Origin of the sequence: Streptomyces sp. NPDC057486 (genome assembly GCF_042802415.1) — a bacterium.
In the GTDB taxonomy this organism is placed as follows: domain Bacteria; phylum Actinomycetota; class Actinomycetes; order Streptomycetales; family Streptomycetaceae; genus Streptomyces; species Streptomyces yanii.
The window spans coordinates 1-115,343 of sequence record NZ_JBHVEE010000004.1 but is presented as its reverse complement, the minus strand read 5'-3'; the positions used below and the strand labels follow the sequence as shown (position 1 = coordinate 115,343).

General features: G+C 69.5%; 100 protein-coding genes and 7 pseudogenes (1 of these 107 running past the window's edge). 51 read left to right on the top strand and 56 right to left on the bottom strand.

The genetic code is table 11. The features are described from left to right. The 5 genes in view from ACFU6I_RS04030 to ACFU6I_RS04010 are tightly spaced (at most 10 nt apart) and all read left to right on the top strand, a layout consistent with a single transcriptional unit that may run on beyond the window. Positions 1-252 carry the 3' portion of a DUF624 domain-containing protein gene (locus ACFU6I_RS04030; RefSeq protein ID WP_384361168.1) on the top strand. The gene continues 378 nt to the left of window position 1, outside the view, so 252 of the gene's 630 nt are visible here — the last part of the coding sequence; the start codon falls outside the window, past its left edge; its stop codon occupies positions 250-252. Further along, positions 249-1,328 (top strand): DUF1565 domain-containing protein, encoded by a 1,080-nt coding sequence (locus tag ACFU6I_RS04025; protein ID WP_384361165.1) that lies wholly within the window; start codon positions 249-251, stop codon positions 1,326-1,328. Before ACFU6I_RS04030 ends, ACFU6I_RS04025 begins: the two co-directional genes overlap by 4 nt. Beyond that, positions 1,325-2,479, top strand: a complete 1,155-nt coding sequence (locus ACFU6I_RS04020; RefSeq protein WP_384361163.1) for an SGNH/GDSL hydrolase family protein — start codon at positions 1,325-1,327, stop codon at positions 2,477-2,479. Before ACFU6I_RS04025 ends, ACFU6I_RS04020 begins: the two co-directional genes overlap by 4 nt. Before the next feature lie 10 nt (positions 2,480-2,489). Then, positions 2,490-4,892 carry a polysaccharide lyase 8 family protein gene (locus tag ACFU6I_RS04015; protein ID WP_384361160.1) on the top strand — a complete coding sequence of 801 codons (2,403 nt, stop codon included), beginning with the start codon at positions 2,490-2,492 and terminating at the stop codon, positions 4,890-4,892. A gap of 4 nt (positions 4,893-4,896) precedes the next feature. Next, positions 4,897-5,871, top strand: coding sequence for an acetylxylan esterase (locus tag ACFU6I_RS04010; RefSeq protein ID WP_384039089.1), 975 nt, complete (start codon positions 4,897-4,899; stop codon positions 5,869-5,871). A gap of 13 nt (positions 5,872-5,884) precedes the next feature. On the opposite strand, the gene ACFU6I_RS04005 is transcribed toward ACFU6I_RS04010, so the two are convergent. The 3 genes from ACFU6I_RS04005 to ACFU6I_RS03995 form a co-directional block, all read right to left on the bottom strand. Further along, entirely contained in the window at positions 5,885-7,429 is a 1,545-nt protein-coding gene (locus tag ACFU6I_RS04005; protein WP_384361158.1) for a phytoene desaturase family protein, read from the bottom strand. Between the two features lie 61 nt (positions 7,430-7,490). Beyond that, positions 7,491-9,779, bottom strand: coding sequence for a tetratricopeptide repeat protein (locus ACFU6I_RS04000; RefSeq protein ID WP_384361155.1), 2,289 nt, complete (start codon positions 9,777-9,779; stop codon positions 7,491-7,493). A 27-nt stretch (positions 9,780-9,806) separates the two neighbouring features. After that, positions 9,807-10,694, bottom strand: a complete 888-nt coding sequence (locus ACFU6I_RS03995; protein WP_384361265.1) for an oxygenase MpaB family protein — start codon at positions 10,692-10,694, stop codon at positions 9,807-9,809. Positions 10,695-10,758: 64 nt separating this feature from the next. Between ACFU6I_RS03995 and ACFU6I_RS03990 the strand changes: the two genes are divergently transcribed. Further along, the gene (locus ACFU6I_RS03990) at positions 10,759-11,010 is read left to right on the top strand and encodes a hypothetical protein (RefSeq protein ID WP_384361153.1); all 252 of its coding nucleotides are present in this window, start codon (positions 10,759-10,761) and stop codon (positions 11,008-11,010) included. A gap of 434 nt (positions 11,011-11,444) precedes the next feature. Here ACFU6I_RS03990 and ACFU6I_RS03985 read toward each other — a convergent pair whose 3' ends face one another. After that, on the bottom strand, positions 11,445-12,365 hold the full coding sequence (locus ACFU6I_RS03985; RefSeq protein ID WP_384039077.1) for a LysR substrate-binding domain-containing protein: 921 nt from the start codon (positions 12,363-12,365) through the stop codon (positions 11,445-11,447). A gap of 143 nt (positions 12,366-12,508) precedes the next feature. On the opposite strand from ACFU6I_RS03985, the gene ACFU6I_RS03980 reads away from it, so the two are divergent. The 21 genes and pseudogenes from ACFU6I_RS03980 (at position 12,509) to ACFU6I_RS03880 (ending at position 35,702) form a co-directional block, all read left to right on the top strand. Then, complete coding sequence (locus tag ACFU6I_RS03980; RefSeq protein WP_384361150.1) at positions 12,509-13,447, top strand: VOC family protein; 939 nt, start codon at positions 12,509-12,511, stop codon at positions 13,445-13,447. A 26-nt stretch (positions 13,448-13,473) separates the two neighbouring features. Next, a complete protein-coding gene (locus ACFU6I_RS03975) occupies positions 13,474-14,877 on the top strand; it encodes a Rieske 2Fe-2S domain-containing protein (protein ID WP_384361147.1) in 1,404 nt (467 codons plus the stop codon). After that, positions 14,874-15,407: an aromatic-ring-hydroxylating dioxygenase subunit beta gene (locus ACFU6I_RS03970; RefSeq protein ID WP_384361144.1), complete on the top strand. Its 534-nt coding sequence runs from the start codon at positions 14,874-14,876 to the stop codon at positions 15,405-15,407. The genes ACFU6I_RS03975 and ACFU6I_RS03970 overlap by 4 nt, the downstream gene beginning before the upstream one ends. Next, a complete protein-coding gene (locus ACFU6I_RS03965) occupies positions 15,404-15,604 on the top strand; it encodes a ferredoxin (protein WP_384361141.1) in 201 nt (66 codons plus the stop codon). The genes ACFU6I_RS03970 and ACFU6I_RS03965 overlap by 4 nt, the downstream gene beginning before the upstream one ends. A 3-nt stretch (positions 15,605-15,607) precedes the next feature. After that, on the top strand, positions 15,608-16,813 hold the full coding sequence (locus ACFU6I_RS03960) for an NAD(P)/FAD-dependent oxidoreductase (protein WP_384361138.1): 1,206 nt from the start codon (positions 15,608-15,610) through the stop codon (positions 16,811-16,813). 35 nt (positions 16,814-16,848) lie between these two features. Further along, positions 16,849-17,676 (top strand): SDR family oxidoreductase, encoded by an 828-nt coding sequence (locus ACFU6I_RS03955; protein ID WP_384361135.1) that lies wholly within the window; start codon positions 16,849-16,851, stop codon positions 17,674-17,676. Between the two features lie 2 nt (positions 17,677-17,678). Further along, positions 17,679-18,827: an alpha/beta hydrolase family protein gene (locus ACFU6I_RS03950; protein ID WP_384361132.1), complete on the top strand. Its 1,149-nt coding sequence runs from the start codon at positions 17,679-17,681 to the stop codon at positions 18,825-18,827. Positions 18,828-18,836: 9 nt separating this feature from the next. Beyond that, positions 18,837-20,933: a hydantoinase/oxoprolinase family protein gene (locus ACFU6I_RS03945; RefSeq protein ID WP_384361129.1), complete on the top strand. Its 2,097-nt coding sequence runs from the start codon at positions 18,837-18,839 to the stop codon at positions 20,931-20,933. Position 20,934: 1 nt separating this feature from the next. Then, the gene (locus ACFU6I_RS03940) at positions 20,935-23,118 is read left to right on the top strand and encodes a hydantoinase B/oxoprolinase family protein (RefSeq protein WP_384361126.1); all 2,184 of its coding nucleotides are present in this window, start codon (positions 20,935-20,937) and stop codon (positions 23,116-23,118) included. Next, positions 23,115-24,017: a 3-keto-5-aminohexanoate cleavage protein gene (locus ACFU6I_RS03935; protein ID WP_384361123.1), complete on the top strand. Its 903-nt coding sequence runs from the start codon at positions 23,115-23,117 to the stop codon at positions 24,015-24,017. The genes ACFU6I_RS03940 and ACFU6I_RS03935 overlap by 4 nt, the downstream gene beginning before the upstream one ends. Beyond that, positions 24,014-24,406, top strand: coding sequence for an acyl-CoA thioesterase (locus ACFU6I_RS03930; RefSeq protein WP_384361120.1), 393 nt, complete (start codon positions 24,014-24,016; stop codon positions 24,404-24,406). Before ACFU6I_RS03935 ends, ACFU6I_RS03930 begins: the two co-directional genes overlap by 4 nt. Beyond that, positions 24,406-24,871, top strand: a pseudogene (locus ACFU6I_RS03925) (CoA transferase subunit A); the annotation flags it as partial. The gene ACFU6I_RS03930 and the pseudogene ACFU6I_RS03925, both read left to right, overlap by 1 nt. After that, positions 24,871-24,981, top strand: a pseudogene (locus tag ACFU6I_RS03920) (succinyl-CoA--3-ketoacid-CoA transferase); the annotation flags it as partial. The pseudogenes ACFU6I_RS03925 and ACFU6I_RS03920, both read left to right, overlap by 1 nt. 362 nt (positions 24,982-25,343) lie before the next feature. After that, positions 25,344-25,741: pseudogene (locus ACFU6I_RS03915) on the top strand (transposase); the annotation flags it as partial. Between the two features lie 390 nt (positions 25,742-26,131). Further along, positions 26,132-27,322: a TnsA-like heteromeric transposase endonuclease subunit gene (locus tag ACFU6I_RS03910; protein ID WP_384361117.1), complete on the top strand. Its 1,191-nt coding sequence runs from the start codon at positions 26,132-26,134 to the stop codon at positions 27,320-27,322. Positions 27,323-27,459: 137 nt separating this feature from the next. Then, entirely contained in the window at positions 27,460-29,685 is a 2,226-nt protein-coding gene (locus ACFU6I_RS03905; RefSeq protein ID WP_384361262.1) for a transposase, read from the top strand. Then, on the top strand, positions 29,682-30,929 hold the full coding sequence (locus ACFU6I_RS03900) for an AAA family ATPase (RefSeq protein WP_384361114.1): 1,248 nt from the start codon (positions 29,682-29,684) through the stop codon (positions 30,927-30,929). The genes ACFU6I_RS03905 and ACFU6I_RS03900 overlap by 4 nt, the downstream gene beginning before the upstream one ends. Beyond that, complete coding sequence (locus ACFU6I_RS03895) at positions 30,926-31,456, top strand: TniQ family protein (protein WP_384361111.1); 531 nt, start codon at positions 30,926-30,928, stop codon at positions 31,454-31,456. Before ACFU6I_RS03900 ends, ACFU6I_RS03895 begins: the two co-directional genes overlap by 4 nt. Before the next feature lie 781 nt (positions 31,457-32,237). Then, positions 32,238-32,867 carry a hypothetical protein gene (locus tag ACFU6I_RS03890; protein ID WP_384361108.1) on the top strand — a complete coding sequence of 210 codons (630 nt, stop codon included), beginning with the start codon at positions 32,238-32,240 and terminating at the stop codon, positions 32,865-32,867. Further along, the gene (locus tag ACFU6I_RS03885; protein ID WP_384361106.1) at positions 32,864-34,780 is read left to right on the top strand and encodes a TniQ family protein; all 1,917 of its coding nucleotides are present in this window, start codon (positions 32,864-32,866) and stop codon (positions 34,778-34,780) included. Before ACFU6I_RS03890 ends, ACFU6I_RS03885 begins: the two co-directional genes overlap by 4 nt. Positions 34,781-35,165: 385 nt before the next feature. After that, a complete protein-coding gene (locus ACFU6I_RS03880) occupies positions 35,166-35,702 on the top strand; it encodes a phosphate-starvation-inducible PsiE family protein (RefSeq protein ID WP_384361103.1) in 537 nt (178 codons plus the stop codon). Here the strand turns inward: ACFU6I_RS03880 and ACFU6I_RS03875 are convergent. The 3 genes from ACFU6I_RS03875 to ACFU6I_RS03865 form a co-directional block, all read right to left on the bottom strand. Beyond that, the gene (locus ACFU6I_RS03875) at positions 35,676-37,853 is read right to left on the bottom strand and encodes an FUSC family protein (RefSeq protein ID WP_384361100.1); all 2,178 of its coding nucleotides are present in this window, start codon (positions 37,851-37,853) and stop codon (positions 35,676-35,678) included. The genes ACFU6I_RS03880 and ACFU6I_RS03875 overlap by 27 nt on opposite strands. A 324-nt stretch (positions 37,854-38,177) precedes the next feature. Beyond that, on the bottom strand, positions 38,178-39,353 hold the full coding sequence (locus ACFU6I_RS03870) for a glutathione-independent formaldehyde dehydrogenase (protein ID WP_384361097.1): 1,176 nt from the start codon (positions 39,351-39,353) through the stop codon (positions 38,178-38,180). Between the two features lie 298 nt (positions 39,354-39,651). Continuing rightward, positions 39,652-40,773, bottom strand: coding sequence for a hypothetical protein (locus ACFU6I_RS03865; protein WP_384361094.1), 1,122 nt, complete (start codon positions 40,771-40,773; stop codon positions 39,652-39,654). 163 nt (positions 40,774-40,936) lie between these two features. On the opposite strand from ACFU6I_RS03865, the gene uvrA reads away from it, so the two are divergent. Then, on the top strand, positions 40,937-43,405 hold the full coding sequence (gene uvrA / locus ACFU6I_RS03860) for an excinuclease ABC subunit UvrA (protein WP_384361091.1): 2,469 nt from the start codon (positions 40,937-40,939) through the stop codon (positions 43,403-43,405). An 18-nt stretch (positions 43,406-43,423) separates the two neighbouring features. On the opposite strand, the pseudogene ACFU6I_RS03855 reads toward uvrA, so the two are convergent. Both ACFU6I_RS03855 and ACFU6I_RS03850 read right to left on the bottom strand, forming a co-directional pair. Next, a pseudogene (locus ACFU6I_RS03855) lies at positions 43,424-43,558 on the bottom strand (group II intron reverse transcriptase/maturase); the annotation flags it as partial. A gap of 178 nt (positions 43,559-43,736) precedes the next feature. Next, positions 43,737-44,924, bottom strand: a complete 1,188-nt coding sequence (locus tag ACFU6I_RS03850) for an MFS transporter (protein ID WP_384361088.1) — start codon at positions 44,922-44,924, stop codon at positions 43,737-43,739. A 266-nt stretch (positions 44,925-45,190) separates the two neighbouring features. On the opposite strand from ACFU6I_RS03850, the gene ACFU6I_RS03845 reads away from it, so the two are divergent. Then, positions 45,191-46,081: a LysR family transcriptional regulator gene (locus ACFU6I_RS03845; RefSeq protein ID WP_384361085.1), complete on the top strand. Its 891-nt coding sequence runs from the start codon at positions 45,191-45,193 to the stop codon at positions 46,079-46,081. A 206-nt stretch (positions 46,082-46,287) separates the two neighbouring features. On the opposite strand, the gene ACFU6I_RS03840 is transcribed toward ACFU6I_RS03845, so the two are convergent. The 5 genes from ACFU6I_RS03840 to ACFU6I_RS03820 all read right to left on the bottom strand — a co-directional run bounded on the left by ACFU6I_RS03840 (position 46,288) and on the right by ACFU6I_RS03820 (position 49,853). Beyond that, on the bottom strand, positions 46,288-48,000 hold the full coding sequence (locus tag ACFU6I_RS03840) for an FAD-dependent oxidoreductase (protein ID WP_384361082.1): 1,713 nt from the start codon (positions 47,998-48,000) through the stop codon (positions 46,288-46,290). Further along, positions 48,000-48,263 carry a UBP-type zinc finger domain-containing protein gene (locus tag ACFU6I_RS03835; RefSeq protein ID WP_384361079.1) on the bottom strand — a complete coding sequence of 88 codons (264 nt, stop codon included), beginning with the start codon at positions 48,261-48,263 and terminating at the stop codon, positions 48,000-48,002. The genes ACFU6I_RS03840 and ACFU6I_RS03835 overlap by 1 nt, the downstream gene beginning before the upstream one ends. 29 nt (positions 48,264-48,292) lie before the next feature. Further along, a complete protein-coding gene (locus ACFU6I_RS03830) occupies positions 48,293-48,943 on the bottom strand; it encodes an Hsp70 family protein (protein ID WP_384361259.1) in 651 nt (216 codons plus the stop codon). A gap of 126 nt (positions 48,944-49,069) precedes the next feature. After that, entirely contained in the window at positions 49,070-49,240 is a 171-nt protein-coding gene (locus tag ACFU6I_RS03825) for an Hsp70 family protein (protein WP_384361076.1), read from the bottom strand. 163 nt (positions 49,241-49,403) lie between these two features. Beyond that, a complete protein-coding gene (locus ACFU6I_RS03820) occupies positions 49,404-49,853 on the bottom strand; it encodes a DUF1931 family protein (protein ID WP_327420225.1) in 450 nt (149 codons plus the stop codon). Positions 49,854-50,169: 316 nt separating this feature from the next. Between ACFU6I_RS03820 and ACFU6I_RS03815 the strand changes: the two genes are divergently transcribed. Beyond that, entirely contained in the window at positions 50,170-51,363 is a 1,194-nt protein-coding gene (locus tag ACFU6I_RS03815) for a PP2C family protein-serine/threonine phosphatase (protein WP_384361073.1), read from the top strand. A 216-nt stretch (positions 51,364-51,579) separates the two neighbouring features. On the opposite strand, the pseudogene ACFU6I_RS03810 reads toward ACFU6I_RS03815, so the two are convergent. From ACFU6I_RS03810 to ACFU6I_RS03775, 8 genes and pseudogenes are all read right to left on the bottom strand, one after another. Next, positions 51,580-51,847, bottom strand: a pseudogene (locus tag ACFU6I_RS03810) (UBP-type zinc finger domain-containing protein). Next, positions 51,844-52,302 (bottom strand): thioredoxin, encoded by a 459-nt coding sequence (gene trxA / locus ACFU6I_RS03805; RefSeq protein ID WP_384361070.1) that lies wholly within the window; start codon positions 52,300-52,302, stop codon positions 51,844-51,846. The pseudogene ACFU6I_RS03810 and the gene trxA overlap by 4 nt, the downstream one beginning before the upstream one ends. Beyond that, the gene (gene clpB / locus ACFU6I_RS03800) at positions 52,299-54,938 is read right to left on the bottom strand and encodes an ATP-dependent chaperone ClpB (protein ID WP_384361067.1); all 2,640 of its coding nucleotides are present in this window, start codon (positions 54,936-54,938) and stop codon (positions 52,299-52,301) included. The genes trxA and clpB overlap by 4 nt, the downstream gene beginning before the upstream one ends. Continuing rightward, positions 54,929-55,336, bottom strand: a complete 408-nt coding sequence (locus ACFU6I_RS03795; protein ID WP_355954766.1) for a chaperone modulator CbpM — start codon at positions 55,334-55,336, stop codon at positions 54,929-54,931. The genes clpB and ACFU6I_RS03795 overlap by 10 nt, the downstream gene beginning before the upstream one ends. Next, entirely contained in the window at positions 55,333-56,286 is a 954-nt protein-coding gene (locus ACFU6I_RS03790; RefSeq protein ID WP_384361064.1) for a DnaJ C-terminal domain-containing protein, read from the bottom strand. The genes ACFU6I_RS03795 and ACFU6I_RS03790 overlap by 4 nt, the downstream gene beginning before the upstream one ends. Before the next feature lie 6 nt (positions 56,287-56,292). Then, positions 56,293-56,904, bottom strand: a complete 612-nt coding sequence (locus ACFU6I_RS03785; RefSeq protein WP_384361061.1) for a nucleotide exchange factor GrpE — start codon at positions 56,902-56,904, stop codon at positions 56,293-56,295. Positions 56,905-56,912: 8 nt separating this feature from the next. Then, positions 56,913-58,811: a molecular chaperone DnaK gene (gene dnaK / locus ACFU6I_RS03780; RefSeq protein ID WP_384361058.1), complete on the bottom strand. Its 1,899-nt coding sequence runs from the start codon at positions 58,809-58,811 to the stop codon at positions 56,913-56,915. Next, positions 58,766-59,407: a general stress protein gene (locus ACFU6I_RS03775; protein ID WP_384361056.1), complete on the bottom strand. Its 642-nt coding sequence runs from the start codon at positions 59,405-59,407 to the stop codon at positions 58,766-58,768. The genes dnaK and ACFU6I_RS03775 overlap by 46 nt, the downstream gene beginning before the upstream one ends. A 224-nt stretch (positions 59,408-59,631) precedes the next feature. Here ACFU6I_RS03775 and ACFU6I_RS03770 point away from each other — a divergent pair, with 224 nt between their 5' ends. The 3 genes and pseudogenes from ACFU6I_RS03770 to ACFU6I_RS03760 all read left to right on the top strand — a co-directional run bounded on the left by ACFU6I_RS03770 (position 59,632) and on the right by ACFU6I_RS03760 (position 63,126). Beyond that, positions 59,632-61,410, top strand: a complete 1,779-nt coding sequence (locus ACFU6I_RS03770) for a PucR family transcriptional regulator (protein ID WP_384361052.1) — start codon at positions 59,632-59,634, stop codon at positions 61,408-61,410. Between the two features lie 33 nt (positions 61,411-61,443). Further along, positions 61,444-61,686 (top strand): annotated as a pseudogene (locus tag ACFU6I_RS03765) (aldehyde dehydrogenase); the annotation flags it as partial. Between the two features lie 327 nt (positions 61,687-62,013). Then, complete coding sequence (locus ACFU6I_RS03760) at positions 62,014-63,126, top strand: hypothetical protein (protein WP_384361049.1); 1,113 nt, start codon at positions 62,014-62,016, stop codon at positions 63,124-63,126. Positions 63,127-63,541: 415 nt separating this feature from the next. Here the strand turns inward: ACFU6I_RS03760 and ACFU6I_RS03755 are convergent. Then, positions 63,542-63,844, bottom strand: a pseudogene (locus ACFU6I_RS03755) (Na+/H+ antiporter NhaA); the annotation flags it as partial. 301 nt (positions 63,845-64,145) lie between these two features. Here ACFU6I_RS03755 and ACFU6I_RS03750 point away from each other — a divergent pair. Both ACFU6I_RS03750 and ACFU6I_RS03745 read left to right on the top strand, forming a co-directional pair. Further along, positions 64,146-64,658, top strand: a complete 513-nt coding sequence (locus ACFU6I_RS03750) for a CBS domain-containing protein (protein WP_384361046.1) — start codon at positions 64,146-64,148, stop codon at positions 64,656-64,658. Further along, positions 64,655-65,773: an acetate/propionate family kinase gene (locus ACFU6I_RS03745; protein WP_384361043.1), complete on the top strand. Its 1,119-nt coding sequence runs from the start codon at positions 64,655-64,657 to the stop codon at positions 65,771-65,773. The genes ACFU6I_RS03750 and ACFU6I_RS03745 overlap by 4 nt, the downstream gene beginning before the upstream one ends. Positions 65,774-66,062: 289 nt before the next feature. On the opposite strand, the gene ACFU6I_RS03740 is transcribed toward ACFU6I_RS03745, so the two are convergent. The 3 genes from ACFU6I_RS03740 to ACFU6I_RS03730 all read right to left on the bottom strand — a co-directional run bounded on the left by ACFU6I_RS03740 (position 66,063) and on the right by ACFU6I_RS03730 (position 69,055). Beyond that, positions 66,063-67,526 carry a UvrD-helicase domain-containing protein gene (locus ACFU6I_RS03740; RefSeq protein ID WP_384361256.1) on the bottom strand — a complete coding sequence of 488 codons (1,464 nt, stop codon included), beginning with the start codon at positions 67,524-67,526 and terminating at the stop codon, positions 66,063-66,065. 242 nt (positions 67,527-67,768) lie between these two features. Continuing rightward, a complete protein-coding gene (locus ACFU6I_RS03735; protein ID WP_384361040.1) occupies positions 67,769-68,635 on the bottom strand; it encodes a DUF6083 domain-containing protein in 867 nt (288 codons plus the stop codon). 156 nt (positions 68,636-68,791) lie between these two features. Next, positions 68,792-69,055, bottom strand: coding sequence for a helix-turn-helix transcriptional regulator (locus ACFU6I_RS03730; protein ID WP_384361037.1), 264 nt, complete (start codon positions 69,053-69,055; stop codon positions 68,792-68,794). 656 nt (positions 69,056-69,711) lie between these two features. Between ACFU6I_RS03730 and ACFU6I_RS03725 the strand changes: the two genes are divergently transcribed. Next, the gene (locus ACFU6I_RS03725) at positions 69,712-70,275 is read left to right on the top strand and encodes a hypothetical protein (RefSeq protein WP_384361034.1); all 564 of its coding nucleotides are present in this window, start codon (positions 69,712-69,714) and stop codon (positions 70,273-70,275) included. Between the two features lie 714 nt (positions 70,276-70,989). On the opposite strand, the gene ACFU6I_RS03720 is transcribed toward ACFU6I_RS03725, so the two are convergent. From ACFU6I_RS03720 to ACFU6I_RS03710, 3 genes are all read right to left on the bottom strand, one after another. Continuing rightward, positions 70,990-72,168, bottom strand: a complete 1,179-nt coding sequence (locus tag ACFU6I_RS03720; RefSeq protein ID WP_384361031.1) for an acyl-CoA dehydrogenase family protein — start codon at positions 72,166-72,168, stop codon at positions 70,990-70,992. 103 nt (positions 72,169-72,271) lie between these two features. Further along, positions 72,272-73,429 (bottom strand): methyltransferase, encoded by a 1,158-nt coding sequence (locus ACFU6I_RS03715; protein WP_384361028.1) that lies wholly within the window; start codon positions 73,427-73,429, stop codon positions 72,272-72,274. A gap of 268 nt (positions 73,430-73,697) precedes the next feature. After that, positions 73,698-73,904 carry a hypothetical protein gene (locus ACFU6I_RS03710; protein WP_384361025.1) on the bottom strand — a complete coding sequence of 69 codons (207 nt, stop codon included), beginning with the start codon at positions 73,902-73,904 and terminating at the stop codon, positions 73,698-73,700. Positions 73,905-74,120: 216 nt separating this feature from the next. Between ACFU6I_RS03710 and ACFU6I_RS03705 the strand changes: the two genes are divergently transcribed. Further along, a complete protein-coding gene (locus ACFU6I_RS03705) occupies positions 74,121-74,951 on the top strand; it encodes an endonuclease I family protein (protein WP_384361022.1) in 831 nt (276 codons plus the stop codon). 116 nt (positions 74,952-75,067) lie between these two features. On the opposite strand, the gene glsA is transcribed toward ACFU6I_RS03705, so the two are convergent. The 3 genes from glsA to ACFU6I_RS03690 form a co-directional block, all read right to left on the bottom strand. Continuing rightward, the gene (gene glsA / locus ACFU6I_RS03700) at positions 75,068-76,411 is read right to left on the bottom strand and encodes a glutaminase A (protein ID WP_384361019.1); all 1,344 of its coding nucleotides are present in this window, start codon (positions 76,409-76,411) and stop codon (positions 75,068-75,070) included. A 13-nt stretch (positions 76,412-76,424) separates the two neighbouring features. Next, positions 76,425-76,991, bottom strand: a complete 567-nt coding sequence (locus ACFU6I_RS03695; protein ID WP_384361016.1) for a hypothetical protein — start codon at positions 76,989-76,991, stop codon at positions 76,425-76,427. A gap of 98 nt (positions 76,992-77,089) precedes the next feature. After that, positions 77,090-77,584, bottom strand: a complete 495-nt coding sequence (locus ACFU6I_RS03690; protein ID WP_345513818.1) for a DUF1269 domain-containing protein — start codon at positions 77,582-77,584, stop codon at positions 77,090-77,092. A 120-nt stretch (positions 77,585-77,704) separates the two neighbouring features. On the opposite strand from ACFU6I_RS03690, the gene ACFU6I_RS03685 reads away from it, so the two are divergent. Both ACFU6I_RS03685 and ACFU6I_RS03680 read left to right on the top strand, forming a co-directional pair. Beyond that, a complete protein-coding gene (locus tag ACFU6I_RS03685; RefSeq protein ID WP_384361012.1) occupies positions 77,705-78,820 on the top strand; it encodes a chemotaxis protein in 1,116 nt (371 codons plus the stop codon). 268 nt (positions 78,821-79,088) lie between these two features. Beyond that, positions 79,089-79,415, top strand: a complete 327-nt coding sequence (locus tag ACFU6I_RS03680) for a plasmid stabilization protein (RefSeq protein ID WP_384361009.1) — start codon at positions 79,089-79,091, stop codon at positions 79,413-79,415. 54 nt (positions 79,416-79,469) lie between these two features. Here the strand turns inward: ACFU6I_RS03680 and ACFU6I_RS03675 are convergent, their stop codons facing one another. From ACFU6I_RS03675 to ACFU6I_RS03635, 9 genes are all read right to left on the bottom strand, one after another. Then, positions 79,470-81,902 (bottom strand): phosphoketolase, encoded by a 2,433-nt coding sequence (locus tag ACFU6I_RS03675; protein ID WP_384361006.1) that lies wholly within the window; start codon positions 81,900-81,902, stop codon positions 79,470-79,472. 53 nt (positions 81,903-81,955) lie between these two features. Next, positions 81,956-83,383: an NADP-dependent succinic semialdehyde dehydrogenase gene (locus ACFU6I_RS03670; protein ID WP_384361003.1), complete on the bottom strand. Its 1,428-nt coding sequence runs from the start codon at positions 83,381-83,383 to the stop codon at positions 81,956-81,958. A 220-nt stretch (positions 83,384-83,603) separates the two neighbouring features. Next, positions 83,604-84,083, bottom strand: coding sequence for an ATP-binding protein (locus ACFU6I_RS03665; protein ID WP_384361000.1), 480 nt, complete (start codon positions 84,081-84,083; stop codon positions 83,604-83,606). A gap of 185 nt (positions 84,084-84,268) precedes the next feature. Then, positions 84,269-84,592, bottom strand: a complete 324-nt coding sequence (locus tag ACFU6I_RS03660; RefSeq protein WP_384360997.1) for a hypothetical protein — start codon at positions 84,590-84,592, stop codon at positions 84,269-84,271. Positions 84,593-84,663: 71 nt separating this feature from the next. Continuing rightward, positions 84,664-86,763 (bottom strand): xanthine dehydrogenase family protein molybdopterin-binding subunit, encoded by a 2,100-nt coding sequence (locus ACFU6I_RS03655; protein ID WP_384360994.1) that lies wholly within the window; start codon positions 86,761-86,763, stop codon positions 84,664-84,666. An 18-nt stretch (positions 86,764-86,781) separates the two neighbouring features. Further along, positions 86,782-87,768 (bottom strand): FAD binding domain-containing protein, encoded by a 987-nt coding sequence (locus tag ACFU6I_RS03650; RefSeq protein ID WP_384360991.1) that lies wholly within the window; start codon positions 87,766-87,768, stop codon positions 86,782-86,784. Beyond that, the gene (locus tag ACFU6I_RS03645) at positions 87,765-88,331 is read right to left on the bottom strand and encodes a 2Fe-2S iron-sulfur cluster-binding protein (protein ID WP_384360988.1); all 567 of its coding nucleotides are present in this window, start codon (positions 88,329-88,331) and stop codon (positions 87,765-87,767) included. Before ACFU6I_RS03645 ends, ACFU6I_RS03650 begins: the two co-directional genes overlap by 4 nt. A 100-nt stretch (positions 88,332-88,431) precedes the next feature. After that, on the bottom strand, positions 88,432-88,818 hold the full coding sequence (locus ACFU6I_RS03640; RefSeq protein WP_384360985.1) for a hypothetical protein: 387 nt from the start codon (positions 88,816-88,818) through the stop codon (positions 88,432-88,434). Next, complete coding sequence (locus ACFU6I_RS03635) at positions 88,815-89,057, bottom strand: hypothetical protein (RefSeq protein ID WP_384360982.1); 243 nt, start codon at positions 89,055-89,057, stop codon at positions 88,815-88,817. The genes ACFU6I_RS03640 and ACFU6I_RS03635 overlap by 4 nt, the downstream gene beginning before the upstream one ends. Before the next feature lie 251 nt (positions 89,058-89,308). Between ACFU6I_RS03635 and ACFU6I_RS03630 the strand changes: the two genes are divergently transcribed. From ACFU6I_RS03630 to ACFU6I_RS03620, 3 genes are all read left to right on the top strand, one after another. Next, positions 89,309-89,674, top strand: coding sequence for a DUF6479 family protein (locus ACFU6I_RS03630; RefSeq protein WP_384360979.1), 366 nt, complete (start codon positions 89,309-89,311; stop codon positions 89,672-89,674). A 483-nt stretch (positions 89,675-90,157) separates the two neighbouring features. Further along, on the top strand, positions 90,158-91,009 hold the full coding sequence (locus ACFU6I_RS03625; protein ID WP_384360976.1) for a VOC family protein: 852 nt from the start codon (positions 90,158-90,160) through the stop codon (positions 91,007-91,009). A gap of 156 nt (positions 91,010-91,165) precedes the next feature. Further along, a complete protein-coding gene (locus tag ACFU6I_RS03620) occupies positions 91,166-91,555 on the top strand; it encodes a VOC family protein (protein WP_384360974.1) in 390 nt (129 codons plus the stop codon). Between the two features lie 71 nt (positions 91,556-91,626). Here the strand turns inward: ACFU6I_RS03620 and ACFU6I_RS03615 are convergent, their stop codons facing one another. From ACFU6I_RS03615 to ACFU6I_RS03590, 6 genes are all read right to left on the bottom strand, one after another. Beyond that, positions 91,627-92,127, bottom strand: coding sequence for a GNAT family N-acetyltransferase (locus ACFU6I_RS03615; RefSeq protein WP_384360971.1), 501 nt, complete (start codon positions 92,125-92,127; stop codon positions 91,627-91,629). A gap of 42 nt (positions 92,128-92,169) precedes the next feature. Next, entirely contained in the window at positions 92,170-92,574 is a 405-nt protein-coding gene (locus tag ACFU6I_RS03610) for a DUF1992 domain-containing protein (RefSeq protein WP_384360968.1), read from the bottom strand. A gap of 60 nt (positions 92,575-92,634) precedes the next feature. Continuing rightward, the gene (locus tag ACFU6I_RS03605) at positions 92,635-93,546 is read right to left on the bottom strand and encodes a hypothetical protein (protein ID WP_384360965.1); all 912 of its coding nucleotides are present in this window, start codon (positions 93,544-93,546) and stop codon (positions 92,635-92,637) included. A 105-nt stretch (positions 93,547-93,651) separates the two neighbouring features. Further along, the gene (locus ACFU6I_RS03600; protein WP_384038987.1) at positions 93,652-94,449 is read right to left on the bottom strand and encodes a tyrosine-protein phosphatase; all 798 of its coding nucleotides are present in this window, start codon (positions 94,447-94,449) and stop codon (positions 93,652-93,654) included. A gap of 123 nt (positions 94,450-94,572) precedes the next feature. Continuing rightward, a complete protein-coding gene (locus ACFU6I_RS03595; RefSeq protein ID WP_384361253.1) occupies positions 94,573-94,890 on the bottom strand; it encodes an SHOCT domain-containing protein in 318 nt (105 codons plus the stop codon). 82 nt (positions 94,891-94,972) lie between these two features. After that, positions 94,973-95,401, bottom strand: a complete 429-nt coding sequence (locus tag ACFU6I_RS03590) for a DUF6325 family protein (RefSeq protein ID WP_384360962.1) — start codon at positions 95,399-95,401, stop codon at positions 94,973-94,975. 420 nt (positions 95,402-95,821) lie between these two features. Between ACFU6I_RS03590 and mutA the strand changes: the two genes are divergently transcribed. Genes mutA through meaB form a run of 3 tightly spaced genes read left to right on the top strand, consistent with a single transcriptional unit; the run spans position 95,822 to position 100,893 of the window. Beyond that, positions 95,822-97,681 (top strand): methylmalonyl-CoA mutase small subunit, encoded by a 1,860-nt coding sequence (gene mutA, locus ACFU6I_RS03585; RefSeq protein WP_384360959.1) that lies wholly within the window; start codon positions 95,822-95,824, stop codon positions 97,679-97,681. After that, the gene (scpA, locus tag ACFU6I_RS03580; protein ID WP_384360956.1) at positions 97,681-99,882 is read left to right on the top strand and encodes a methylmalonyl-CoA mutase; all 2,202 of its coding nucleotides are present in this window, start codon (positions 97,681-97,683) and stop codon (positions 99,880-99,882) included. Before mutA ends, scpA begins: the two co-directional genes overlap by 1 nt. Positions 99,883-99,894: 12 nt before the next feature. Continuing rightward, positions 99,895-100,893: a methylmalonyl Co-A mutase-associated GTPase MeaB gene (gene meaB / locus ACFU6I_RS03575; protein WP_384360954.1), complete on the top strand. Its 999-nt coding sequence runs from the start codon at positions 99,895-99,897 to the stop codon at positions 100,891-100,893. An 18-nt stretch (positions 100,894-100,911) separates the two neighbouring features. Here meaB and ACFU6I_RS03570 read toward each other — a convergent pair whose 3' ends face one another. Continuing rightward, complete coding sequence (locus ACFU6I_RS03570; RefSeq protein ID WP_384360951.1) at positions 100,912-102,699, bottom strand: helix-turn-helix domain-containing protein; 1,788 nt, start codon at positions 102,697-102,699, stop codon at positions 100,912-100,914. A gap of 174 nt (positions 102,700-102,873) precedes the next feature. Between ACFU6I_RS03570 and ACFU6I_RS03565 the strand changes: the two genes are divergently transcribed. From ACFU6I_RS03565 to ACFU6I_RS03550, 4 genes are all read left to right on the top strand, one after another. Continuing rightward, positions 102,874-103,890, top strand: coding sequence for a hypothetical protein (locus ACFU6I_RS03565; protein WP_384360948.1), 1,017 nt, complete (start codon positions 102,874-102,876; stop codon positions 103,888-103,890). 311 nt (positions 103,891-104,201) lie between these two features. Beyond that, positions 104,202-105,341, top strand: coding sequence for a transcription termination factor Rho (gene rho / locus ACFU6I_RS03560; protein ID WP_384360945.1), 1,140 nt, complete (start codon positions 104,202-104,204; stop codon positions 105,339-105,341). A gap of 72 nt (positions 105,342-105,413) precedes the next feature. Then, complete coding sequence (locus ACFU6I_RS03555; RefSeq protein ID WP_384360943.1) at positions 105,414-106,412, top strand: aldo/keto reductase family protein; 999 nt, start codon at positions 105,414-105,416, stop codon at positions 106,410-106,412. Between the two features lie 164 nt (positions 106,413-106,576). Next, positions 106,577-107,455 carry a sigma-70 family RNA polymerase sigma factor gene (locus ACFU6I_RS03550; RefSeq protein ID WP_384360941.1) on the top strand — a complete coding sequence of 293 codons (879 nt, stop codon included), beginning with the start codon at positions 106,577-106,579 and terminating at the stop codon, positions 107,453-107,455. 108 nt (positions 107,456-107,563) lie between these two features. On the opposite strand, the gene ACFU6I_RS03545 is transcribed toward ACFU6I_RS03550, so the two are convergent. From ACFU6I_RS03545 to ACFU6I_RS03520, 6 genes are all read right to left on the bottom strand, one after another. Continuing rightward, positions 107,564-107,815: a VOC family protein gene (locus tag ACFU6I_RS03545; protein WP_384360938.1), complete on the bottom strand. Its 252-nt coding sequence runs from the start codon at positions 107,813-107,815 to the stop codon at positions 107,564-107,566. Positions 107,816-107,854: 39 nt separating this feature from the next. Beyond that, on the bottom strand, positions 107,855-107,980 hold the full coding sequence (locus ACFU6I_RS03540; RefSeq protein WP_384360936.1) for a hypothetical protein: 126 nt from the start codon (positions 107,978-107,980) through the stop codon (positions 107,855-107,857). A gap of 45 nt (positions 107,981-108,025) precedes the next feature. Beyond that, on the bottom strand, positions 108,026-109,387 hold the full coding sequence (locus ACFU6I_RS03535; RefSeq protein ID WP_384360934.1) for an NAD(P)/FAD-dependent oxidoreductase: 1,362 nt from the start codon (positions 109,385-109,387) through the stop codon (positions 108,026-108,028). A gap of 133 nt (positions 109,388-109,520) precedes the next feature. Beyond that, entirely contained in the window at positions 109,521-109,865 is a 345-nt protein-coding gene (locus ACFU6I_RS03530) for a hypothetical protein (protein ID WP_384360931.1), read from the bottom strand. 25 nt (positions 109,866-109,890) lie between these two features. Beyond that, positions 109,891-111,609, bottom strand: coding sequence for a cytochrome c oxidase subunit I (gene ctaD, locus ACFU6I_RS03525; protein WP_384361251.1), 1,719 nt, complete (start codon positions 111,607-111,609; stop codon positions 109,891-109,893). A 650-nt stretch (positions 111,610-112,259) separates the two neighbouring features. Next, positions 112,260-112,679 carry an organic hydroperoxide resistance protein gene (locus ACFU6I_RS03520; RefSeq protein WP_384360928.1) on the bottom strand — a complete coding sequence of 140 codons (420 nt, stop codon included), beginning with the start codon at positions 112,677-112,679 and terminating at the stop codon, positions 112,260-112,262. Positions 112,680-112,796: 117 nt separating this feature from the next. Between ACFU6I_RS03520 and ACFU6I_RS03515 the strand changes: the two genes are divergently transcribed. Beyond that, positions 112,797-113,312, top strand: coding sequence for a MarR family winged helix-turn-helix transcriptional regulator (locus tag ACFU6I_RS03515; RefSeq protein WP_384360925.1), 516 nt, complete (start codon positions 112,797-112,799; stop codon positions 113,310-113,312). A gap of 345 nt (positions 113,313-113,657) precedes the next feature. Here ACFU6I_RS03515 and ACFU6I_RS03510 read toward each other — a convergent pair whose 3' ends face one another. Continuing rightward, positions 113,658-114,026 carry a Zn-ribbon domain-containing OB-fold protein gene (locus ACFU6I_RS03510; RefSeq protein ID WP_384361248.1) on the bottom strand — a complete coding sequence of 123 codons (369 nt, stop codon included), beginning with the start codon at positions 114,024-114,026 and terminating at the stop codon, positions 113,658-113,660. A gap of 136 nt (positions 114,027-114,162) precedes the next feature. Then, positions 114,163-114,870, bottom strand: coding sequence for a TetR family transcriptional regulator (locus ACFU6I_RS03505; protein WP_384360923.1), 708 nt, complete (start codon positions 114,868-114,870; stop codon positions 114,163-114,165). Between the two features lie 108 nt (positions 114,871-114,978). Between ACFU6I_RS03505 and ACFU6I_RS03500 the strand changes: the two genes are divergently transcribed. Further along, a partial coding sequence (locus ACFU6I_RS03500; protein WP_384360921.1) for an electron transfer flavoprotein subunit beta/FixA family protein occupies positions 114,979-115,343 on the top strand: 365 nt, incomplete at its 3' end.

Here is a 115,343-nt window from a genome sequence, read left to right as displayed (position 1 = left end):
GCCGCCGTCATCCACCATGTGGCGCTGGCGGCCGAGGCGGGCCGTACGCCCGGCGGCCGCGTCCGCGACTGGTCGCGCGGTGCGCTGGTGCTCGGCTTCGGCTCGGCCGCCCGTGGCACCGCACTGCTCGGCGCGGTGATCTCCGCCGTGCTGCTCTCCCTCGTCGTACCGCTGGGGCCGCTGCTTCTCGGCCCGAGCATTCCCGTACTGCTCGCTCTGTCCTTCGCCGATCCCAGGAGGAACACCCCATGAGCCGTGTACTACGCACCACTCTCGTCGCCGCGCTCGCCGCGGCAGCTCCACTCGCCTGCCCGCCGCCGTCCGTCGCGGCGGAGGCGGCGACCGCGTACTACGTGTCGCCGTCGGGCAGCGACTCGAACGCGGGCACGTCGGCAGGTGCCCCGCTCGCCACGATCCAGAAGGCCGTGGACCTGGCGCCGACGGGCGCGGTGGTGAACCTCGCTGCCGGTACGTACAAGCAGGACGTGGTGACCAGGCGCTCCGGCGTCACGATCACCGGTCCCTCGACCGCCGTGGTGAAGGGGGCGGGGAACGCCCGGATCATTCAGGTGCAGCACGACTCGACCACGCTGAGGGGGTTCACCGTTGACGGGCTGCACGGGTCGTCCACCGATGTCTCGGGGTACCGCCTCAAGCTCATATATGTCATGAGCACGACTCCGGGCAACGGTGTGGGCGCGCTGCGCATCACCGGCATGACGCTGAAAAATGCCGCCGACGAATGCCTGCGGGTGCGCTACCTCGTCACCGGAGCCGACATCTCGGGCAACACCATCACCCACTGCGGCGTCGCCGACTTCGAGTTCGGCGGCGGTGGCAAGAACGGTGAGGGCATCTACCTCGGCACGGCCCCCGAGCAGCAGGGTGCCAACGGGGCTCCGGACGCCGCCCCCGACATCAGCAAGAACAACCGCATCCACCACAACACCATCGCCACCCAGGGCAATGAGTGCGTCGACGTGAAGGAGAACTCGACCAACAACTACGTGGAGTACAACGACTGCAGCGGTCAGAAGGACCCCAGCTCCGGGGGGCTCGACGCGCGCGGCAGCGGCAACATCTTCCGCTACAACACCATTCACGACAACGTCGGCGCGGGCATCCGGCTCGGCGGCGACACCGCCACGGACGGAATCGACACCAGCGTCTACGGCAACACCATCACCGGCAACGCGGGCGGCGGCATCAAGTTCATGCGCACCCCGCAGGGACCCGTCTGCACCAACAAAATGAGCGGGAACACGGGCGGCGACGCGGTCGGCACCTATGGCAGCGAGTACGCCCCGACGGGTGCGTGCCCCCGGTGACCGGGCGGGGACCCGCGAGACGCGGGGTACTGACGGCAGCTGCGGCAGGGCTCGCCGCGGCGGCCGCGACGGCGCCGGGTGCGCAGGCCGCCGAGGCACCGAGGAGCGGCGCGGGCAGGTCGCGCTGGACGACGTCCTGGGCGACCGCGCAGACCGCGCCGACCGCCACCGACACCGTGGCGAGCGCCGGACTGACCGACGGGACGTTCACCGCCACCGTGCGGCTGTCGGCCGGCGGACAGGTCCGGCTGCGGTACGGGCACGCGTTCGGCACCGTACCCGTCCTGATCGGCCCGGTGACGGCGGGCGGGCAGCCGGTGACGTTCGGCGGACGGCAGCAGGCGTGGGTCGCCGCGGGCGCCTCCCTGACGAGTGATCCGGTCGCCGGTCTCCGTACCCCCGACGGAGCCCGGCTGACCGTGGAGACCCGGCTCCCCGGCCCCACCGGACCGCTCTCCTTCCACCGCAACACGCATGCCTCGCACAGCGTCGACGGAACCCGCACGACCTCCGTGTTCCTGCTGACGGCCGTCGAAGTGACAGGCGCACACGGGCCGGTGATCGCGGTGCTCGGCGACTCCATCGCGGAAGGCGTCGGCACGCCCGACGACGCCGATCTGCGCTGGCCGGACCAGCTGGCGCGACGGCTGCCCGGATCCGCCGTCGCCAATCTCGGCATCAGCGGCAACCGGGTGTTGCTCGACGACGCCCGGTTCGGGCCGGGCGGTCAGGCCCGCTTCGACCGCGATGTGCTGTCGCTGCCGGGGCTGCGCACCGTCCTCGTCCATCTCGGGGTCAACGACCTTCAGCAGCCGCCCAGCCAGACCGACCCTGCACTCATCCTGGCCGGCTACCGACAGCTCGTCCTGCGCGCCCGGAACGCCGGGCTGCGGGCCGTCGGCGCGACCATCACCCCGTTCGAGGGCTGGACCCGCTGGACGCCCGAGCTCGAAGCGGTACGGCAGCAAATCAACGCGGCCGTGCGCACGGGGCGGGTCTTCGACGCCGTCGCCGACTTCGACGCCGCAGTCCGCGATCCGGACCGCCCCTCGCGGATGCTGCCCGCGCACGACAGCGGCGACGGACTGCACCCCAACCCTTCCGGCCATGCGGCGCTCGCCGCGGCCGTCGACCGCCGACACCTCCTGTGAGGGCCGCATCATGAACCGAGGCACCACCCGACGCACCGTTCTCACGGGAGCGGCAGCACTCGGCGCGGCCGCCGCGCTGCCCCTGACCCCGGCCACGGGTACGGCACACGCCGCGGAAGCCGCCGACGGCGCCGCCGCGCTCCGCGCCCGCTGGCACACCCTGCTCACCGGCGGCCCCGGACTCGACCTCACGGACTCGCAGATCGCGGCGACGGTGGCCCGGATCGGCAAAGCCGCGACCTCCTCCGCCAAGGGCCTCGACCCGACCCGACCCGACGGTCTGTTCCCCGATCTGACCAGCACCACGCTCTCCAACCACGTCACCACGTCGTTCAAGCGCCTCGCCACGGTCGCGACCGCGTGGGCCGTCCCCGGCACCCCGCAGTTCGGCGACCCCGCACTGCGTGATCTGCTTCTGGCCGGCATCGACTGGATGCTGACGAACCGCTACGGCCCCGGGCACACCAGGTTCGACAACGACTGGGACTGGGAGATCGGCTCCCCGCTCGCCCTCAACGACGCGACCGTCCTGCTGTACGACGCGCTCGGAACGGAACGGCTGACCCGCATCAACACAGCAGTCCGGCACTACACGCCCGACCCCAATCTGTGGCGGGCCGACCGGCAGATCGCGACCGGTGCCAACCGGGTGTGGATCTCCACCGTCGTCGCTGTCAACGCGGTGCTGCGCGACAACGGCGACGATCTCCTCCGCGTCCGTGACGCCCTGTCGGACGTCGAGGGTTCGGGCGCCAACAGTGTGCTGGCGTTCAACGACACCAGCGCCGCCGCGGAGGGCACCGGCGAGGGGTTCTACTCCGACGGCTCGTTCCTCCAGCACTACAAGCACCCGTACAACGGTGGCTACGGCAAGGAACTCCTGAGCAACCTCTCCCGGCTGCTGAACCTGCTCGCCGGTACGGCATGGACGGTCACCGACCCCGATCTCGACAACGTCCGGCACTGGGTCGACGACGGTTTCGACCCGCTCATCGCCCGCGGCGATGTCATGGCGTCCGTCTGCGGGCGCGAGATCGCCCGCCCCAGCAAGCAGGGGCATGTCTCGGCGCAGACGGTGATCGAGGCGGTGGTGCGACTGATTCCGAGCTTTCCGGGAGAGACCGCCGACCGGTTCACCGCCCTGGTCAAGCAGTGGATCGCCGAGGACACCTACCGGGACTTCCTCGCCGCTACCGACCTGGCGACGCTCGTCGCCGCCCGGCAGATCATCGCCTCGCCCGTCCCGGCGCGCGGCCCGCTGGTCGCACACAAGCAGCACCCGCGGATGGACAAGGCGGCCCACCACCGGCCCTCGTTCGCACTCGGTATCTCGGCGTACTCGACGAGGATCTACAACTACGAGTCCATCCAGAACGAGAACCTGCACGCCTGGCACCTCTCCGACGGCATGGTCCTGCTCTACACCGACGATCTCGGGCACTACAGCGAGGACTACTGGCCGACCGTCGACCCGACCCGGCTGCCCGGCACCACCGTCCTCGCCGGCCGTCCCGCCGACGCGGCCGGCCAGCGCACCACCAGCACGGCCGACTGGGCGGGCGGTGCCGCGCTGCCCGGAACGACGCTCGGTGCGTACGGGATGGAGCTGCGCGCGTTCGGGAGTTCGCTGCGCGGCCTCAAGAGCTGGTTCTGCCTGGACGACGTGATCGCCTGCGTCGGCTCCGGCATCACCGCCGACGCGGGCACCGCCGAGACAGTCGTGGAGAACCGGAAGCTGCGTGACCCGCGGGCGGCGCTCCTCGTCAACGGCACGGCCGTACCTGCCGACGGCGGCTGGTCTGACCGGCTCGACCGGGTCCGCTGGCTGCATCTCGCCGGAACCGGCGGCTACATCTTCCCCAAGCCCGCACAGGTCAACGGCGTGCGCGAGGACCGCACCGCGACCTGGCGCGAGATCAACCTCAAGTACGGCACCGACACCCCTGTCACCCGCCCGTATCTGACTCTGTGGCAGGACCACGGAACCGCGCCGGACGGAGCCGGTTACTTCTGGCTTCAGGCGCCCGCCGCATCCGCCGAACGCACCAGGCTGTGGTCGGCCGCGCCACCGGTGAAGCTGGTCGCCGACTCCACAGCCGTGCACGCAGTACGCCGCTGCGCGGACGGCCTGTTCGCGGCGAACTTCTGGACCGCGGGCACCGCACAGGACCTCACCTCGGACGGACCGGCGTCGGTGCTGGTGCGGCCCGAGGGGAAGACGGTCACGGTGTCGCTGTCCGATCCCACCCAGCTCAGGTCCGCTGTCGTGCTGGATCTCGACCGGCGCGGCCTCACCGTCGTCTCCGCCGATCCCGGCGTGAGCGCCGTGCCCACCGCCCGGGGCACCCGGATCACGGCGGACACCACTGAACTCCACGGTGCAACCCTCACCCTCACCTTGAAGAGGAGCTAAGTCCTTGTTGTTCGACATGCCCCTGGAGCGGCTGCGCGAGTACCGGCCGGAGCCGGAGGAGCCCGCGGACTTCGACGCGTTCTGGGCGAAGACGCTCACCGAGACCGGCCGCCACGGCCTGGACGCCGAGTTCGTCCCGTACGACGCCGGGTTCGCGACCGTCGACGTGTTCGACGTGACGTTCCGCGGCTGGGGCGGGCAGCCGGTGAAGGCGTGGCTGATGCTGCCGCGCGTCCGCTCGGGCCCGCTGCCCGCGGTGGTGCAGTACATCGGCTACAACGGCGGCCGGGGCATCCCGTACTCCTGGCTGACCTGGAGCTCCCTCGGCTACGCGCATCTGGTCATGGACAACCGGGGACAGGGCGGCGGTGGCAAGAACACCGCGGACACCCCGGACATCGGACCCGATGGCCACGGCTCCTCGTCCCCGGGCTTCCTCACCCGCGGCATCGAGGATCCGTACCGGCACTACTACCGGCGGCTGATCACCGACGCGGTGCGGGCCGTCGACGCGGCCAAGGCCCATGAGGCCGTCGACGCGTCGCGGGTCGCGGTGCTGGGCGGCAGCCAGGGTGGCGGGCTCGCCCTCGCCGTCGCCGGACTGCGGGACGACGTGATGGCGGTTGTCGCCGATGTGCCGTTCCTCTGCCACTACCGGCGCGCCTCGCAGATCACGGACGCGGGCCCGTACGCGGAGATCGCCCGCTGGCTGTCCGGGCACCGCTTCCGGATCGACGAGGCGATGGAGACGCTGTCCTACTTCGACGGGGTCAACTTCGCGGCACGGGCGACCGCTCCGGCGTGGTTCTCGGTCGGGCTGATGGACAAGATCTGCCCGTCGTCCACGGTGTTCGCCGCCTACCACCGCTATGCGGGTCCGGCCGAGATCGAGGTGTTCACGTACAACGGACACGAGGGCGGCGCGGAATACGACCTGCCGCGCAAGCTCGGCGCACTGCGCGGCGTCCTCGGTCCGTAGGCACGGGAGCGGGTCACCGGCCCAGCGCCGCCATCGCGGCGTTGTGGCCGGGGACCCCGCTGACCCCGCCGCCGCGCACCGCGCCCGCCCCGCACAGGAAGACGTTGGCGTGCTCCGTCTCGACACCCCACCGGCCGGTGGACTCCGTGGCGAACGGGAAGGCGAGGTCCCGGTGGAAGATATGGCCGCCGGGCAGCCGCAGATCCTGTTCGAGATCGAGCGGGGTCTTCGCCTCGATGCACGGTTCGCCGCTCCCGTCGACGGCCAGACAGTCGGCGATCGGCTCCTCGAGATGCGCGTCGAGTTCGGCGAGCGTGGCCTTGAGGAGGGCGGCGCGCGTCGCCTCGTTGTCCGCGGCGAAGAGCCGGGCGGGCGTGTGAAGACCGAAGAGGGTGAGGGTCTGGTAGCCGCGCGCGGCGAGGTCGGGACCGAGGATCGACGGGTCGGTCAGCGAGTGGCAGTAGATCTCCGACGGCGGGGCCGTGGGCAGCCGGCCCGCAGCCGCGTCCCGGTAGGCGTCGGCCAACTGCCCGTACCCCTCGGCGATGTGGAACGTCCCGGCGAACGCCTGGCGAGGGTCGACGGAGTGGTCACGCAGCCGGGGCAGCCGGCGCAGCAGCATGTTCACCTTCAGCTGGGCGCCCTCGGCAGGAGCCGGCGGTTCGTCGCCGAGAAGTGCGGCCAGGGCCTGCGGCGAGGCGTTCACGAGGACCCGGCGTGCGGCGACCGTCCACTCGCCCTCGGCCGTGCCGACGGTGACCTCGGCCCGTGTCCCGTCGGTCTCGATCCGGGTGGCCTCGTGGTGGACCCGGATCTCGGCCCCCGCCGTCCGGGCAGCCTGCGCGAGGGCGTCGGTGAGCGCGCCCATGCCGCCGACGGGGACGTCCCAGTCGCCCGTGCCGCCGCCGATCACGTGGTAGAGGAAACAGCGGTTCTGGAGCAGCGACGGGTCGTGCGCGTCGGCGAAGGTACCGATCAGTGCGTCGGTGAGCACGACGCCGCGCACGAGATCGTCGGTGAAGTTCTCCTCGACGGCCGCACCGATCGGCTCCTCGAAGAGCATGCGCCACGCGTCCGCGTCCCCGATCCGGTCGCGGAGCGCGTCCCGGGCGGGCAGCGGTTCGGTGAGGGTCGGGAAGACCCTCTCGGCGACCTGCCGCGTCATGCCGTAGAAGCGCTGCCAGGCCTCGTACTCGCGCTCCCCGCCGGTGAGGGCGGCGAAGGACTCCCGGGTGCGGTCCCCGCCGACGAGCAGTCCGGTGGCTCGCCCGCCACGGAGGGTCGGGGTGTACGAGGAGACGGTCCGCTTCCGTACGGCGAAGTCCAGACCCAGGTCGCGGACGATCTTCTGCGGCAGCAGGGACACCAGATAGGAGTAGCGCGACAGCCGTGCGTCGATCCCGTCGAAGGGACGGGTCGAGACGGCCGCTCCCCCGGTGGTCCCGAGGCGTTCGAGGACCAGGACGGACTGTCCTGCGCCGGCGAGGTAGGCGGCGGCGACCAGACCGTTGTGGCCGCCGCCCACGATCACTGCGTCATAGGTGTCAGGTGCGGGCATGGCCCTTGGTAGCACAGGATGATCGCCACTGGCCAGAGGCGGTGGCCCAGGGAGTCCACCGTCAGTGCGGGGGCACGCCCCGCTGCCGGCGCAGCGCCGCGACCCTGCGGTACAGCTCGACGGCCTCGGTGCCCCGGCCGAGCTGTTCGAGGCAGTGCGCCTCGTCGTTGCGGCTGGCGAGCGCGTCGGGGTGATCGGCTCCGAGGACGTGTTCGCGGGCCTCGGCAACCGCCCGGTAGACGGTGAGGGCTTCGGCCCAGCGGCCGAGCCAGCCGAGGCCGACGGCGACCTCGCGGCGGCTGATGAGGGTGTCGGGGTGGTCGGGGCCCAGGGCCTGTTCCCGCATGACGCACACGTCGCGTGCTTCGGCGAGGGCTTCCTCCCAGCGGGCCAGCCGCCCCAGGTTCACACCGAGGCCGTGGCGGGCCCGGAGCGTCTCGGGGTCGGCGGGGCCGTTCACCCGGGTCCGGTCGTCGACGAGGGCGCGGTAGAGCTCCAGGGCCTCCGCGCTGCGGCCGAGTCTGCCGAGACTGATGCCGACCTCGTAGCGGGCCGAGAGCGTATCGGGGTGGTCGGCGCCGAGGGTTCGCGCGCGCCCCTGAGCGACTTCCCGGTAGGTCTGCAGCGCATCCGTCCAGCGCCCCAACCGGCCGAGGGTGTACGCGACCTCATAAAGCGTGACCAGAGTGTCGGGGTGGCTCGCGCCGAGCGACCGGCTGCGGGCGTGCGCCACGTCGCGGGACATCCGGTACGAGTCCTCCAGCCGCCCGAGCCTGCCCAGGTTGAACGCGAGGTTGTGGCGGCAGCGGAGGGTGTCGGGGTGGTCGGGGCCCATCGACCTTTCCCTGGAGGCGAGCACCGCGGCGTACACCTGGTGCGCTTCGAAGTGACGGCCGAGCTGGCCGAGCACGTATGCCATCTCCTGCCGGGCGGCGAGGGTCTCCGGGTGGTCGGGGCCGAGAGTGCGTTCGCGGCCCTGGGCGACGCGCCCGAATTCGCGCAGCGCGTCGGCGGCGCGCCCCGTGCGGCTGAGGGTGAACCCCACCTCGTACCGGCTGGAGAGGGTGTCGGGGTGGTCGGGGCCGAGGGCGTGCTCGCGTTCGGCGGCGACCGCGCGGTGCACCTCGCCCGCCTCCTCCCAGTGGCCGAGCCGGCCCAGGTTGAGGCCCGCGCTGTGCCGGTTGGCGAGAGTCGAGAGGAGCTCCGGGGAGGGGGTGGGCCGCTCGGGCCGGGCGGGCGGCGGCCCCGCGGTCAGGGCCCTCAGGTCGGTGCCGGTGGTCCACTCGCCGGTCAGGCCCGCGGAGTGGTCGGGCGGGGCGAGACCGAGTTGCATGGCGCCGGACGCCTTGTGTCCGGTGGTCATGCCCCGGGTCCAGGACGGCAGCCGGGGTTCGCCGTCGGGCGGGCGCTGTCCCGGGCGTACGACGGGGACCGGCGGGGCGAGCCGGACACGTCCCGACGGCCGCGGGGGTCCGGACGCCGGAAGATGCCGCTGTTCGCCGGTGCGTCCGACGGCGATCCGCTGCAGCAGGTCGCCCGCGTCTGCGGGCCGCTCCTCCGGGGTCTTCGCCAGCAGCTCCAGGACGACGCGATCGAAGAAGCCGGGGAGTTCGGCGCGGTGGGTGCGGAGTGGTTCGGGCTGGGTGTCGCGGTGTCCGACGAGGACGGCCCAGGCGTCGTCGAGGTCGAAGGGTGGAACCCCTGTGGCGATCTCGTAGAGGACGCAGCCCAGTGAGTAGAGGTCGCTTCGGTGGTCGACCTGGCCACCGCTGATCTGCTCGGGCGACATGTAGTGCGGGGTGCCCATGGCGATGCCCGTACCGGTCAGGCGGGAGGTGAAGCCGATGTCGTGCCCGAGCCGGGCGATGCCGAAGTCGCAGATCTTCACCGTGCCGTCGGCCAGCCGCATGATGTTGGCGGGCTTGAGGTCGCGGTGCACGATGCCCTGCTGATGGGTGTAGCCCAGGGCGTCGGCAACCTGCTCGGCGATGTCGACGACGTCCGGGACCGGCAGCGGATTCTGCTTGTTGTCCTCCAGGAGCTGGCTGAGGTTGCGGCCGTCGAGGAGCTCCATCACCAGGTAGAGGACCCCTTCGTACTCTCCGAAGTCATGGACGACGGTGACACCGCGGTGCTGGAGGGCGGCGGCCACCCGTGCCTCTCGACGGAACCGTTCGCGCAGGATCCGGGTGAACGACTGGTCGTGCTGGGGCCCCGTCGGCTTGAGGCATTTGACGGCCACGTGGCGGCCCAGCGACTCGTCGCGGGCGCGCCACACCTCGCCCATGCCCCCGCGCCCGATCAGATCGAGCAGCCGGTACCGGCTCTGGATCAGCCTGGTGTCCGCCATCGCGTGCTGTCGCCCCCGTCGCTTCGCCTACTGCTGCGCCCTCCCCGGCCCGTCCAGTATGGCTGCCGGGCTGCGGAGTTTGGAGGGGGTGGGGCGGCTGCCGGGACCGAGTCGTTCCATCGCCTTCACAATGTGGCGGGGCGGAAGTTGCCAGCGCAGCCGTGAGGGAATGCAGCGCAGGGCGGCGCCGGTGGCGCGCAGCCGCCGGTCGACGGCGTGCGGGGGCGGCGCGGCCCTCCCGTAGAGTTCATGGGCGTAAGGGGGAAGTGACTGGTAGGCGAGTGCTGCGACGCGCCGCCAGAGCAGTTCGCGCGCCGGTACCAACAGGGCGTGGGCGGGCGGTCGGCGGAGGAACGAGTCGACGTCGAACGCCTCGGCTCCTGCGGCGAGTTCGGGGCGCACCCGGTCGAAGTAGGCGGCGAGCTGGGCGGTGGTCGCGGGTACGTCGTCGGGATCGAGGCCCACCAGGCGGGCGCTGGTGCGGTGTTCGTCGATGTAATTGTCGGCCTGGGCGGCGCTGAGCCGCCGGCCGGAGCGGAGCTGCACCTGGAGGTAGGAGTCGACCTCGGCGCAGTGCACCCAGAGCAGCAGCTCCGGTTCGTCGACGCCGTACGTCTCGCCGGTCGCCGGGTCGGTGGCCTTGAGCAGCCGATGGATCCGGCGGACGCGGGCGCCCGCCTTCTCGGCGGCTTCGGTGGTGCCGTAGGTGATGGTGCCGACGAAGCCTGCGGTGCGCATCAGCCGCCCCCAGGCGTCCTTGCGGAAATCGGAGTTCTGCATGACGCCCCGGACGGCGCGCGGGTGCAACGCCTGGAGGTAGAGGGCACGCACCCCGGCGATCCACATCATCGGGTCGCCGTGCAACTGCCAGGTGACGGAATCGGGACCGAAGAGCCCCGGGTCGGCTTCCACCATCACTGCTCGTACCTCCCGCTCGGCCGTGTACGTACGTATGGCGTTTGCACCCACAGGATGCGCTGTGACCGGGCTGATGCTCCAGGCCCCGCTCCGGCTCGGTCACACCCCGGCGACGGCCGCGACGCCGACCCGGCCGCCGTCGAGTACGGTTCCGTGGTCGAACGCCGCGTCGTCGGCGCCAGGTGACCGCCGCCCGCGCGAGGGCATCGGGGCTGCCGACCCGGCCGGCCGGAGTGCCCTTCCTCATGGTGTCGCCCGGATGCGCCTCGGTCTCGTCCGGGGCGCGCGTGCGCACCACGCCGGGCTCGTCTAAGGCATGGGGCCGAGGTTGCCTTCGAGAACGGTCTGGATGATCCGGGGCCGGTCCCAGAGGGCCAGGATTTCGTTGGCGATGGCCACGACGGCCAGGGGGTCCTCGTTGCCGTTCACGTTGATGGCGGCGGCCGACAGGCTGCGCGGGACGGCTTGCGCGTCGAGCCCTGTCGGCCGATGCGTCCCGCCACCCGGATGGACGGGGCAGTTCGCTCCTTCGCGCCGCTGTCCCTCAGAAGCCGCAGCACGGGCTCCCAGGTCGCGAAGTCGTGCACCGAGGGCAAGTGAGAATCCTGATCAGCCATGCGCAGACCGTACGCGGGGCCACTGACACCGAAGGCCGCCGGGCCTCGCGGCGCTACGGGCCGGCAGCGGTGCTCGGCGAGGCAGGCGCATTCCGGGGATGGCGGGCCCCGTCCTCATCCGAGTGAGAAGTCAGGGTCGGCTCGCCGGTTCCTCCTCGGCCAGCCTGAGCAGGCACTGGCGGAACCAGCGGTGTCCGGGATCGCGGTCGGTCCGCTTGGTCCAGGCCATGATCTCGGTGATGGGCTGGAGCTGCGGGATCGGCGGCTCGAGCAGGCGGATCCCCGCAGCTTCTCCGATCTTGCGCGCGAGTCGCTCATGGACCAGCGTGATCAGCCTCGTGCCGCTCAGCAGGAACGGCGCCATGCCGAACCCGGCGGTGATCTCGGTGTTGCGCGGCACACCGAGGAAGTCGAGCTGCATCTCCGACAGACCGCGCAGATGTCCCGAGGACGCGGCCAGGAACGGAAGGGTCGTGAACTGCTCCAGGGTGATCTCGTCGCCCACGTCGGGATGATCCTTGTCGACAGCGACCACATAGCGGTCCTGGAAGAGCACCCGGTGCGGGAACTGCTCGTGCTCCTCGAAGGCTTCCCTCGGCATGACCAGCAAGTCCGCCCGATGTCCGCGGAGTTGGTCGGCGAAGTCGTCGCCGGTCGGGAAGATGTTCAGCCGGATACCGGGCGCCTCGACGGACAGGCGGGCGATGAGCGGCTGAAGGAACGTCATCGTCAGGTAGTCGTTGGCGATCACCGAGAAGGTCCGCCGGGCCGTGGCCGGGTCGAACGCCTCGCGCTGGGAGAGCACGATCTCGATGCCGGTGAGGAGCTCGCGCACCGGACCGGCGAGCGACTCGGCCAGCGGCGTGGCGACGAGACCGCGCCCCTCCCTGGTCAGGAGCGGATCGTTGAAGAGCTTCCGCAGCCGGGACAGCGTCGACGACATCGCCGACTGCCCGATCGAGAGTCGATTCGCCGCACGGGTGACGCTTCGCTCGATCATGAGCATGTCGAAGGCGACAAGCAGGTTCAGGTCAACGCGCCGAAGGTCCACGGCGCCACATTAATTGATTTCATCAATGCCGAGCATCGTCAGGAATTGTTTGTGCGCGGTGATTGGCATCACTACGTTCACATGAACGACGCGTGAACGCGCATTTCGTCACCGCTGTCGCCGCCACTCGATGAGGAGAGAACGTGACGAAGCCTCTGATCACCCACCTACGCCATGTGGCGCTCGCGGCCCCCGACCTCGACCGCCAGTTGGCCTTCTACCGCGACCTCTGGGGCCTCGCCCCCGTCGATTCCGACACCGGCGTGCATTTCCTGGCCGCCGAAGGGTCCCCCGAGCAGTACATCGTGCGCCTGCGGAAGGACGACCAGAAGCGACTCGACCTGGTCTCGTTCGGGGCCGGCTCCCCGACGGACGTCGACACCCTCGCGGCGCAGCTGACCCAGCAGCGCGTCCGGATCATCCACGATCCGCGGAAGCTCGACACTCCCGGCGCCGGCTACGGTTTCCGGTTCTTCGACTGCGACGGACGCGTGGTCGAGGTCTCCTCGGACGTCGCCACCCGGGACTTCCGGGCGATCGGGGCCCGTGAGTCGATCCCTGTCCGTCTCTCGCATTTCGTGGTCAACTCCGACAACCCGGCGGCGACTGTCGACTGGTACGTCAAGCACCTCGGTTTCAAGCTCTCCGACACCCTGTGCCTCGGCGAACGCGGGGACTTCATGTGGTTCCTGCGCTGCAACGACTGGCACCACTCCTTCGCCGTTGCCCGTGGTCCACACGTCGCGGTCCACCACATCTCCTTCGAGATGCGCGGGATCGACGAGTACATGCGCGGCACCGGCCGGATGCTTCGTGAGGGCGTCCAGCAGATCTGGGGCCCCGGCCGTCACAGGGCCGGCGACAACACCTACTCCTACTTCCTGGACCGGGTCGGGAACTGCGTCGAGTACACCACCGAGCTCGAGACCGTCGACTGGGACCGGCACCACCCGTCCGTGTACGACGTCACGAAGCCCGACTTCATCGACCAGTGGGGCACCGCGAACCAGATGAACGAGTTCGTGGCCAAGCAGCAGTTCAACGACCCCGACCGCGGCGTGTTCGTCGCGCCCCCGCTCTGAACCCTCCCGTGAACAGGAAGTCAACGATGACTCTCACGAATGAACCCCCGTCGTCGGCGCCCTTCTCCACTCCGCTGGGCGTGCTGCTCGACCGTGTCGAGCAGGACATGCGGGAGGATCTCGTCCCGGCCGAGATCTTCAACAACGACGACGTCTTCAGGGCCGAGATGGAGCGGATCTTCACCAGAACCTGGGTCTTCGTCGCCCACGAGAGCGAGATCCCCGAGGCCGGTGACTTCGTCCAGCGCAGAATCGGGCTCGACCCCGTCATCGTGACCCGCGACGGCAAGGGCGGCATCAACGTGCTGTCCAACTACTGCCGTCATCGTGGCACCCAGGTGTGCCAGACCGACGCGGGCAACTCGCGCTTCTTCACCTGTCCTTACCACGGCTGGACCTACGCCAACGACGGACGGCTGGTCGGGACGCCGCTGATGCACCGCGCGTACGGCGAGCCTCTCGACCCGAATCAGTGGAGCCTCAAGCGCGCCCCGAAGGTCGAGAACCGCAAAGGCTTCATCTTCGCCTCGCTGTCCGAGGAGGTGCCCCCGCTGGAGGAGTGGCTCGGCGGCGGTGCCTGGATGCTCGACCTGATCACCCACCTTCACCCCGACGGCATGCGCGTGGCAGGTCCTCCCGAGCGGTACATGGTCAACGGCGACTGGAAGACGGCCGGTGAGAACTTCGCCGGCGACGTCTACCACCTGCCGACCCTGCACTTCAGCGTCCAAGAGGTCGACATGCTCCAGGGTGTCCAGGGCACCTGCGAGATCGGCCGGACCTACGAGTTCGAGAACGGACACACCTTCATCGGCCACGCCTGGACCCGAGCGATCCACCCGGGCTTCACGCTGTGGGGCTACCCGGACGAGTACAAGGCGCAGTTCGACCTCAGTGGCCTGGACGAGACCCAGCGCTTCGTGGTCGACCACGAGCCTCCCACCGTGGGGACCATCTTCCCCAACCTCAGCTTCATCCGGATCTTCTCCCCGCTCCCGGACGGACCGCCGGCCGTCATGACCAGCTTCCGTCAGTGGCAGCCCGTCGCACCGGGCAGGCTCGAGCTGTGGAACTGGCAGTTCGTGTGGAACTTCCAGGACGAGGAGTCCGCGCTGCGCGACTACGTCGGCGGCCAGTACTGCTTCGGGTCGGCCGGGCTCTACGAACAGGACGACACCGTCGCCTGGGAGGGCGTACAGCGTGCGGCCGCGAGCCCGTGGATGCGCAAGGAAGGGCTGAAGTTCAACTATCAGCAGGGCCACAACTCGCCCGTCGACGACGCTCCGGACCCGGGCTGGAGGGGACCGGGCATCCACCGCAACACCGGTTACGGCGAGCACGTGCAGTTCAACTTCCTTCGCCAGTGGCTGCGCACGATGAAGGGCCGGACCGACTCCGGTACGGGGACCACCGAAGGGACGCAGGCATGACGGCCGCCGCCGAAGCTCCGGACACCCTCGTGGTGGACCCCGCGACGTACACACGCGTGGCGCAGTTCCTCGCGCACGAGGCGCGCCTTCTGGACGAGGGACGCGAGGAGGAGTGGTTCCAACTGCTCGACGACGACCTGCTCTACACCGTGCCGTCGCGTCAGTCGACGGAGCCGCGCAGCATCGAGGTCAATCGTGCCGCGTGGCGCATCCGTGACACCAAGGCGCACGTGCGGACGCGGCTGGACCGGCAGAACACCGGTCACGCCTATTCCGAGGTGCCCCCGTCCCGCACCATGCGACTCGTCGGCAGCGTCGAGGTACGGAGGACCGCCGAGCTCGACATCGTCGAGGCCCACAGCTCGCTGCTGCTCTACCGGCAGCGGGGGATCGACGTCCACTTCGACCTGATCCCGTGCCGCCGCAACGACCGTGTCCGGCTCACGGCCGCCGGTCCTCGGCTCCTCTCCCGCGAAGTGATCCTGACCGAGACCAGCCTCAAGACCGCCAACCTGGGGGTGTTCCTGTGACCCGTGTGACCGTCGACCCCGGGCGTTGCACCGCCTATGGAATCTGCGTCGGCATCCATCCCGAAGTCTTCGCCGTTCCGCCCGGCAGCCCGGTCGCGGTCGTCACCCTCGACGTGCTGTCCGAGGACGACCTGGAAGACGTGCAGGAGGCCGTCCGGGCCTGTCCGGCGCAGGCTCTGCGCCTGATCGAGGGATGATCCGTGAGCCGAACCAATGACGGCATTGTGATCGTCGGCGCGTCCGCTTCGGGCCTCTCCGCCGCCGACGGCCTGCGCGAGGGCGGGTACACCGGCCCCCTCACCGTGCTGGACGAGGAGGTGGAGCCCGGGTACGACCGGCCGATGCTCTCCAAGAGCCTGCTGGCCGCCAGGGATCACGCCACGCCGGCCCCGCTGCGGACCGACGAGCAACTGGCCGCCAAGGGAATCGATCTTCTCGCCGGCCACGGCGCCACGGGGCTGGACGTCGACCGCCGCCTCGTGGTGACCAACTGGGGCGAGGCAATCGGGTGGCAGCACGTCATCGTCGCGACCGGCGTCACGGCTCGCCCGGTCGTGACGACCGGGGGCGCCGCCCTGCCTACCCTGCGCACCCGTGCTGATCTGACCGCAGCCAGGCAGTTCGCGACGACCGGGCGTCCGGTGACGCTGATCGGAGGGGGGTTCATCGGCCTGGAGGTGGCCGCCGCTCTCCGCTCCCGCGGCGTCGAGGTGACCGTTCTGTGCGCGACCGAACTGCCTCTTGCCGGATTCCTCGGGGACGAGGTCGCCGGCTGGCTGCACGACCTGCACCTCGCGAACGGGGTCCTCTTCGACCTCGGCACCGCCACGACCTCCGTGGCGGAGACAGCGCAGGGCTACGACATCCATCTCGCCGACGGGCGGGTGCGACAGGCCACGAGCGTGCTCGCGGGAGTCGGCACGGAGCCGGCCACCGACTGGCTGATCGGCTCGGGCGTCGAGCTCGACCACGGCGTCGTCACCGACGCGGCCGGTCGGACGAACGTCGAGGGGGTGTGGGCCGCCGGTGACATCGTCGGCCGCTGGGACCCGCTCCACGGCCGACACCGGCGCTTCGAGCACTGGACCCACGCCATCGAGCAAGGCCGGCGGGTCGGTCTCAACATCGCTCGCGGCGAAGCCACCGCCCACGACGCTGTGCCCTACGTCTGGACGGAACAGTACGGCCTGACCCTCCACATGCTCGGCGAGCGGCGCCCCGGTGACACCGACATCGTCGTCGAGGGCGACATCTCGACCGGCGACTTCGTCGTCGCCCACGGCGCCTGCGACGAGTTGCACGGCGCCACCATCTGCGGCCGCGTCCGCGCCCTGCGGACGTATCGGAAGCTGCTCCGTGCCCGCGCGTCACTGAACGACGCCCTGGGCACGGCGTCGTCGGCCTGACCCTCTCTCCTCGACTCCCCCAGCAAGGAACCACCATGCAGATGCTCGACAACCATGTCGTCCTCATCACCGGCGGCGGCTCCGGCCTCGGCCTCGGGATCGCCCGCCACTTCATCGGCGAGGGTGCGCAGGTCGCCATCCTGGAGATCTCCGCGGACAAACTCGTCGACCTCAAGGCCGAGTTCGGGGACGACGTGCTTCTCGTCCGGGGTGACGTCACCCGTACCGAGGACTTGGTCGCCTGCCGGCAGGCGGTCCTGGACCGCTTCGGCCGTATCGACGCCCTCGTCGGCGCCCACGGCATCTTCGACGGCAACATCCCGCTGCGCGACGTGCCCCTGGACAGGGTCGAGTCGCTGTTCGACGAGGTGTTCCACGTCGACGCTCTCGGCTACATCCTGGCCGCCAAGGTCTTCGTCGACGACTTGGAGAAGACAGGCGGCTCCATCGTGCTGACCTCCTCCACCGCGGCCTACGCCGCCGACGGCGGCGGGCTCTTCTACACCGCCGCCAAGGGCGCGGTGCGCGGCGTGGTCAACCAACTCGCTTTCGAGTTCGCACCGAAGGTGCGGGTCAACGGCGTTGCCCCGTCGGGCATCGCCAACAGCCAGCTCCGCGGCCCCCGTGCGCTCGGGCTGGAGAACAACAAGCAGTCCGACATCCCCAAGGAGGACTTCGAGACACAGTTCCTCTCCCTGGCCCTGCTGCCCACGCTACCGACCCCGGAGGAGTACGCGCCCCTCTACGCCTACCTCGCCTCTCGGAACAACACCACCATGACCGGCCAGACGATCGTCGCCGACCAGGGCCTGTTCAACCGCGCCGTGATCAGCAACGGCGCCGCCGACCGCGTCGGGAAGTGACCATGTTCCGCTACTTCCCGGCCAACTACGTCTGGAGCCTGTCGGTCAGCATCGCCATGAACTGCGGTGGCCGGATCGGCGAGGTCGACCAGATCTGCGCCCCGCTCGTCGACGCGGCCGAGGACGGCGACGACGCCGGCACCGAGAAGTTCTTCCAGTCGTGGTGCGCCTTCGCCGACGGACTCGTCCGGAGCGCCGAGCAGGATCTCGCCGAGGGTCATCCGTTGTCTGCCGGTGCGCGCTACGCCCGCGCCTCGGTCTACTACCTGGTCGCCGAGCGCATGCAGAGCCGTCACTACGCACCCCGCGAGGTCGCCTACCGCAAGGCCGTTCAGACGTGCCGGCTCGCGATCGAACACGGCGGGGAGCGCGCCGAGTTCGTCGAGGTCCCCTACGAGGGCACCTCGTACCCCGCGCTGTTCGTCCCCGCCGACGGCGAACCTCCGGCGGACGGCTGCCCGGTGATGGTCTTCTGCAACGGCCTGGACTCGATGAAGGAGATGCTGTTCCGGCTGGGACTGCCCCGCGAACTGGCGCGTCGCGGCATCGCGACACTCTGCGTCGACCAGCCGGGCACGGGCGCCTCGCTCCGTGAGCGCGGGCTCGCGGCGGTCCACGACAGCGAACGCTGGGCGAGTGCCGCGGTCGACTATCTGGAGACCCGACCGGATGTCGACGGCACGCGCATCGGCATGAGCGGTGTCTCGCTCGGCGGTTACTACGCCCCCCGCGCGGCCGCGTTCGAGAAGCGCTTCAAGCTCTGCGCGGTCTGGGGGGCGAACCACAACTGGGGAGAACTCCAGAAGCGCCGCCTGCAGCGCGAAGGCGAGAACCCCGTGCCGCACTACTGGGACCACGTCCAGTGGGTGTTCGGCAAGGACAGCCTCGAGGACTTCATGGCCTTCGCGCCCGACATGACGCTGGAGGGCGTGATCGAGCGGATCACCGTCCCCTTCCTCGTCACCCATGGTGAGGACGACCGGCAGATCCCGATGGAGTTCGCCGTGCCCCAGTACGAGAACGCCGTCAACAGTCCTGACCGCCGCTTCAAGGTCTTCAGCCGCGCCGAAGGCGGTGCTTCGCACGCCGGTGCGGACAACGAAGCCGTTCCCGCGCACTACATCGCCGACTGGGTCGCCGACCGCCTCTGAAAGGGAGCCATGAACACTCCGTCCCCCGCCTCCGGCTGGGCGATCGGCACCGACGTCGGTGGTACGTTCACCGACCTGTGGCTCCGGTCCCCGGACGGCGAATCCTGGGTGTGCAAGACCCCGACCACCCCCGACGTGGTGACGGGCGTGATCAACGCCGTGCACCTGGCTGCCGAGACCGTCGGTCGTGACACCGGCGAGCTGTGCTCCCGGGTGACCCGGTTCGGGCACGGCACTACCGTCGGCCTCAACGCGCTGCTGACCGGACGCTCGGCGAGGACCGGGCTCATCACGACCGCCGGCTTCGGTGACGTCCTGGAGATAGGCAGGCTGCGTCGCGGTACGGCCGGCCTGCAGGGCCTGGACCTGGGCGACTACCATCTGCGCGGCCAGGTGCCGCCGTTGGTGCCCCGCACCCAGGTCGTAGAGATCGCGGAGCGCATCGACTCGGACGGCGTCGTACGCACACCGCTGGACGGGAGCAGCGCGCTCGACGCGATCGGCAGGTTGCGGGACATCGGGGTGGAGGCCGTCGCCGTCTGCCTGCTGTGGGCGACCGAGAACCCGGCCCACGAGCTCGCCGTCGCACGGCTCATCGAGCAGAAGCTGCCCGGCGTCTTCCTCTCCCTCTCCCACGAGATCGCGCCCTCGGTCGGTGAGTACGCCCGCGCCTCGACCACGGTGGCGAACGCGGCACTCGGTCCGGTCCAGGGCCACTATCTCGCCCTCCTGGAGGAGCGGCTGGCAGCCCTCGGTATGACCGCCCCCATCATGATGACGACGAGCGCCGGCGGTGTGGTCCCGGCGCGGACGGTCACCGAGCGGCCCGTGTCGAACCTGCTCTCCGGTCCTGCGTCCTGCGTGGTGGCCGGCCAGAAACTCGGGGCGGAACTCGACACCCCGCACGTCCTGACCATGGATGTCGGCGGCACCAGCTTCGACGTCGGCGTCATCGCCGGCGGAGTCGCGCTGATGAGCGACGAGGTCACCTTCGGCGGCGCCGACATGCGCGTGCCGAGCATCGACATCGCCTCGATCGGCGCCGGCGGCGGCTCGATCGCCGCGGTAGAGGGCGGAGTGCTCAACGTCGGGCCGCGCAGCGCCGGTGCCGTACCCGGCCCGGTCTGCTACGGCAAGGGCGGCACCGAGCCGACGACCACCGACGCCGACCTTGTCCTCGGGGTGCTCGACCCGGAGCAGTTCGGCAGCGGAGGCATCGTCCTCGACCGCGAATCCGCGAAGCAAGCCATCGCGGACAAGGTCGGGACGCCCCTCGGGCTGAAGGCCGTCGAAGCGGCCCGGGCGATCCGTGTGGTCTTCGACAACGCCATGGCCGATCTGCTGCGCGCCGTCACCATCGAGCGCGGTCACGACCCGCGGGAGTTCACCCTGATCGCAGGTGGAGGATCGGGTCCGTCGCACGCGTGGGCCCTGTGCCGTGAAGCGGGCCTGGCCGGCTTTGTCGTGCCGCCGACAGCGACGGCTCAGTCGGCCTTCGGCGCCGGCACCTCCGACCTCAGGACCACGGCCTCCCGCACCTGCTACCGGCGTGTGCTCGCCGAGGCCGGCCCGAGCGCCCAGGACGCGCAGGTCGTCGCCGAGGCAGTCGACGACACCCGTGTGCGCGCCCTGGCAGCCCTGCCCGACCCCGAGTGCGGCACGGTCACCCACACAGCGTCCATCCGCTACTTCGGCCAGGCCCACCACGTCGACGTCACCGTGGCCGCCTCGCCCGACAGGGATGCCCTCGCGGAGCTCCTCCTCAGCTTCGAGAAGGAGTACGAGCAGCTCTGGGGCAAGGGAGCCGGCTTCCGGGAAGCCGGGTTCGAGATCCTCTCGGTCCGCTCCGTGGCCGCACTGCCCGCGGCCGGTGCGGACGGCCACGGTACGGGCGAGCCCTTCACCCGGCTCGGGACGCGTCCGGTCGTGTTCGACGACGCCGACCGGCCCGACGAGACGGCCGTGTACACCGTCCGCCGGCCGGCTGCCGGGCAGGAGATCGTCGGTCCCGCGCTCGTCCAGCTCCCCGGATGCGTCGTGGTGATCCCCCCGAACGGGGTCGCCACCACCGACGCACTCGGCCTCATCCACGTGAAGGTGAACTGACATGACCGACGCAATCGACGTCGCCCCTGTCCCGTTGGACGGCGCGAGCACGGACCCGGTGATCCGCCAGGTCGTCCGCAGCCGGCTCGTCGCCATCACCGACCAGATGCGGCTCGCGCTGCAGTCGGTCAGCGGCAGCCCGACCGTGACCGAGGCGAGCGACTTCTTCACCGGCGTCTACCTGCCGGACGGCGCGTTCGTCACGATGGGCCACCAGGTGACCTTCGAGGCGCCTCCCGTGGGATCGCTCATCCGGCACCTGCTGAGCAACGGCACCAGACTGAAGGACGGCGACCGCATCATCGGCAACGACCCGTTCATCGGCGCACTGCACCAGAACGACGTACAGATGTGCGCACCACTGATCGTGGACGGCGAACTGCTCGGGTGGGCCGGCGTAATGGCGCACGAGACCGACATCGGCGGCATGGACTTTGCCTCGTGGTCACCCAAGGCCACCGAGGTGTGGCAGGAGGGACTGCGCATCCCTGCCGTCAAACTGGTCGACGGCGGTGAACTGCGTGAGGACGTACTGGAGATGATCCTCACCGCGTCACGCCTCCCGGCCGAGGTGGGCCTCGACATCCGGGCCTTCATCGCCACCCTGAACGTCGCGGCCGAGCGCCTCACCGAACTGTCCCACCGGTACGGCAAGGCCACCGTGCTGTCGGTGATGCACACGATGGTCGACGACGCCGAGGCACTGGTGCGCGCACGCCTGCGCGAACTGCCGGACGGAGTCGTCCGCACCCGCGACTTCCTCGAACACGACGGCAAGCAGAACAACCTCTTCGCCATCGACTGTGTGCTGACCAAACGCGGTGACAGTCTGCACTTCGACTTCTCCGGTTCCTCGCCGCAGGCCAACGGCTTCGTGAACTCCTCACGCGCCGGCCTGGCCGGCGGCGTCGCGGGTGCGCTGATCCCCACCCTGGGCTTCGGCATCCCGTGGAACGAGGGTCTGTTGCGCCCGGTGGAGATCTCGGCGCCGGACGGTCTGGTCTGCACCGCGGTACCGCCGGCACCGGTCGGTTCCGCCACCGTCGAGGCTGTCTGGACGGTGAGCAACGTCGTCTCTGCGGCACTGAACCGGCTGCTGTTCGCCTCGCCGAAGTACGCGCACCGCGCCCAGGCCGTCAGCAGCGGCACGATGGCGACGTTCAACCTCTCCGGCCGCGACCGGCACGGAAAGATGTTCGGCCTGCATCTGATGGACCCGCTGGCCGGCGGCTTCGGCGCCTTCGCCGACCACGACGGGCAGAACGCCGCCGGGCCGATCAACGCCCCGTGTCCCTCGATCGCCGATGTGGAGGTCAACGAGCAGAAGACCCCGCTCTTCTACCGGTACCGGCGTCTCGCCGCCGGTACCGGTGGGGCCGGTCGCCGCCGTGGGGGTCTCGGGGCCGAGGTCGGCGTCACCGTCTCCGTGCCGGAGGCCGAGGCACTCGTGATGACGCACGGCGCCGAGGTGCCGAACTCCGTCGGGCTCGGCGGTGGCCTGCCCGGTGCCATGATCAGCCAGCGCTTCCGGGCCGGCGGGCAACAGCCCCGGGACCTCGGGCCGAAGCCGGGCTCCTTCCCGATGACCCCGGCGGACCTGTTCGAGGTGACCTGGCAGGGCGGCGGCGGCATCGGTGACCCGCTCGACCGGGCCCCCGCCGATGTCCTGGACGACGTCCACTACGGCGTGGTCACCCAGGAGGAGGCCCGGGAGACCTACGGCGTGGTCCTCTCCGCGGACGGCGGCTCGGTCGACACGTCCGCCACCTCCGCCGCCCGTCGGGACCGGCGTGCCGCCCGACTCGGCGTCGAACCGACCGCCGTCGTGGACCCGGTGGCGGTCACCGAGGCGGTTCCCGACGACGCGGTACGGCTGGGCGACCGACTCCTCCTCGTCCGGGACAAGGACACCGGACAGTTCCAGGTGCACACCCTCGAGGGCGTCGTGCTCTCCTCCGGCTCCACCAGGTGGCGCGAGGGAGCCCATCGGTTCGCCCTGGCCCTCCCGTCGTCCGTCGGCGCCCCCCTCCACCGCGACCTGACGGTCACCGGCTGGGCCTGCCCGCGGACCGGTGCCCTGCTCGCGGTCGACGTGCACCGCGGTGACCAGGAGCCGTTCCACGATCTCGAACTCGACCTCGCCTCCCTTGAACGGGCCGGCACAACCACGGAAGACAACCGATGAGCCGCAAGATCATCCTGACCATCGCTCCGACGGGTGGCATGGCCACCAAGGAGCAGAGTCCGCACCTTCCGGTCACCCCGCAGGAGATCGCCGACGACGTGGCCCGCTGCTGGGAGGTCGGCGCCGGTGTCGTGGCCGTCCATGCCCGCCGCGAGGACGGCCTGGCCACCTGCGACCCCGATATCTACTCCGAGATCAACTCGCTGATCCGGGCCCGGACCGACATCGTCATCAACAACTCCACCGGCGGCGGAATTCACGGTGACATGCCGGTCCGGCTGGGCGACGAGCTGTGGGAACTGGACTGGCACCAACGGATCAAGGGCATCGAGGGCGTGGGCTGCGAGATGGCCACCCTCGACTCGCACACGATCACGGCCAGCACCGCCGAGCGGGAGTACCTCGTCACCACGACACCGAAGCGCTCCCGCTGGCTGCTCGAGGAGATGACCAATCGCGGCATCAAGCCCGAATGGGAGGTCTTCAACCTCGGGCACATCCTGTCCGACTTCACCACTCTGACCGCCGAGGGCCTGGACTCCCCGCCGTACTACTGCAACATCGTGCTCGGCGGCCAGCGCGGCTTTCAGGGCGGCCTCCCGTACACCCCCAAGATCCTCCAGCTGCTCGTGGAGCACCTGCCCGAGGGAACGGTCTGGGGGGTCTCAGGCATCGGGCCGGCCCAGCTCCCGGCGACGACCCACGGTCTCCTCCTCGGCGGCCACATGCGGGTCGGCCTCGAGGACAACCTCTACTACTCGCGCGGCCGGCTCGCGACCAACCTGGAACTCGCCGAACGCGCCGTGCGCATCATTCACGAACTCGGCTACGAGATCGCCACTCCGAGCGAGGCGCGCGACATGCTGGGCCTCAAGCAGCTCGACGAGGTGCCGGCGTGAGCATCCACAGCACGTCCGGCGTCGTCGCCTGGTCCGACACCGATGCCTCCGGCCGGTTCCACCACACCGCCGCGTACCGGTGGGCGGAAAACACCGAGCACGCGTTGTACCGCTCGGTGCTTCCGGACGTCGACATCGGCAGGTTCCCGCGTCGCGCTACGGCAGCCTCGTACCACCAGCCGCTCGTGGCCGGGGACGAGTACACCGTCAGCCTCGAGGTCGAACACGTCGGGAACAGCTCGATCACCTACACCTGGGTCGTCACCGGCCCGGCCGGCGTCTGCGTGCGCGGCGAACACGCCGTCGTGCACGTCGATGTCGACGGCCGCCCGGCACCGGTTCCCCGAGCACTGCGGGAACGTCTCGCCCCGACCGCGGGGGCGGCGTGATGGACAAGGTCGTGGCCTCGGCCGCCCAGGCAGTCGCCGACATTCCCTCGGCAGCACCCTCGCGGGGGCGGCTTCGGACTGTGCGGCATCCCGGCCTCGCTGATCCAGGCACTCCTGGAGGCCGGTGTCGGCGAGCTCGAGACGATGTCCAACAATGCCGGCGTCGACGACTGGGGCCTGGGCGTCCTGCTCGGTGCGGGCCGCCTGCGCCGGGTGGTGGCCTCGTACGTCGGGGAGAACAAGGAGTTCGCCCGGCAGTACCTCGCCGGAGAGTTGGAGGTCGAGCTGACCCCGCAGGGCACGCTCGCGGAGCGGATGCGCGCCGGCGGCTCCGGCATCGCGGCGTTCTGCACCCGCACCGGTGTGGGCACCCAGGTCGCCGAGGGCGGCATCCCCTGGAAGTACGCCGCCGACGGCACCGTCGAGGTGACCTCCCCGGCCAAGACGGTGGAGGCCTTCGACGGGAGCTGGTGCTGCAGTCGGAGAACGGCATTCTCGGCACCGGCCGCTACCCGACCGAGGGCGAAGTCGACCCCGACCTCGTCCATGCCGGCAAGGAGACTGTGACGGCGCAAACTGTGACCGAGCACGACAGGTGGCACACGAGGGCGCTTCTGACCTGCAGTGATGCCAACAATAGTCTCCTGCCCATCGCGAAGCGGGCTCCTTTAGTTGGCACATAAGTACACCGCAGGTCACAAGCGGTGCCACCACCGTCGATTACCGCGAAACGGGGCGACTCGCGATGTGAGAGAGCGGGCGGCTGAACACTTGCGCCCGGCGGGTGCGCGACAGACAGGGCCTGGCCCCTCCTTGTCGCGGGGTGGGGCAGAGCTACTCATGGACGCCATCGCGATGCCCTTGGGCCTGACCGTGGCAACATCGCTTGCCCTACCGCTTACCCCGACTTCGGAGGGTCCGATTGGGTTTCCGATAGTCAGGGGGAACGTGCTGGCGGCGGCTGCGGGACTGGCACGAGGCCGGCGTCTGGCAACAGCTGCACGAGGTCCTGCTCGCCGAGATCAACGCAGCCTCCCGGCTGGAATGGTCCCACTCCGCAGCCGACTCCTCCCACGTCAGGGCCCTAGAAGGGGGCAGTACACAGGCCCGTCGCCGGTCGACCGGGGCCGGGCCGGATCGAAGCTCACCTGATCACCGACGGGCACGGCACCCCGCTCGCGGTCGTCGTCACCGGAGGCAACCGCAACGACGTCACCCGGCTGCTGCCCCTTGTCGACGCGGTCCCACCGGTCCGTGGCCGAGTCGGCCGTCCGCGCCGCAGACCAGACTCACTCTTCGCCCACCGCGGCTACGACCACGACATCTACCGCGACCAGGTCCGCGCCATCGTGGATGTCGGCTCGTAGTTCCCATCGGATGGTCGAGCGCACCTTCGCCTGGTTTCACGGCTTTCGACGCTCTGCCAGGCAAGGTCCGGCGTGATGTGCTCGACCCGGCTCATCCCGGCAACTCGGCGTGCCGCGTTAGAGCGTCTTGCGTCCAGCGGCTTGCCGTTGATGCGGTGCGGGCGGCTTGGGCAGCCTTGACCAGGGTGAAATGCTTCCCGGCGCGGACCGTAATAGACTCTTTTCAACTTGAAGGGGCACTCGCCACACCCTGGCCACTGCCCCTCTCTTCTTGCCCGCACACCGCTGCTGCGGGCTTTCAGTCCCGGGCGTGCCAGGGACTTCACGGTCAGCTGTCCGGCGGAGGGCAGGGACGCCGATGAGGAGGCGGACCATGGCGTCTGTGATCGCCTGGATCTCCGCGGCGTCGTCCGGGCCTGCTGACTCGGACGACGCCCTCCCCGGCAGCTCCAACAGGCGACTCCTATTGCTCGGTTCCTCCGCGGCGTGCTCGCTGGTCTGTCGCCGGAGTCAAGCATGCAGGCTGCCACCGCGTCTCCCCATCGATCAGACCTTCACTCATTCGAGTGACCGTTCGAGGAGGCTTCTCCGGCACCAGATTGATCGCCCTATGGTTGAGATGCTCTGGGCAGTTCAGGTCGACGCACGAGGGGCGGCACGCGCTGTGTTCCGTGTGCATCAGGGGAATGTCCCATCAGATTCGACACCTTCGCCATCAGGCGAAAGAGTCTGGTCCGATGCTTGCGCGTTGGAAGATCTGGCGCACTTGGACCGCGAACATACCGCGCACGCCGCTCACTTGGACCTCGATGATCGTTGGCCGGTCCGGTGGACAACGACATGGAAGTATGGGCGGAGCGCATCTGTGACCTGCCCCGTGCAGGACCTGAACACGGTGGACCTCTCCCAGACCGTGCCCGTAAGACGCTTCACTTGGCGGACTGATCAGGAACACCGCCCCGGACTTGAGTACATGACAGCGACGGATCGGCATCACGGCTTCGAGAGTTTCGAGGAGGAATGCCTGCTCCTGGTCGCCGATTTCGCGGCCGATCTTACTGAGGCGCTCTGCCAGCCGTTCCGGCTCTGCTTCTACGCCGACGGCGGCAGGGTGGATCACACGCCGGACTACCTCCTGCTGACGCGCCGCGGTCCAATCGTGGTGGACGTGCGCCCGGCTGGTCGCATTCACGCCAGGGACAACCTGAAGTTCGCAGCGACGGCCGAGGCCGCGCTGTCGGCCGGTTGGCGCTTTGCCGTACTGACGCGCTGGCGAGCACATGTGCGGGGTGCCGTGGACGCGATGTCGGCGGAGCGGCGCCCGCTGGACGACGTACTGGGAATCCAGGGTCAGCTGCACCAGGTCGCCGCTCAAGGCCCGATGCCGTACGGCGAGTTGGTGGACCGGTGCTCCCTCCCGGCCGTTGCGCGGGCACATGCGCTGCATCTGTTGTGGCGGCGGCAGTTGGGGGTGGATCTGTCCGGACCGTACGGGGATGAGCGCCTGGTCCGGCTAGCTCCTCGGAAGCTCACCCGGGGGCAGCAGTGACGACCGCGGCACCGACGTCGTGGGATCTGTCGCCGGGCGTTGAACTGATCATCGGCGGTGAGGAGTGGCGGATCGAGTCGTGCCTGCCGCATTTGGGCAGGTTGACGCTGATCAGCGACGAGGGTGCGCAATGGAAGATGTCGCTCAGCGATCTGATCCACCGTCCGGACTGCCGTCCGTCTACCCGGACCCGCACAGATCTGCCGGCCGCCAGCCGGGGCAGGCAACCCAAGACGATGGAAGACCTGACGCCGGAGCAGCGCAGAAATGTCATGCGCCGGTTGGACCACGTCCGCGAGGTCAACACGGGTTTCCGTAGCGGGGATCCGCTGGCCGCATTGCCCCACGAACCGCTTCCGCAGTACGACCCCGAGACCACCACACTCACCCAGCGTCGACACGCCAAGGCGGCGGAGTTGCGCAAAGCAGCGGCCGAGGACCCCGACGGCGCGAAGGAACACGCTCTGCACCAAGTGAGTTTTCGCACCCTGGTGCGCTGGGGCCAGGGCCTTCGCTGCGGGCTGATCGGCCTCGCGGACGATCGGTGGCTGCGGGAGGCCTCGGGACGCCGGATCTCAGCGGAAATCCGGGAGGCGCTGTTCGCGGTGCGCACCGAGACGCTGCGCCGGTCGAAGCTGACGGCGAAGGACCGCGAGTTCCTCATCCACCAGTACGTGCGGGAGGTGTTCGGCGCGGACGTCGAGATCCCCAGCTACGACACCCTGAAGAGGGTGTGGCGGGAGTGGTTCGGCTCCACCGGAGCACGTCAGAGGTACGTGCGCTCGGCCGCCAAGGCACAGCAGCTGGCGACGGGGCGGCACGTGGTGGTGCACAGGCCCGGGCAGGTGGTGGCGCTGGACACCACGGTGCTCCCGGTGAAGGTCCTTGAAGATGTGTTCGGCGACCCGGTCTCGGTTCATCTGACCCTCGCGCTCGACGTCTACACCCACTCGATCGTGGCGTTCCGGCTCAGCCTGGTCTCGGATGCCTCGATCGATGTGGCGATGGTGCTGCGGGACGTGATGATGCCGTTGCCGATGCGCCCGGACTGGGGCGAGGACATGGAGTGGGCCTACCCCGGCCTGCCTGGGATGGTGGTGGCCGAGTTCGCCGGACACGAGGTCGCCGGGCTGCCGTTCTTCGCCCCCGAGACGGTCACCACGGACCACGGCTCCGTCTACCGAAACCACCACCTGGTCGAGGTCCAGCGGATCATCAAAACGAACATCAAGCCCAGCCGCGTGCTTCGCCCCCAAGACAAGCAGGCCGTGGAGCGGACCTTCGGCGGCGTCCAGTCACTTCTATTCGCGAAACTGCTCGGCTACCAGGGCGTGGACACGGCCGACCGCGGCACGGATCCGGAGGCCGATGCCTGCCTGACCGTGGCTGAGATGGAACACGTCATCGCCACCTGGATCGTGAAGGTCTGGCAGAACCGCCGATTCGACTCCTACGCGCCGAGCTGGGACCCGGGCGGTGACCACAGCCCCAACAGTCTCTTCGCCGCATCGATGCACCAGGGCGGCTTCGCGCTGCGGATCCCGTCCCCCGATCTTTACTACCAACTCCTGCCGACGCACCGGGTCATGATCCACGGCAAGCGCGGCGTCAAGATCAAGAACCTGTGGTACGACGGCCCGGCCCTGGATCCCTACCGTGGGCAGCTCTCCAGTCGCGGCGGCCGGGCCAAGAACAAGTACGTCATCCACCGCGATCCGCGCGATCCGTGCCTCGTGTTCTTCCAGGACCCGCGCACACACGACTGGCACACGCTCCGCTGGGTGGGTCTGCCCGACGAGGGCGAGATGCCGGCTTTCAGCGACGCCCGGGTACGCGACGCCATGCGAGAGCTGCGCAGGCGAGGGCTCGCACCCAAGGCCGACACCGAACTGCTCCCCATACTGCTCGAGTTGATCGGCAGGAACATCCCGGTCTCACAATGGCCGACACAGTTGTCGAAGAAGGAACGCACGGAGCACGCCCGTGAGATGGCACAGGCTGCCGCGGCAGCCGCCGATCGCCCCTCAGCCGCCACGGACGCCACGGACGCCACGGACAAGAAGAGGAGAAAGAGGCAGGCTTCGCCACCACCCGTCGTCACCGTGCCGACAGCGCGAGCCGGATCCGATCACGGCAGGGTCATCCCCCTGCGTTGGAAGGAGCGCGCCCAGCAGGGCGAAGACGCTGTGACCCGTGAACGCCAACGCCGCCGAGAGGCCGCCGTGCCCGTACAGCCGGCACCGCCACCGGACCTGTCCGAACGCCTGCGCGCCTCAAGCCTCATGGCGCTGCCCGACGACGACTTCGACGATGAGCAGCGCGGTGCGACGTCCGCCACCGCTGAGGAAGAGGCCAGTCAGTGAGCCTGGATCACAGCAATCCGTCGTTCCTGCCCGGCCCACCGGTGGACCGCACCACCTGGGAAGGCTTCGAGCGCTGGTGCCGAACTCGGAAGGACTTCATCCCCGCTCCCGTGCTCACGGCGGAGGAGTTTGCCCTCAAGACGCGCCGCCAGCAGCGCATCCACAACCTGCACCGGCTTGCCACGCACAGCAGCCTGCCGATCGAGGCCACCCCAATGAGCGAGCGGGTCGCCCACGCGGTGCGGGCCCGGGTCGAGGAGGGCGCCTTCAGCCACAAGGCCGGAACCCGCGGCGGCATCATGGTCAATGGGGACGGTGCCCAGGGCAAGACGGAGACCGTGTGCGAGGCGATGGCTCTCTTCATGGAGGAGTGGCTACACCTGCACAACTACATGAACCCGGACGCCATGCCCGGTACCCGCGATCTCATCATGCCGGTCGCCTACGTGCGCTGCCCGGTGAAAGCCACCCCCATCTCCACCTGCCAGCGCATCCTCGACTTCTACGGCGAAGACTACAAGCGCATGCGGCTCGAGGATCTGGTCCGCACGGTCAAGATCGCCATCATCGAGCACGCCACGAAGGCGCTCGTGATAGACGACATCACCCGCCTCAAGCTCCACCGGGAAGCCGACCAGGACGTTCTCGACCTGATCCGCGAGATGATGAGCATGCCCGTCACCCTCGTCCTCGTCGGCGTCGGCATACCAACCTCAGGACTGCTGCGGGAGGGCAGTCGTGACCCAAAGACGAACGAATGGATCTACCCACCGGTCAAGGACCGCGGCCGCAGCCCCAACGACCACGCCGCCAGCCAGCACGAGCGCCGCTTCCAGGTGGTCGACCTGGGCCCTTTTCGGTACGGCACGGCCAAGGAGATGGCGGCCTGGATCACCCACCTCCGCGGCCTCGAGGGCCACATGCGGCTCCTGACGGACACCACAGGGCTGCTCACCGACGGCGATATGCCGGAGTACCTGTTCCGCCGCACGGGGGGCATCGTGGGCGTACTGGAGAAGCTCATCCAGCGCGGCCTGCGTCTCGCCATCGAGGACAAGAGCGAGCGACTGACGAAAGAGCTGCTCAACCAGGTCACCGTCACCCCTGGCGACATGCCCGACCTCGACGCCGAGTCCGGCGAACAGCCCAATATCCCGTCGCACAAGCCAAAACCGACGACGAAGGCCAAGGGCCGCAACACCGTGTTCGACGATGACGGCCCCGCCCAGGAGTCGGCGGGGTGAGCTACCTGGAGCCACGCGTCCTGCCGCGTAGCCTCGCTCCGCTTCCTGGAGAATCCCTACCCGGCTTTCTCCTACGCCTGGCATTCCGCTTGGGCAGATCGCCGCTGCGAACCGCAGAGCTGTGCGGACTGCACCTCGGGGCTGGCACGATCCCGTACCCCTATCTTCGCGAACTCGAAGATGAGCCCACTCAGCTCTTCGCACATGCCACCAGGTTGGCCCCGAGCGAAGTGCATGCGCTGACTCTCGCCTCACTTGCGGAAACGTATCCGATTCTGAACACGCTCCGTTCGGGCTCCCCCCAACTTGCGCTCGCGGCACGTGCTCGCTGGGCGATGAGCGCGTCGAGTCGCTTCTGCCCCCCAGTGTCTGCGAAGCAACGGCAGTCGCGTCCAGAACGCTTTCGGCGGAGCGTGGCAGGTGGCCTGGCACCTTCCTGTCGTCTTCGCCTGCTTGACCCATCGACGACTCTTGGAATCGGTCTGTCCCAGGTGCGAGCGGCTCCTCCACGGCCTGGAGCGCCATAGTTCAGGGCTGCTCGAGAATCCACAACTCGCCGGGCTTCATCCGGCTCAGTGCCGCACCACCCCCGACAACCGGTCTCCCCATCGCACCAGCAGGAAGAGCTCGCCTTGTGGTGCAAGACTGGATGAATCGCCTCCCCGTGCCGGAAGCGACCTTCCCACGGACGACATCAACCAGCTGCTGTCACTGCAGCAACGCCTCAACAGTCGCCTCGCATCAGCCCAGCAACTCGGCAGTGAAACAGCCGCGTTCTCCGATCTCATCACCGCAACACACCTGGTCAAGCTGAGCTGGCCGCTTGGTGAGAACCTGCTCCCCTCGGCCACTCTCGCTGCAGCGGTTGACGCACACGCGGCTCCCATCGCTGCTCTCGTACCAAGACGAACCAGTCGAACGGGACCGCAGTTGGTCGGTGTTCGGACCGCCCCCGCCGACTCAGCCCAATGCGGCGCTCTCCTTCTGGCCGCCGAGAGGCTTTTGGGGGACATGGAAATATCTTCCCTGCGGGCTCGCGTCCGTCCCCTCGTCCAAGAGGCCTTCAACGGCAATCGTGCCTACACGGGAGCGGTCCTGCGTGTCGGTGGCATCTCAACGACGTTGTCGCGAGCGACGACCCGTCGGGTACACGGGGGCCAGACCCGAATCGCGCTGCGTGCCGTATCGCACAACCATTGCTACCGCGCGGAGGAGATCCCTTCGTTCCTGCCCCGCGCCTGGTTCGAAAAGCACTTCGCCTCATTTGTCCGTCGAGTGCCCGCCTACACGAGCACAACTGAGCGCTCCTTGCGCCGCGCCGCACCCCTCCGGCTCGCCGAATTGCTGACCGGCACTACTTGGGGCGAATGCGCCCCCGCACTCGGGATCAGCGCCGGCTCTGGCCGGCGAACCCTCCAGGTACTGGGACACCGCATCAACCCAGCTGGCCTGTGGCCTGCCTTCGAGGAAGTCGTCGAGGGCATCGCGCACGAACTCGACAGCGCCGAGGAACGTGTGAACTATGCCAAGCGCCGTCACCTTCTGGAGGATTGGCGCCTTCCGCACGGCGACTGGATCAGGCTTCGGGAAGAGGGCCCCCTCTACCGGATGCTAAGCAGCGGCATGGACTCCGCCCTGGGTACCGTCCTCGTCTGGAGCGAGGTCACCCAGGCCGAACGCAGCCAGTGCCCTGTGGTTCGGCCTCCGAATCGTGTGGAGGGTGCCGAGAAGCTGGCCGCACTCGCCGCCTGGTACGACCACTCCGACCTATCACAGACCAGTCCTCGCTTCTGGCTACGACGGCTACTCAAACGCTACGCCGGTCAGTTGGGGGTGACCTGTGACCTGGGGCGCCCCCTGCACGTGGACGTGACAGACATCCTGCGAACGGAGGTGGCCGCGACAGCCACCGTCGACCATCCACAAGAGCGGCTATGACGCCTCGCCCACTGGCCCGAAGCCTGGTCCCCCTGCCTCAGGAATCTCTTCCCGGATTCCTGCTCCGACTCGCCTACCGGTTGGAGCGATCGCCAGCCCGCATCGGCCTGTTGTGTGGGCTCAGCACCATGCATCATCGACTGCCCGCCGACTATCTGCTCGCCTTGCCACCGCGGCTCGCCGATGTCTTCGCCGAAGCCACGCGGCTCTCCTCTACCGAGGCACAGGCCCTCACCCTTGCCGGATCGGGGCTCACCCGCACGTACGCACCGCTAGCTACGACCCGTCTGGACGGCGGCCGCAATTATGCCGCCGCACAACGGCGTTGGGCGATCAGTCTGTCCAGCCGTTACTGTCCCAAGTGTCTGGCGGGCGACGGAAGTCCCGCGCAGAGCGCGCTGGGCGGCGCTTGGAAACTCCGCTGGCACCTTCCTGTTGTGTTCGCCTGCTCCGAGCACTCGATGCTGTTGTCCAGTACTTGCCCGCAGTGCGACAACCTGCCCAACCGTCCCCCCGGAACCGAGCGCTCCGGCCTGCTCATGCAGCGCGCGGCAATCGGGCTCCATCCCGCACAATGCCGCCATCCACTGCTGGGGACACGCTTGACCGCGGGCGAGGCCAACCGCTGTTGCGGAGCACGACTCGATCATTCTCTCGGGAGCCCACCAGCGATGACGCCCGAGGACCTGGATCGCGTTCTCGCCCTGCAACTACATCTCGACAAGCACCTGTTCGCCGCTCCCCCTCAGACCACGGAAAAGGACCGCCAATTCTTCCTCGATCTGGTCGCTGTCGCTCATCTGGTCAAGTTCAGTTGGCCGTTGGGGGCGGATCTGGTCCGCTCCACGCATCTCTCTGCTCTGATCAACAGCCATGCCACGCCAATCGTCCGGCAGCTGAATCAGCCTCTCGGCCCTGGCCCTCGGTCGTCCAGCCCGTGGTCTGCCCCGGACGATGCCGCCCAGGCCGCGGCCCTCCTCACTGCGGCCGCCGAACTGCTAAGCCACCGCGATGAAGGCGCTACGGACTTCCGGGATCGGATTCAACCGCTGGCCCGCACCGCATTCGAACGGCTCACGCCGAACCTGGCCGCCGGGTTCCGCCGGATGGACTTCTCACCAGTCCTTGCCGGCGCGTTGGCCCGCAAAATCAACGGCTTCTATCACGCCGGCGGCCACCGCAACCCCAAACTCCGCGCACCATCACGGACATGCCACTTCGGCACCGAGCACATCCCGGCACTGCTCCCCACAGCATGGTCGGAAGCCCACTTCGCCGAATTACGGGATCGCGTGGGGCCGATCACCAACTGGAACACACGTCACCTGCGAAGGGCCGCATCACTGAAGCTCGTCGAGATGGCAGCAGGCGGCACCTGGCCGGAGTGCGCTGAGGCTCTCGGAATGCCCTGGACCACAGCGCAGCAGAGCCTCAAGATCCTCAAGCGGGTACTGGACCCCCTGGAATCATGGGCGTCCTTCGACCGAGCTGTCGAACAGGTCGCCTACGCCCTAGACTCCGATCCCCATCGGATCGACTACGCCATCCGGCGCCGCACACTGTCCTCCTGGCATCTGTCAGACACCGCCTGGGGGGCGCTCTGCGATGGGTTCAAGACGTTGAGAGGCGGACCGACCTCGCCGAGTCCGACAGCCGCCACCGCACTGCTCTGGGCCCGAGTAACTCAAGGCGACTATCTGCACAGCCCTGTTCTCAATGCTCTGCGGAACTCCGGACGCGACACCACGCCCGTAGTCGCCAGCGTGAACCAACTCCTCCAGGCCGCCTACCGCCATCGTGGAGAGAAAGGCTTGCTGGTTAAGCGCCTTGAGCACTACGGCGGACGCCTGGCACTCGCCTGCGACCAAGCGCGTGGCAGTCAAGACGCTACGGACACTCTCCTCATTGAGTAACTTGAATGCGCTCGCATATGGTCTGCAAAACAGGTCTTTAAGGAACAGGGCTAGGAGCTCTCTTTCGGATCACTTGGTGGCGGTTCAGTCTCAGGGCCGTGACCGACCACGTGTCCGTTCAGTTCCGCCACCCAGGCCGCGAAAGGGAAGGCTGCACAAGCCACTCGCTGGGACGCTCAGGCCAGTTCGCCGGATAGCCGTCACCGTCGTGGACCTCGGCGAGCACGTCGACGCACTCATCGAGATCAGACGCGTCGGGCCGCCGGATGCGGCAGGTCGGAGGTTTGTCCACCGTAGGAGCACCCTGACGATTCACCGGAGCGTGAAAGCACAACACGACCGACCCCGCATGTCTGTGACCAGCATTTTCGCAACAGGCCCTAGCATGCTGACTGTGCGACCCACTCTCCCGAAGATCGAGGGCGGCCGGGTACAGGGCCTCCTGCAACTCATCGAGGACGGCATCCACCTCGTCGTCGCGGCGCTCCTCGTACTGCTCGCGGGGCTCCTGACTGTCGGGGTCGTCCATGACGTCACCAGGTCGATCCAGGGGCCGTACCGCGAGGATACGGTCGTTCTCTCCGCACTGGACAACGGCCTTGTGCTGTTCATCGTGGCCGAGCTGCTCCACACCGTCCGCCTGACCATCAGGAACCAGACCCTCGACGCGGAGCCGTTCCTCGTCGTCGGCCTGATTGCCGGCATCCGCAAGGTGCTCATCGTGACGGCCGAGGCGGAGAAGTCCTTCCGGTGGAACGTCGAGGGGATCGAACTGCTCATCCTGGCGGGGCTGATCCTCGTGATGGCGACAGCGGCGTACGTATGGCGGCGCTCGACACGGCCGGGAGACTACTTCCCGCTCCAGGAGGCGGGGCGCTCCCCGTCGCCGGCGCCGTCACCCACCCCGGTGCGCGGGTCCTGATCCGTCACCTTCCGCCTCCACGGCCGCCCGCACCCGCTGCTCCTCGCGAGCGGAGCCGACGTCCCGTTCCAGGGGTGTGCGGCTCACGGCCGTCGTGAGGTCCTCCAAGGCCCGCTTCTGTAGTTCCGCCCCGCGCCGCATCACCGGGCTCCGGTCCTCGGCGGCGGCGCCCTCCCACGCGTGGAGCGCCTCCTCTACGCGCCCCCAGTCCGGATTCCTGTGCTCGCGCACGTCGACTGCCGCCTGCGCGGTGTCCGCCTCCAGGGCCTCGGCGAGCCGCTCCGCCTCGGGGACGAAACGGCTGTCGGCCCGCGGGACGTGGCTCTCCATGAGCATCGCCGCCCGGCCGAACCCCTTGAGCGCCTCCTGCGCCTCCTCCGCCTCGCGCGACGTCAGGCCCCTGGGGCGGACCGGTTCCTGCCTCGCCCGGTCGTAGGCCTCCTGCCAGGCGGCACGTGCCTCCCTGCTCGCCAGCAGGGCCCTGCGCAAATCGGCGCGATGCTCCCGGGTCGGTTCGGCGTAGCTGCGGAGCACCGCGGCCGCGTAGCGGCCGTTGGCGGCGAGCCAGTCCGCAAGCCGGCCCGGCAGCCGGGGCGTCTCCCATGCGGGGAACACCACGTACGCCAGCATTGCCAGGGCCCCGCCGAGCAGGGTGAGCACCACCCGCTCCGGGACCGTCTGCTCCCATGCCTGGCCGCCCATGCCGAGGAGGAAGACGACGTACGCGGCAGTGAAGCACTGGGAGTAGGCGTAGCCGGTACGGATCAGCGTGTACGACAGGCCCGCCGAGACCACCGTCAGCGCGCCGAACACATGAGCGTCTGGGCCCAGGGCCCGCACCATCCCGGTGGCGAGCGCGACCCCCGCCAGGGTGCCGGCGAGACGGGCCACCGCACGCGCGTACGTCCGGTGGAAGTCCGGCCGCATCACCATCACCGAGGCGATGGGCGCCCAGTAGCCGTGGCCCAGGGGTAGCCGGGCGGCGATCAGATAGCCGAGCGTGGCCACCGCCGCCAGGCGGACGGCGTGCCTGAAGACAGGCGAGTCCCGTCGGAGCTCACAGCGGACCGCCCGGACGACGACGGGTACCAGCCGGAACATTGTCGGGCGCACCAGGAACTGGGCGCCCGCGGGGCCGTGCAGCGTGGGCGTCTTCCCGCGCGCGCCGCCGCTGCCGGCGATCTCCACCGCCTCGCCGAGCAGTTCCACGAGCCGCTCGGCAGTCTGCCGCGCGGGGCCCTCCAGCACCTCGTGCTTCTCGTCGACGCGCAGGACGTCCGCGCTCCCGGGCGGCACCTCGGCGGGAGTGCCGCGGCGGATCGAACGGGCGGCCGCATCCAGGACGTCGGCGGCCGCGTCGAGCAACTCCCGCGCGCGGTCCCGCCCGGGTCCCTCCGCCGGGGCGCCGACGTCCGGGTCGGCGAGCGCGGCGACGACCGGCCGAATGCGCTCAGCGAGTCCTCGGGGGCCGTGGAGGACGGGGGGCCGGGTGCGGGCCTGTGATGGCGTCACGGCGGCCGCGTCCCGGGCCGTCATCAACGGCTCCGGGTCGAACGGGGCGGTCGGGTCGTGCCGCAGCCGGCGGGCGTAGTCCGCCACGGCGGCCAGGGCGTCGGCGAGCGCGTCACGATGTGCCCCCCAACGGCGGATCGGGAACAGCAAGATCAGCAAGGACTGCGCCACGCCTCCGAGCGCGATGATCCCGGCGTGCTCCAGGGCTCGCCCGACGCTCGTGGGCAGGGTGATGGTCACCAGCATGCTGCCGACGGTCGTCGCTGCGACGATCCCAGCGGTCGATCCGACGGCCCACGCCATCCCCGCGGCAAAGGCCCATACGGTCAGCAGTGGGAGGAACGTCACGAGTCGCCCCGCGGCCAGGTAGCCCACGAAGGTGCTGAGCGCCAGACCCGCGCCCGCGCCAAGCGCGATCACCTTGCGTGGACGCCAGGTGCGCTGGAAGGTGGCCCCACCCGCGGAGTAGGCACCGAGGGCGGCGGACGCGGCGTACGCAGGGGAAACCAGCCACAGCGCCAGTCCGATGACGATCGCCACCCCAGCAGCCGTGCGCAGCGCGAGCAGGGGCTCCAGCCGCGTCTCCTCGAGTGTGAGCCCGGATCGCACGATCTCCCCGAAGGCCCGCAGCCACGTCACGGGTGCGAGCCTAGCCGGAACGCCCTGCCGGGTCGCGTCGGCCTGGTTGAGGTGCGGGAGCCGTCGGGCAACGAAGCCTCCGGCACGGGCCCAGGAACAGGCTGGCGGCCGCAGCCCCTGGCACGGGGTACTACCACTGCGGACACTGTTGGGCGGCCACCGTCCGTCGTACCGGGCCGGAGCGGGGGCGATCGCCGCTGGTTCAGGTCCGACCGGAACGCAGGCGATCGTCGACCGTCCAGCCTCGGCCGGAGCCGGGGCGATTGCCGCCTGTTCCCCCGGGCCGGTCCGGGGGGACAGGCGGGACGGCGGCCCTCGGGTCCCTTACCGCTTGTGGCCGTTGCCGTGTCCGTTCGGATGCAGGACCACCTTGGTCCAGCCCTCGTCACGGGCGTCGAAGTGCTCGTAGGCGGTGGGGGCCTCGTCCAGGCTGAGTTCGTGGGAGACGACGAAACTCGGCGTTGCCTTCTCGCCGGCGATCAGATCCCGCAGCGCCCGGTTGTACCTCTTCACCGGCGCCTGCCCCGTGCCCATGTGCTGGCCCTTGAACCACATCAGGCCGAAGTCGATCGGGACCTTACCCTGCGCCTCCAGCTTCCCCTGGGCCTCGGCACCGCCGGGGTCCTCGGGCAGGAACACGCCCACCACGCCGATGTCGCCCGTGAACCTGACCGAGTCGATCAGTCCGTTGAGCGTGAGGCTGGCGTCCTCGTGTCCCTTGGGGTCGTGTGCCTGGTAGCCGACGCACTCACAGCCGTTGTCGGCGCCCAGACCGAGGGTGGCCTCCTTGACGACCTCTGCCGGCTTCTGCTCGGCGGTGTTGATCGGGATGGCCCCGATCTCCTCCGCCTTGCGCAGCCGGTCGGGCTGGTGGTCGGCTACCCAGACGCGGCCGGCACCCTTGAGGAGGGCTGAGTAGGCCGCCATCAGACCGACGGGACCGGCCCCGAAGACGATCGTCTGGTCGCCCGGTTTGACGTGGGCCATCTCGGTGGCGTGATAGCCGGTGGGGAAGATGTCGGCGAGCATCACATAGTCGGTCTGCCGGTCGGCGGCGTCCTCGCCCAGACGCAGCGCGTTGAAGTCGCCGTAGGGCACGCGCAGCAGTTCCGCCTGGCCGCCCTGGTAGGGGCCCATGTCGGCAAATCCGTAGGCGGCTCCGGCGAGGGCCGGTTCCGGCTGCATGGTCAGGCAGTAGTTGGTCAGACCCCGCTCGCACTGCTTGCAGAAGCCGCAGGCGATGTTGAAGGGCAGGACCACATACTGGCCGACCTGGACCTTGCGGACGGCCGAGCCGACCTCCACGACCTGGCCCAAGTTCTCGTGTCCCAGGGTGCGGCCAGACTCGAACGAGGTGCGGCCTTCGTACATGTGCAGGTCCGAACCGCAGATGTTGGTGGTGGTGATCTTGACGATGATGTCGCAGGGGTGTTCGATCTTCGCGTCCGGTACGTCCTTCACTGCGACCGTTCGCGGGCCTTCATATACCGCTGCTTTCATGATGGCTTCCTTTGGTGCCGCGGAATGACCGCAGCACGGCAGGGATGGAGACGGCGCAAAGCACCTGACTCCCGGGAGTTGGTAGGACGGGGTCCGTGGCACCGGTATGCCTCTGTGGGCAGTTCACCCGGTTCAGATGGAACGGTGGCACCACTGCCAGCCCACCCCGGCGCTCCGGCGGCGTACCGTCCGAGTCCCCGTCGGCCGATGACGCGAAAGTCACGCCCCGATTCACCAGCGGAATCTTCAGACTCGGACGACCGCCAACCAACGACGCATCTACAACTCACGTTACCAGCTAGGCACCGTGGTCGTCCTGGAGCATGTGGCGACGTTCCTGTTCGCGCTTGGAGTAGGCGGCTGCCCGGATCGCCTCGTCACTCTCCAAGCCCGATCCCAGCGCGCCGCCCACCGTGGCGACCGAAGCGACGAACCATGACAACGTCAAGTATTCCGCGGCATGCAACGGAGTCCGTGTCACGGAAGCGAACACTTGGCCGTTGATGATGAACAGCGCCCATACCAAGTTGATGACCATCAAACCCACGTAGCAGACGAGCACCCCGATACCCACGGTCAGGACCGTCGAGGCATTGTAGAGCCTCGCCCTCTGCCTCGCCTCCGGCGAGACCTCTGTTGATCGATGCCACAACTGCGCGTCGACGATAAGCCAGCCGACCATGAGCCCGACAGACCCGACCATCGCGATCACGAGGCGTGGCGCGCTCAGGTACTCGGCCAGGCCCCAGACGGTGGAGTTCACGGTGGCGACTGCTCCCGTGGCGAGTGCGGCCGCCAGGGCTTTCGACAAGCCCGGCACCAACCGCCACGGACGGTTGGCGCGGACCATACCAACGAGCACCCTCAGGTAACCGCGCGGCCCGCTGACGACGTACCGAAGATCAGCGGTCTCCTCCTCACCGACCGGGCCCGGGTGAACAGGCGCGAGGCGACTGACGAAGGGCCCCAGAAGCGGCTCACTCTGCGGAGGTCCCTCAGCCCCGGTGGCCCGCGGACCCGCCAAGCCAAGCACGGCTTCTTCCACGGCCCGCCGGGCCCTCGTCTGCAGACGCAAGCCCCCCAGCGGAGGAAGAGACAGCAGCGCCAAGCCGTGTTCGTGACTCACATCCATAACGAGCTTGCGCCCGTGAGAGTGCAGCGGAAGGTCAGTGAGGGCCACGACAATGTCCCAATTCTCAGCCCTTCCGCGGTCCATGATCCGGCGCATCAAGGTGGGCGGGTCCTCGGTCCCTGCGGTGAAAGGCTCACTGACCACCTCGACGTCGAAACGTCGGCCCTGGCCCGACTTGTCGGCAAGCCGAGTGGAAAGTATCTGGGCCATGCGATGCGCGATCTCCGTCGGCGCATCCGGATCCGCCAGGAGAGCTACGACCGTAACGCCCTGAGACGACACCCGCATGACTCCTTCTCGTCGGCTGCCCCCCGACCGCCCGTGCCCACAGGATGCCCCCGAGGTATCGCCGACGCCGCGTGACACGCTGGCCCCTGCCAGCACGTGCAGGCGGTACGGGCGTGACGGCGCCTGTCGCGCGGTTCCCGGTGCGATCAGGTAATCAGGAACGGTGAACAAGGACGCGGCCGACCCCTTCGTGCATGTCCGGGGCGCCAGTGAGAACAACCTGCGGAACATCGATGTCGACGTTCCGCGTGACGCGATGGTCGCCTTCACCGGCGTCTCCGGTTCGGGCAAGTCCTCGCTCGCGTTCGGCACGCTCTACGCGGAGGCCCAACGGCGCTACTTCGAGTCCGTAGCACCGTACGCCCGAAGGTTGTTGCAACAGGTCGGCGCACCGCACGTGCAGGAAATCACCGGACTTCCACCCGCCGTGGCCCTGCAGCAGCGACGCGGGTCGCCCAGCTCGCGCTCGACGGTCGGCACCATCACCACGCTGTCCAATCTGCTGCGCATGCTGTACTCCCGCGCCGGCACCTATCCGCCCCGGGCCGCGCGGCTGGAGGCCGAGTCGTTCTCACCCAACACCGCGGCCGGCGCCTGCCCGGAGTGCCACGGACTGGGCGTCGTGCACGACGTCGCCGAGGACCTGCTCGTCCCGGACCCCTCGCTGAGCATCCGCGAGGGGGCGATCGCCGCCTGGCCGGGCGCCTGGCAGGGCGCCAACCTGCGCAGTGTCGTGAGCGGCCTGGGGATCGACATCGATCGACCGTGGCGCCGGCTCAGGAAGAAGGACCGGGACTGGCTGCTGTACACGGACGAGCAGCCCTCCGTGTACATCGAGCCGGAGGAGGACCGCGTCGACTACGGCTACCAGGGCAAGTTTTGGAGCGCCCGCAAGCACGTCATGCACGTCCTCGCCGACTCCAAGAGCGAGAAGATGCGCGAACGGGCGCTCCGGTTCGTCAGGAGTGTCCCCTGCCCCGAGTGTCACGGCAGCGGACTGCGGCCCGAGGCGCTCGCCGTGACCTTCGCCGGACGTTCCATCGCCGAGATCAACGCGATGCCGCTCACCGAGGTCGTGGCGCTGCTGCGGCCCGTCGCGGGGCGGTCCGAGGCCGACGCCACCACGTCGACCGCCCGATCCGGGGAGACGACCGAGGTCGCGGTCCGGATCTGCGGCGATCTGGTCGCGCGGGTCGACGTACTGCTCGACCTGGGCCTCGGATATCTCAGCCTCGGGCGCCGCTCGACGACCCTGTCGCCCGGCGAGGCGCAGCGCCTGCGGATCGCCACCCAGCTGCGCTCGGGGCTGTTCGGCGTCGTCTACGTTCTCGACGAACCCTCCGCGGGCCTGCACCCGGCTGACGCAGAACCGCTGCTGGACGTGCTGGACCGCCTCAAGGCGGCGGGCAACTCCCTGTTCGTCGTGGAGCACGACATGGACGTCGTACGGCGGGCAGACTGGGTGGTCGACATCGGCCCCGGCGCGGGTGAGGGCGGCGGACGCGTGCTCTACAGCGGCCCGGTCGCCGGTCTTGAGCGTGTCGGGGAGTCGGCCACGAGCCAGTACCTGTTCGGGCGTTCCCAGCCGCTCGATCACCGCCCGCGCACACCGCATGGCTGGCTGCACCTGAGCGGCGTCTCCCGCCACAATCTGCACGACGTGTCCGTCGACGTACCGCTCTGTGTACTGACGGCGGTGACGGGCGTGTCCGGTTCCGGAAAGTCGACGCTGGTGACGCAGGTGCTCGCTGAGGTCGTCCGCGGCCACCTCGGACTCGTACCCGAGGAGCCCGACGAGGCGCAGCTGGAGGTCGACGTCCAGGACGCGTCGGGGGTCGAGTCGTTCGACCGGCTGGTCCGGGTCGACCAACGGCCCATCGGCCGAACTCCCCGGTCCAACCTGGCCACGTACACGGGGATGTTCGACGCGGTGCGCAAGCTGTACGCGGCGACGGACGAGGCCAGGGCGCGCGGCTACTCGGCCGGGCGGTTCTCCTTCAACGTGCCCGAAGGACGGTGCGAGACCTGCCAGGGCGAAGGATTCGTCGCGGTGGAACTGCTGTTCCTGCCCGGCACCTACGCGCCGTGCCCGACCTGCCAGGGCGCCCGGTACAACGCCGAAACGCTGGAAGTCACCTACCGCGGCAAGAACATCGCGGAAGTACTGGCGCTGTCCGTCGACGCCGCCGCCAAGTTCCTGTCCGCCGTCCCGGCCGCCTCCCGCAGTCTGGAGACGTTGCGCGAGGTGGGACTGGGCTACCTGCGGCTGGGCCAGCCCGCGACGGAACTCAGCGGTGGTGAGGCGCAACGCATCAAACTGGCCACCGAACTGCAGCGAGCCCGCCGCGGGCACGCGCTCTACCTGCTCGACGAGCCGACGGCGGGGCTGCACCCCTCGGACATCGCGCTGCTGCTGCGACAGCTCCACCGGCTCGTCGACGCCGGCAACACGGTCGTCCTCGTCGAGCACGACCTGGACACGATCGTCACCGCCGACTGGGTCATCGACCTCGGGCCGGGCGGCGGCGACGCGGGCGGGCGGGTGGTCGCGGCGGGCCCGCCGGCCAAGGTGGCGAGGGCCAGCCGCAGCGCCACCGCGCCCTATCTCGCGGCCCGGCTAGCGCGCTCCTGACGACGGCGCGAGGGTTGAGCACCGGTCAGCCGGGTCCGGGGTGTCGATGGTCGCCTTGTACTTGCGGGCCATCTTCGTGACGGTCGATCTGTGCTTCGACGCCAGTGTCTTGAGCATGGACGTCTTCGTCACCCATTGCAGGCGGTCTACCAGGTGTCCTGCCCGAGCGCCGCGATCTCCTCACCGGAGGGGAGCGCGATCGTTCTGGCCGATTCCGCAGACATCTCTGGCCTCCCGTCTGCCGTGGATCGATCCGTGTCACGCGCGCCCGGCACCGAGTACCCAGGTCCGCGCCTCCCAGACAACCGGTGTCGCATGCGCCGCAGGGAGGTCAGGAGGGGCGAGAGGACTGCGCCGAGAGCGCGCCGGGACCGGGTGCGCGGTCGCGCAACGCGACGGCGACCGACACAACGGCGCCGCAGGAGAGGACCGCCGCGAAGCCGATCATCGCGGTCTGCACGGCGAAATGCCGCAGGGCGATGCTGAACAGGACGGAGGGCAGGCCCATTCCCAGGTACGCGACGACGAAGAACACGGCGAGGACCCCCGCGCGTGAGGCGGGCTCGGCCACTGAAACGGCACGTTCGACGCCTCCCTTGAACAGCAGCCCGGAGCCGGCTCCCGACAGGGACACGGCGACCAGGTAGAGCCAGAGCGCCGGGTGGTAGAGGGCGAAGGCGCACAGGACCAGGCCGACCGGGAATACCACTGCCCCCACGGTCAGGACCCGGGGCAGTGGGAGGCGGCCCAGCACCATCTGGGCGGCCGCCGCGGAACCGAACATGAGGAAGGCCGACAAGCCGACCACGAGGTGCGAGTCGGTGTGCAGGGTGCCATGGAGCACGCTCGCCCCGAGGGAGGAGATCAGGCCGAGGATCGCGAAGGCGAAGGCGCCCAGCGCGCCGGCCGCGCCGAACGTCCGCCCGCCGCCGGGGCGCAGGACGAACCTGCTGGGCGGTTCGGCCGCGGGCAGCTCCAGGTCCACGGTCTCCGGGGTGGACAGCACCAGCGCCAGGCACACTGCCATGGCGAGCGTGAAGATCGCCTGGGCGGTGATCAGGGGCGTGGGAAGCCACTCGGCGGCGGCACCGGCGACCAGGGGCCCTGAGGCCAGGCCGCCGAGGTTGGCGGCAGTGGCCACGATGCCGGGCAGCACCGAACCCGTCCGTTCCGGACGGGCCTCGTGGTGGAGGTCGTGCAGGTACGTGGTCGCGGTCGAGGCCATCAACCCCAGTCCGACGCCGTTCAGGATCCTGCCCGCGATCAGCCCCGGCAGGTCCCGCCACGCGATCAGTACGACCGACGCGACGATGCCAACCAGCAGCGCCGGAACGATGACGCGCCGTCGGCCGAGCCGGTCCGACAGGTGTCCCAGTCCGAGGAAGGCGGCCGCTGCGCCCACGACCATCGAGGCGTACGCCACCGTGACCGTGGTCGCGCCGAAGTGGTCCCGGGCCTCGTACAGCGGCCACAGCGGGGTCGGCGCGGTACCGAAGGCCATAAGCACGGTGAAGGCCACCGCCACGAACCAAAAGCCGGTCGTGTGCGAGGCACGACGCCGGGCGGGGGCGCAGGGCGGCAGGTCGACGGGAACGGGTGCTGGGATCGGATGGGTCGGGTCGTCGGGAGCGTCGGCTGTGGGACGGCTCAGCGGCGTCGGAACGGCAGGCAGGGGTACCCCTCCTCGGGCGGAAGTGGATGGCGCTTTCCATTCTCCTCACCAGCCAGGATCAGTGCCAACGAATGTTTTTGCTGGGCTCGAGCAATGCGAGTGATACTTCTCCTGTGGAGCTACGTCAGCTGGAGCACTTCATCGCGGTCGCCGAGGAGCTGAGTTTCACGCGTGCCGCCCGACGGCTGCACGTGGTGCAGTCCGGGGTGTCCGCCGCGATCCGCTCCCTGGAGCGCGAGCTCGGTTGCGCGCTGTTCGAGCGCACGTCACAGCAGGTCCGGCTCACCGGGGCGGGCGCGGCGCTGCTGCCGGAGGCTCGGGCCACCCTGCACGCCGCCCAGGCGGCCCAGGACGCCGCGCGCGCCGCACAGGACACGCTGAGCGGCACGGTGAATGTGGGCGCCATGGCCTCGGTCGAGGTAGTGGACCTGCCTGCGCTCCTCGGGCAGCTGCACGCGCGGCATCCGGCGATCGACGTCCGGCTGCGGCTGGCGACGACCGGATCGGCGGGACTAGCGCACGCACTGCTCAGCGGGGACCTGGACGTGGCTTTCCTGTCGCTGCCCGAGCACAAACCCGCCGGGATCGACGCACGGGAGCTGGCCACCGTGCCGCTCGTCCTGGTGGTGAGCGCCGCCCATCCGCTCGCGCAGCGGGGGGAGGTGGCACTTGCGGACCTCGCGGGGGAGCCCTTCGTGGACTTCCCGCCGGGATACGGCAACCGCGAGGTGGTCGACCGGGCGTTCGCGGTGGCGGGCGTCGTACGCCGGGTGGCATTGGAAGTGCCCGACATCGACATGGGGGCGGCACTGGTCCGGCACGGTCTGGGCATCGCCTTCCTGCCCGCGTTCGCCGTTGCCCGCACCCCCGGCCTGCAAGTCCTGGACGTCCACGGCACCATGCTCCGCTGGAGCATGCATCTCGGCACGTCGTCGACCCGGCGGCCCAGCTCGGCCCTGCGGGCGCTGCTCGACCTGGTCGACCTCCACGTCATCGCCCTGTGACGCCCGGGCCGCGGCCCGGGCGTCTCCCGTCGGTGGGTGTCCGGCCCCCTGCACTCGCCTCGCTCCGGCCGCGACATCTGCCGCAGCATCAGCTGACGCTCAGGCTGCCGCCGTCCACAGGCGGCGTCGGTTCTAGCGGGACATCTCCATGAGCATCGCCGCCCGGCCGAACGGGGACACGGACCGGCCCGCCACCGGCCGACGCCCTACGGGCCAGCGGAGCGGACCAGATTTCCCGTCTTTCCTCGGTGCTCGTGCACGAGGCGGATCGCCATGGCACCCTCACCGGTGGCCGAGGCCACCCGTTTGACCGAGCCGCTCCTGACGTCGCCGGCGGCGAAGACCCCGGGAAGGGTGGTCTCCAGCAGCAACGGACCACGGCCGAGCGAGGCCCACCGGGTCGCGTCGGCCGCCGCCTGGGCGTCGGCGCCGGTGAGGACGAAGCCCTTCTCGTCCAGGGCCAGGACGCCCCTGAGCCATTCCGTGCGCGGCCGGGCCCCGATGAACACGAACAGCGCCGCGGCCCGCAGTTCCCGGCGCTCACTACTTACGTTGTCCTCCACCGTCAGCGACTCCAGCTTCCCTTCCCCGGAGACGCCCTGGACTTCGGTGTGGAGCAGCACCTCGATCTTCGGGTGCCGTTCCACCTGGTCAACCAGGTATCGCGACATGTCCGCGTTGAGGTCACTGCCCCGGACGAGGAGGTGGACCCTGGACGCGTGGTTCGCGAGGAACAACGCCGCCTGCCCGGCGGAGTTCCCGCCGCCGACCACGGCGACCGGATCCGCCTGGCAGAGACTGGCCTCGTGGACCGTCGCCGCGTAGTAGATGCTGATGCCCTCCAGGCGGTCGAGGCCGGGCACCTCGAGCCTGCGGTACCACACGCCCGAGGCGAGCACCACGGCGCCCGCCCGGGCCTGGGACCCGTCTGTGAAGGTGACGACGTACTCGTCGTCCTGCGGGGTGAGCCCGCTGACCTGGGCCGGCACCATGAGGCGGGCACCGAACTTGTGGGCCTGGAGCACCGCGCGTTCGATGAGCTCGCCCCCGGAGATGCCCGACGGGAAGCCAAGGTAGTTCTCGATGCGAGACGAGGTACCGGCCTGGCCCCCGGTGGCCACGGCGTCGACGGTGACCGTGGTGAGGCCGTCGGAGGCACCGTACACGGCGGCGGCGAGTCCCGCGGGGCCCGCACCGACCACCATCACGTCGCACCGCCCGGCCTCCGGCGAGGGGGCGGGCAGCCCGATGAGCCGGGCCAGTTCGGCGTTGCTCGGATTGCGCAGCACCCGCTCGCCCTTCCAGATGACCACCGGAGTCTCCTCGGGACGGATGGAGAACCGGCGCAGCAGCGCCTCCGCCTCCTTGTCCTTCTCCAGATCTACCCAGCGGTGGGGCAGCCGGTTGCGGGCGGCGAACTCACGCAGACGCAGCGTGTCCGGTGAATAACACGACCCCAGGATCCGGAAGCCGGCGCCGAGGCCGATGAGCAGATACCGGCGGCCCAGGTAAGCGCGGAGGATCAGGTCGCCGAGGGCGGGGTCGCGGCCGACCAGGGCGCGTTGCCGCTCCACCGGCACGGCCAGGACCTCGCCCGCCTCGCGCACCACGGCGGTGTTGAACGCCGTCTGGCCCTCCAGCAACCCGAGTTCACCCAGGAATCTGCCGGGTCCGTGCACCGCCACCGTGCGCTCGTCGGGCCCGCCGAGGTCGTGGAGTATCTCGACGGTCCCGCTGAGGATCGCGAGGAACTCCCGGAACGGCTCGCCCTCGCGGTACAGCACCTCGCCCTCGGCGGTCCTGCGGCGCTCACCGTGCGCGGTCAGGTCCTCGAACTGCTCCGGTGTCAGGCGCGGGAACGCCCCGTATCGGTCCGGTGTCTCGCGGACCGCACTCTGCTTGTGCTCGGCCGCGCTCATCAGACCATGGCCTCGTGAACGTAGCACCAGCGCCAGTCCTCTCCCGGCTGGAAGGATTGCACGATGGGGTGACCGGCGCTGCCCGCGTGCCACCTGGCGTGCTTGCGGGGCGAGGAGTCACAGCAGCCGACGTGCCCGCAGGTGAGGCAGAGCCGCAGGTGCACCCACGGGGAACGCTCCATTAGGCACTCCTCGCAGCCCTCCGGGGTACGCGGCGTCACTGGGCGCACCATCGCCATGTGCGGGTCAGGAATCGTGGCCATCAGAGTTCTCCTTCCGTGGGCGGGACTGCTCAGCCGCGGCCCGCGATGGTCTCCTCCACAGCGGCACAGCTCCGGGACCGGGGCGGCGCGGCACCAGCCCGGCGGGACATCTCCGCTCCCATGTCGAGCAGGAACCAGTGTCGGCACGGCCACGACCTGGAACCGCTGCGCGAGCGCCGGAGATGTCGACCTCGACGTGCTTGAGCTCGCCGGCGAGCTGGTGTTTGGGTCACCGAGTTCAGCTCGGTCTCGGCCTTTTCCGCAGCCCACTGCAGCGCATGCGGGTCCTTGCGCAAGTTGATGCCGCTCTCCTGCTGAAATTTGTCGGGAGGGTGGCCCACCAGGCGCCGGTCGAAGCCGTCGCCGCACAAGCGACTGTCGCCAGCCATTGACCGCAGATCGAGCACGCCATCGCCGACGTCGAAGGTACCGCCGCCCAGGCCGAAGACGAGCCCGGTCCCGTGCTGCTTCTTATCCAGATCGAAGGCGAGTGCGGGCACGGTCGGCTCGTTGATATGCGCAGCACGTCGAGGCCCGCCATGCGTCCGGCGTCCTTGGCGCGCCGCGCGTTGGGCGTCGTTGAAATGGGTGGTCACGGTGATGATCGCCTCCGTCACGCGTTGCCCACGTCGTCGGCGAGCTTTCGCAGCACCAGCGCGCTGATGTTCTCCGGCGCGCAGAGCGCGCCTTGCCGTGCTCGTCGGGGACGGTGTCGAAGCCGTCAGCCTTGGCCTCGTCGGGGACCTCGTCGAAGCAGCGGCCGGTGGAACACTCGGCGGAGTAGACGGTCCCCCTGGGGTTAGGGATCACCTGCGGGCGAGCTGGCCGACAAGGGGTTCGCCAGTGTCGGTGAACGCGGCGACTGACGGGGTGATCAGGCTGCCCGCGGAGGCGGGGATGACCGCGACCTCTCCGACCTGCCACGCGGCGATCACGGAATTGGTAGTGCTGAGGTCGACTCCGACTGCCTTGGCCATAGGAGTTCTCATTCGTCGAAACTCCTGGAACGTGGGCGCCGGGCGTTGCGCTCCACCGCAGGACGAGATCCACGTGGCTGCGGCGGGATTGTTCCGGCAGCGAGGAAGCAGAGCGCGCTGACGCTGTTTGGCCGTGGCCTACACCGCCTCGTCCGGTCGCCACTCACAACAGGAGGTCGAAGACGGCTCGGGCCTCGTCCCAGTGCTGGGTCTGGGGGTTCTTCAGGTCGGGATGGAGGATCTTGAAGCTTTGGGCAAGGGCCACGCTGAGTCCGCCGATGATGTCCGGATAGGCCGCCTCGGTCTCCTCGTCGGGCGTGCGGTCCAGAGCGGGGTGGGTGGCGAGCTGTTCTAGGATCGGCCTGAGTTCCACTTCCTGGTCGATCTTTTGGAAGTGGTGAATGCTCTCCTGCAGGCCTTTCGTGATCGGTAGGTCACAGGTCCGGATGATGTCGCGCCCGTTGGCCTTGGCAGTGGCCTGGGCGACGGTCAGCAGATCGTAGAGCTTGGCGTCGACGAAGTCGCTGTAGCGCTTGAGATCGTTCTTGTCGACGTTCAGCCCCGCGGCCGCGCGGAAGAACCTTTCGAACCTGGCGATGGACATCACGGTCATAACGGCAACCTCCGGCTGCGGGCGCCGGGGTGGCTCCCGGCCCCTGTGCTTCGCACTCAGCCTGGCCGACGGGGCGCGGGAACGCATGCGCATGTCGGGGCCAATTGGCCTCTCCTATATTGGCCTGCCAGGCCCAGGCGTCCGATTACCTGGCCGCGGTCGAGCCGGCCTGGATCGACGGATCGCGTCTTCAGCCGATTCCGATGCCGGACCGATCCGCATGGGCAAGTCCCAGCACCCCAGCTGATCGGCCCACGTCTCGGGTGTCGGAGAGCTCAGATTGTGGCGGCTCGCCCTCGCAGGGATCATCGAAGGCATGGACAGGAACATGTCCGTCGGGCCCGGGGAGCGGCTGCTGGAGGAATTGGTCAGAGCAGCCCAGCTGGCATCACCTGCAGAACTGCCTGTGGTCGTGAACCGGTTTGCCGAGGCCATGGGTGTGCGCCGGGCGGTTGTCTATCTGGTCGACGTCCAGCAAAGACTGCTGTTGCCGCTCGTCGAAGGCGAGCCGGAATTCGAGCTCGACGCTTCCCTTGCCGGATGGGCCTACCGCACCGGCTCTCTCCGAGCGGAAGAAGACCACGCCGAAGGGCTGAACGTGTGGATGCCCCTGGCCGACGGGGCGGAACGGCTGGGCGTCCTCGAACTGAACATGGACACCCTGGACGGGCTCAAGCTACGGCGCTGCCGGACGATGGCATTGATCCTGGCACTGATCATCACATCCAAGCGTAATTACAGCGACGCCATCGCACAGCGCATGCGGACCAGACCGATGGAACTTCCTACGGAGATGGTGAGGGCCTTCCTTCCTCCCCGGTCGATCGGCACCGGGCGAGTCGTTTCGACGGCGGTCCTGGAGCCTGCGTACGAACTGGGCGGCGATGCGTTCGACCACTCGTTCACCGAGGACGTTCTGCACGCCGCGATCCTTGACGGCATGGGGCATAACCTGGCGTCCGGGCTTGCCACCTCTGTCGCCATGGCGGGCTGCCGTCACGCCCGGCGCAGCGGGGCAGACCTGGGCCCACTCGCGGGCACCGTGGACGAGGCACTGGCGAAGTGGCTTCCGGAGCAGTTCTGCACGGGTATTTTCACCCAGTTGCACATGCGCACCGGTGTGCTGCGATGGTGCAACTGCGGCCACCCGCCTCCGTTGCTCATCCGCCGGCACCGCCTGCTCCATAAGGCTTTGGAGCGACAGCCTGAGCCTCCTCTGGGTCTTCCCGCCAGTCTCGCCGGGACCACCCGTCAGGTGCACGACGTCAGCCTCGAACCCGGTGACCGGATACTGCTCTACTCGGACGGCGTCGTCGAGTCGCGGAATGAGGAAGGCGAAGAGTTCGGACTGGAGCGCTTCACCGACTACATCATCCGGTCGACCGCAGCAGGGCAGAGCGCCCCGGAAGTACTGCGCCTGCTCATCCATGCCGTCCTCGAGCATCAGCACAACGAACTCAGCGACGACGCCACAATTTTGATGTTCGAGTGGCAGCCTCCTGATCGATGACTGCAAGGGCTGGAGGGCGCGGCCGTGGCGCCGGTACGCCCCGGGTGCAAACGCTGACTTCGGTGGATACCGAGCGCAGCTCAGGCCCCTGCCTGCGCGGGTAGGGCGCCGCACAGCTCCAGCGCCATACCCGCGCAGGCAGGGGCCTGGTGTGTTGTCCGGACAGGTTGGTGACCGGCGCAGGCGCTGCGCCCGGCCGCGCCTCGTCGCCGGGCATCACACGAACGCCTCGTGGACGAAGCACCACCGCCAGTCCTCGTCGGGCTCCAGCGACGCCACGATCGGATGGCCGTCGGGCGGCGGCGTGACGGCGGGCGTGCCGGTTCGGCGAGGAATCGCAGCAGCCCACGTGGCCGCAGGTCAGGCAGAGCCTGAGATGAATCCAGGAGGACCGCGTGGCCAGGCATTCCTCGCACCCCGGGGCGCGCGGGGTGACAGGGCGTACGAGGTGAGGGGGGCGGTCCGTACGGTCGTGGCCGATCATCCTTTCCCGGCCGGTTCGCGGCCCGCGATCGACTGCTCCAACCACCGCCGCAGGGCAGGGGCAGGTGCGGCACCCGACTGCCGGGCGATGGTCTGTCCTTTGTCGAGGACCAGCAACGTTGGTACGGCCTGGACCTCGAACCGCCGCGCCAGGCCTGGGTTCTTGTCGATGTCGACCTTGACCAGTTTGATCTTTCCCGCGAGATCGGTGGCGACCTTCTCCAGCTCGGGGCTGACCATGCGGCAGGGGCCGCACCAGGTGGCCCACAGGTCCACGACGACGGGCACGGTGGCCTGCTCGACGACCTCGGTGAAGTCGTCGTCGCCCGCGTCGGCCATCCACGGCAGAGACTGCTTGCATTTGCCGCACCTGGGGCGGCCCTCGGCGGCCACCGGTACCCGGTTGGTGCGCCCGCAGTGCGGGCAGGTGACGTTGGTGGTTTGCATGGTGCTCATGCCGCCCTCGTTCCCTTCCCGTCCTCGGGCTGGTCGTAGGTGACAACCAGCTCTCCGTGTTCGGCGTCGACCCGGACCGTGGCGCCGTCCTGGACGTCGCCGCGCAACAGGGCGCGCCCGACCAGGGTCTCGACCTCGTGGGAGATGTAGCGCCGCAGCGGCCGGGCCCCGTACACCGGGTCGTAGCCCTGGTGGGCGATCACCTCACGGGCCGCGTCGGTGAGTTCGACCGCGATGCGGCGCTCGGCGAGCCGCTGGCGCAGTTCGTCGAACTGCAGCTCGACGATCCGCTCGATCTGCCGCTCACCGAGCGGCTTGAACAGCACGATGTCGTCAACGCGGTTGAGGAACTCCGGGCGGAAGTGCCCGCGCAGCTCGCCCATCACCAGGGCGCGGGCTTCCGGCTTGATCTCGCCCTCGGCGGTGGCGCCGTCGAGGAGGTGCTCGGAACCGATGTTGGACGTCATGATGATCACGGTGTTGCGGAAGTCGACGGTGCGGCCCTGAGAATCTGTGATGCGGCCGTCATCGAGGATCTGCAGCAGGGTGTTGAAGACATCGGTGTGCGCCTTCTCGATCTCGTCGAACAGCACGACCGAGTACGGCTTGCGGCGTACGGCCTCGGTGAGCTGGCCGCCTTCCTCGTAGCCGACGTATCCGGGCGGTGCCCCCATGAGCCGGCTGACGGTGTGCCGCTCCTGGTACTCGCTCATGTCGAGGCGGACCATGTTCTCCTCGGAGTCGAACAGGGTCCGGGCGAGGGTCTTGGCCAGCTCGGTCTTCCCGACGCCGGTGGGGCCGAGGAAGATGAACGAGCCGATGGGGCGGCGAGGGTCGCGGATGCCGGAGCGGGCTCGAATGATGGCGTCGGCGACGAGCTTGACGGCCTCGTCCTGGCCGATGACGCGCTCGCGCAGGATCTCGTCGAGGCGCAGCAGTTTCTCGCGTTCGCCCTCCTGAAGGCGGGCGACGGGGATGCCGGTCCAGGCGGCGACGATCTCGGCGATCTCCTCCTCGGTGACGACCTCGCGCAGCAGCCGGTTCTGCCCTTGTTTGGCCGCCAGTTGCTCCTCCTCTGCGGCAAGTCGGCGCTCCAGCTCCTGGAGTCGGCCGTAGCGGAGTTCGGCGGCGCGGTTGAGGTCGTAGGCGCGTTCGGCCTCCTCCGCCTCGTGGCGGACCTGCTCCAGTTCCTGGCGCAGTTCCTGCACGCGGCGGATCGCCTGCCGTTCGGCCTCCCACTGGGCGCGTTTGGCGTCGGCCTCGCCGCGCAGGTCGGCCAGTTCCCTGCGCAGCTCCTCCAGGCGGGTCTTGCTGGCGGGGTCGGTCTCCTTGGACAGAGCCGCGTCCTCGATCTCCAGGCGAGTGACGCGGCGGGTGATCTCGTCGAGTTCGGCGGGCATCGAGTCGATCTCGGTACGCAGCCGGGCGCACGCCTCGTCGACGAGGTCGATGGCCTTGTCGGGCAGGAACCGGTCGGTGATGTAGCGATGGCTGAGGGTGGCCGCGGAGACCAGCGCGGTGTCCTGGATCTTCACCCCGTGGAAGACCTCGAGGCGTTCGCGCAGTCCGCGCAGGATGGAGATAGTGTCCTCCACGCTCGGCTCGTCGACCAGTACCTGCTGGAAGCGGCGTTCGAGGGCGGCGTCCTTCTCGATGTGCTTGCGGTACTCGTCGAGGGTGGTCGCGCCGATCATATGGAGTTCGCCGCGGGCGAGCATCGGCTTGAGCATGTTGCCAGCGTCCATGGCCCCCTCGGCGGCGCCCGCGCCGACGACCGTGTGCAACTCGTCGACGAAGAGCAGGATCCGCCCCTCGGCGGCCTTGACCTCGCTGAGCACGGCCTTGAGGCGTTCCTCGAACTCGCCCCGGTACTTGGCGCCGGCGACCAGGGAGCCCATGTCGAGGGCGAACACGATCTTGTCGCGGAGCCCTTCGGGCACGTCGCCGCGGACGATGCGCTGGGCGAGGCCCTCGACGATTGCGGTCTTGCCGACGCCGGGGTCGCCGATGAGGACGGGGTTGTTCTTGGACTTGCGGCTGAGGATCTGGGTGACGCGGCGGATCTCGGCGTCCCGGCCGATGACCGGGTCGAGCCTGCCGGCCCTGGCCTCGGTGACGAGATCGCGGCCGTACTTCTCCAGAGCCTCGTAGGCCACTTCGGGGTTGGCGGAGGTGACGCGCTGGTTGCCGCGGACCTGGGTGAGCGCGCTCAGGAACGAGTCCCTAGTGATGCCGGCCTGTTTGAGCAGTCGCCCGGCGGCGGTTGAAGAGCTCTCCTCAGCCAGGGCCAGCAGGAGGTGCTCCACGGACACATACTCGTCCTTGAGACGTTTGGCCTCCCGTTCGGCGGCGTCGAGCAGGCGGGCGAGGCGCTGGGTGACGAAGACCTGGCCGGGTGCCGCGCCGGGACCGGTGACCTTCGGACGGCGGGAGAGTTCCTCTTGCACGGCCGCGCGCAGTTCCTTCGGCTCGGTGCCGGCCTGTTGCAGCAACCGTGGGATCAGACCGTCCTCCTGATCGAGAAGTGCGAGCAGCAGGTGTTCACCGTCGACCTCTGTGTGCCCCATGCTGACGGCCGCGGTCTGGGCCTCCTGGAGGGCTTCCTGGGACTTCTGGGTGAGACGGTTCATGTCCATGGGGGTGTTTCACTCCTCGGGCCGCGGCCGCGCAGGGCGGCTTCGAGCAGGCTGATGCGATCGAGCAGGTCGAGCACCAGGCCGATGGATGCGTAGTTGAGGCAGAGCCCGGAGCGCAGCCGCTGGATGCGAGCGAGGACTGCCGGGGCCGTGGGGTCGAACACCAGGCGCCCCGCGCCGTCGCGTTCGGCGTCGACCAGGCCGAGGGCGACGAACCGGCGGATCAGATCGGGGTGGAGGCCCGAGCGACGGGCCACGGCGTCCAGGGAGAGCCTGGGGGCGGGCACGAGCGCGTACCGGACAGCCGTCGAGGCGGTGATGTCGGTGCCCGTCCGTACCGGGCGGTCGCCCACGCCGGCCCGGCCGATGCCTGCCGCTCCCGCGGGTCGGTCGTTCATCGCGTCCTCCTGGGGTCGAACGAGGAAGTGGCGGCGAGCTCCTCGAATAGCTCGCGCTCCCGGTCGCCGACGGTGGGCGGCACCACGATGCGGAGTTCGGCATACAGGTCGCCGTTCGCGCCGCGCGGGTTCGGCATGCCCTCGCCGCGCAATCGCAGCCGTCGCCCGCTGGACGAGCCCGCGGGCACCGTGACCTTGGCCGTGCCACCGCCGGGCGTGGGCACCGGCACGGTCGCACCCAGGGCCGCCTCCCAGGGGGCGACCGGGACCTGGACGTGCACGTCGCGGCCGTCCAGCCGGAACCGGGCGTGGGGCTGGATACGCACCCGCAGGTACAGGTCGCCCGCGACGGCGTCACCACTGCCCTGGCCGCCCTCGCCCGCCAGCCGGATGCGCTGCCCGTCGGTGACGCCTGGCGGCACCTCGACCTCATACCGCCGCGGCTGCCCGGTGGGACCGGCGAGCGTGACGCTGCGACGGCCGCCTCGGTACGCCTCCTCGACGGTCAGCGGCAGTTCGGCCTCCTGGTCCGCTCCGGGGACGCCACCTCGGGCGGCGCCGGCTCCGAACATGGAGCCGAACAGGTCCTCGATGTCGATGCCCTCCGCGCCCAAGTCGTCGCCGAAGCCGGTGGCGTATCGGACACGGGGGCCGCCCGCGCCCGCGGTCCTCCGAGCGCGGAAGCCGCCGCCCGCTCCGGCCGCGACCCGTTCGTCGAAGTCCTCGGGGATCTTGCGGAAGTCCTCGCCGAAGCGGTCGTAACGGGCCCGGGTCTTCGGGTCCGACAGGACGCTGTAGGCCTCGTTGAGGTCCTTGAAACGCTCCTCCGCCCCCGGGTCCTTGTTGACGTCGGGGTGGTACCTGCGGGCGAGCTTGCGATATGCCTGCTGGATCTCGTCCTGGCTCGCGGTACGCGACACGCCCAGCACCTCGTAGAAGTCCCGTGCCATGACTGGTCACTCCCGCTTCGCGACAGTCACGGCGGCGGGCCTGAGCTGCCGTTCGCCGTCACCGTAGCCAGGGCGCAACACCTCGACCACGGTGCCCGGCTCGACGTCGGGGTCCTGGACGACGCCGACCACCTCGTGCCGGGCCGGGTCGAAGACGACGCCTGTCTCCGCGTGCCGCGGGTAGCCGAGCAGTTCAAGGACGTTCACCGCCTGGTCACGGACCGCCCGGACGCCTTCCACGATCGCGCCCGGATCGGCTCCGGCATGGGTCAGGGCGAGTTCGAGGTTGTCCAAGACGGGCAGGAAGGCGGCTGCCGTACGGGAACGCTCGACCGTCCGCTCCCGCTCGAGCTCCCTAGCGTGACGATTGCGAAGGTTGTCGAGGTCGGCGAGCGCGCGCCGCCAGCGGTCCTCCAGTTCCTGGATCGCGGTCGTGTACTCGTCCTCGGCAGGCGCGGGGCCGGCGGCGTCGGGTCCCGGTTCGTCGTTCGCCGCTTCCGGCCGGGGCGGCGGGTCCGGTTGCGGCAAATCCGCGCGAGGAGGGCGTACGGCGCCTTCCGGGACCGGTTCGACCGGATCCGACGCGGCCCGGTCGGGTTCCTGGGGGTGGCTGGGCATGGCGCGCCTCAGTCCTTGTCGAACTCGGCGTCGATGACATCGTCGCCACCGTCAACGCCACTGGTGGGACCACCGGTGGCGGCGTCCTGGCCGGAACCGCCCGTGGCGGCGGCGCCCTGATGGGCCACCAGCCCGGCGAGCACCTGCTGGAGTTCGGAGGTCAAGGCCCGTACGCGCTCCACGTCCGCCTCTTCCTTGACCGCCGCCCGGGCGTCGGATACGAGCATCTCGGCGCGTGCCTTCTCGTGCGCGGGCGCTGCATCGCCCAGTTCGGCGAGGCGCTTCTCGACCTGGTAGGCGACGGCGTCGAGCTCGTTGCGGGCGTCGACGGCCTCGCGGAGCGCCTGGTCCTGGCCTCGGTTGTGCTCGGCCTCCTGGACCATGCGTTCGACCTCACTGCGGTCCAGGTTGGAGCTCTCGCTGATGGTGATGCCCTGCTCCTTGCCGGTGTCCCGGTCGCGGGCCGTGACGTTGAGGATGCCGTTGGCGTCGATGTCGAATGTGACCTCGATCTGTGGCTCGCCCCGCGGCGCCGGCCGGATGTCGGTGAGCTGGAACCGGCCGAGCACCCGGTTGTCGGCGGCCCTCTCGCGCTCGCCCTGGAGGACCACCACATCGACGGCCGGCTGGTTGTCCTCGGCGGTGGAGAAGGTCTCGCTGCGGCGCACCGGAATGGTGGTGTTCCGCTCGATGATCTTCGTCATCACTCCGCCGCGCGTCTCGAGGCCCAGCGACAACGGTGTGACGTCGAGCAGCAGGACGTCCTTGACCTCGCCCTTGAGTACCCCGGCCTGGATCGCGGCGCCCAGGGCCACGACCTCATCGGGGTTGACGCTCATGTTGGGTTCCTTGCCGCCGGTCAGCCGGCGGACCAAGGCCTGGACCGCTGGGATACGTGTGGAGCCGCCTACGAGGATGACCTCGTCGATGTCGCTCTCGCCGACCTTGGCGTCGGCCATTGCCTGCTGGACCGGTCCCAGGCAACGCTCCACCAGGTCGCCTGTGATCTGCTCGAACGTGGACCGCATGATCGAGTCGGTGAGGTGCTTGGGGCCCGAGGCGTCGGCGGTGACGAACGGCAGGCTGACCTGCGTCTGCGTCACCGAACTGAGCTCGGTCTTGGCCTTCTCTGCCGCCTCGAACAGTCGTTGCAGCGCCTGCGGGTCCTTGCGCAGATCGATGCCGTTGTCCTTCTGGAAGTCGTCCGCGAGGTAATCCACCAGACGCCGGTCAAAGTCGTCGCCGCCCAGGTGGCTGTCGCCGGCGGTGGAGCGCACCTCCACCACGCCGTCGCCGACGTCGAGAATGCTCACGTCAAAGGTGCCGCCGCCCAGGTCGAAGACGAGGACGGTCTCGTGCTGCTTCTTGTCCATGCCGTACGCGAGGGCAGCCGCCGTGGGCTCGTTGACGATCCGCAGCACCTCCAGACCCGCGATCCGTCCGGCGTCCTTGGTGGCGGTGCGCTGAGCATCGTTGAAGTAGGCGGGCACCGTGATGACCGCCTCCGTAACCCGCTCCCCGAGCTGCTTGGATGCGTCGTCGGCGAGTTTGCGCAGCACCTGTGCGCTGATCTCCTCAGGCGCATAGAGCTTGTCGCGCACCTTGAAGCGGGCCGCCCCGCCGTCGCCCTCGACCACGTCGTACGCCACCGCCCTGGCCTCGTCGGAGATCTCGTCGAAGTGCCGGCCGATGAACCGCTTGGCCGAGTAGATGGTGCCCTTGGGATTGAGGATCGCCTGGCGCCGGGCCAGCTGGCCCACCAGACGTTCCCCGGTGTCGGTGAAGGCCACCACGGACGGTGTCGTACGGTTACCCTCGCTGTTGGGCACGACGGACGGCTCGCCGCCCTCCCACACGGCGATCACCGAGTTGGTGGTGCCCAGGTCGATGCCCACTGCCTTTGCCATGAGGAACTCCTCCCGATGCGGCGGCCTGCGCCGACGCTGCGGATCCGATCGTTGAGGTACGGGCGGGACGTCCGGACGAAGCGGTCGCCGACGAGGCCGTACTGCTGCTCGGCAGGCTGCGGACCACCAGCGCCGGCGACGTACCGGCTGGGCTGCATCGAGCGGACGGGGGCGAAACCCCGATCCGAAGCCGCAGGACCCGCCCGATCCGGCCGCCGCACCTCACCGTCATCCCGGCGGCTGCCCCGCAGGGTGTACAGCAGCAACAGCAGCAGACCGAACAGCGCGCCCACGATCGCTCCGAAAATCACGCCGCAGAGGGCGACGAGCAGGGCGGAGACGAGCGGGTCCACCCAGTCAACCAGGCCGAAGAGCCAGCCGATCAACGCACCGGGAAGGGCCCCGCTCGCCGCTCCGTGCAGGGCGGCCCAGCCGTAGTCCATCCGGCCGATGACGTGCTCGACGAGGCGGACGTCCTGGCCGATGACGGCCACCCTCTCCACGGGAAACCCCTGGTCCGAAACGTGGTCGACGGTGTGTTCGACTCCCTGGTACGTCTCGTACGCGTCTACGGGCCGCCGAGGCTTCTCGAGCATCGCCCAGTCCTTCCTGCCGGTGCGCATGGCGCCACCCGCACGCCCCAGAGTCGCCTAACCAAGCGGCTCTACGCCTGCGCCCGGCAGGGCAAAAAACAACGGAGCCCGTCACCCCGCGAGCACGAGAAGAAGGCTCCGAACATCTCGGGTAAGTTGGTCGGAGGGGCGTACAGGAAGGGTCGTATTCACTTTCTGAGGGCTTGTTGGGGGAAGGGAGCAATCCCATGGCCAGCAGCCGGGTGCACAACCTGTACCGCCGCCGCTCCGACCGGGAGGGCAGCGTTCCGCGGGGCAGCGCCGGGCGGCAGTCAACGGCCGCGCGGAGAGAGCCCAGCCCCCCCGTTCCGACTCCAGCCGACCATGCCCTCCACGAACTGATGGTGCTCTCCAGCGCCCTGCTCGACACTCGGGACGAAGGCGAGATCCTGCGCCTGGCCATGGACCACATAGCCGCCGCGGGGCCATACAGCGCGGAGGCCGGATACCTCAGGGTGGACGGCGACCTGGTCCCCGGCCCGAGGGGCGGGCAGATCCATGCCGCCGTGGACCGGACGGTGCGGGAGCTGGCCGGGCAAGACGGCCCTGTGACCGTACCCGGCTGGCCCTGGGGCCGGGCCCTGGGGCTGCGCGGACTTGAGGGACTCCACGGCTACCTCGTGGTGACGTCCCGCTCCCGGCCCACCGAGGCCGAGCGATCCCTGCTCGCCACGCTCGTCCGGCACACCGCTGCTGCTCTGTCAGTCGCCTTCACAGACCGCCGCCGACGTGAGGACGCGCGGGAGCTGCACCGGCTGCGGGAGGAACGGACAGCCCTCCAGCGGCAGCTGATCTCCGTCGTGGCTGAGCTGGGGTACCAGCGGGCTGTTCACGCGCTCATGGCCGATGTCGCTGCCTCGGGCGGCGGCGAGGAAGCCATCACCCGCGCACTGCACGAGCTCACTGGACTCCCCGCACTGGTCGAGGACCGCTTCGGCCGGCTGAGGTCCTGGACCGGCCCCAGCCGCCCCGATCCCTATCCGGAACCGGACCCCGTGCGCCAGAACGAAATGCTGCACGCCGCTGCCCGGGAGGTCGGGCCGGTGCGGATAAAGGACCGGCTGATCACCCTGGTCCGCCCGCACGGCGAGATGCTGGGCGTGCTGGCTTTGGTCGACGCCCGGGGCGAGGCCGATGAGCACACCGTGCTCGCGCTGGAACACGCCGCCGCGTCGCTCGCCCTGGAGCTGGCGCACCTGCGTAACCTGGCCGAGGTGGAGCTGAGGCTGCACCGCGAGCTGGTCGACGACCTCCTGGCAGGGACGGACGACGCGAGCGCCTACGCCCGGTCCGAGGCAGTCGGACACGACCTGCACCGCAGCCACTACATCGTCGTGGTGCAGTGGTCGAACCGGCCTGCGGACGATTCGTTCGCGCATACCGTGGGCCGGGCGGCCTCTGCCGTGGGCATGCGGTCGCTGCTGACCCCGCGTTCCGATCACGTGGTCCTGGTCGCCGACGACAGGCCGCACGCCCGCGCGCTGTACGAGGCGCTCGCCCGGGAGACCGGGACACGGTCCGGGACGATCGGAGTGAGCGCCCCGTGCGACTCTCTGGACGACATCCCCCACCACTACGAGGAGGCGCAGCGCGCCCTGGAAGTGCGCCGCCACTCCCGCGAGCGCTACGGCACGACGTTCTTCGACGAGCTTGGCCTCTACCGCATCCTGGGACCTGGCAACGGTTACCGGGAACTAGAGACATTCGTCCACGAGTGGCTGGGGCAGCTCATCGACTACGACTCCCGGCACCACGCGGCCATGGTCGAGACCCTGTCCCGGTACTTCGACTGCGGCGGCAACTACGACGAGACCGCCGAATCCCTCGCGATCCACCGCAGCACGCTGCGCTATCGGCTCCAGCGCATCCGCGACATCAGCGGCAACGACCTCGCGAACGTCGAGGACCGCCTCAACCTCCAGGTGGCGACCCGAGTGTGGACGATCGTGCTGGGCGGACCCGACTGATGCCCCGCTAGAACTGTCGTGCGACAGGAGGACGGCGAGGTGGCCTTCGACTACGGCCTGTACTGGTTCAAGGGCCAGTCGATGGGGACCGGTCAGGCCAACGTCAAGGCATACAACCGACAGCTGTGCGCCCTGATAGAGCAGGGCAAGGCCAAGCCCTCGTGGATCGTCTCCCACGAGCCGCCGCTGGACGAGGCCCCTGCCGGCTAATAGCACTCCGACGCCCGTGACGACGGCTGGACCAAGGTCGTGCTCCACCCCGACGGCTCGAGCTGACCGAAGCGGGCCCACATCCCCGTGCGCAAGGGCTCGCACGCGCGGTTGGCGGGATTGAGCGTCTCGTCGGAGGGTCGTACCTCGCGCCAGCTGCGGGAGGATTGTCCTTTTGGTCCGCCAGCATCGGTTCGCTGTAGGTGACTGAGTGCGTCTCCTCGTCTTCCTCCGCGCCACTCGTCCGTCCGTCGGCCGGTCTCCCCGTCCCGGCCTGATCGGGGGACGCGGGGCGCCAAGGCGCCTGTCGCGCTCGACTACCACATAGAGGGGCGTTACAACGGGACCTCGGGCGAACCGTCGCGCGTGCCCGCCCCCGACCGGATTGAGACCGTGACAGATTTCCTGCCTGCCGCTGCGGCGCACGTGGTGCGGATCGTCCTGGTCGCCGACCCCGGAGTGGCGTCGGAGATCGCCCAGGAATTGGCCGACAAACTGCCGCAGCAGCTGAGGCGGCGGGTCCGCGCGGACGTCGACTGGCGGGTGACGGCGCGCACGGTACCCCTGGTCGCGGACGAGCAACTGGACGTCTCCTCCGCAGCCGACGTCGTACGCCCCTTGCTCCCCGAGGGCGACTGGGAGGCCGGAGTCCTCCTCACCGATCTGCCTCGACGAGCAGGCCTGCGCCCGGTCAGCGTCGAGGTGAGCCCGGCGGACCGCATCGCGCTGGTGTCCCTGCCCGCGCTCGGCTCCTGGCGGATGCGACGGCGCGCCCGGCGCGTCGTCGCGGATGTCGTCGGCATGCTCACCCGGGAACGTGCCGATCTCGCTCCCCTGGAGGAAGCCGGCCGGCTCGAAGCTTCAGGGGTCGGCGAGGATGGCCTGGAACGCTTCATCGTGCCCGGCCTGCGCGGACATCTGAGTCTCGTCACCGGTATGGTGCGGGCCAACCGGCCCTGGCGGCTCTTCGCCACCCTCTCCCGCGCACTGGCCGGTGTCTTCGCAACCGCCGCCTTCGGCCTGATCAACAACTCGACCTGGAAAATCTCTTCGGGGATGGACGTCGGGCGCCTGATCGGGGCCTCTGTAGTCTCCCTTCTCGCCCTCACGGCATGGATCATCATTGATCACGAGCTCTGGGAACGCCCTCACGGTTCGCTCTCCCGCTCCTTCTCCCGCCTCTACAACACAGTCACGTGCGTGACGATCACCTTCGGTGTGCTCTCCCTGTACATGATCCTGTTCTTCACCCTCTTCGGCGTCTCCAATCTCATCCTGACCCCGTCGGCCTTCGGCACGGTTAATGGGCAAGACGCAACGGTCCACGACTACGCCGTGCTCGCCTGGTTCGTCAGCTCGATGGGCATGGTCGGGGGTGCGTTCGGATCCGGACTCGAAGACGACGGCACCGTCCGCAACGCGGCGTACGGCGAGCGGCAGCGCCAGCGATGGCAGAAGCTGCGAGGGGAGAAGAAGGTGCGGGAAGAGCTGGAGAGCGAGACGTAGAGCGCCCCTGAGCCGAGCCCTGACCCATTGCAGCCGACGCAGGTCGTCATGCTGCTGCCCATTTGACGCCGAGTTTTTGGGTGTGGCGCCGTTGTGGCGTCGGTCTTGGTGTTGCTGATTGTGATCTCTCAGTTTGGTGAGATTCAGTCGTCCGGGTCGCGGTTGTGGGATTTTGTTGCTGGTCAGTGGCTGGCAGCCGTGGCCTGTCTCTCCGAATGAACTCACCACGCCCACTCACGCGGCCGCTGCCGCCACGGGCGGCATCTGCGCGACCCACACCAACGTCACGCTGACCAGCCTGACTTGCGCTCGGCCCGGGCAGTCAGGGATTCGGTCGCGGCGCGTTGTGGTTGCTGCGCCGACAGTTGGCCAACGTTGCGGGCTACCTCGACCTGCTCAGGAAGAGCGCATGCCTGCCCACGACCAGTTCACGCTTGAGTTCGATCCCGGCGACCAGGAAGAACACCGCGAGCAAACCGTCCGCCGTCCAGTGCCCCGCCGACAGGTCCAGGCCGAGTGCCGGTATCCCGAGGTGGAAAACCCGTATCTCCTCGTACGCCCCGCTCCACGGGCTGTTCGCCCACACCGGCGCCACCACCGCGGCGGCAAGGAGTACCAGGCCACTGACGGTCTCGGTGCGCAGTGCACGCGCGAGGGCCTGACGCTCGGGCAGAGGTAGCAGACCCGGGAAGTAGGTACGCGAGCGAACATCAGACACGGCGGGAGCCTTCGAGGCGTCCGCAAAAAGGGGCACACGGCCCCACGGACGCCGACCAGTCCCTATCTGTCGCTGCCGCGTCGCGCAGCATGGGCGTCGCGTCCCGCCGGCGGCCGGCGCAGCACTGCGAGCAGGGCCGCCAGACGGTCGGTGACCATGTACGGCCAGTCTGCTGGTGAAGACAGTCGCGAGAGCCAATGGATGGAACTCCCCCGAGGCCAGGCCACGCGGTCCCTGGTCACGGGTACACGAGCTGGGAAAGTCCAACAGTCCTGCCGGTGTGCAGCTTGAAGGAGAGATCATGGTCCAGCAGGTTCGCGAGGTCATGACGGAAGATCCTGTCGCCGTGTCGTCGCTGACGTCCGTGATGAACGTTGCCCAGCTGATGCGACGCAAGGACATGGGTGCCGTCCTCGTGGTCGCTGACGATCGGTCGCGTGGTCTCGTCGCCGACCAGGAGCTACTTGTCCATCGAGCGCGATACCGGTTCGGCCCTGGGCGACATCAGCGCTGTCAGGCCAAACGAGTGCACGATGACCTCGGAGTCACCTGCCTCCTGGACCCCGGTAAGGGCTGGACCCATGCAACGGATCAGGACGGCGGTGAACGCCCGGCCAATGGTGAATTACGACCTCCTGGCGAGCAACGGCGTATCTCGGCACGACCTGGCCGTTACCGCGCTGGGCCGTGTGCGCGGACGCTCCACCGTCACCGGCGACCTGGCCGTCGCCTACCACACCATCATGATCGGCTGCGCGAGGCGATCCGCCGCACCGATCTTGCCGAGACCACGAAACGAAAGTGGGAGCTGTGAACGGCCCTGACATCCTCGTCGTCGACGCTGGCTCTTCCAGCCTGCACCTGACGGTTCTGGGCGCCGACGGCCGCGAACGAGCCGCGAGGCACCTCACCGAGCCACCCGGCCCGGAGACCGCCGACACGATCGAGGACTTCCTGCGCGACGCGCCCCCGGTCGGGGCGACCGGGCACCGCCTCGTTCACGGCGGACCGCACCTGCTGCGCCCTACCATCGTCGACGACGACGTACGCGCCGAGCTCGACCGTACTGCACGGCTCGCCCCGCTGCACATGCCCCCGGCCCTCACTGCCCTGGACGCGACCCGCGCTTTGTTGCCCGACGTGCCGCACGTCGTGTGCCTGGACACCGTCTTCCACGCCGACCTGCCACTCGCCGCCCGCACCTACGCGGTGCCTCGCGAATGGACAGAGCGGTACGGTCTGCGCCGGTACGGGTTTCACGGCCTGTCCTACGCGTGGGCCCTGCAGCGGACGGCCGGGCTGATCGGCCGTCCGGCCGGCTCCCTGCACGTCGTCCTGGCGCACTTGGGAGGCGGCTGCTCGGTCTGCGCGGTGCGCGACGGGCGCAGCGTCGACACCACTATGGGCTTCACCCCGCTGGAGGGCCTGGTGATGAGCAAGCGCAGCGGGAGCGTCGACCCGGGTCTGCTGCTCTGGCTCCAGACATCGGCAGGCCTGACGGCGGTGCGGATCGAGGACGCCCTCAATCACGAGTCCGGCCTCCTCGGCCTGTCCGGCATGTCCGGGGACACCCGGGACCTCGTCCGCGCGGGCGCCCGGGGGGACAGTAAGGCGACCTTCGCGCTGGACGTGTTCGCTGTTGGCGTGCGGCGCGGCATCGCGAGTGTCGCCGCCTCCCTCGACCGGATCGACGCGCTCGTGTTTACAGGCGAGATCGGCGAAGACCAGCCAGAGGTACGCGAAGCGGTCTGTTCGGGCTTGGGTGTCCTGGGCATCACCGGCGGGCTGACGGAGGGAAACCCGCCGGAAGACGCCGTTGTCAGTCCGCGTGGCGCGGCCGTGCCCGTCCTGGTGATCCCGACAGGCGAAACCCAGCAGGTGGCAGCGGAAACGCGCCACACCCTCACGAGGCGGGCTGAGGACCGATAGCCTTGAACGTGACCCGATCGGGAACTGCCAACTCTCACCCAGTACGCGCGCAACACTGGCGTTTTGACCAGACATGCCCGATAGACCGGGCAGCAACATACACGCGAGGGTTGCGTAACGGTGGCCCTCCCCGTCGTGTGACGGCGCGGCTTGGCCCCCTGTCCTCGGTAGCGAGGGCGTCCCAGCCGCAGCCTTCCGCAGGTTCCGGCCTACCCCTCTCTTACCTGCACGACTACTGCCCAGCCGCCCTTACCGCTCATCGAAAAAACGTCGTCCTGTTCGACGCCGGTCACGCGGGGCAGCCGTCAGGGTGGTGCTCGATCCATGAGAGTCCGCCAAGATCCAGTTGATTGCGCGCACGGGTGACGGCCACGTAGGCGAGACGTGCTTCGGCATCGTCGATGGGACCGGGCACTTGGTGACCGTTGTCGTCTCTTTGGTCGCTGTCCCTGGGTGGGGTGAAGTCACGGCAGATCTGCACACGCGCCCATTCACGGCCCTTGGCTTTGTGCGCTGTGGAGACGGTCACGTCGGCCGCGGATTCATTATCGAGCCGGTCAACGGCGGCGAGGATGGCGCGGGTGCCATGGGTGTCGACGAGGTCGATCAACGGCTGAAGGTCACGGCCAGCCGGGTCATGTTCGGCGTAGTCCTGCAGGGCACCCCAGGTAGCGAACAGAACCAGCTCGGGGTGGGAGGTACGGCGGCCTGCTTTGAGGTCGTTGGCCGAGCGGGCCAGTGCACGCAGCGTGTCCCCTCCCCCGACCAGAGCTACACGTTGCCCTGCTGCCAGCTGTTGCATGACTTCGTTCATGGCGCCCACGTTGGTGCGGCACAGAATGGCATCCGGCCGATCCAGGGGACCGACTTCGGTACAGATCGCCTCGGTCCCTTCGAGGCGCAGGGGTGCGCCTGCGATGGTGAGCCACCGGTTGGCTTCGGCCGCGAGGCGGGGACCAAAGCGGAAGGATCTTGACAGGGCCAGTCGTGTGCCGCGGAAGGTAGTCATCACGTCGCGTGCTCCGCGCCATTGGTAGATGGCCTGTGCGGAGTCGCCGACCATGACCAGTTGGGCGTGGCTGCGCTGGTTGAGGAAGATTTCCTCGACTACGGGGTTGGTGTCCTGCGCTTCGTCGAGGAGGAGGAAGTCGGTGTTGATTTTGGGTTGGGTGAGGGCCCAGATCTTGAGGTAGTGGTCGTGGTCGAAGCGAACGGCTCCGTCGTCTGTGTGCTGGAGATCGGTCCAGGCTCGGCAGGCGAAGGGCACGATGTGTTTGGCGAGTTGGGTGTGCAGGTCGGGGTCTTCGAGGCCGCGTAGACGGGGGACGTGGCGCCGGGTGATGGTGGGGGCGGCGGAGTGGCAGAAGCTGGTCACGGTGCGCAGGGTGGCGTAGGAGAGGGCCTTGGGTGACAGATCGCGTTCGCCGATGCGGATGGTTTTGGTGATGCCGAGGGCTTGGCCCGTTTGCCAGGCAGGACGTCTGGGGGCGTTCAGGCGCCGGGCGTAGTGGCGGCCGGTGGCCGCGAAGGCCAGGGCGTGGGCCGTTTTGCAGGTGACTGTGGAAGGAAAGCGGGCGGCGGCATCCTGCGCGATGGCTTTGTTGTAGGCAAGGTAGCGGCCGCGGCGTCGGGTGTGGTGGGCAAGAAAGGCGAGGGTGCTGGTCTTGCCGGTACCGGCGCCCGCCTGTAGGGCCAGGTGATCGCCAGCGCAGAAGGCGTTGGCGGCGGCGGTCTGTTCGTCGGTGGGATTCAGGTTCTGCACGCGCGGGGCTCCGTCAGTGTGCGGGGGTGTGGCGAGCTTGCTGGCAGCTGCGGTCAGCAGCTGCTGTGGGGTGACGCGGGTCAGAAGGTGTTCCAGGGCAATGTCGAGCCAATGGGCGTCTTGGGCTGCGGGGTGTGCCGGCGCCCGGGTCACGGTAGGCGGGGCAGATACGCGGCACGGCCCCTGGAGCACTGTCTCGGTGGAGTGCGGCTGCGCGTGGTCGTGTGCAGTTCTCATGCCCGCGCCTGGGTGCGGTGGCGGGCCTTTGTGGGCAGCCGGTTGTGGATGTGCCGGTGGTGGAGCAGTGGGTCGAAGGGTTCCCAGTCGCAGAGTGCGAGGTCGGCTGCGCCCGGGGTGGCGGCGTGGTGGGGGCAGCGTTGGTGGCGCCAGCGCAGTTGTTCCGCGTAGGTGAGGTGGGTGAGGTCGTAGACGGCCATCAGGCCGTCGGGGAGAGCGAGTTGTCTGTGACCGGTGGTGGCGGGGACGAGTGTCCACGTGCCGGTCGGTGCGCTGGGACTGAGGATGGGGTGGGTGCAGCGGTGGCGTCGTCGGGTCTGGGCTACACATTGGATGGTGTCGACGGGCTGGGCGGCGAGGTAGCGGGTGTGGAGGAGCAGGATGATGGGCCGGGCCGGGCGGCAGGGCTCCGGGGCGGAGGCCGGTGGGTTTGTGTCTGGTGTGGGTGGGGTGAGGGTGCCGGTGTCGAGGAGTCGGCGGGTGTGCAGGGCGAGGTGGCGGCGCAGTGCGGCGATCTGCGGGGTGAGCGTGGTGGGGGCGGTGCGTGCGGGGCACAGGGCGAGGTGGAGGATGCGGCACCAGGGGGTGCCGTCGTCGGCGGGGTGGGCGATGCCGGAGCTGACGTGCCAGCGGCTGGCTACCGGAACGGCGGTGGCGTCGAGTTCGTGCGGGTGGAGGCTGACGGGCCGGTTGTCGGTGCGGGTGTACCAGTCGATGCGGTTACCGCAGTCCCGGCAGCGGCTGGGCTGCGCGCTGCGTACGAGGCGGGTGGGGCTGTCGGGGGCGACGCGCAGGGTCCGCTGGCGGTGGGGGCGGGCCGGGGTTCCGTCCCATCGGCGGCCGGATGAGGCAGTGGAGGACATGACGGCGAAGGTGACAGGCGCCGCGCCGCCGCCACGGTGAGCGTGCCGGATTGTCCTGCGGATGGCCCAATACGGCGGGACTGATGTGCGGTTTCCCGTACGGGAGTTCCCGTCGGTGACTGGATCGGGTGATCCTCAACGGCGGGGCCGATGGTGCTATTCGGCGGGCCCGGCGGGGGGTGCGTGGCCTTCGCAGAGCGTGGCGAAGAGGTGATCGACGGGGACCTCGAGGGCGTGGGCGAGGGCGTGCCAGGTCTTGAGGGACCCGATGGTGCGGCCCTGCTCAATTTCGATGAGGGTACGTCTGGCCAGGCCGGTGCGGCGGGCGAGTTCGTCGTAGGTCCAGCCGCGTTCGCTCCTCAGCCTCGCGAGCTCCAGGCGGAGGGTGGTGAGGTTCGGGTCGGGCGGGAAGGTCGTCACTCCCCCATCCGAAGGTGCAGACCCCTGCCCTGTCAGTGCAGACCTCTGCCCTATTTCTGCAGGTGACTGCCCCACGCAAGGGCAGAGGTCTGCACTACGGTGTGCCGCCGACACCCCTCCCCTCACCACAACCCCAGGAGCGGGTCGGCTCCCGGCTGAAGGCATGGAGGAACGGACGTCCCATGAGGCTGTGCACCCTGCGCCCACAGGTACGGCGCACCTGGACCGTGGAACTACGCCCGCAGCAGGGCGGAACCGAGCTCTGTTGCGCCTTGTGCGCACCGCGCGGTCACGCTCTGGCAGCATCTGCGGCCCGGCCCGCAGCCTTGGCGCACCTGGCCCACCACGCGCGGCGCGATGTACTGCCCCCGCACCTGCGCACCTGCCAATGCCACGAACGCGGATGCCGTTGGCATCCGCGCCACCGAGGTTGCGCCGGCCCCGTCCTGCTCATCCTCACGCGTGAACGCGGGGGCCGTCTCTGGCGCCTGGCCGACGTCTGCGCCGCCTGCGCGGGCGCCACCCCGGGCAGCGCCATCGTGCCCGACACTGCCATCGCATCAACCCCAGCGAGACCCGATGCCGGCTCCGGTTCCGCTGGGGCACAGGGTGTCAGGCTGCCCGGTGGTGCCGCTCCGGCGCATCGTGTCCGCGACATGCTCAGCTATCTCGCGGCCGCGCTTCCCCCAGATATGAGCGCCGAAGGCCGACTCCTCGCCCTGCAGTGCGCACTGCGCAGCAACACATCCGGGCAGGTGTATCTCCCGGCGGGACTGCTCCGCGGCATGCGCCTGGGCCGAGCCCTCGCACCCTGGGACGAGTTGGAGGACGCCCGCTGGCTGCACCGTCTGCCGCATCCCACAGAGCAGACGGGGCACAGAACTGCCGCCGCGCAACTGCTCGATGCGGCCGTCCTCACCCAGGAGACCGCCCGGCGCGACCGTCACCGGGCTGCCGACTGGGCTCTGCGTGCGGTCTCCCGGTCACGGCTGCGTGCCTTGCCGGCCGCAGACCGTCTGACCGCACTGGTGCTCACGACGCACCGCTCCCCCAACGCCGGGCGGTCCAGCATGGAAGCTGATCACCTGACCCGTACCTGCGGACTCGACCAGCACACACTCACCGCAACACTCAACCGCCTCGTGTCCGTATACGCCGTCGAAGCGTGGACGTTCGAACTGGTCACGGAAGACGTGTCCTGGGACTCGCCTCGTCAATGAGAACTCTGTTCACGGGCATACAGAGGCAGCGTACGACTCCCGTCGTTGCCACCGGCGGCGGCCGCGGGAGGTAGCGACGGCGCACGGACAGGCTTGCCATCACCGCAGTGCCGTCCCGTCTCGTTGTTCTGCTTCCTATGCCCGCGCGCTGCCGTTGTGGCTGCCGGATGTGAAACGTACGGCTCGCTCGGCCCAGTCCCAGCACCCGTCCAACGGCCAGCCGCATGGTCACGTCGCCGAAGTCGACTTCTGCCTCCTGCCTGGGCTGGTGGGTCTGCGGGACGAACGCCTCCAGCGGCACCTTGCCGAACTCCATCAGGATCTCCGACTTCCGACGGCGACGTACTTGCGGACCATCCCGCGGAAGACGTCTGCCCCGTATTCCTCGACCAGCCGGTGCAAGTCCGGGCGCGGCCGAAGGGCGGTTGGTGATCAACCGGCTCGTGAATGTTGAGCAGAAATGACGGACGTCTGAGCCTCTACGCAAGTCGGGGTGGCTGCGACCACAACCTGCCGCCGTACGCCTCAGCACCCACAGTCGTCCCCAGGAGACGAGCATTCACGAAGCGTCCGAGCCGTGACCGGCTGGCCTAAGGGGCAGCTCAGCGCCCCCAAGCGTACGCAGAGACAAGCTCGGTGCCGACCAGAACGAGCGCAACGCCTTGTGCCAACTAGCCTGCCTTTGTGCCAACTAAAAAGCCTGGTCACAAACCCTCAGCGGCGTACGCGCGGCATCCCCAGGCCGATCCACGAGATGATTTCTCGCTGTATCTCGTTGTTGCCACCGCCGAAGGTGAAGATGACTGCGGACCGGTATCCCCGTTCGAGTTCGCCGTGCAGGACGGCGCCCGCCGAGCCTTCCTTGAGCGGTCCGGCCGAGCCGAGGATCTGCATCAGCCAGGCGTAGGCGTCGCGTCGCGCCTCGGAGCCGTAGACCTTGACGGCGGAGGCGTCCTGCGGCGTAAGGGTGGAGCGCTGGACGGCGGAGACCATCTGCCAGTTGAGAAGCTTCATGGCGTCGAGCCGGGTGTGGGTCCGGGCGAGGAGGGCACGGACCCAGCCGAGGTCGATGACCCGGCGTCCGTCGGCGAGCTCGGTGCCGGCCGCCCAGCGCTGCACGTTGTGGAGGGCGCGGATGGCCATCGTGCCGTGGGCGGCGAGGGTGACGCGCTCGTGATTGAGCTGGTTGGTGATCAGCCGCCATCCCTTGTTCTCGTCGCCGACGCGACGGGAGAGGGGGACGCGGATGTTCTCGTAGTAGCTGGCAGTGGTGTCGTGCGAGGCGAGGGTGTTGATCAGGGTGCAGGAGTAGCCGGGGTCGCTCGTGGGGACGAGCAGCATGGTGATGCCCTTGTGCGGCGGGGCGTCGGGATCCGTGCGGACGGCGAGCCATACCCAGTCGGCGGTGTCGCCGTTGGTCGTCCAGATTTTCTGCCCGTTGACGACATACGTGTCGCCGTCGCGTACGGCACGGGTCTTGAGGGCCGCGAGGTCGGTGCCGGCGTCGGGTTCGCTGTAGCCGATCGCGAAGTCGATCTCGCCTGCCAGGATCTTCGGCAGGAAGTACGCCTTCTGTTCGTCGGTGCCGAACTGCATGATCGTCGGGCCGACGGTGTTGAGCGCCATCAGGGGCAGCGGTACGCCCGCCTGGGCCGCTTCGTCGAAGAAGATGAACTGTTCCATCGGGGACAGGCCGCGTCCGCCGTACTCCGTGGGCCAGCCGACGCCGAGCCAGCCGTCGGCGCCGAGGCGTCGGATCGTCTCGCGGTAGAAGCGTTTCTGGACGGTGGGGTCGTCGTATCTGGCGTAGGCGTTGTCGGGAACGAGTCCGGTGAAGTACGTGCGCAACTCGGCGCGCAACTGCTGCTGCTCAGGCGTGTATTCGAGGTGCACGGCCCCTCCAGGAGTCTCGCGGTCGCGTCGCCCGTGTGCGGCGGCGCACACAGTAGAACGTGTTGCAAGAATCCGGAAGGGCCGCGGAGCCGCCCCCGGGCCGTCAGCGCTTGACGGCGCGCAGCACGACGAACTTCGGGTCGCCGGCGACGGTGGCGCAGTTGCCGAAGATCCGGCGCAGCTGCGTGTGGTACCCGAGGTGCCGGTTGCCGACGACCCACAGCTCGCCGCCCTGCCGCAGCACGGTCCGCGCCCCGTGGAACATGTTCCGGGCGGTGGCGTCGGTGGTCGCCAGGTGCGAGTGGAACGGTGGGTTGTTGAGCACCAGGTCCACGCTGCCCGGGGCCAGGTCCGCCGTCCCGTCGCCGACCAGGAAGCGGGCCTCGGCGTCCGCGCCGACATTGGCACGGAAGGTCGCCTCGGCGGACGCGACCGCCTGGTAGGACTCGTCGACGAAGGTGACCGCCGCTCCGGGGTTGGCGAGCGCGGCGGAGGTGCCGACGACCCCGTTGCCGCAGCCCAGGTCGACGACACGGTCATGGCCGGTGCGCTCGGGAAGATGGTTCAGGAAGAAGCGGGTGCCGATGTCGAGGCGCTCGGCGCAGAAGATCCCGGCGTGGTTGACCACGGTCCGGCCGGAGACCGCGCCGACGTCGCCGGGCAGCTCGTACCGGTACGGCCAGGGGCTGGGGGTACGGGCCAGCGCCGGGTCCGGGGTGCAGAAGATCAGCCGAGCCTTCTTCACCGCGAGCGAGGTGCGGGTGGGACCGATGATCCGCTCGAACAGTTTGAGGGTCGAGGTGTGGATCTCCTTCACCATGCCGGTGCCGATGACGACGGTTCCGGCGTGCATCGCGGGCGCGAGCCGGTGCAGCTGATCCTCCAGAAGTGCGAGGCTCTTGGGAACCCGCACGAGAAGGACGTCGATCCGGTCCGGCGGGGTGTCCCTCGCCGACAGGAGACGTACGGCGTCCTCGTCGTGGCCGTTGCGGACGAGGTTCGCCAACGTCGCACGCTGCGCGAGGTACGAGTCGGTGATCTGTACGGGGCGGTTCCCGGCCAGCACCGTACTCAGGGCGCCCCAGCGGTCGCCCACCACGACCACGGTGCCGGTCAGCTCGACCGGGGTCGCACCGTCGGTCCCCTCCAGCTGCCGGAGCAGATATTCGTCGGCAGCGTCCCAGGCGCGGAACGGGTCGCGCGGGTGCTCGGGGTAGCGGGCGAGTTCGTACTCGCCCTTTGACGTCGTCAAACGGTTCATTGTGCCTTCAGGCTAGCCGAGCGGCGGGGAGCGTCCACACACTCCCCGCCGAGCCGGCCACCCACCAGGAGGAACTCACACCATGGGCCCCCGGCTCGCGACGCCTGGCACGCACGCTCGCCGCGTTGCCGAAAGGCCCTGGTAGCTCCTTCCCCGAGCTCTCAGCTTCGTTCGAGCGGGGGAGGCCCCATCCGAGGACCTTCCAGCGCCTTGCGATCGCACGCACCAGACGCCGCGAGCTGATCGGACTCCCATTCTGCGAGTGCCTCTAAGGCAACTGCTTTTCGATTGCCGCCCGGCCCTCTCGTGCCAGCCGGCGCTGTGCCCACTCCAGATTCTGCGGAGTCAGGTCCCGCCCGGATGCGAGCACCAGATCCTCTGCCGTCGCGTTGTCGCTCCCGCCGGTGTGCAAGAGGCTGTCCGGGGTCACCCCCCGGGCCAGGGATGCGGATACGGATTCGGGGTCTTCGCTCATGCCGCCTCCTCGTCCTTGCGGCAATTCTCGCCCCGCCGCTCCGGGAGCGCATCCGAAGTTCACGTGACCTGCACATGATAAGTACGCAGCGTTCACACCGTGATCACGGTGCGTGTGGAAGGCTCCCGCTGACCACGTACCACACGAGCACCACGGCGCCGTCCCCCACCCCGTGACGGCGTCGCGGTGCCGCATGCCCCGGAGAGGACACCCCACATGTCCCGTCGCCACCATCACCACCGGCGCCCATTGCTCGCCACCCTCGCCGCCTTCGCGGTTCTCGCCGGCACGGCCGCCGCCGCACCGGCGGCACCTGCCGCGCCCCGGACCGCACCGGCGGCCGCGACGCCGCTCACCACGCTCGACGACACGTACTACCAAAGCGCAATCGGCAAGACCGGCACCCAGCTCAAGAGCGCCTTGCACTCGATCATCAGCGTCCAGTCCAAGATCTCGTACAGCCAGGTCTGGGACGCGCTCAAGAACACCGACCAGGACCCCGCCAACTCCTCGAACGTCATCCTGATCTACTCCGGGCGCTCCGAGCCGAAGAGCGACAACGGGGGTTCGGTCGGCCAGTGGAACCGTGAGCACGTCTGGGCCAAGTCGCACGGCGACTTCGGCACCACCACCGGACCCGGCACCGACATCCACCACCTGCGCCCGGAGGATGTCACCGTCAACTCCATCCGCGGCAACAAGGACTTCGACAACGGCGGCAGCCCGGTGAGCGGGGCACCGGGCAACTACACCGACAGCGACTCCTTCGAGCCGCGCGATGCGGCCAAGGGTGATGTGGCTCGCATGATCCTCTACATGGCGGTGCGTTACGAGGGCGACGACGCCTTCGCCGACCTCGAACCGAACGAGAGGGTGAACAACGGCTCCGCGCCGAACATCGGCAGGCTCTCCGTGCTGAAGCAGTGGAGCCAGGAAGACCCGCCGGACACCTTCGAGAAGCGGCGCAACGACGTCATATTCGACCAGTACCAGCACAACAGGAACCCGTTCATCGACCACCCGGAATGGGTCGAATCCATCTGGTAGAACGGCCGATTCGTCCAGCACGCGGTCACGTCGTCGGGCGAACCGCCCGACGACGTGACCCCGGACGTGCGGACGGCGCGTACGGCATGCATGACGGGCACGGGTGGTTCGGGCCGTCAGGGCTCCAGGTCATGAGCAACGCGTTCGACTGCTTCGTCGCGTGAGGTGAACCGCTGGGGAGCCGTCGGACCTTCGCCGGCGGACACTGCCGCCAAGTGGCCCGTCGGATCGACCACCGCCGTCCGCCGGCCGCCCTCCGCGAGCCGCTCCAGTCCGGACCGCAGCATCGTCAGGGCCACGGTGTCCACCCCTGTCACCTGTCTCAGATCCAGTACCACGGACGCGGTCTCCTGCGTCCGCGACTCGTCGAGCGCGTACAGCACCCGTTCCGCCGCGGTGAAGTCGAGCGCCCCCTGCGCGGCCACGACCGACACCTGCTCCCGCAGAGCACGCTCCTGCTCCCCCGTCGGGGCGGACGGCAGATCGTCGGCGGTGGTGACCAGGGTGACGGTCGAACCGGCGAGTGCGGGGTTGTGCATCAGGTGCAGACCGAGCCGCTCCGAGAGCGCCCCCAATGCCCGGCGCCCGCGCACCGAGGTGCCGGTCGGATCGAGGGGCGGACTGTACGTCGCCAGGCCGAACCGGGCCGGTCCCGCTGCGATCAGACCACCCGACACCCCGCTCTTGGCCGGCAGTCCCACCCGCAGCAGCCAGTCGCCCGAGACGTCGTACATGCCGCACGTCGCCATCACGGCGAGCACCTGCGCGGCGACCGCTTCCTCGACGACCACCTCACCGGTGAGCGGGTTCACCCCGCCGTGCGCGAGCGTCGCGGCCATCGCGGCGAGGTCGAGGGCCGTGGCCCGCACCGCGCACTGCCGGAAGTAGGTCTCGACCGACGCCACCGGGTCGACGGGCAGCAGACCGGTGCTGCGGATCAGGTAGGCGAGGGCGCGGTTGCGGTCACCGGTGGCGACCTCGGAGGCGTACACCGCCTCGTCGACGTCCAGTTGCCGTCCGGCGAACCGGCTCAGGCAGTCCAGGATGCGGTCGAACCTCGGGGCGTCGGCGGTGTCCGGGATCAGCGCGGTGGTGACGATCGCACCGGCGTTGACCATGGCGTTGGCCGGCCGTCCGGTCGCCCGTTCCAGGCTGATGGCGTTGAACGCCTCGCCGCTGGGCTCGGCATTCACCCAGCGGCACACCTCGTCGAGTCCGAGGACGGACAGCGCGAGGGCATAGACGAACGGCTTCGACACGGACTGCATGGTGAACGGGGCGTCGGCCTCACCGGCGCTGTAGCGGTGGCCGTCCATGCTGATCAGCGCCAGCCCGAAGGCGTCCGGGTCGGCCAGCGCCAACTGGGGGATGTAGTCGATGAGTTGCCCGACCTGCTCCCCCACGAACCGGCTGCGCAGTTCCCGCAGGACGTCCGTCACTGCGTCGGCGGCGGCGCTCACCTCGCCCCCGTCGTCAGCTGCGCTCGGCCTGGGCGATCCGGGGGAACGACTTCACGCCCGCTGCCTTACGGCTGTTCGCGTGCTCACTGACCGTCCTGCCGGGCGGGGCGTCCGCGAAGCCGAGCACCACGGAGTCGAGGACCTTCCCCGACGCGTCGACGAACTCCACCCGGACCGCGTAGAACGCCGGCTTCCCGGTGGGGTTGGTGACGCGGACCAGGGCGCTTCGGAACTGCTCGGCCTTCGCGACCGGCAGCCCTGTCACCGAGACGTCCTTCACCGCGTTCCCCTGCCCCTGCACACCTGCGAGTTGCTTGGTCGCGCGCTGCCTGTTGCGTTCGACCTCGGCGGAGACCGAGGCCGCGAACTCCTCCTGGCTGCGCGGCGAGGCGCTCGCGGACGGCGACTCAGCCGTGCCCGGGGACACCGTACGGGTGCTCCTGGCCGTGCCCGGCGCGGTGGTGCCGGAGCCGTTGCAGGCGGCGGTGCCGGCGACGATCAACGCGGCCAGCAGGGCGGGGGTCAGGCGGCGGGCGGTGCGGCCGCCGAGGGTGCGCCGCAGAGGGCGGGACTGGTTCACGGACACTCCGGGTCTGCTCGGGAAAGTGGGTCGGCGTCATACGGCAGGACGGGGGACGCACCGGACGAACCCGGATCCGCCGGGCTCCTCCACTCGGGTCACTCGGCGTCGTCGCCGAAGACCTCGCGGAGCCGCGCCTCGCTGAGGGTGTCCAGGTTGCTGTGGAGGAGCTCGGCGCCGCCACCGGGGAGCGCGTCGCTGATCCGGTCCGGAACCTCGTTCGTGGTCAGCAGGAACAGGGCCGAAGTACCGGGCGTCACCTGCTTCTTGACCTCGGCGATGAAGTCGTCGTCGATGCCGACGTCGGCCAGCTTGCCACCCAGCGCCCCGGCCGCCGCGCCGATGGCCGCGCCCAGCAGCGGCATCAGGAAGATCAGCCCGAAGAGCATCCCCCAGAACGTGCCGCTCAGGGCGCCCGCGCCGACCAGGTTGAGCAACTGCTTGGTCTTCGGCTTCGCCTTGTCGGCCGGCCAGCTGACCACCGCGGCGTCCAGAATCTTGATCAGCCCCTCCTTCTGCAGGGACTTGAGCGTGGTCTCCACGTCCTCCGCCCCCTCGGCCGACTGGAACTTCCACACGGTGAGCGTCGACATCGCACATCCCTCCTGAGACAAGGCCAAGCAATTCGCTCATATTAGGATCAAAAGGTATGAATTGACTCGTCGAAATCGTCCGCTCTGCACGGGAGTGGGCGCCATCCCCCGGAGGGAACTATGGATACGGACGCCCTGACCGCCGGCCTGCTGCAGGAGTTGCGAGCGCCCAAGCCCTATCCGGCTGTGTCCCTGACCATGCCGACGCACCGACAGGCTCCGGACAACGCCCAGGACGCCGTACGGCTGCGCAACCTGCTCTCCGAAGCCGAACGACGGCTCGACGCCGATCCCGCGGTGTCCCGGGAGGCCAGGGCGGCCATCAAGACGCAGCTGGCCCGCGCCATCGACGAGGTCGATACACGCCGCAGGCTCGACGGTCTGCTCGTCCTGGCCACGGCGGACGAGCATCAGATCTGGCTGCTTCCCCGTACGGCGCCCGAACGGGTGGTCCTGAGCGACACCTATCTGACCCGGAACCTGGTGGCCGCGAAGGCCCTGGCCGAACCGTACTGGGCACTGACCGTCGCATCCGACCACGCGACGCTGTGGAGCGGAACGGCCGACTCCGTGCACCAGGAGCAGACCGGCGGGTTCCCGTTGACGGTTCCGCAGGAGGAACCGAACCCGCAGCGCGAGGAGCAGATCGGGGACACACCGAGCACGTTCTCCGACGAGGAGACGCGCATCTTCCTGCGCTCCGTCGACGAGAAGTTGCGTGCCGTCCTGGCCGCCGATCCGCGACCGGTGTACCTGGTCGGTCTCGCCCCGGCCCTCGCCCTGCTGGACGAGGTCGGCGGGACCACCAAGCCGGCGGTCGCCCGGGTCACGAAGGGGGTGTCGGCCGATCTGTCGCCGAGCAGCTTCCTCAAGGAGCTCGCACCCGCTCTCGGCCAACGCCGGGCGGAGGCCGCCGAGGAGGTCGCGGCCAGGCTCGACGACGCCCGCGGCCGCCGTGCCTACGCAGGTGGTCTCGACGAGGTGTGGGCAGCCGTGCGGGAGGGACGGGCCGCTCTCGTCGCGGTGGAGGAGCAGTTCCAGCAGACCGTACGGGTCACGGACGGGCACCTGGAGCCGGTGCCCGCGGGCACCGTGGGCACAGCCGACGGGACGATCCGCGAGGACATCGTCGACGAGCTCGTCGAGGCGGCGCTGGACAGCGGCGCCGATGTGGTGTTCCTCGCCGACGACTCGCTGGCGGAGCACGGGCGGATCGCGGCGGCTCTGCGCTACTGAGCAGGAGTCGCTGCGCAGCGGGAGCACCCCGCGTGAACGGGGCCGGAGCGGGCGCGGCGGACAGCCTCCGGAGGGCGGGCCGCGGCGCCCTCGCCGCTTCGAGGGCGGACGAGGACCCGGGCGGCTGCCTGGCTGCCCGGGCGGCCGCGAGGCGCCGTACCGGCGGCGATCCGATGCGTGCCCCGGGAGCCGCTGGAAGACTGGAGAGGGCGCCCCGGATCCCCGGCCCGCAGAAGACACAGCCCCCGGGAGAGGAAGTGACCGCACCATGCCACCCGGATCCAGTACCAACCGTGTGCGGCAGTACGAACACATCAAGGAGAGTGCGCAGGAGCGCGGAGTGAGTGAGGAGCGGGCCGAGGAGATCGCGGCGCGCACGGTGCACATGGAGCGTGCTCGCTCCGGCGAGTCGAGGACCGCGAGCGATCCGTTCGTCCATGACCTCTCGTCCGCGCAGCGCGGCGGCAGTCCGGGCCCCCGCAGCGGAGCAGAAGGCCCCACCCGCGACCAGCTCTACGAAGAGGCCAGGAAGAAGAACATCAAGGGACGCTCGAACATGACGAAGTCCCAACTGGCCAGGGCGGTCGGCCGCTGAGCGCTCGCCCCGTCGGTCCACATCCACGTCGGGGTCCGTCCGGACAGGGCGTTGTCAGCCGTCCCAGGTCCAGTCGGCCACCTCGGGCAGGTCTGTGCCGTGTTCACGGATCCACGCATGATGGCGGGTGCGGACATCCGCCATCGCCTGGCGCACGGCCACGGCGCGGACGCCGAGTCCGGGCACCCGGTCGATGACGTCCATGGCCAGCCGATAGCGGTCGAGGTCGTTGCGGACGACCATGTCGAACGGCGTGGTGGTCGTACCCTCCTCCTTGTAGCCCCGCACGTGCAGGTGGGCGTGCCCGGTCCGCCGGTAGGCGAGCCGGTGGATCAGCCAGGGATAGCCGTGGTAGGCGAAGATCACCGGCTTGTCCCGGGTGAAGACGGCGTCGTACTCCGCGTCGGGCATGCCGTGGGGATGCTCGCTCTGCGGCAGCAGCTTCGTCATGTCGACCACGTTCACCACGCGCACAGCGAGTTCCGGCACATGGCGGCGGAGCAGCCCGGCCGCCGCGACGGTCTCCAGCGTGGGTACGTCCCCGGCACAGGCCAGCACGACATCGGGTTCACGGCTGCCGTCCTCCGTACCCGCCCATTCCCAGACGCCGACCCCACGCGCGCAGTGCGCCCGGGCCTCGTCGAGGGTGAGCCAGTCGAAGGCGGGCTGTTTGCCCGCCACGATCACGTTGACGTAGTCGCGGCTGCGCAGGGCGTGGTCGGCGACGGACAGCAGGGTGTTGGCGTCCGGCGGCAGGTAGACCCGAACGACTTCGGGGCTCTTGTTGAGGATGTGGTCGACGAACCCGGGGTCCTGGTGCGAGAAGCCGTTGTGGTCCTGACGCCAGACATGCGAGGTGAGCAGATAGTTGAGGGAGGCGACGGGGCGGCGCCAGGGCAGCCTGCGTGAGGTGCGCAGCCATTTGATGTGCTGGTTGACCATCGAGTCGATGATGTGGGCGAACGCCTCGTAGCAGGAGAAGAGTCCGTGCCGGCCGGTGAGGAGATAGCCCTCCAGCCACCCCTGGCACAGGTGCTCGGAGAGTACCTCCATCACACGGCCGTCGCGGGCAAGATGCTCGTCGGTGGGGAGCATCCGCGCCTGCCAGGCCTTGCCGGTGGCCTCGTACACCGCGTCGAGCCGGTTCGACGCGGTCTCGTCGGGGCCGACGAGGCGGAAGTCGCGGCGTCCGGCGGTGGCGGCCATGACATCTTCGAGGAGCCCGCCGAGCACCCGGGTCGGCTCGTGCTGGACGGTGCCGGGTTCGGCGACCTCGACGGCGTGTTCCTCGAGCGGCGGCACCGGCAGATCGCGCAGGAGCAGCCCGCCGTTGGCGTACGGGGTGGCACCGAGGCGTGCCGTCCCCTCGGGTACGCAGTCGAGGACCTGAGGGGTCGGCCTGCCCTCGCTGTCGAAGAGCTCTTCGGGCCGGTAGGAGCGCAGCCAGGCCTCCAGTTGCCGCAGGTGTTCGGGATTGTCCCGGACTCCGGACAGCGGAACCTGGTGGGCACGCCAGGTGCCCTCGACGGGCAGCCCGTCGACCTCTTGGGGGCCGGTCCAGCCCTTGGGGGTGCGCAGCACGATCATGGGCCAGGCGGGACGGCCGGTGTCGCTGCCGGTGCGTGCGGCGCTCTGGAGTTCCCCGATGCGGTCGACGGCCCGGTCCATCGCGTCGGCCATCGCCCGGTGGACGGTCGAGGGATCGTCTCCGCTGACGTACAGCGGCTCGTGCCCGTAGCCGCGCAGCAGTGCGTCGAGTTCCGGCTCGGGGAGACGGGCGAGCACCGTCGGGTTGGCGATCTTGTAGCCGTTGAGGTGGAGCACCGGAAGGACGGCCCCGTCGTGCACGGGGTCGAGGAATTTGTTGGAGTGCCAGGACGCGGCGAGCGGGCCCGTCTCCGCTTCACCGTCGCCGATGACGCAGGTGACCAGCAGGTCCGGGTGGTCGAACGCGGCGCCGTAGGCATGGGTGAGGGCGTAGCCGAGTTCCCCGCCCTCGTGGATGGAGCCCGGTGTCTCCGGTGCGACATGGCTCGGTACCCCGCCGGGGAAGGAGAACTGTCCGAACAGCAGCCCCATGCCGGCCGCGTCACGGCTGACATCGGGGTATGTGTCGGAGTAGCTGCCCTCCAGCCAGGAGTTGGCGAGGACGGCGGGACCACCGTGGCCGGGGCCCCAGACACAGAGTGCCTGGATGGAGCGGGCCTTGATGACACGGTTGAGGTGGGTGTGGACCAGGTTGAGTCCGGGCGAAGTGCCCCAGTGACCGAGCAGTCGGGGCTTGATGTGCTCCGGGGCGAGCGGCTCCTTCAGGAGCGGGTTGGACATCAGATAGATCTGGCCGACGGCGAGGTAGTTGGCGGCGCGCCAGTGCGCGTCAAGAGCCGATACCTCGACGTCGGACAGACCGGACGCCCCTGCCGGAACAGAGGCGTCCGGTGCGCGGGCGTCGTCCGTGCGGGTGTGAGGCGTGCGGGCGTCGCTCATGTGCGTCTCCTCCGACAGGGTCGCAAGCAGTACGGGCCGGCGTCCCGGGGCGGCTATGCGGACCGGCTCCCGTCCGTCTCGGGGCCGTACCAGACCGTCGTGGCATTGCAGAACTCGCGAATCCCGTGCCCGGCGAGCTCGCGCCCGTAGCCGGAGCGCTTCACTCCGCCGAAGGGCAGTGCGGGGTGGGAGGCCGTCATGCCGTTGAAGAAGACACCACCCGCCTGCAGATCACGCACGCACTGACGGCTTTCGTCGGCGTCACGTGTCCATACGTTGGAGCTGAGACCGAAGGGGGTGTCGTTGGCCATGGCCACGGCTTCGCCCAGGTCTGCGGCCCGGTACAGCGTGGCGACGGGGCCGAAGGTCTCCTCGCGGTGGATCCGCATGGCCGGGGTGATCGCGCTGAGGACAGTGGGGGCGTAGAACCAGCCGCGGTCCAGCCTCGCACCCAGACCGGTGGGCCGGCTGCCACCGCAGAGCACGGTCGCTCCCTGCCGTACGGCGTCGTCCACCAGCTCCTCGATGTCGGTGCGGCCCTGTTCGCTGGCGAGGGGGCCGATGTCCGTGGACTCCTGCTGCGGGTCGCCGACCTTCAGAGCGCGCATGCCTGCGGTGAACTCCTCGGCGAACTCGTCGTACACATCGGTGTGCACGATGAACCGTTTGGCGGCGATGCAGGACTGGCCGTTGTTCTGCACGCGGGCGGTCACCGCTGTACGGGCAGCCTGTCGCACGTCGGCCGAGGGAAGGACGAGAAACGGGTCGCTGCCACCCAGTTCCAGCACGGTGTGTTTCACCTCGTCGCCCGCGATCGCCGCGACCGCGCGGCCGGCCGGCTCGCTCCCGGTGAGGGTGGCGGCGACGACCCGGGGGTCACGCAGGATGGACTCGACCGCCCCGGACCCGACCAGCAGCGTCTGGAAGCAGCCTGCCGGGAAACCCGCCCGGCGGAACAGGTCCTCCAGGTACAGCGCGGTCTGCGGGACGTTCGACGCGTGCTTGAGCAGGCCGACGTTGCCCGCCATGAGCGCGGGGGCCGCGAACCGTACGACCTGCCAGAGCGGGAAGTTCCACGGCATCACGGCGAGGACGGGGCCCAGCGGACGGTAGTGGACATAGGCCCGGGAGGCTCCGGCGTCGCCCACATCGCCGGCCGACGGGTGCTCGTCCGCGAGAAGTCCCTCGGCGGCGGCCGCGTACCAGCGCATGGCCTTGGCGCATTTCGCGGCCTCCGCACGGGCCGCCCTGACGGGCTTGCCCATTTCGGTGGTCATGGTGCGGGCGATGTCCTGCTGGTCCTCGTCGAGCAGGTCGGCGGCCCTGTTCAGCAGGCGGGCCCGTTCGCCGAACCCGGTCGTACGGTACTCCCGGAACGTGGTGTCCGCGGCCGCGAGCCTGCGTTCGATCTCCGCGGCTCCCAGTGCGTCGAACGTCTTGAGGGTCTCGCCGTTCGCGGGGTTGACCGTCGCGATGGGCATGACTGTGGCCTCCTTGCCTCGGTTCTTCGACCGTGCCTCGCCACGCCCCGTCGCGCAACGCGGGCCCTCGTGCGGGTACCCGACCGGCGCGGACCATGCGTGCTGTGAGCACGTCATCCGCGCCGGTGGGCAGGGCAGTCTTCTTCGCGTACGGACCCGCTTACCGGTCCGGGTGGGAATGCGCGCTGCCCGTTTCGTGGGGCCGGCAACGGCAGCCGCGTCAGACGAGGGCGGGCTCGGAGACGGGCTCGGAGACGGGCGGCAGCAGGAACTCACCTACCCCGGGCAGCGGCGTGCGGGGCACCAGATCGGTACTCCGCGGCGCCTCGGCGTAGCGGGTGAACCAGACGACCTTGCCGTCGAGAGTCCGGCAGGTGCCCCAGCTGTGGCTCAGGGCCATCACACGGCTGAGACCACCGCCGCCGGTGCTGAGCAGCCGCGGCATCTCCGAACTGTTGTCCGCGACGGAGACCGTGAGGTGCCGTCCGGACCAGCGGAGTTCGACGACGCAATGGTTGTCGTCACCGACGTGCCGGTGGACGTTGGTCAGCAGCTCCTCCACACTCCGGCACACCGGCCGGATATGGAGTTCGAGGCTCCAGTGGCGCAGATGCGCGGCGACGATCCGTCGCACCTGGGTAACGCGCTCTGCCGATACCTGGAGTTCGACCAGATAGTGCCGGTCGAGTGGAACGGTCATCGTCGAGGCTCCTCACATCGAGGCCCACTTGCTTCGCCCGTTGAACCAACGACCCCCCGAACACAAAGAGTGAGCAGATGTCACTGTTAGGTCACTCCTTAGGGTGACCCGGTAGGACCGGTTGCGCAACACGTCGACCGACGGGGCCGTGGCCACGGGGCGGGGGGCCGCCCCCGGAAGCCTGCTCAGCCCTGGAAGAGGGCGGGCAGGGCCGGTGTGGCGAGCCGTGTCATGCTCATGAGCGCACAGGTCACGTAGTCGCCGATGCGCCCCGGGTGAAGGCGAAGGCGCCGCAGCGGCTCCGCCCACCGGTCTGCCGACCATGCCGCAGGACGCCGAACGGCCTGGGCGGCGAGCGCGAAGGCGGGCGGCCCCGTCGGCCTCCCGAGGCCGGGAACGACCCGGCGTGCCGTCGGTGTGGCTCCTCGAAGTACCGCCAGGAGCAGGCGAGTACGGCCCACTGTCAGCAGCCGGATCAGTGCCGGGGCACCGACCAGCACGATGCCCACGCTCCGGCCGCCCTGCGGCTTCCGACCGACGCCGAACGGCCACCGGCGGTCCGCCCGTGCTTCACAGGGCGTCAGGGCAGATACGGCAGCAGCTTGTCCGGAGTGAGCGGGAGGCTGCGCAGCCGGGCTCCGGTGGCATGCCGCACCGCGTTGCCGATGGCGGCCGCGGCCCCGACGATGCCGATCTCGCCGATGCCCTTGCTGCCCATCGGGTTGAGATGCGGGTCGTCCTCGTCGATCCAGTGCGCCTCGATCTCCGGGACGTCGGCGCAGACGGGCACGTGGTACGAGGCGAGATCGTTCTGCGTGAAGTCGCCGAAGACGGGGTCGATCGTGCTGCCCTCGGTCAGCGCCATGCCGAGCCCCATGATCATGCCGCCGATGAACTGGGAGCGTGCGGTACGGGAGTTGAGGATGCGTCCGGCGGCGAAGACACCGAGCATGCGCCGCACCCGGACCTCACCGGTGCGGGTGTCGACGGCGACTTCGGCGAAGTGCGCACCGAACGCATGCCGTGCGTAAGGGGATTCCACCGCCGTGTCCTGGGCGGTGTCGGCGGTGACCGTGACGCCCCCGTCGGGCAGGGGGCCGGTGCGCTCCCGCAGGTTGCGTACCAGGGCGGTGGACGCCTTGTGCACGGCCCAGCCCCAGGAGGCCGTACCCGCGGAACCGCCAGCCAGGGGCGCTTCGGGCAGCGCACTGCTGCCGATGTCGATCCGGACGTCGGTCACGGGGGTGTCCAGCACGGACGCCGCGATCTGCGCGAGGACTGTGCGGGCGCCGGTGCCGATGTCGGTGGCATTGATCCTGATGCGGTAGGTGCCGTCGGCGGCGGCGTGCGCCGAGGCGCTGGAGCCGGCGATGTATACGGGGTACGTGGCGGAGGCGACGCCCGTACCGAGCAGCAGTGGGCCTTCCATTCGGACCGCCGGGCTCGGATCGCGGTCGTACCAGCCGAACCGTGCGGCGCCCTCCTCCAGGCAGGCGGCGAGGCCACGGCTGCTGTAGGGGCGGCCGGTGTCGGGTTCGTACGCGGGGTCGTTGCGCAGGCGCAGTTCGACGGGGTCGATACCGAGGGCCACGGCCAGCTCGTCCATGGCCGACTCCAGCGCGTACATGCCGGGGGCCTCGCCGGGTGCCCGCATCCACGAGGGGCTGGGCACGTCCAGGGCGGTCACCCGGTGGACGGTACGGCTGTGCCCGGACGAGTACATCGTGCGCGCCGGCACGGCCGCCTGTTCCACGAACTCCTTGACCGTGGAGGTGTGGGTGATGATCTCGTGGGCGAGCGAGGTGAGGGTGCCGTCGAGTTCCGCGCCGAGTCTGACACGTTGCACGGTGGGGGCGCGGTGGCCGACGACGGCGGGCAGTTCGCGCCGCGGCAGGGCGAGCTTGACGGGGTGTCCGGTGTGGCGCGCGGCCATGGCGGCCAGGACCGCCTGCGGGCGCGCGGTGCCCTTGGAACCGAAGCCGCCGCCGACGTGTTCGGAGACGACCGTGACCTGTTCGGGCCGTAGCCCGAACACGGTGGCCAGGGCGTCGCGAACCGTTCCGGTGCCCTGGCTGGAGTCGTACACGGTCAGCTGCCCGTCGTCCGTCCAATGGGCGGTGGCGGCGTGCGGTTCCATGGGGTGGTTGTGCAGGGGCCCGAGCGTGTATGTGGCGTCGATCTGTACGGGGGACACGGCGAAGGCGCGGTCGAAGTCGCCCCGTTCGCGAACGGCGGGGTATCCACCGTTCACCGTCTGCGGCGTGTACAGGCCCGGGTGGTCCTCGTGGAGCAGGACATCGTGCCCGGCGCTCTCGTACTCGATCCGGACGGCCTCGGCTCCGGCGCGGGCCGATTCGAGGGTGTCGGCCACCACGAGCGCGACGTGCCGGCCCCGGTGCGGTACCCGGGCGTCCTGGAGGACGGCGAGGACCGGGTCGTCCGGCTGCTTCAGCCTCGGGGCGTTCTCATGGGTGAGGACGGTGTGCACGCCGGGCAGGGCGAGTGCCTCGTCGGTGCGGATCGCCGTGATCCGGCCGCGTACGACGGTGGCCGGTACGGGCCAGGCGTACAGACAGCCCGGCAAAGTGTGCTCGGCAGCGTAGCGGGCGGCGCCGGTGACCTTGTCCCGGCCTTCGAGGCGGACCACGGGGCTGCCCAGCGGCTGGGGCGCGTCGCTCATGGTGGGGAGTCCACTTCCTCAGTTGCGGGCGGTGAGTGCGGCCAGCGCGTCGACGGCCAGGCTGCGGGCGAGCTCCACCTTGAATGCGTTGTCGCGCAGGGGCCGCGCGGCCGCAAGTTCGGCGTCCACGGCCCGGGTGAAGGTGTCGTCGGTGGTGGTGGCGCCCCGCAGGACCTCTTCCGCGGCGCGGGCGCGCCAGGGGCGATGGGCGAGCCCGCCGAAGGCCAGTGCTGCGTGCTCGATGCGGCCGTCGCGGGCGGTGACGACCGCGGCGACGGAGGCGAGCGCGAAGGCGTAGGAGGCGCGGTCGCGGGCCTTGCGGTAGACGGAGACGGCTCCCTCGGGACGCGGCGGCAACAGCACCTCGGTGATCAGCTCGCCCGGCCGGATCACGGTGTCGCGGTCGGGAGTGTCTCCCGGCAGCCGGTGGAAGTCGGTGACGGGTACGCTCCGCTCGCCCTCCGGACCGTACAGCTGGACCGTGGCGTCGAGGGCGGCCAGGGCGACGGCCATGTCCGACGGATGGGTGGCGACACATGCCTCGGAGTGGCCGATGACCGCCAGGTCGCGGTGGGTGCCTTCACGGGCGGGGCAGCCGGTGCCCGGTACCCGTTTGTTGCACGGCTTCGAGATGTCCTGAAAGTACGGACATCGGGTGCGCTGCAACAGGTTTCCGCCGGTCGTGGCGGTGTTGCGGAGCTGCCCGGAGGCTCCGGAGAGCAGTGCCTGCGACAGGACGGGGTAGCGGGTGCGCACGGCGTGGTGGGCGGCGAGGTCACTGTTGCGTACGGTCGCACCGATGCGCAGACCTCCGTCGGAGGTGTCCGCCACCTGGTCCAGGGGCAGCCTCCTGACGTCGACGAGGAGATCCGGGGTCGCCACACCGAGCTTCATCAGGTCGATCAGATTGGTGCCCCCGCCGAGGAGGACGGCACCCGGGTGGCGGGTCATCGCGCTGACCGCCTCGTCAGTGGTGCGGGCGCGCAGATATCCGAACGGCTTCACGGCGCCACGTCCTCGATCGCTTCGACGATGCGCGGATAGGCGCCGCAGCGGCACAGGTTGCCGCTCATCCGCTCCCGGATCTCGGAGGCGGTGAGCCGCGCCGGGGCGGAGCCGTCCGCGCTGTCCTCGGTGGCGTGGGACGGGAAGCCGTCCGCCGCTTCACCGAGCATGCCGACGGCCGAGCAGATCTGACCGGGTGTGCAGTAGCCGCATTGCAGGGCGTCCCTGGCCAGGAATGCCTCCTGGACGGGATGCAGCCGGTCACCGTCGGCGAGGCCCTCGACGGTCGTGATGCGGGCCCCGTCGTGCGCGACGGCGAGCAGCAGACAGCTGTTGGCGCGCCGGCCGTCGACAATGACGGTGCACGCGCCGCACTGGCCGTGGTCACAGCCCTTCTTGGCGCCGGTGAGGCCCAGGTGTTCGCGCAGCGCGTCCAGGACGGTCGTGCGGTGATCGAGTGTCAGGGTCCGTGGCGTGCCGTTGATGTGCAGCGCCACCGCGGAACGGTGACGGGTCTCCCCCAGCTGTCCGGAACTGTTCTCCCGCTCGCTGGTGGGATCCACGCGCTCACACCTCTCAATGAATGTGACTTTTGCGTGCTTTGTACCAGATGCGCGCGGGCTTTTCCGGTTCATCGTCCCCGCGCCGGTACGGTTCTGCGCACTACCGGCTCTCCAGCCGCAGGCGCACCTCCTCCTCCTGGTCACCGGAGACCGTTCCCACGACCTGTACGGCGAAGGCGTCGGCCAGATGCCTCCTGAGCTCCTCGACAGCCCAGTAACCGCCCTGTACGTCGACCTTCACGGGCTTGTCCAGCGCGACGGGACCCGAGACCACCAGCGCCTCGGACACGTCGACGGTCATGGTCCATACCGTGGGGCGATTTCCCGCCAGGTCCTGCGGCACATCCGCCAAGGCCCTGTCAGTGGCGAAGGCGGCCCGCAGGACGTCGAAGACCGTTCGTGCGTCGTCCTTCGCGCATCCGCTGATGGCAACCGACACCTCCTTTCCGTGCCGATACTCCTCCGTCTGCGACTGTGTGCTGTTCACCGGGGTTCCTTCCGCTCGGAGTTCTGCCGTGGGTCGCCGCGCCGGGGACCGACGGGGTGGATCGGATCCTCGGCGGAAGCGATGGCGGCCGCGAAGATCCCGAAGCGCGTGCGGGCCGAACCCGCGAGCGGCGCGAGTCCGGCGCCGACGGCGGCCGCCCGGCGGTTCCCGAGCACGGCTGCTGCCGCGGCACCGCGCCACGGGCTGATCGGTGAATCGGGAACCCTCTCCAGGCTCACCCCACGGCTGCGTGTCGGCGACACGAGAAGGACGGCGACGGATGTGCGCGGAGGCGGTGAAGCCCGAGCCGCCGGACCCGACGGGAAACGACGTCCGGGCAGACCGCTCCGCCAGGGGGAGGAACACGCATGTCCGCCGCCCGGCCGTCAGGGCCACCGAGCAACGAAACTTTTTTTAACTTATGTCCACTTAAAACATGAATTGACAGATATTGCCGAGTGATGGCCTCGTGCCGGGGTATTCGGCATGCATGGACGTTTCGAACGGAGCCCTCAGTTCCCTGGCCCTGGCCCTGCCCCTTGCGGACGGGCGGGGCGCGACCGGGGTGGTGATGCCGATTGCCGGAGTGGCCCTGGTGGCCGTGCTGATCGGTGCTTTCTGGCTGGGAATGCGGCGCCGGGACCAGGAACTGCCGCCGCCCCGGCCCGACGAGCAGCCGCCGCGACCGGACCACCGGACCCACCTCGAAGAGCGCGACATCCACGGCGACGACAGCTTCCCGGCCGACGGGCGGGGACTTTGGCCCTACGAACTCGGCGACCACGGGAACGCGCCCATTCCCCGGGAGCACGGGAGCGAGCCCATTCCCCGGGAGAAGGACGAGCCACGCGACTGAAACGGAATCCGCCGCGACCGGCTCCGCCCCCGTGAGCCGGGGGAGCACGGGGCACCGTCCTGCCCCACCCGTCGGCGGTTCCCCACGGTCCCGTTCCGGTCCCCGGTCCGGCCGCCGAACCGTTCCGCGAGATCCTGTGCCCACACGCGGGCGCGTATCACCGACATCCGCAAACGGCTGTGGCAGGAGGTGGGTCGTCGCCCCGCGCAGCCATGTGTCCGGGTCGCAGGGGACGGCATCCTGCCCTCCCCGCCTCGAGGCCCTGAGCGCGAACGGCCAGGAGTCCCCCGCGGACATGAGGCGGGGCCGACCGTCCTCGGTGTCGCCCCGCTGCGCACCGCCGTCGGACGGAGTGCGACCTGCTGCCCGCCGGAGGGGGACGGGCCCGGCGCGTGTTGCGGGAGTGGCCGACCGAAGTGAGGCTGGTAGGGGCCCGACGACCACGGCGCACGCATGCTCAGACCCGATGAAGGCAGTGGGACCATGACCGGAAGCAAACCCAGGACGGTGTCCGCGCCGGCTGCGCTCACAGGGCCGACCGCCCCCTGCTGGGTCAACCTCATGACCCGCGATCTGGAATCGGCGCAGGGGTTCTACAGCGCCGTACTGGGCTGGACCTTCCGTGCGGGCAAGCTGGGGCAGGAGTTCTCCGTGGCGCGCCGCGACGACGTGCCCGTGGCCGGTATCGCCGCGGTGGCGACCGCCTATCAGGTCGCCGTCGCCTGGACGCCCTACTTCGCCGTCCCGGACGCGGACGTGACCGCCTCACGCGTCCGCGAACGCAGCGGAACGGTCGCGGTGGGGCCGCTGGCCCTCGGCAAGGGGCGCGGGGCTCTGGCGGCGGATCGCGACGGCGCCGTGTTCGGCTTCTGGGAACGCACGGAGCCGGCGACCTCTCCCCCGGCGCCGGACAACTACTCGCACGCATGGCTTCGACTGCGCACCAGGAGCGCCTTCGAAGCGGCGATCTTCTACGGTGAGGTCCTCGACTGGGCGACCGGACGCCCCGGCTGCTGCGAGGTGTCATACGCAAAGGACGAGGTCATCGTGGAGTGCGGCGGCAGGCAGCTCGCCCGCATCAGCTCCGGGGCGGTCGAGGCGGCACCCGATCCGCTGATCCGTCCGCACTGGCAGGTCCACTTCCCGGTGGACGACGTGGCGGCGGCGGTGTCCCTGGCGCGTGAGCACGGGGGCTCGGTCGTCGAGGAGCGGTCGACGACCGAGGGCATCGAGGCCACGCTGCTGGATCCGGACGGTGGACTGTTCACCGTCACGGACGTCCGGAACCCGGCCGCGGAGATCGTGGAGGTCACGGAGGTGGCGGAGGACGCGTAGACCGGCTGGGAAGGAACTGTTCCGTATCCCCTCCCCCGTAGTAACTCGACGGCCCGGCGCCCCTCGCCTACGATCTTGAGTACGGCATCGCGCGTCGGTCACCGGCCGGGTGAGGCGTGGAGGTGCCCGTGAGATGCCCGTTGGAGGCATTCCACAGTGTCAGTCGAGTTGAATCACACCATCATTCACTCCCGGGACAACCGGGAATCCGCCGAGTTCCTGGCGAACATCCTCGGTCTGGAAGTCGGCGCGGAATGGGGCCCGTTCATCCCGGTCGCCACCGCGAACGGGGTCACGCTGGATTTCGCGACCATTCCCGCCGAATCGATCATCGCACAGCACTACGCCTTCCTGACCTCGGAGGCGGAGTTCGACACGGCGTATGCCCGTATCAAGGAGCTCGGGATCACCTACTGGGCCGATCCGCACCGGAAGCATCCGGGCGAGATCAACCACAATGACGGTGGACGGGGCATCTACTTCCTCGATCCCGCCGGCCACGCCATGGAGATCATCACGCGTCCTTACGGCGGCTTCGCCTCGTAGCGGGGCCCGGCACACGAGGTGTTCGGCCGGGACCGGGTATCCGGGTCCCGGCCGGACCCTTCTGCGGTCCGTCAGCCGACCGGGAGCATCAACTCGGGCCGGTCCCACATCACGGCGGGCGGACGGGCCGTCTCGGTGCCGGTCCGCCGGGCACCCACACTGCGGTAGAAGCCCTCGGCCGGCGGATGCGAGACGATACGGACGCCGGTGAGTCCGGCATTCCGCGCCTCGCCGCGCAGATGCTCGACGAGCAGGCGGCCGATCCCGAGGCCCTGGGCGTCGTCGGCGACGAACATGAGGTCCAGTTCCGGGGGGTCGAGGATCAGGGAGTAGAAGCCGAGCAGGCGGCCGGAACCGGACTCTGCCGACTCGACGGCGGCGAACACCCGATGGGTCTCGATGTAGTCGGCTCCCACCCGGTATCCGGCGACCATGGGCGCGTAAGGCCCCTCGTAGGCACGGGAGTTCCTGACCAGTCGGGTGAGACGCTTCGCGTCGCCCACCGTCGCCCGCCGGACCCGCACCGCACGGCGCCCCACCTCGCCGCTCGACGGCGTAACACTCGGTCTCATAGAGGGAGTATTACGCACCGGTGGACGGGCCGCCGCCCCTGCCTACACCGAGCCGCGTCCGGCACGCCACTCCCCGACCACCGCGTCGACGTTGAACGGGCGCAGATTCAGCAGCGGCCCCGGCGGCGGCCGCCGGATCGCCGCCTCGATCTTCTCGTTGACCTCGGTGAGCATCCGGCGCACCTCGGCCTCCGAACGGGCTCCGGACACCGCCTCGCGCACATCCTCCGCCTCCTTGCGCAGGGCCAGGGCCGGCGGGAGCACCGACACGCCTTCGCGCTGCATCTTCGCCTTGATCCACCAGGCTTCGTCGTACGGGCGGTCGATATCGGGCAGCGGCTTGCCGAAACCCGGCAGTTGGGAGAAGTCGCCGCGCTCCTCGGAATCGCGGATCTGCTTGTCGACCCATGATTCGAAGCTGACCCCGGGGGGTTTGCGCTCGGTCACCGTACGCTCCTCTCGGAGAACCCATGATCCCGTCCCCCCACGATACCGAGGGGCGGCCCCTCAGTGCTGGTGCCCGCCGTTCGCCCCGGTCGGGGTCCTCACCGAGGGTTCCACCTCGACCGTGAAGGCGGCGGTGCGGACCTTCCCCTCGTGCTTGAAGTCGAGGAACAGGCGGTACGTGCCCGCGCTGGGCGCCGTCGCCGTGAAGGAGACCACCGGTCCGGGACCGCCGTCGTTCGGGTGGACGTGCAGATAGGCGAGGTCGCCCGAGCGCAGGGCGACCAGGTGCCCGTAGGCGCCGAGATAGGGCTGCAGATCGGTGACCGGCTTTCCGTTGCAGCTGATGGTCAGTTCGAGTTCGCTCTCCCGGCCGGCCCGGAGTTCGCCACCGAGGGCGACCCGGTAGCCCTCGACCTCGGCCGTGGTGCGGGCGACGGGCGGAGCGGCGGGGCGGTAGGCGCCGGAGACCGGCAGATCCGCGCCCAGCGTGAGGTTCTCGGCGCCTTCGACGGCCGGGGTGAAGTCCGCGAACACCCGGTAGTCACCGGCTTTCGGCAGATCGACGGAGGTCGACCAGGTGCCGTCGGCCGCGCGGACGGGGTGCAGATGCCGGTACTCGGTGAGGTCGCGCGAGGCGAGGATGAAATGCAGTTCCTTGCCGTGTTCGCGCCGGAAGGCGGTGACCTTGCGACCGGCGTCGTCCTCGATCGCGAACCGGATCCCGGTTCGGCCGCCCGCGGCGACTGCGGGCGTGTCGAGCGCCAGCGTGTAGCCGCCCTCGGATATCTGCAGTCCGCCGGGCCCGTGCTCCGCGGCGCCGTCCCGCCCGGTTGCGCCGTGGTCGCTGTGCTGCTGCGGCGCGTGAGCGCCGGTGGAGACCAGCGGGTCGGCCCCCTTGCCGACGCCGTACGCCGTCCCGAAGGTCGCGGCAAGCGCGGCGGCAAAGACGGTGATCTTCAGTCCGTTGTTCATGACGGCCTCCATCGACGGGGAAGCGGGCGCTTCCGCCAGGCCAACAACATACCCCCCAGGGGTATTAAGTCAACCTGTGAATCCCTGTCGACGGCTGTTCCGTGATCAGGTGGAGACCACGAGCCGGCTCCGCAGCCGCTCCACCACGGGCTCGGGGATCCGCAGCCCGTTGCGCACATATCCGTCGAGCCCGCCCCACCGCTCGTCCATGGCATCCAGGGCGACGTCGAGATAGCGGGGGCGGACCTCGATGATCGCGGCGGCGATCTCCGGGTCGCCCCCTGCGTCCAGGAAGCCCTGCACATACGGACGGAAGGCGGTCCGCACCACCGGGTTCACGGCAAGGAACTCGGCACGTACGACCTCGCGCGACGCCCCGACCATCAGCAGGAGCAACGCGGTGGCCCAGCCGGTGCGGTCCTTGCCCGCCGTGCAGTGGAAGAGCACCGGACGGGCCCCGTCGTCCGCGGCCGTCTCGACGAAGGCCCGGTACGCGGCCGAGGCGCCCGGCGACAGCACCATCTGCCGATATGTCTGCGCGAACAGTTCCTCGGCCTTTCCGCCTCCGAGCAACTCGTCCGCGGCCACCCGGTCGGCGAGCAGAGCGCGCAGCCGGGCGGGGGCCACGCCCGGCTTGTCACCGAGGACGTCGGCGACGAACAGCCGGGCTCCCGGCGGCAGACGGTCTGGGGCCGCCGTGCGCTCATCCGCGGTCCGCAGGTCGACGACCGTACGGATGCCGAGGGCGGTCACTGCCGGGTCGTGCACCGTGTCGAGCTCACTGAGCTGACCTGAGCGGACCACAGCACCGGGCCGGACGCGGCGGTCGGGACCCAGCGAAATGCCGCCGAGGTCGCGCATATTGATGACAGTGGCTGCCGGAACGGGCCTCGCGGTCTGCACGATGAACTCCCCTTACTCCGGACACGGCTGATGAATTGATTCGGCTCGGCCGAATCAATTCGCAGACTGCCGGGAGATCGACAAAGGAAAACGCCGGGAACGGGGCGGTGGGCGGCGGCCGGGTCAGCCTGCCAGAATCTTCGCCTTCTGCGCCTCGAACTCGGCTTCGGTCAGAACGCCTTGCTTCTTCAGCTCGGCCAGCCGTTCCAGTCGGTCGAGCAGGTCGTCCGCCGCAGGCGCGGCCGGCGCCATCTGCTGCTGCATGGCCTGTTGCTGTTGTACGGCCCGCTGGTCCTCCATCTGTTGCTGTGCGACCACCTCCTGGGCGCCCCACTTCTCCTGCTGACGCCTCTGGACCCGTCCACCGACCGCCGATGCGGTTCCGGCGACGGCGGCTGTGCGCGCCACGGTGCCCAGCAGTCCCGGTCCGCGGCGGTTCATGCCCGGTCCTCGGAAAATCGGCATGATGTGCGCCCCTTCCAGTGCGATGCGGCGATGACGACGGTTGGCGGGCAGGGCGGGTTCAGCCGGCGGAACCGGAGGCGGCCACGGCCGCTTCCGCGACGTCGGCCGGGATCCGCTCATGGGCCACCAGCCGGCCGCCCGAGGCACGAACGGCCTCCGTGAGCGGTACCGCCCACAGGTCTTCCCACACGATCAGCGCGGCGGAGCTGCCCCGCGGAATGCTCTCTCCGAGGGCGCGGATGTCCTCGCTGTTCAGCAGGCCGCTGACCACTCCTTCGACCGGCTCGAAGGACACCAGGTCATCAGGGTCCAGGTCCTCCAGTTCGACCATGTCGAGCGTGCCGTCCTCGGCGCGGTGCACAAACGTGAGGTCGAGAATCCGCACCGCCTTCGAGGCGACCGCGTCCGCCAGCGCCGGCGCGATGGCCCCCGTGAAACGACTGCCGGGGAATGCGACGACGAGGTACTCCACTGGTCCCACAGCCACGGGCGTTTCCTCTCCTGAGGGATGGAATGTCAGCAGCATAACTTCGGTTATTTACCGCCGCACTGTGACAATTCGCCCGCGGCGGCCACCTCTGTGGACGCCCCGGACAGAGGGCGAAGGGTCGCGCCCCCTCCGGCGTCCACCCAGTGGCGGGCCGTATCGGGAAAGCCTCCCAGCAGACGCGCACCACCCACCCAACCGAAGAGGACCGCATCTGCGGCACGATTCGTAGAATGATCTCGCAGCTGCAATGCAGGAAGCGAGTTCATGGCGCACATACCAGAATGGATCCAGGAAACACCGGGTTTTGACGGCCCTCCGGCTACGCCACTGTCCGTACCGGATCAAGCGCGTTGGGAGAGGGCAAGGTCACAGGCGGTCCCCCTGCTGCTCATCTGAGCCTTCGCCTAGCATCCAGGCATGACGGTCCTGCCTGCTGACGGGCTTTCGTTGGCCGCCGAGTTCCCTGATCCAGCCCATGAGCAGTGGCAGAGCCTTGTCGAAGGCGTGCTGCGCAAGTCGGGCAAGGATGTCGCGGGTTCGGCCGCCGAGGAAGCGTTGTCCACCACAGTGGAGGACGGGCTCATCACCCGCCCTCTCTACACCTCGCGCGATGACGCGCCCGATGCCGGATATCCGGGCTTCGCTCCCTTCACCCGCGGCAGCAAGGCCGCGGGGAACGCGGCAGGCGGCTGGGACGTGAGGCAGCGGCACAGCCTGACGGATCCGGCCCGGCTGAACGAGTCCGTGCTCGCGGATCTGGAGAACGGTGTCACGTCGCTGTGGCTGACCGTCGGCGGTACCTCGGGTGTGCCGGTGTCCGGTCTGGCGCGGGCGCTGGAAGGTGTCCACCTCGATCTGGCTCCGCTCGCGATCGACGCGGGCGGTGAACTCGACGCCGCGGCAACGGAACTGCTCCGGCTGTATCAGGCGCGCGGAGTTGCCCCCGCATCGGTGCACGGCAGTCTCGGCGCGGATCCGCTGGGGCAGGCGGCGCGCAGCGGTGACGCTCCGGATCCGACGGCCGCCGTGCACTGGGCGAAGCGGTGCGCGGAGGAGTACCCCGGGCTGCGGGCTCTGACAGTGGACGCGCTGCCGTACCACGAGGCCGGTGGCTCGGCCGCCCAGGAACTGGGCAGTTCGCTGGCCACGGGTGTGGCCTATCTGCGTGCGCTGACCGGGACGGGGCTCTCCGTCGAGGCGGCCTGCGCGCAGGTGGAGTTCCGGTACGCGGCGACGGCCGACCAGTTCCTGACCATCGCCAAGCTGCGGGCGGCACGCCGGCTGTGGGCGCGGGTGGCCGAGGTGTGCGGGGCGCCGGGCGCCGGTGCGCAGCGTCAGCACGCGGTGACGTCGCCGGTGATGATGACACGGCGCGATCCGTGGGTGAACATGCTGCGGACGACGCTGGCGTGTCTGGGCGCGGGGGTCGGCGGTGCCGACTCCGTCACCGTGCTGCCGTTCGATCACGCGCTGGGTCTGCCGGACGCGTTCGCCCGGCGCATCGCCCGCAATACGTCGACGATCCTGCTGGAGGAGTCGCATCTGGCCAGGGTCATCGACCCGGCGGGCGGATCGTGGTACGTGGAGCGACTGACATCCGAACTCGCCGACGCGGCCTGGGCGTTCTTCCAGGAGATCGAGCGGGCGGGCGGCCAGGCCTCGGCGCTTGGCTCCGGCCTGGTCGGCGAGCGGCTGGCGGCCACCTGGGCGGCGCGCAGCAAGGATCTGGCGCGGCGCAAGGAGCCGATCACCGGGGTCAGTGAGTTCCCTCAGCTGGCGGAGCGTCAGCTGGAGCGCGAGACGGCTCCCGGCGCCGGTGGCGCGTCGAGCGGTCTGCCCGTGGTCCGTCGTGACGAGGCGTTCGAGGCGCTTCGCGCACGGTCGGACGCCCATCTGGCGGCGACGGGCAGCCGTCCACGGGTGTTCCTCGCCGCGCTCGGACCCGCGTCTGCGCACACCGCGCGAGCCACGTTCGCCGCCAACCTGTTCCAGGCGGGCGGGATCGAGCCCGTGCACGACCCGGTGTCGGTGGACGCGTCGACGGCCGCCGGAGCCTTCGCCGCCAGTGGGTCAGGTGTGGCGGTGCTCTGTTCCAGCGACACGCTCTACGCCGAACAGGCCGGTGCCGTGGCCTCGGCGCTGCGCGCGGCCGGTGCGCAGCGGGTCTTCCTCGCGGGCCGTCCCGCCGAGTATCCCGACGTCGACGCGTACGTCTTCGCGGGCTGCGATGTGGTGGCCGTGCTCTCCTCCGTTCTCGACCGTATGGGTGTGGCGTAATGCGGATCCCCGACTTCTCCGACATCGAACTCGGGCCGGGCAACGGCGCCGAGGGGTCCGAGGACCAGTGGCGCACAGCGGTGAAGGAGTCCACCGGCGACCCCGAAGGCGATCTGCTGTGGGAGACGCCGGAGGGCATCCCGGTCAAGCCGCTGTACACCGGGCGTGACCTGGAAGGGCTCGACTTCCTCGGCACATACCCCGGTATGGCCCCGTATCTGCGCGGCCCCTACCCGACGATGTACGTCAACCAGCCCTGGACGATCCGGCAGTACGCGGGTTTCTCCACGGCTGAGGAGTCCAACGCCTTCTACCGCCGCAACCTCGCGGCGGGGCAGAAAGGACTCTCCGTCGCCTTCGACCTGCCGACCCACCGCGGCTACGACAGCGACCATCCGCGGGTGACCGGCGATGTCGGCATGGCGGGCGTGGCGATCGACTCGATCTATGACATGCGCCAGCTGTTCGACGGCATTCCGCTGGACCGTATGACGGTGTCGATGACGATGAACGGCGCGGTGCTCCCCGTACTCGCGCTGTACATCGTGGCCGCCGAGGAGCAGGGCGTACCGCCCGAGAAGCTGGCCGGGACCATTCAGAACGACATCCTCAAGGAGTTCATGGTCCGCAACACCTACATCTATCCGCCGAAGCCCTCGATGCGGATCATCTCCGACATCTTCGCGTACACCTCGCGGAAGATGCCGCGCTACAACTCGATCTCCATTTCCGGCTATCACATCCAGGAAGCGGGTGCGACGGCCGACCTGGAGCTGGCGTACACCCTCGCGGACGGGGTGGAGTATCTGAGGGCCGGGCGGGACGCCGGGCTCGATGTCGACGCGTTCGCACCGCGGTTGTCCTTCTTCTGGGCCATCGGCATGAACTTCTTCATGGAGATCGCGAAGCTGCGGGCGGCCCGGCTGCTCTGGGCGAAGCTGGTCAAGGAGTTCGACCCGAAGAACGCCAAGTCCCTGTCGCTGCGCACCCATTCGCAGACATCGGGATGGTCGCTCACCGCGCAGGACGTGTTCAACAACGTCACACGGACCTGTGTGGAGGCGATGGCCGCCACCCAGGGGCACACGCAGTCGCTGCACACCAACGCCCTCGACGAGGCCCTCGCGTTGCCGACGGACTTCTCGGCGCGGATCGCCCGGAACACCCAGCTGCTGCTGCAGCAGGAGTCGGGTACCGGCCGGGTCATCGACCCGTGGGGCGGCAGCGCGTACGTGGAGAAGCTGACGTACGACCTGGCGCGACGGGCGTGGCAGCACATCGAGGAGGTCGAGGCGGCGGGCGGGATGGCGCAGGCCATCGACGCGGGCATCCCGAAGCTCCGGGTGGAGGAGGCCGCGGCCCGCACGCAGGCCCGGATCGACTCCGGGCGGCAGCCGGTGATCGGGGTCAACAAGTACCGGGTGGAGACCGATGAGCAGATCGATGTGCTCAAGGTCGACAACTCCTCGGTGCGCGCCCAGCAGATCGAGAAGCTGCGGCGGCTGCGCGCGGAGCGCGACGAGGGAGCCTGCCAGGCGTCGCTGCGAGCACTGACGGCGGCTGCCGAGCGCGGTCCCGGCCAGGGTCTCGACGGCAATCTGCTGGCGCTCGCGGTCGACGCGGCCCGCGCGATGGCCACGGTCGGCGAGATCTCGGACGCTCTGGAGAAGGTGTACGGGAGACACGCCGGCCAGATCCGTACGATCTCCGGTGTGTACCGCAACGAGGCTGGGGAGTCACCTTCCGTGGACCGTACCCGGACGCTGGTCGACCGGTTCGAGGAGGCGGAGGGGCGCCGTCCGCGCATCCTGGTCGCCAAGATGGGCCAGGACGGCCACGACCGGGGTCAGAAAGTGATCTCGACGGCCTTCGCCGACCTGGGCTTCGACGTCGACGTCGGCCCGTTGTTCCAGACTCCGGCGGAGGTGGCGCGGCAGGCGGTCGAGGCGGACGTTCACATCGTGGGTGTCTCCTCGCTGGCGGCCGGACATCTCACCCTCGTACCGGCGCTCCGCGAGGAGCTGGCCGCCGAGGGCCGCGACGACATCATGATCGTCGTGGGCGGGGTGATCCCGCCGCAGGACGTCGAGGCGCTGCACGAGGCGGGTGCGACGGCCGTGTTCCCTCCCGGCACGGTGATCCCCGACGCCGCCTTCGATCTGGTGACGCGCCTCGGTGCCGCGCTCGGCCATGAGCTGTGAGCCGCTGACCCGATGGCTCCGACGATCGATATCGACAGCTATGTGAAGGGGGTGCTCGACGGGAAGCGGGCGCACATCGCGCGCGCCATCACTCTCGTCGAGTCCACCCGCCCCGATCACCGGGCCCTGGCCCAGCAGTTGCTCCGCGAGCTGCTGCCGCGGTCCGGCAACGCCCGGCGCATCGGGATCAGCGGGGTGCCCGGGGTCGGTAAGTCCACCTTCATCGACGCGCTCGGCACGATGCTCACCGGGCTCGGACACCGGGTCGCGGTGCTGGCGGTCGATCCGTCGTCCAGCCGCACCGGCGGTTCCATCCTGGGCGACAAGACCAGGATGGAACGGCTCGCGGTCGATCCGGCGGCGTACGTACGCCCCTCCCCCACCGCCGGGACACTGGGCGGGGTGGCCAAGGCGACCCGGGAGTCCATCGTGGTGATGGAAGCCGCGGGTTACGACGTGGTGCTGGTGGAGACGGTCGGCGTGGGCCAGTCGGAGACGGCCGTGGCCCAGATGGTCGACACCTTTCTGCTGCTCACGCTGGCCCGTACCGGTGACCAGCTGCAGGGCATCAAGAAGGGTGTCCTCGAGTTGGCGGACGCCATCGCGGTGAACAAGGCCGACGGTCCGCACGAGCGGGACGCGCGTGCGGCGGCCCGTGAACTGGCGGGCGCACTGCGGCTGATGCACCCTGCCGACGCGGCGTGGACTCCCCCCGTGCTGACGTGCAGCGCACGTGAATCAACCGGTCTCGACACCCTGTGGGAGCGGCTGGAGCAGCACCGTGCGCTGCTGGACTCGACGGGGCGGCTCGCCGCCAAGCGGCGCGGGCAGCAGGTCGACTGGACCTGGACGATGGTCCGGGACGAGCTGTTGGACAGTCTGCGCAGCCATCCCGAAGTCCGCGCCCTCACGCCGACTCTCGAACAACGCGTACGCGACGGCGAGTTGACGGCGACCCTCGCCGCCGAGGAGATCCTCGCCGCGTTCCGGGGCGAGGCGCGCAACGGCTGATCCGCGATTCCTCGGCCCTCACCCCGACGTGCGGTGCATGGTGAGGGCCAGGTGGATCTGGAGCCCGTGGTCGCCGTGGCGCCACTGCGGGCCGAGGAGCGACGAGATCCGGTCGATGCGCTGGTAGAGCGTGTTGACGTGGACGTACAGAGCGGTGGCGGTACGGCCCAGATTGCCGTCGCAGGTGAAGTAGGTGAGCGCGGTCCGCACGAGATCGCTGCCACGGGTCGCGTCGTGGTCGACCAGCGGGCCGATCGTACGGCGGACGAACCGGTCGAGTTCGTCGCGGCCCGCGGGGCCCAGCAGGATGCCGTGGATGCCGAGGTCCTCGCGGCAGGCTCCCTCGCCGACGCGGTCCAGGGCGATCAGTACGTCAAGACAGCGGGCCGCGTCGCGGTGTGCCTCGACGACAGCCGCGGCGCCGGGTGCGGCCCGCTCCGCGCCGACCGTGACGGGGTGTCCGGTCGCGGTGGTCAGGGCTTCGGCGAGGGTGCGGGCGGCGCCGCCGGGATCGTCCGCGCCCGGCAGCAGCACAACGGTGTTGCCGCCGTACTCGCCCACGACACCGCCGGACCTGGCCGCATGACCACCCGCCAGTTCCGTGATGCGGCGGCGTCTGCCGTGGTTCCCGCCACGGACCACCAGCACCACGTGGCCGCGCTCCAGGTCGAGGCCGACGAGCCCGGCCCGGCGGCGCAGCCCTTCGGGGTCACGGTGCGGGGCACCGAGCAGGTCGTCGAGGATCTCGCCGCGCAGCCGGTGCTCCGCCTCGGCGACCGTGCGCTCGCCGAGCAGCATCAACGCGGCTGCCTGCGCGGCCCGTTCGAGGGCGTGGATGTCGGAGGAGTCGAGTCCTCCGCGTACGAACAGCAGCGTGCCGAGGTGCTCGTCGGCGGCAACGATCGGGGTGACACAAGCGGTTCTGCGTACCGCGGAGCTGCGACGCTCGCGTGCCTGTGCCATCTCCGCCACGAGAGCTGACCGTTCGGGTGGTGCGGCGCCGGCTGCGGCGAGTGGCCGGTCCTGTGCGTCGAGGACGAGGACGCTGCCGCGCAGCACCTCGGCGAGCGCCGTGGCCAGTCCCCTCGGTCCGCCGCCGTCGAGGGCGACGGCGGTGAGCCGTTCATGGACGGCGACGGTCTTGCGGACCTCCTCGAAGAGGGTGGCGTTCTCGATGGCGAGAGCGGCGTGGTTGGCGAGGGAGATGAGCAGGTCGACCTCCTCGGGCGAGAACGGCCGAACCCTGCGGTTGGCGGCGAACAGCACTCCGTACACCTGATCACCGAATTTCAGCGGCACGCCCTGGATGGCCACCAGCCCCTCGGCGCCGATGACGCCGTCCACGTACGTGGTGTGCTCGAAGCGGGCGTCGTTGGGGTAGTCGGCCGTGTGGTAGGGCACGGCGGTCGCGGCGACAAGTCCGCCGAGACCGGTGCCTGCGGCGAGTCTCCCGGTCTTGAAGGCGTCCGTCGTGATGCCGTCGGTGACGCGTACGTATGTGTCTCCCTCCTCCGGGTCGGAGAGCAGCAGGTACGCGACGTCGGTTCCGACGAGGGTGCGGGCGCGGCGCACGATGGCCTGCAGGACGTCCTCCAGATCGCGCAGCGAGGCAAGGTCGCCGGCGGTCTCGTAGAGTCCGGCAAGCGCGGCCTCGCGGCGGCGGTGAGCGGCAAGCCGGGACCGTATCTCCAGGGCTTCGCCGACCAGTTCCGGTTCGGCGCCGACCGTGCGGAACGCCGCCTCGTCGGCTTCCTCGCACAGCAGGCGGAGCAGAGCGGCGGTGGCGGTCGTACGAGTCGTCGTCACCCGGCCAGTGATACCGCAGCGTTCCGGCAGTGACACCCGCGCGACGGAGAGAATCTCCACTCATCGGCGTCGACGGCGTGGCTCACCTCCATTTCCCGGAGGGCGGTGCACGGCCAACCATGGCCCCGTCCGTCTCCGTTCCCCGAGCGAACCCCCCACAGTGAAGGAGAGCGCATGATGAAGTTCCGCTCCCTGCGCACCGCCGCCGTCACCCTCGCGGCCGCACTGGCCGCGGCCCTGGGACTCACCGCCCCCGCCCATGCGGGTGAACCGGGCCTCCCCCGCCTCGACATCACCGACACCTATGTCACCGGGATCTCCTCCGGCGGCTTCATGGCCTCGCAGCTGCAGGTCGCCTACTCGGGCACGTTCAAGGGCGCGGGCATTGTCGCCGCGGGTCCGTACTACTGCGGCAAGGGCGGCATCGTCGTCGGCCTGGTCGCCTGCGGTACGGGCTTGATCTCCACCGACCCGGAAGGCATCGAGCAGATCGCACGGCGCTGGTCGGCGGAAGGCCGGATCGACCCGGTGTCGAACCTCGCGGGCAAGCCCGTCTACACGTACCACGGCACGAAGGACCCCCTCGTGCAGACGTCGGTGAGCGACGAAGGGGTGCAGTTCTACCGGGACTTCGGCGCCCGGACCGCGTACCACGACACCGACCCCGCGGGGCACGGCTGGCCCACTCCGAACGCCCCCCTGAGCTGCGGCACCACGTTCTACCCGTTCCTGATCAACTGCGGGAACGACCCGCAGGGCGAGATGCTCGGCCACTGGCTGGGACGGGTGAACGCACCCGCCGCCACGCAGTCGGGCACCATCAGCAGGCACGACCAGAACCGGTACGTGCCGGGCGGGCTGGCCCAGTGGTACAGCATGGGCAGCAGCAGCTTCCTCTACACGCCCGACTCCTGCGCGGCCGGGGCCGCCTGCAAGCTGGTCGTCGCGCTGCACGGCTGCCTCAGCGACAACACGTTCGTCGGTGACCGGTTCGCCCGCGAGTCCCATCTCAACGAGTACGCGGACACCAACAAACTGGTGATCCTGTACCCGCAGACCGACATCAGCCTGCTGCGCGGCAACCCGCAGGGCTGCTGGGACTGGTGGGGGTACACGGGCGGCGACTACGCACAGAAGTCGGGACCGCAGATGCGGGCGATCCTCAACGAGGTGCATGCGCTCGGCGGCTGAGCGCGCATGAGCAGGTCAGGGGCGGTGGCTGCGGGGCGGCCACCGCCCCTCCTGTATTCCCGGCGCGATTCGCGTCCGGCGGATGGTACAGTGCGAATGGCACGTGTGTACGCCCCGGTTTCGGGCGCCGGTGCCGGTTCTCCTTTCTGATGCTGTTCCTCCCGTCCTTCCCGGCCGGCGGCGCAGCCTTCCGCACCACCTTCTTTCAGTCCGCTACGGACTTTTCCTGCCCGCCGTCCGGGGCGTGATCACACCGCCCCTCACACCCGCCGGGCCCCTCGTTCGCCATGTCCGCGAAAGGACCACCCCGCATGACCACCACACTCGAACGCTCCCTCGACCAGCAACCGACCCCCACCACCGTCACCGGTGTCCTGGACATCACGCGCCAGGGGCACGGTGCCCTGCGCACCGACGGCGGCAACCCGTCCCCCGCCGACGTGCAGGTGTCCGCCGGCCTCGTCCGCCGGTACGGCCTGCGCAGGGGCGATCTCGTCGAGGGACCCTGCGACCGGGCCCGCTCCCTCACAGCGGCCGAGCGCGTGAACGGACGCACCCCGCAGGCGCTGCGCGACCGGCCGCACTTCGCCGATCTCACCCCCCTCCACCCCCGGCAGCGGCTGCGCCTGGAGACGCCAGGCGGCAGTCCGGCGACGCGCGTCGTCGATCTCGTCGCCCCGGTCGGCAAGGGACAGCGCGGGCTGATCGTCGCCCCGCCCAGGGCCGGAAAGACCGTGCTGCTGCAGCAGATCGCCGCCGCCGTCGCGGCCAACCACCCCGAGTGCCATCTGATGGTGGTGCTGCTCGACGAACGCCCCGAGGAGGTCACCGACATGCGCCGTTCCGTGCGGGGTGACGTGCTCGCCTCGACTTTCGACCGGCCCGCGAAGGAGCACATCGCACTCGCCGGACTCGCGGTGGAGCGTGCGAAGCGGCTCGTCGAGCAGGGGCAGGACGTCGTGATCCTGCTCGACTCGCTGACCCGGCTCTGCCGGGCCCACAACAATGCCGCCACCGCCGGTGGCCGCACCCTCAGCGGTGGGGTCGACGCCACTGCCCTGCTCGGTCCCAAGCAGCTCTTCGGCGCCGCCCGGCTCACCGAGGAGGGCGGCTCGCTGACCATCCTCGCCACGGCGCTGGTGGACACCGGTTCCCGCGCCGACGACTTCTTCTTCGAAGAGCTCAAGAGCACCGGCAACATGGAACTCCGGCTGGACCGCACGCTGGCGGACAAGCGGGTATACCCGGCCGTGCACATTCCGCAGTCCGGCACCCGCCGCGAGGAACTGCTGCTCCCTGCCGCCGAACTGTCCGCCGTCCGAGGTCTCCGGGGCGCACTGCACACCCGGGACGCGCAGGCGACCCTCGAAGTGCTGCTGGACAGGATCCGGCAGACCCCCGACAACGCGACGTTCCTCCGCAGCATCCGCGGCACCGTCCCCGCCGCCTGAACCTTCCCGGCGGAAGCAGAACCCTCGGCATAGCATGACGTGTTCACGTATCAGCACAGGGAGAGCAGGCACATGGAATTCCGCCGACTCGGCCGCAGCGGTCTGACGATCAGTGAGATCGCCTACGGGAATTGGATCACCCACGGCTCCCAGGTGGAGGAGGAGGCGGCCGTCGCCTGTATCCGCGCCGCCCTGGACGCCGGAATCACCACTTTCGACACGGCGGACGTCTACGCCGAGACCCGCGCCGAGTCCGTCCTCGGCCGGGCGCTCAAGGACCAGCGCCGCGAGGGCATCGAGGTGTTCACCAAGGTCTACTTCCCGACCGGTCCGGGACAGAACGACCGCGGCCTGGGCCGCAAGCACATCCTCGAATCGATCGACAACTCCCTGCGTCGACTGCAGACCGACTACGTGGACCTGTACCAGGCGCACCGCTACGACCACTCCACGCCGCTGGAGGAGACCATGGAGGCGTTCGCCGACGTGGTCCGCTCCGGCAAGGCCCTCTACATCGGCGTCTCCGAATGGACGGCCGACCAACTGCGCGCCGGACACCGGCTGGCCCGCGAGCTGAACGTTCCGTTCATCTCCAACCAGCCGCAGTACTCGGCGCTGTGGCGGGTCATCGAGACCGAGGTGGTACCCGCCTCCGAGGAGCTCGGCGTCGGTCAGATCGTCTGGTCGCCGATCGCCCAGGGCGTGCTGACCGGCAAGTACAAGCCGGGGGCGCAGCCTCCGGCCGGTTCGCGGGCGACCGATGAGAAGGGCGGTGCGGACTTCGTCGCCGGGTGGCTCCGCGACGACGTCCTGGAGCGCGTCCAGCAGTTGCGGCCGCTCGCCGACGAAGCCGGTCTGAGCCTTGCGCAGCTGGCCGTCGCCTGGGTGCTGCAGAACTCCAACGTCTCCGCCGCGATCATCGGCGCCTCCCGGCCCGAGCAGGTCACGGAGAACGCGAAGGCGGCGGGCGTGACGTTCGACGCGGACCTCCTCAAGGCCATCGACGACGTTCTGGAGCCGGTGGTGGAACGGAACCCGGCGCTGACCGCGGGCCACGGGGGCAACGACTGAGTCGACCGGTCACCCGCGACGGGGAGGACCGGGCTCACCGTCCGGGTGACCCCGCCCTCCTCGTCCCGGGCGTTCCGACGGTGTGTCGGCGTGCGCCCCCGGTCACAACGTGCTGGTCCCATGGGTCACACGTACGACACTGCGCGACGCAAGGAACGTGACCGATGGACGAACAGGAACTTCTGGCGGGGCGCTTCGAGCAGCACCGGCCCCGGCTCAGGGCGGTGGCCTACCGGATGCTCGGATCGGCGGCCGAGGCGGACGACGCCGTCCAGGAAACCTGGCTGCGGCTCACCCGCACCGACGCCGAAGGGGTGGAGAACCTCGGTGGGTGGCTCACGACGGTGGTCGCCCGCGTGTCGCTCAACATGCTGCGCACCCGCGACACCCGACGTAAGAACCCCTGGGAGACGCACCGGCCGGAACCCGCCGTGGGACACCGGGACGGCACCGGTCCCGAACAGCAGGCGGAGCTCACCGAGTCGGTCGGACTGGCGATGCTCGTGGTGCTCGACACGCTCTCGCCGGCGGAGCGCCTGGCGTTCGTGCTGCACGACATGTTCGCCGTGGCGTTCGACGAGATCGCCCCCATTGTGGAACGCACCCCCGCCGCGACCCGCCGGCTCGCCGACCGTGCGCGCCGACGCGTCCGGAGCACCGTGCCGATGCCGGCGCCCGGGTCGGATCCCGCCCGCCGTCGCGAAGTCGTCGACGCGTTCCTGGCCGCGTCGCGCGAGGGCGACTTCGAGGCGCTGCTGGCCCTGCTCGACCCGGACGTCGTCCTGCGCGTCGACGCAGCGGCCGCCCTGTCGGGCGCGGCCGCGGCCGTCGGGGCCCGGGCGGTCGCCGACACCTTCTCGGGGCGTGCCGGGGCGGCGCAGCCGGCGCTGGTCGACGGTGTTCCGGGCGCCGTCCGGGCTTCGGCCGGGAAGCCGCGGGTGGTCTTCGACTTCACCGTCGAGGACGGCAGGATCGTCTCGATCGACCTCCTCGCCGACGCCGATCACGTCGACCGGATGGATGTGCGGATCCTCGACGCCTGAGCGCCCGGCCGGCTGGGCCCGCTGTTCCGTCGGAGCAGCGGGCCCAGGGCCTGTCGCCGAACATCCGTCGTCGCCCGCGGAAGCGGTTCGGCAACGGGACCTCGGGACTCAGGCGGGCTGGATGAGGCCGATCACATTGCCGTCCGCGTCCTTCAGCGAGGCGGTGAGCCTGCCTCCGCCGACGTCCTGGATCGCCTGCACGGTCTCCGCACCCGCTTCGAGGAGCTTCTTCACGTCGGCCTCGATGTCGTCCACGTGCCGATGGGCGAGCGGACCGGTCATCCCCTTGCTGTGGCCGTGGGGGTCCAGACCGATGTCCTGACCGGCGACCCGGTAGCCGACGCAGTACGGCTCGTCCATCACGGGCTCCGCCCCCAGCAAGGTGTTGAACAGGGACTCTCACCCGGCCAGGCCCTTGACGGGGTGGATGATCGTCTCGATGCCTGCGGTCATGGCGTGCTCCTCGTGTCGCGTGACCTGCTGTCTGTCACAGCGACGGAACTCCGTCCGTCGGTGCTGTGACACGCGCCGCCGGAGGAATGTGACCGGACCCGATGAGGAATTCCGAAATCAGCCGCGGGCGGTCATCGACGCCGTGTGCTCACGGACCTGTGCCGGCGTGAGATAGGCGTCCGTGTACTCGAAGTCGCGCAGCGTGGCGGGCTGCCTGGCCTGGAATCCGGTGCGTACGAAGTCGTCACCGGCGATCGCGTTGAGCATCCAGTTGGTCATGACCCGGGCCTTGGCCACATTGGTGCGCAGCGCCGACCAGTGATAGCCACGGGCCACGGCCTGCGCGGTGATGCCGTGCATCTCGATACCGAGCGGCTTGGAGACCGCGTCCTTGCCGCCGAGGTCCACGACGAGCCCGAGGTCCCTGTGGACGTACGGCTTCAGCGGCTGGTGGCGCAGCGTCGCGATCAGGTTGTCGGCGAGCCTGCGTCCCTGGCGCATGGCGTGCTGTGCGGTGGGCGGGCAGACCGCGCCGTCACCCTTGATCAGATCCGGGACGGCGGCGGCATCGCCGAGCGCGAAGACGCCCTCGAACCCCGGCAGGGTCATCTCGGGTGTCACTGCCAGCCGGCCCCGTACCGTTTCGGCGTCGAAGGTGGCGACCAGCGGGCTCGCGGTGACACCGGCCGTCCAGATCAAGGTGCGGCAGGGCAGTTCGCGGCCGTCGGTGAGTGTCACCTTGTCCGGTCCGGCTTCGGCGACGGAAACGCCGAGCGATACCTCGATGCCACGCTCGCGCAGGACTGCCAGGGCGCTGAGCCCGAGCTTGTCCCCCAGCTCGGGCATCAGCTTCGGGGCGATGTCCACCAAGTGCCACTTGATGAGCTTCGGGTCGAGCCGGGGGTACTGCCTTACGGCGTTCATGGTGATCCGCTGCAGACACGCTGCGGTCTCGGTGCCCGCGTAGCCGCCGCCGACGACGACGAACTGCAGCCGGGAGGCCCGTTCCTCCTCGTCGTGGCTGGCGTCCGCCAGGTCGAGCTGGGCGATCACATGGTCGCGTACATAGGCGGCCTCGGCCAGCGTCTTCATGCCGCGGGCGTTGTCGAGCAGCCCCGGGATGTCGAACGTACGGGTGACGCTGCCGGGGGCGAGGACGATGTAGTCGTACGGTTCGTCGACGATCTCGTCGGTGATCTTACGGATGACGCAGATCTTCGCCTTCGGGTCCACGCCGATCGCTCCGCCGGGGATGATCCGGGTGCGGTGCCGGCGGCTGCGGCGCAGCGACACCGCGACCGATTGCGGGGTGAGGACGCCCGCGGCCACCTGGGGCAGCAGTGGCAGGTAGAGCTGGTAGGAATTCGGGGCGACGAGCGCGATGTCCGCCTCGCCGGGGTTGAGTCGGCGCTCCAGTCGGCGTACACACTCGACCCCGCCGAATCCGGCGCCGACGACGAGAATCCTGGGTCGTGCCACGGTGTTCGTCCCTTCTCGGGTCTGCGCGGTCGCCCGTACTCCTGCCCGGTCACACGCGCCCATCACCCCTCATCCTCACGAACCGCGGCCGACTTCGCCCGCTGAGGGCGGCGGAACGGACGACGGCACGGAGTCAGCGGGTCAGCAGGGTGAGGGCTGCGCAGGTGCAGCTGACCGCGCATGCGGTGACGACGGCGGTCGCGACGCAGCGTGCTCTGAGCGCGCCGTAGCGGTCGTTGTACTCGCCGCGCAGTTCCATGGCGCGGGCCGAGATCCGGGACAGCATCGCCCGGGATGCGTCGACCCGCTCCGCCGTGTAGACGCGTTCCACGTCCTCACGCTGGGCCGTGGTGAGCCAGGGCAGCTCCCCGGTGAACCGGGCAGCCCGCCTGCGCGCCTCCTCGACCTCGGCGTTCCACAGCAGGTAGCCCTCCATCTGTGCCAGACCGCGGGCGGTGCTGTCCTTGTCCTCGTCCATTCATCCTCCTTTCACCGGGGCTCCGTCACGCCGGATTCCGCCCCGGCCCCCCGGGGGCGATGTGCGGGCGGTTCTGCGCCTGGTCGAGGGTGCGTACGGCGGGGTGGTGCAGGTCGAACGCCGGGGATTCGGAGCGGATCCGCGGCAGGGTGAGGAAGTTGTGCCGCGGGGGCGGGCAGGAGGTCGCCCACTCCAGCGAACGGCCGTAGCCCCACGGGTCGTCGACCTCGATCTTCTTGCCGTACTTGGCGGTCTTCCACACGTTGTAGAAGAACGGCAGCAGCGACAGTCCGAGCAGGAACGAGGAGATCGTCGAGACCGTGTTCAGCGCGGTGAACCCGTCGGCGGCGAGGTAGTCCGCGTAACGACGCGGCATGCCCTCGGCACCGAGCCAGTGCTGTACCAGGAACGTGCCGTGGAACCCCACGAACAGCGTCCAGAACGTGATCTTGCCGAGCTGCTCGTCCAGCATCTTGCCGGTGAACTTCGGCCACCAGAAATGGAATCCGGCGAACATCGCGAAGACCACGGTGCCGAACACCACGTAGTGGAAGTGCGCGACGACGAAGTACGAGTCCGAGACATGGAAGTCCAACGGCGGCGAGGCCAGGATGACGCCGGTCAGACCACCGAAGAGGAACGTCACCAGAAAACCGATGGACCAGAGCATCGGAGTCTCGAAGGACAACGATCCCTTCCACATCGTGCCGATCCAGTTGAAGAACTTCACCCCGGTCGGCACGGCGATCAGGAACGTCATGAAAGAAAAGAACGGCAACAGCACGCCGCCGGTGACGAACATGTGGTGCGCCCACACGGTGATCGACAGGCCCGCGATGGCGATGGTCGCGGAGATCAGACCGATATAGCCAAAAATCGGTTTGCGGCTGAATACGGGAATGATTTCGGAAACGATTCCGAAGAACGGCAGCGCGATGATGTACACCTCCGGATGGCCGAAGAACCAGAAGAGGTGTTGCCAGAGCAGCGCGCCACCATTGGCCGCCTCGAAGACGTGCGCCCCGAACTTGCGGTCCGCCTCCAGGACCAGCAGGGCCGCCGCCAGCACCGGGAAGGCCAGCAGGACCAGCACAGCGGTCAGCAGGACGTTCCACACGAAGATCGGCATCCGGAACATCGTCATGCCGGGTGCGCGCATGCAGATGATCGTGGTGATGAAGTTGACCGAACCGAGGATCGTGCCGAAGCCGGAGAAGGCCAGTCCCATGATCCACAGGTCGCTGCCGATGCTGGGCGAATGGACCGCGTCGGTCAGCGGGGAGTAGGCGAACCAGCCGAAGTCCGCCGCCCCCGCCGGAGTCAGGAAGCCTGCCACGGCGATGATCGAGCCGAAGAGGTACAGCCAGTACGCGAACATGTTCAGCCGCGGGAACGCCACGTCGGGCGCGCCGATCTGCAGCGGCATGATCCAGTTCGTGAACCCGGCGAACAGCGGCGTCGCGAACATCAGCAGCATGATCGTGCCGTGCATCGTGAACAACTGGTTGTACTGCTCGTTCGAGACGATCTGCGTGCCGGGGCGGGCCAGCTCGGCGCGCATGATGAGTGCCATCACGCCGCCGACGACGAAGAACGCGAACGAGGTGACCAGGTACAACGTGCCGATGGTCTTGTGATCGGTGGTGGTCATCCACCTGACGACCACATTGCCCGGTTCCTTGCTCCGTACCGGCAGCTCGTTCGCGTACGACTCGTCTGCCTCGTCCGCCCCAGCTGTGCCCATCGTCGTCACTACGACGCTCCTTCGATCGGTCCTTCGCGGGTGGACTCGACACCCGGCGGGGCACCGCTCCCACCAGGGCGGCCGACAGGTCCCCCGGCGCGTCACGCCAGTCCCCTGATGCAGCAAACCAGCCACGGGACCGACGTGGGCTGCCCGGCGCCCACCGTGGCGTGACATTCACCCATCAGGGTGCGCCGAACCGCCGCGGTGTCCGGTCCGGATCAGCCATGGCCCCTGCGGTACCAAGGGGCGGCCGGGGCATTCGCAGCCGTGTGCGCTCCGGCATCCGGCGGCACGGGCGTCACCGTCGGCCGGGCATCCGGCGCCGTCGATGTCACACGTCCTCAACTCAGCTTCCGTGAGAATCCGTTGCTCCCCATGACGCGGCCCACGCAGAGCTGAGTGGGCAGGTGTCGATGCCCCGGTCAGCGTCTGCCCGTACAGGGCGTCAACCGGCCTCGGAGGGTGCCCGGCGGATCGACGCCGGCCGGCGGGCCCGCCTCTCCGGCTCCGACCTGGAGGGCCACCCTCGGTCGCGGCGGCGCCCCGAGGCGAGCACCCCGCTCCGCCCGAGGAAGCGGCGGGGAGAGACGTGGAGCCGGCGGAGGGGGCCTGACCCCGGACGTCGGCCCTGCTCCGCCCGCAGTCCCCTACTCGATGACGAGCTCGACCGGGATGTTGCCGCGAGTCGCGTTGGAATAGGGGCAGACCTGGTGAGCCTGCTCGACCAGCTTGCGGCCGGTGGCCTCGTCGACGGTCCCGGGCAGCTCCACGCGCAGCGTGACCGCGAGACCGAAACCCTCCCCCAGCTTGCCGATGCCGACTTCGCCGGTCACGGCGGCGTCGCTGACATCGACCTTGGCCTGCCGACCGACGAGGCCCAGGGCACTCGCGAAGCAGGCCGCATAACCGGCGGCGAACAGCTGCTCAGGGTTCGTGCCCTGGCCGCTCCCACCCATCTCCACCGGAATGGCCAGCTGCAGATCCAGCTTGCCGTCGGGGGTGACGGCGCGGCCCTCGCGGCCGTGGGTGGCGGTGGCGGTGGCAACGGCGGTGTAGAGCGCTTCCATGGAAACCATCCTTCTCGAAAGTCATGTTCCAGCGGCGCTGTCCGCCCGCTTCCCCACCAGGAAAGCACACAATTAAGTTGTGCACAATTGAATGGCTCGCGGGGGTACTCTGGATTCATGACCTTCACGCCCGGCCCGAGCCGCGAAGCCCCGCCCGAGGCCGACTACCTCCGCCTCGACCAGCAGATCTGCTTCTCCCTGAACGCCGCCTCACGCGCCTTCGGCGGCGTCTACCGCGTCCTCCTCAAGGACCTCGGGCTCACCTACCCTCAGTACCTGGTGATGCTGGCGCTCTGGGAGCACGGGGAACTGCCGGTGAAGAAGCTGGGCAAGTATCTGCGGCTGGACTCCGGCACGCTGTCGCCGCTGCTCAAGCGCTTGGAGGCGGCGGGCCTGGTACGGCGCGAGCGCAGCGCCGAGGACGAGCGCTCGGTGCACATCGACCTCACCGACGAGGGCGCCGCCCTGCGCGAGCGGGCGCTCGCCGTCCCCCGCCGGATCGCCGCGGCAACCGGCTTCGGTCTCGAAGAAATCACCGATCTTCAGGCTCGCCTCAACCGCCTCACAGCAGCGCTGGACGCAGCGGTACTGGAAGAGAACCCGAGCTGCGCCGACGGAGCATTCGAGGGATAGCGCCGCACAGCGAGCAGGCGGACAGGACCTCCCGAACACGCCCGGATCGCCTGGTGGATCACGGCCGGACAACCCCCCCGATCCACTGTGCAGGCCCGTGCCGGGCGCCCATGCGGCGATGGCCGGCATCTGCGAGCACAGCGTAAAAGGCCACGGCGACCCCGAGTCGCACGCACCGGACGCCGCCGGGCCCACCCTTCGGGCGGACGGCGGGACTTCCGACGCCCGCCCTAGGGGAGCTCACACACTGGGCGCCCGCGGCAACCACGCGCCGCAGCGGCGGGGGCACGTGAAGCGGTTCCTTGAACTCCTCGTACATCGCCGTCCGGTTGCCTCGGGACCGGCCTACCGCCATTCGGCATACGCACCGGGGTCGCAGAGTTCGAGGACGATCTCACCCGTCTCCGGGGCAGCTTCCGCCACGGGTCGCACGCGCGCGCCGACGTGCACCAGGTGCGGCGCGGCGCCCACGACACGGCACCGGAACACGAACCCTTCGGGCAGCCGGACGAGGGACTCGTTGCGTGCCGCCTCTGTGTAGCGGTGCACCACGCTGGTCCGTACGACGACGCCGAGGCCGTCACTGCGTACGGAATCCAGATCGCTCGACGCGCACACTGGGCACAGAAGCCGCCTGAAGGACGCGGTGCCGCACCAGCGGCAGAGCTGATGGATCAGTCCGGTTTCACCTTGCGCCGCTGGTGCGGCACCGATCGCTGAAACGGAGTGGGACACGTCTCGACCCCCTGAACTCGGCTCGGTGCGTCAGCGTCGTGACTCGACACAGACGCACGCGCATCGTATGGCACTGAGTGTCGGGACGTAAAGGTACTGAGTTCCTTCTCTGTGATCAGTCCTCGGTGAGAGCCGACTCGATCCTCTGCACCACACGCCACATCGGCGTGCTCCTGGAGGCGACCACCACGACGACCTCGTCGTCGTCCGCGGTCGGCCCCGCGGTGCCTGCGGCCTTCGCCCCCCAGACTTCCTGCACGACACCGAGGGCATGATCCACCGCGGCCTCGGCGTCACCTTCGCCACCCAAACGCAGCCACGACCGCAGGCCGTTGTTGTGCGCGGCGACCACGGCAGCAGCGATCACCTCGGCGTGCAGCGGGCCGTCCGGAGTGCCGACGTAGCGACCCCGCAGGTATTCGGCCATCGTCCGTTCGTAGCGGCGCACCACGGACAACTCGTAGGTACGCAGGCCGGGAACCTCCCGTGTGAGGTGGTAGCGCTGGACCGAGAACTCCGGATTCGCCGCATACATCCGCAGGACGAGCCGGGCTGCATCGCACACATTGCTCACCGGGTCGCCGTCGTCGGCCGCCTCCAGAAGCGCCGTCATGTCGGCGAGGCAGCGCTCGTGGTCGGGGAAGACCACGTCCTCCTTGGAGGGGAAGTACCGGAAGAAGGAACGCCGTCCGACCCCGGCCCGCGCAACGATGTCGTCCACGGTGGTCCGCTCGAAGCCCCGTTCCAGGAAGAGCTGGAACGCCGCTTCGGCGAGCACCTCCCGCATGGGAGGTTTCTTCACTGGTCTGCGCGCCTCGGTCATGCCCGGAACCTAACACCAATACCGACCGTTCGACACTACGTACCTTTACAGAGGGTACTGAGTGCCATATGGTCACTTCAGGACCCACACCCAGGTAGGAGAGCCGGCGTGAGCTTGAGGATCGTTGTCTGTGTGAAGTATGTGCCCGATGCCACTGGTGACCGGCACTTCGCTGATGATCTGACGCTGGACCGTGAGGATGTGGACGGTCTGTTGTCGGAGCTCGACGAGTACGCGGTGGAGCAGGCGCTGCAGATCGCCGATGAGGCGGACGACGCGGAGATCACTGTGGTGACGGTGGGTCCGGAGGATGCCAAGGACGCGTTGCGCAAGGCGCTGTCGATGGGTGCGGACAAGGCGGTTCATGTCGAGGACGAGGGTCTGCACGGTACGGATGTGATCGGTACGTCGCTGGTGCTGGCGAGGGCGGTCGAGAAGACGGGTTACGACCTGGTGATCTGCGGTATGGCGTC

Bases quoted from the DNA above. Each gene is read 5' to 3' on its own strand.
- ACFU6I_RS04025 (WP_384361165.1), top strand. From the start codon at position 249: ATGAGCCGTGTACTACGCACCACTCTCGTCGCCGCGCTCGCCGCGGCA.
- ACFU6I_RS04015 (WP_384361160.1), top strand. From the start codon at position 2,490: ATGAACCGAGGCACCACCCGACGCACCGTTCTCACGGGAGCGGCAGCA.
- ACFU6I_RS04005 (WP_384361158.1), bottom strand. From the start codon at position 7,429: ATGCCCGCACCTGACACCTATGACGCAGTGATCGTGGGCGGCGGCCAC.
- ACFU6I_RS04000 (WP_384361155.1), bottom strand. From the start codon at position 9,779: ATGGCGGACACCAGGCTGATCCAGAGCCGGTACCGGCTGCTCGATCTG.
- ACFU6I_RS03995 (WP_384361265.1), bottom strand. From the start codon at position 10,694: ATGGTGGAAGCCGACCCGGGGCTCTTCGGTCCCGATTCCGTCACCTGG.
- ACFU6I_RS03975 (WP_384361147.1), top strand. From the start codon at position 13,474: ATGACTCTCACGAATGAACCCCCGTCGTCGGCGCCCTTCTCCACTCCG.
- ACFU6I_RS03970 (WP_384361144.1), top strand. From the start codon at position 14,874: ATGACGGCCGCCGCCGAAGCTCCGGACACCCTCGTGGTGGACCCCGCG.
- ACFU6I_RS03955 (WP_384361135.1), top strand. From the start codon at position 16,849: ATGCAGATGCTCGACAACCATGTCGTCCTCATCACCGGCGGCGGCTCC.
- ACFU6I_RS03950 (WP_384361132.1), top strand. From the start codon at position 17,679: ATGTTCCGCTACTTCCCGGCCAACTACGTCTGGAGCCTGTCGGTCAGC.
- ACFU6I_RS03945 (WP_384361129.1), top strand. From the start codon at position 18,837: ATGAACACTCCGTCCCCCGCCTCCGGCTGGGCGATCGGCACCGACGTC.
- ACFU6I_RS03940 (WP_384361126.1), top strand. From the start codon at position 20,935: ATGACCGACGCAATCGACGTCGCCCCTGTCCCGTTGGACGGCGCGAGC.
- ACFU6I_RS03935 (WP_384361123.1), top strand. From the start codon at position 23,115: ATGAGCCGCAAGATCATCCTGACCATCGCTCCGACGGGTGGCATGGCC.
- ACFU6I_RS03910 (WP_384361117.1), top strand. From the start codon at position 26,132: ATGAGGAGGCGGACCATGGCGTCTGTGATCGCCTGGATCTCCGCGGCG.
- ACFU6I_RS03905 (WP_384361262.1), top strand. From the start codon at position 27,460: ATGTCGCTCAGCGATCTGATCCACCGTCCGGACTGCCGTCCGTCTACC.
- ACFU6I_RS03885 (WP_384361106.1), top strand. From the start codon at position 32,864: ATGACGCCTCGCCCACTGGCCCGAAGCCTGGTCCCCCTGCCTCAGGAA.
- ACFU6I_RS03880 (WP_384361103.1), top strand. From the start codon at position 35,166: ATGCTGACTGTGCGACCCACTCTCCCGAAGATCGAGGGCGGCCGGGTA.
- ACFU6I_RS03870 (WP_384361097.1), bottom strand. From the start codon at position 39,353: ATGAAAGCAGCGGTATATGAAGGCCCGCGAACGGTCGCAGTGAAGGAC.
- ACFU6I_RS03865 (WP_384361094.1), bottom strand. From the start codon at position 40,773: ATGCGGGTGTCGTCTCAGGGCGTTACGGTCGTAGCTCTCCTGGCGGAT.
- ACFU6I_RS03840 (WP_384361082.1), bottom strand. From the start codon at position 48,000: ATGAGCGCGGCCGAGCACAAGCAGAGTGCGGTCCGCGAGACACCGGAC.
- ACFU6I_RS03835 (WP_384361079.1), bottom strand. From the start codon at position 48,263: ATGGCCACGATTCCTGACCCGCACATGGCGATGGTGCGCCCAGTGACG.
- ACFU6I_RS03825 (WP_384361076.1), bottom strand. From the start codon at position 49,240: ATGGCCAAGGCAGTCGGAGTCGACCTCAGCACTACCAATTCCGTGATC.
- ACFU6I_RS03820 (WP_327420225.1), bottom strand. From the start codon at position 49,853: ATGACCGTGATGTCCATCGCCAGGTTCGAAAGGTTCTTCCGCGCGGCC.
- ACFU6I_RS03815 (WP_384361073.1), top strand. From the start codon at position 50,170: ATGGACAGGAACATGTCCGTCGGGCCCGGGGAGCGGCTGCTGGAGGAA.
- trxA (WP_384361070.1), bottom strand. From the start codon at position 52,302: ATGAGCACCATGCAAACCACCAACGTCACCTGCCCGCACTGCGGGCGC.
- clpB (WP_384361067.1), bottom strand. From the start codon at position 54,938: ATGGACATGAACCGTCTCACCCAGAAGTCCCAGGAAGCCCTCCAGGAG.
- ACFU6I_RS03795 (WP_355954766.1), bottom strand. From the start codon at position 55,336: ATGAACGACCGACCCGCGGGAGCGGCAGGCATCGGCCGGGCCGGCGTG.
- ACFU6I_RS03790 (WP_384361064.1), bottom strand. From the start codon at position 56,286: ATGGCACGGGACTTCTACGAGGTGCTGGGCGTGTCGCGTACCGCGAGC.
- ACFU6I_RS03785 (WP_384361061.1), bottom strand. From the start codon at position 56,904: ATGCCCAGCCACCCCCAGGAACCCGACCGGGCCGCGTCGGATCCGGTC.
- dnaK (WP_384361058.1), bottom strand. From the start codon at position 58,811: ATGGCAAAGGCAGTGGGCATCGACCTGGGCACCACCAACTCGGTGATC.
- ACFU6I_RS03775 (WP_384361056.1), bottom strand. From the start codon at position 59,407: ATGCTCGAGAAGCCTCGGCGGCCCGTAGACGCGTACGAGACGTACCAG.
- ACFU6I_RS03770 (WP_384361052.1), top strand. From the start codon at position 59,632: ATGGCCAGCAGCCGGGTGCACAACCTGTACCGCCGCCGCTCCGACCGG.
- ACFU6I_RS03750 (WP_384361046.1), top strand. From the start codon at position 64,146: ATGGTCCAGCAGGTTCGCGAGGTCATGACGGAAGATCCTGTCGCCGTG.
- ACFU6I_RS03735 (WP_384361040.1), bottom strand. From the start codon at position 68,635: ATGTCCTCCACTGCCTCATCCGGCCGCCGATGGGACGGAACCCCGGCC.
- ACFU6I_RS03725 (WP_384361034.1), top strand. From the start codon at position 69,712: ATGCTCAGCTATCTCGCGGCCGCGCTTCCCCCAGATATGAGCGCCGAA.
- ACFU6I_RS03715 (WP_384361028.1), bottom strand. From the start codon at position 73,429: ATGAACCGTTTGACGACGTCAAAGGGCGAGTACGAACTCGCCCGCTAC.
- ACFU6I_RS03710 (WP_384361025.1), bottom strand. From the start codon at position 73,904: ATGAGCGAAGACCCCGAATCCGTATCCGCATCCCTGGCCCGGGGGGTG.
- ACFU6I_RS03705 (WP_384361022.1), top strand. From the start codon at position 74,121: ATGTCCCGTCGCCACCATCACCACCGGCGCCCATTGCTCGCCACCCTC.
- ACFU6I_RS03690 (WP_345513818.1), bottom strand. From the start codon at position 77,584: ATGTCGACGCTCACCGTGTGGAAGTTCCAGTCGGCCGAGGGGGCGGAG.
- ACFU6I_RS03685 (WP_384361012.1), top strand. From the start codon at position 77,705: ATGGATACGGACGCCCTGACCGCCGGCCTGCTGCAGGAGTTGCGAGCG.
- ACFU6I_RS03680 (WP_384361009.1), top strand. From the start codon at position 79,089: ATGCCACCCGGATCCAGTACCAACCGTGTGCGGCAGTACGAACACATC.
- ACFU6I_RS03675 (WP_384361006.1), bottom strand. From the start codon at position 81,902: ATGAGCGACGCCCGCACGCCTCACACCCGCACGGACGACGCCCGCGCA.
- ACFU6I_RS03670 (WP_384361003.1), bottom strand. From the start codon at position 83,383: ATGCCCATCGCGACGGTCAACCCCGCGAACGGCGAGACCCTCAAGACG.
- ACFU6I_RS03665 (WP_384361000.1), bottom strand. From the start codon at position 84,083: ATGACCGTTCCACTCGACCGGCACTATCTGGTCGAACTCCAGGTATCG.
- ACFU6I_RS03655 (WP_384360994.1), bottom strand. From the start codon at position 86,763: ATGAGCGACGCGCCCCAGCCGCTGGGCAGCCCCGTGGTCCGCCTCGAA.
- ACFU6I_RS03630 (WP_384360979.1), top strand. From the start codon at position 89,309: ATGGACGTTTCGAACGGAGCCCTCAGTTCCCTGGCCCTGGCCCTGCCC.
- ACFU6I_RS03625 (WP_384360976.1), top strand. From the start codon at position 90,158: ATGACCGGAAGCAAACCCAGGACGGTGTCCGCGCCGGCTGCGCTCACA.
- ACFU6I_RS03615 (WP_384360971.1), bottom strand. From the start codon at position 92,127: ATGAGACCGAGTGTTACGCCGTCGAGCGGCGAGGTGGGGCGCCGTGCG.
- ACFU6I_RS03605 (WP_384360965.1), bottom strand. From the start codon at position 93,546: ATGAACAACGGACTGAAGATCACCGTCTTTGCCGCCGCGCTTGCCGCG.
- ACFU6I_RS03595 (WP_384361253.1), bottom strand. From the start codon at position 94,890: ATGAACCGCCGCGGACCGGGACTGCTGGGCACCGTGGCGCGCACAGCC.
- mutA (WP_384360959.1), top strand. From the start codon at position 95,822: ATGACGGTCCTGCCTGCTGACGGGCTTTCGTTGGCCGCCGAGTTCCCT.
- scpA (WP_384360956.1), top strand. From the start codon at position 97,681: ATGCGGATCCCCGACTTCTCCGACATCGAACTCGGGCCGGGCAACGGC.
- meaB (WP_384360954.1), top strand. From the start codon at position 99,895: ATGGCTCCGACGATCGATATCGACAGCTATGTGAAGGGGGTGCTCGAC.
- ACFU6I_RS03565 (WP_384360948.1), top strand. From the start codon at position 102,874: ATGATGAAGTTCCGCTCCCTGCGCACCGCCGCCGTCACCCTCGCGGCC.
- rho (WP_384360945.1), top strand. From the start codon at position 104,202: ATGACCACCACACTCGAACGCTCCCTCGACCAGCAACCGACCCCCACC.
- ACFU6I_RS03555 (WP_384360943.1), top strand. From the start codon at position 105,414: ATGGAATTCCGCCGACTCGGCCGCAGCGGTCTGACGATCAGTGAGATC.
- ACFU6I_RS03550 (WP_384360941.1), top strand. From the start codon at position 106,577: ATGGACGAACAGGAACTTCTGGCGGGGCGCTTCGAGCAGCACCGGCCC.
- ACFU6I_RS03545 (WP_384360938.1), bottom strand. From the start codon at position 107,815: ATGGACGAGCCGTACTGCGTCGGCTACCGGGTCGCCGGTCAGGACATC.
- ACFU6I_RS03530 (WP_384360931.1), bottom strand. From the start codon at position 109,865: ATGGACGAGGACAAGGACAGCACCGCCCGCGGTCTGGCACAGATGGAG.
- ctaD (WP_384361251.1), bottom strand. From the start codon at position 111,609: ATGGGCACAGCTGGGGCGGACGAGGCAGACGAGTCGTACGCGAACGAG.
- ACFU6I_RS03520 (WP_384360928.1), bottom strand. From the start codon at position 112,679: ATGGAAGCGCTCTACACCGCCGTTGCCACCGCCACCGCCACCCACGGC.
- ACFU6I_RS03515 (WP_384360925.1), top strand. From the start codon at position 112,797: ATGACCTTCACGCCCGGCCCGAGCCGCGAAGCCCCGCCCGAGGCCGAC.
- ACFU6I_RS03505 (WP_384360923.1), bottom strand. From the start codon at position 114,870: ATGACCGAGGCGCGCAGACCAGTGAAGAAACCTCCCATGCGGGAGGTG.